We start from the raw sequence: 94,431 nt of genomic DNA on the forward strand, positions 1-94,431 counted from the left end.
GATTTCATTATTGAGCAGTTTGCGGAGCGGGGGTTGGGGGAGCGGTTTAGTGCTTTGTGAGACAGGCTTGGATCCGAGGTGTGGCCTTCGCGAGCAAGCCCGCTCCCACAGGGGATTTGTGAACAACATAGATCCAATGTGGGAGCGGGCTTGCTCGCGAAGAACGATAACGCGGTCTACCGGCCAAACCGCCCCGGCCACCCAATAATCGTCTTCGGTCGCGGTGTCGCATAGGTCCGCACTTTCGACGTCGACAACCCCAGCCGCACCAACGATTCGGCAATGGTCACCGCCGCCGTCACCCCGTCCACTACCGGCACGCCGGTGCGCTGACGAATCTGCTCATCCAGCCCGGCCATGCCGCCGCAGCCCAGGCAAATCACCTCGGCCTTGTCTTCCAATACGGCTAATTCCGCCTGGCGAACAATCGCCTCCAACGCCCGCTGCGGATCGGATTCCAGCTCCAGCACCGCCAAACCACTGGCCCGCACGGACGCGCAACGATCCCACAGCCCCGACAACTTGAGCCGATCCTCGATCAGCGGCACGGTGCGATCCAGGGTGGTGACCACCGAGTAGGCGTGGCCGAGGAACATGGCGGTGCTGGCGCCGGCATCGGTGATATCCACCACCGGCACGTTGAGCAATTCCTGCAAGCCTTCGCGACCGTGCTCGCCATAACCGGCCTGGATCACTGCGTCGAAGGGTTGGTCGTAGGACATGACCCGGTCCATCACCGCGATGGCCGCCAGGTAGCTTTCGAAATTGCCTTCGATGGAATCGGCACCAAAATACGGCGTCAGGCCGACGATTTCAGTGCCGGGCGCGGCCACGGACTGGGCCTGGCGGGCGATGGCCTGGGTGATGGATTCGGTGGTGTTGACGTTGACCACGAGAATTCGCATGGGAAGTCCTTATAGCGGGGTGGTTCTGCGGCCCGACGCTGCCGGGCCGCCAGGGGATTAATGGCAGACGTTATCGACCGCGATGCTTTCACCGCTGACATCGGCGTAATGCGGCTGCCGTTTGGCGATGATCAGGTAGAGCATCCCTGCAATCCCGGCGCCAATCAGCCAGGAGAACGGCGAGACGCTGTGGAAACCCGGCATCAGCGCCAGGACAATGGCGATCAACGCTGCAGGAATAAACGCCGCCACGGCTCGGAGATTGATGCCGCGGCTGTAGTAATAAGCGCCGCTGGGGTCTTCGCTGTACAACTGCGGCACGTTGACCTGACCTTTTCGTACAAGCCAGTAGTCGACCATGATCACCCCGTATAACGGGCCGAGCAGGGCGCCGAGGCCGGACAGGAAGTACACGATCACCAACGGGCTGTTGTAGAGGTTCCACGGCAGGATCAGCACGGCGATGGTCGCGCTGATCAACCCGGCGCGGCGGAAGGTCAGGTATTTCGGCGCCAGGTTGCTGAGCACGAAGGCCGGGGCGACGAAGTTGGCCATGATGTTCACCGCGACGGTGACGATCAGGAATGCCAGACAACCGAGCACCAGGAAGAAGGTGTTGGGTATCGAGGCGATGATTTCGGTCGGGCTTTCAATGATCCGGCCGTTGATCTGAAATTGCGCACCGCAGAGTAGGACGGTGATGCTGGCGAACACCAGAATATTCACCGGCAGGCCCCAGAAATTTCCGACCTTGATGGTCTTGCGGCAGGGTGAGGAACGGGCGAAGTCGCAGAAGTTGAGGATCAGCGTGCCGTAGATCGACAGCCACAACGCGCCGCCGGCAAAAATGTTGCGCCACATCTCGCCGCCGGTCAGCGGTTCGCGGATCGACCAGGCGATGGTCGCGTCAGCCTGGAAGTACATCCACCCGGCGAGGGAAGCAACGGTCAGCAGGATTACCGGCCCGGCGAATGCTTCGTAGCGCCGCACCATCTCCATGCCATACGCCAGGATCGCCAGTTGCACGAACCAGATCGCCACGAAACAGATCCAGCCCAAGGTCGACAGGCCGAGGATGGAATTGTGGTCGTAATCGGCGAAGCCGGGATGCACCGCCGTCAACAGGACGCGAAAGACCACCGAGGCCAGGTACGTCTGAATCCCGAACCAGGCGATGGCGATAACGGCGCGAATCAGTGCAGGAATTTGCGCCCCATGGATGCCGAAACTGATCCGACTGATCACCGGAAACGGCACCCCGGTTTTCTGGCCCATGTAGCCGGAGAGGTTCATGAAGCAATACACCAGCGCTGCGCCGATCCCCAGCGACAACAGGATCTGCCAGCCGCCCAGACCCAAGGCATACAGGCCGATGGCGAACGAGTAGTTGGCGATGTTGTGAACGTCGTTGGTCCACAGGGCAAAGATGCTGTAGCGCCCCCAGCGTCGGCCTTCAGCCTTGGTCGGCGCCAGGTCTTTGTTGTGCAGGCGGGGGCTGAGTACCACCGGGGTTTGATGGGGTTGATCGTGAATAATGTTGAGGGCAGGTTGAGAGGAGGGCAGATCCAGCGCGATGTTGTTATTGGATAGGCTAGTACGCATTCCGGCAGGCTCCTGATGCTCGAACGCCGCGATGACTGTGCATGAGCATGGGCTCGACAAATCTTCGTCGCGGGGTGGCGAGAATCACTGGTTACGGGGCATCTGCAGCCTGTACGGGATAGGGCGCTTCAGGCTTGCGGATCGAAAGTGTGTGTATGTTTTGATTCTAATTGTATACAAAACATAAACGCACTTAAGCCAGTTCTATGCCAGCTAAGAATCTATGAAGTTCTTCTCTAATTTCGTTTTGTTATTTAATGAAGATAAGTTGCTGAAAAAAATAGAATATAAATTGACCGATTGAACAGGTATTTATTTTTGGCAAGATATGTGGGAAACATCGACTGAGGAAGTCAGGAGAGTGAGGTGTAACTTTTTGGGGCGATTAAATAAAAAGTGCACACATAAATGGCACCTATGGTGACATTCGTGTGTACACATTTAGTGAGCCGTAAATCGAACCTGTGGGAGCGGGCTTGCTCGCGAAGGCGTCGTGTCAGTCGACTTCAATTTCGACTGACTCACCGCTTTCGCGAGCAAGCCCGCTCCCACATTTGGATCTTCGCAAGACTGGGGTTATGCCTTGGATTTGCTGATGATGTTGCCCGCATGCAACCCGCATTCTTTCTGCGTCGCTTCTTCCCACCACCAACGGCCTTCACGCTCATGCTGGTTCGGCAGCACAGGACGGGTGCATGGCTCGCAACCGATGCTGATGAAACCCCGTTCATGCAGGCTGTTATAAGGCAGCTCCAGCATGCGGATGTAACCCCAGATCTCTTCGCTGGTCATCTGCGCCAACGGGTTGAACTTGTACAGGGTGCGCTCCGGGGTAGAAAACGCAGTGTCGATTTCCAGTACGGCGACGGCGCTGCGGGTGCCGGGGCTCTGGTCCCGGCGCTGGCCGGTGGCCCAGGCGGTGACGCCGGACAGTTTGCGGCGCAGCGGCTCGATCTTGCGGATGCCGCAGCATTCGCCATGGCCGTCCTTGTAGAAACTGAACAGGCCTTTTTCCTTCACGAACGGTTCAAGTTTCGTGTAGTCCGGCGACACCAGTTCGATGTCGATCTTGTAGTGCTCGCGCACCTGATCGATGAAGCGGTAGGTCTCGGGGTGCAAGCGGCCGGTGTCGAGGCTGAACACCTTGACGTTCTTGTTCAGCTTCCAGGCCATGTCCACCAGCACCACGTCCTCGGCGCCGCTGAAAGATATCCACAGGTCATCGCCAAACTCGGCAAACGCGAGTTTCAGGATGTCCTGGGCGGATTTGTTGGCATAGGTCGTGGCGAGTTCCACGACGTCGAACGTTGGGCTCATCAGGGCGGCTTCCTACAGGTCGGTGGCGCTGGGCGCTCTATATGGGGCCGATGGTAACAAAATCCCACGGCTGCTGGCGCGCCCTCTGCGTTGCGCAGGTTCGCCCGAGTCGCTAGAGTTCGGCAGTCCTTTTGCTCGCTCGACTCAATAATCAATACAAATGGGAGTGTCTTGTGGAAATTGCCTGTCTGGATCTTGAAGGTGTACTGGTCCCGGAAATCTGGATCGCCTTCGCCGAAAAAACCGGGATCGAATCCCTCAGGGCCACCACCCGGGACATTCCTGACTACGACGTGCTGATGAAGCAGCGCCTGCGGATCCTTGATGAGCATGGCCTGAAGCTCTCGGACATTCAGGAAGTGATCGCCACCCTGCAGCCGCTGGACGGCGCCATCGAGTTCGTCGACTGGTTGCGCGAGCGCTTTCAGGTGGTGATCTTGTCGGACACGTTCTACGAGTTTTCCCAGCCGCTGATGCGTCAACTGGGCTTCCCGACCTTACTTTGCCATCGCCTGATTACTGATGATGCCGGACGGGTAACCAGCTATCAGTTGCGTCAGAAAGATCCCAAGCGTCAGTCGGTTTTGGCTTTCAAAAGCCTTTATTACCGGGTGATCGCGGCGGGGGATTCCTACAACGACACGACGATGCTGGGCGAGGCGGATGCCGGGATTCTGTTCCATGCACCGGACAACGTGATCCGCGAGTTTCCACAGTTCCCGGCGGTGCACAGCTTTGCGGATTTGAAGCAGGAATTCATCAAGGCTTCGAATCGGGCGTTGAGTCTGTAAACCGCAATCCTGTGGCGAGGGAGCTTGCTCCCGCTCGGCTGCGCAGCAGTCGCAAAGATTTTGGGGGCGCTTCGCTCCCCAGCGGGAGCAAGCTCCCTCGCCACAAAAGCTAGAGGCTCTGCAACGTATCCAGCAACACCTTCACTTTGGTAATCGATTCCTGATACTCGGCCTGCCACTGCGAGTCCGCGACAATCCCGCCGCCACCCCAGCAACACACCTGCCCATCCTTGACCAGCAGACTGCGAATCGCGATGGAGCTGTCCATCTCGCCGCGCACGTCCAGGTACAGCAACGACCCGCAGTACAACCCACGGCGGGTCGGCTCCAGTTCATCAATGATCTGCATCGCGCGGATTTTCGGCGCACCGGTAATCGAGCCGCCGGGGAAGCTGCCGGCGATCAGGTCCAGCGCATCCTTGTCATTCGCCAGTTCGCCGGTGACGCTGCTCACCAGGTGATGCACGTTCGGATAGCTTTCCAGGCTGAACAACTCCGGCACCCGCACCGAACCGATACGACAAGTGCGGCCGAGGTCGTTGCGCAGCAGGTCGACGATCATCAGGTTTTCCGCGCGATCCTTGGGGCTGGCCAGGAGTTCGGCCGCATTCGCGGCGTCTTCGGTCGGGGTCAGGCCGCGCGGGCGAGTGCCTTTGATCGGGCGGGTTTCCACTTGGCGCTCACTGATTTTGACGAAGCGCTCCGGCGACAGGCTCAGCACTGCGCCACCGTCGGGCAGGCTCTGAAACCCGGAAAACGGGGTCGGGCAGGCCGCGCGCAGTGCGCAATAGGCGGCCCATGGGTCGCCTTGGCATTGCGCCCGAAAGCGTTGGGCGAAGTTGACCTGATAGCAATCGCCGGCCTGGATGTACTGCTGGATTCGCTCAAGGGCTTGGCGATATTGGTCGGCGTTAAGATCGGCATGCATTGGGCTGTTCAATTTGAACGGCTCGACCGGGTCAACCTTAATCTGAGTGAACAGCGTGATCAGGCGTTGCCGCTCGCTGTCGGCCAGCGTCGGGTGGAACACCAACTGACTTGTAATCCGTAGGTGATCAGTGATCAGCGCCCAGCCATACAAACCGAAACGCGCATCCGGCAAGTGCAGGTCGTCCTGGGCTTGGCTCGGCAGGTTTTCCAGATGACGGCCGAAGTCGTAGCTCAGGTAACCGATCAGGCCACCGGCGAAGGGCAGCTCATCCGGGACGGACGCTTCGCCCAGCTGTGTCAGATTACTCCGAAGGCGTTGCAGGAAATCGGCACCGCTTTCCTCCGAGAGGACGGCCAGTTGCTCCAGCGGCCAGGCGCTGAGCAGGTCAAAACGACCGCGGTCAGCCGTTGGCCGGCCACTGTCGAGCAGCACGGCACCGGGAGCATGACGAATCGCCGCGAAGTATTCAGCGGGGTTGGCGCGATAGGGGAGCGGGTGTACGGAACAGGTCAACATGAGCGGCGCGGATCAGCCATCGAGGCGGGGTGGCGATTGTAGTCCTCTGTAGGAATTGCTCCTAGAGGGGATGTCGGGGATTGGCAGGTTGAGTGCTTTGTTGGCTGTCAGTCAGTCTTCGCGGGCAAGCCTCGCTCCTACAAAGGGAGCGCGGACACCTGTAGGAGCGAGGCTTGCCCGCGAAGGCCGCGCCTCAATCCCGGATCAACCCTCAACCGGCGGAATATGCCCAAACATCTCCTGAACAAACTCCACCCGTTCCTGCACCGTCTCAATAACCCCGCGAGCCTTCAACTCTTCCAGCCGCGCCTCGACCGCATGGGTCCGCAACGTCAGCCCGCAATCATTGGCAATCTGGATGTTCAACCCCGGCCGGGCATTCAGCTCAAGGATCAGCGGTCCTTTCTCCTGGTCGAGCACCATGTCCACGCCGATGTAACCCAACCCGCACAGTTCATAACAGCCAGCGGCGAGTTTCATGAAACCGTCCCAGTAGGGCAGCTGCACGCCATCCACCGCGTTGGTGGTGTCTGGGTGTTTGGTGATGATGTTGTTCAGCCAGGTGCCGCGCAGGGTCAAACCGGTGGCCAGGTCCACACCGACGCCAATGGCGCCCTGGTGCAGGTTGGCCTTGCCCCCGGACTGGCGGGTCGGCAGGCGCAACATCGCCATCACTGGATAACCCATCAACACGATGATGCGGATATCCGGCACGCCTTCGTAGCTGATGCTCTTGAAAATCTGGTCCGGGGTCACGCGGTATTCGATCAGCGCCCGATCCCGGTGGCCGCCTAGGGAATACAGGCCAGTGAGGATGCTGGAGACATGGTGCTCGATTTCCTCATGGCTGATGATCTTGCCCGACACCGTGCGATAGCGGCCCTCGAAACGGTCGGCCACCACAATAATGCCGTCGCCGCCCGCGCCCTGGGCCGGTTTGATCACGAAGTCACTGCGCCCGCCAATGATCTGGTCGAGGTTGTCGATTTCTTTCTCGGTGGAAATGATCCCGTACAACTCCGGCACGTTAATGCCGGCGGCGATCGCGCGTTCCTTGGTGATGATCTTGTCATCGACAATCGGGTACAGGCTGCGCTTGTTGTACTTGAGCACGTAGTCCGCGTTGCGCCGATTGATCCCCATGATGCCCCGGGCTTCCAGGGCCTTCCAGGTCTTCCAGAAACCGAACATTACGAGTCAGCCTTGAGGAACGCTTTGAAGCGGACCAGCTCGGTCAGGCGGTAGCCGCGATAGCGACCCATGGCCAGCATGAAACCCACCAGGATCAACAGGATCGCCGGGAAGGTGAACACGAAGTAGACCAGTTCCGGGACGCTCATGATCAGGTGCGCCAGGGAGGCGGCGAACAGCGTACCAATCGCCACTTTCAGCGCATGCCCGGCACCGCGTTCTTCCCAGGTGATCGACAGGCGTTCGATGGTCATGGTCAGGATCACCATCGGGAACAGCGCCACCGACAACCCGCGCTCCAGGCCGAGTTTGTGGCTGAACAGGCTGATCGCCGCGATCAATACCACGACAAAGGTCAGCACCACCGACAGCCTCGGCAGCATTTGCAGCTTCAAGTGTTCAAGGTAGGAACGCAGCGACAGCCCCAGCGCCGTGATGATCGTAAACAGCACGATCCCGAAGCCCAGTTGCGTCTCGCGAAAGGCCAGGGCGATCAGCACCGGAGTAAAGGTGCCGAGGGTCTGCAGGCCGATCAGGTTGCGCAGGATCAGGATCACCAGCACGCCAATCGGGATCATCACCATGATCATGAAGGTCTGCTGGGTTTGCAGCGGCAGGCCGTACAGCGAGTATTCGAGGAAGTTGGCGTCGGTGTTTTCGTCGGTCAGCTTGGCCAGGCGAATGGCGTTCATTTCGCTGTTGTTCAGGCTGAAGGTGACGTTGGCTTTCTTGCCGCCATCGACGGTGATCAGGTTTTCGTCGCCGGTCCACCACAGCAGGCGGTCGGTCGGCATGCCCTGTTCGCCGGTTTCCGGATTGAAGTACAGCCAGTCGGTGCCATTGAAACTGCGCAGCCACAGTTCAGGAGTTTGCGGTTGGTCAGCCACCAGACGAATGGTGTGGACCTTCTCCACCGGCACGTGGGCAATGGACAGGACCAGCTCGACGATCCGGGCCTTGTTCGCGGTGGACGGATCGCCACCGAGCAACAGCTTCACGTTGTCGTCGTTGAGATTGTTGACGCGCTTGATCGCTTCGCCGACGAAGGTCTCCACGTCGGCCGAGTGTTGGCGGATCGGTGCGAGCAGGGCTTCGGCGGCAACTTTTTCCGCACCTTCGACGGCGATGCTGTCGCGGAAGGTCGGACCTTTGATCTTGGATTTTTCGCCGCTGTAACGCTTGGTCAGCACCAGGCGGTAATAAAGCGTCTGGTTGCCCTTGGCCCGACGCGCCGACCAAGTGACCTTGCGGTTGCCATCGACGCGGTTCACCGCCACGCCGTAGTTATTGGAAATGAAGCTTTCGTTCAGGCTCACATAGTCGCGGCTCAGGGGCGGCACGAACATCTGGATCTTGACCGGGTCCTTGGCACTGGCGACGAACTCGACTTTGGCGTCGATGTTCCACAAGTCGTCCGTGGCGTCTTCGGTGACGGGAATCCCGAGCACGAAGATCTGATAGGCCGTAACTGAAATGCCCAGCACCACCAGAATGGCGATCAGGATTTTCAGATGGAGGTTAATAGAGCGCATTGGAATTACTCTGCGGTATGAGCGTCGGTGGCGCAGGCGGGTTTGCCAGCAGCGTATTTAAGACTGGGGTCGACCAGCGCATCGAAACGTTTGAGGGCTTCGGAGCCGATCAGAAGCGGGTATTGGAAGGCGCTGCGGTCGGTCAGGTTCACTTCGATGCTGCGCAACGCCGAACCCATGCAGATATCCAGTTCGATCACCGGACGGGCCGTGTATTTCTTGCCTTCTTCCGGGTCGTAGTCACCGGCCCGGCGCTTGATTTTGCTGACACGGGCCAATGGCCGTTCAATCGGGTGCGAGTGCGCGGCATCGATCGCCAGATAAAAGCGCACCCAGGATTCGCCATTGCGCTTGAAACGTTTGATATCGCGGGCGCTCAAGGACGCGGTTTTCGCCCCGGTGTCGAGTTTGGCGGCGACTTCCAGGTCAATGCCGTTCAGCGACGCGTACTCGTTGAGGCCGTACACGGTCTTTTCCCCCGCGGCGGCGACACCGGGCAGGAACAAGAAATAAAGAAAGGTGGGGAAGGGCTTGAGTCTCATAAATCCTGGGTGCGCAGCGGTCCGTACTTCGATTCAAGGCCCTGGCATCACTGCGCAAGCTCCCTCGTATGCCTATCAGCTATTTATGACAAGCCGTGCAGATGCAAATGACAAACAAATGCGGGCGGCATTCTAGCACGGTGGTTTTATGGCGCCACCGCTGGCAGGGGGCTATAAACAGAGATGCTGCGTCGTAATGGTGCAAGCGGTTATTAGACGATTGTCGACAATACCTATTTATCCTTTGACTATACGGCCTGTATTCGCTAGTTTTTGCCGCATTGGCTTACAAGGTGTCGACAATATGCTGGATCAACTCGATCCCCCCGTCGCGACGCAGGATGATTCGGAAACACTTTCCGAGAACGTCTTCCGGCGCATCCAGGCGGCCATCGTCAAGGGCGAGATCGCCCCGGGCAGCAAGATCTCCGAGCCGGAACTGGCCCGCACCTATGGCATCAGCCGCGGACCGTTGCGCGAAGCGATCCACCGTCTCGAAGGCCAGCGCCTGTTGGTGCGTATACCGCACGTCGGCGCGCGCGTCGTGTCGCTGAGCCATGCCGAGTTGCTGGAGCTCTACGAAATCCGCGAATCCCTGGAAGGCATGGCCTGTCGTCTGGCCGCCGAGCGCATGACCCTCGAAGAAATCGACGAACTGCGCCGGGTCCTCGAAACCCATGAGCGCGATGCGGCGTTTCAGGCCGGCGTCGGCTACTACCAGCAGGAAGGCGATTTCGACTTTCATTACCGGATCATCCAGGGCAGCGGTAACCGCACCCTGACCCAGATGCTCTGCGGCGAGCTGTATCAACTGGTGCGCATGTACCGCATCCAGTTCTCCACCACGCCCAATCGCCCGCGCCAGGCCTTTGCCGAGCACCACCGGATTCTCGACGCCATCGCCGACCGTGACGGTGAATTGGCCGAGTTGTTGATGCGCCGCCACATTGGCGCCTCCAAACGCAATATCGCCCGTCACTACCAGGACGGCGCTACTAAGACAGCCACTGAACGAGGTGAGTCATGAGTTCCAACAAGAGCACTCCAGGCCAGCGTTTCCGCGATGCGGTCGCCAGCGAGCATCCTTTGCAGGTGGTCGGCGCAATCAACGCCAACCATGCGCTGCTGGCCAAGCGCGCCGGTTTCAAGGCGATTTACCTGTCGGGTGGCGGGGTGGCTGCCGGCTCCCTCGGCCTGCCGGACCTGGGCATCACCGGCCTGGATGACGTGCTGACCGACGTGCGCCGCATCACCGACGTTTGCGATTTGCCGCTGCTGGTGGACGTGGACACCGGTTTCGGCTCCTCGGCGTTCAACGTGGCGCGTACCGTCAAGTCGATGATCAAGTTCGGCGCGGCGGCGATTCACATCGAAGACCAGGTCGGTGCCAAGCGCTGCGGTCACCGTCCTAATAAAGAGATCGTCTCGCTGCAGGAAATGGTCGACCGCATCAAGGCCGCCGTCGATGCCCGCACCGATGACAGCTTCGTGATCATGGCGCGTACCGACGCGTTGGCTGTTGAAGGTCTGGAATCCGCCCTGGATCGCGCTGCCGCGTGCATCGAGGCCGGTGCTGACATGATCTTCCCGGAAGCCATCACCGAACTGGACATGTACAAGCTGTTCGCCAGCCGCGTGAAAGCGCCAATCCTGGCCAACATCACCGAATTCGGCGCGACGCCGCTGTACACCACCGAGCAACTCGCCGCTGCCGACGTGTCGCTGGTGCTGTACCCGCTGTCGGCGTTCCGCGCGATGAACAAAGCTGCGGAAAACGTCTACACCGCGATCCGCCGCGACGGCACGCAACAGAACGTGATCGACACCATGCAAACCCGCATGGAGCTTTACGATCGCATCGACTACCACACCTTCGAGCAGAAGCTCGATGCGTTGTTTGCCGCGAAAAAATGAAGATCAAAAGATCGCAGCCTTCGGCAGCTCCTACATAGATCGCATTCCCCTGTAGGAGCTGTGTAGGAGCTGTTGAGTGAAAAGAGGCTGCGATCTTTTCGGCATCATCCGAATAATCTGATGAATCACAATTTGCCGATTCCCTAAAAATTTCAAGATTGGAGACAGCAATGGCCGAAGCAAAAGTACTCAGTGGCGCCGGGCTCCGTGGCCAGGTTGCCGGGCAAACCGCACTGTCCACCGTGGGCCAGTCGGGCGCAGGCCTGACCTATCGTGGCTACGACGTTCGCGAACTGGCGGCCGACGCGCAGTTCGAAGAAGTCGCCTACCTGCTGCTGTACGGCGAACTGCCGACCAAAGCGCAACTGGCGGGCTACATCGACAAACTGAGCAAGCTGCGCGACCTGCCGCAAGCGCTGAAAGAAGTGCTGGAACGCATCCCCGCCGACGCCCACCCGATGGACGTGATGCGCACCGGTTGCTCGTTCCTGGGCAACATCGAGCCGGAGAAAGACTTCGGCGCGCAACACGACGTCACCGACCGCCTGCTGGCCGCATTTCCGGCGATCATGTGCTACTGGTATCGCTTCAGCCACGACGGCAAACGCATCAATTGCGTGACCGACGAACAGACGATTGGCGGCCACTTCCTGCACTTGCTGCACGACAAAAAGCCGAGCGATCTGCACGTCAAAGTGATGAACGTGTCGCTGATCCTCTACGCGGAACACGAGTTCAACGCCTCGACCTTCACCGCCCGTGTGTGCGCTTCGACTCTGTCGGACATGTTCTCTTGCATCACCGCCGCTATCGGTTCCCTGCGCGGCCCGCTGCACGGCGGCGCCAACGAAGCGGCGATGGAAATGATCGAGCGCTTCAAGTCGCCGGAAGAGGCGATCAAAGGCACCCTCGGCATGCTCGAGCGCAAGGACAAGATCATGGGCTTCGGTCACGCGATCTATAAGGACAACGATCCGCGCAACGAGGTGATCAAGGGCTGGTCGAAAAAACTCGCGGACGAAGTGGGCGACAAGGTTTTGTTCCCGGTTTCCGAAGCCATCGACAAAACCATGTGGGAGCAAAAGAAACTGTTCCCGAACGCCGACTTCTACCATGCGTCGACGTACCACTTCATGGGCATCCCGACCAAATTGTTCACACCGATTTTCGTCTGCTCGCGCCTGACCGGCTGGGCGGCGCATGTGTTCGAACAACGTGCCAACAACCGCATCATCCGCCCGAGCGCCGAATACGTCGGCGTCGAACAGCGCAAGTTCGTGCCAGTCGAACAACGCTGACCGGTGGAGGCTAGCGCAGGTTACTGAATAAACCGCAAACCCCTGTGGGAGCGGGCTTGCTCGCGAAGACGGACTGACATCCAACATTGATGTCGACTGATACACCGCTTTCGCGAGCAAGCCCGCTCCCACAATGGACCGGTGTGAATTTCAAGACCTGTGCCAGGCCCCACCCTTTTGCAACTACCGTGACCGAGTCCTGACCGATGAACACAGAATTCCGCAAACCGCTGCCCGGCAGCCATCTGGATTACTTCGACGTCCGTGCGGCGGTCGAAGCCATCCAGCCTGGCGCCTATGACACTCTGCCGTACACCTCCCGCGTGCTCGCGGAAAACCTGGTGCGCCGCTGCGACCCGGCCACGCTCACCGATTCCCTGAAGCAATTCATCGAGCGCAAGCGCGACCTCGACTTCCCGTGGTTCCCGGCCCGCGTGGTCTGCCACGACATTCTCGGCCAGACCGCTTTGGTCGACCTCGCCGGCCTGCGCGATGCCATCGCCCTGCAAGGTGGCGACCCGGCGCAAGTGAACCCGGTGGTGCCGACGCAATTGATCGTCGATCACTCCCTGGCCGTCGAGCGCGGTGGCTTTGATCCGGAGGCGTTCGAGAAGAACCGCGCCATCGAAGACCGTCGCAACGAAGACCGTTTTCACTTCATCAACTGGACCAAAAAAGCCTTCAAGAACGTTGATGTGATTCCGCCAGGCAACGGGATCATGCACCAGATCAACCTGGAGAAAATGTCTCCGGTGATTCAGGTACGTGACGGCGTCGCGTTCCCTGACACCTGCGTCGGCACCGACAGCCACACCCCGCACGTCGATGCATTGGGCGTGATCGCCATCGGCGTTGGTGGTCTGGAAGCCGAGAGCGTGATGCTCGGCCGCGCGTCGTGGATGCGCCTGCCAGAAAGCGTCGGCGTCGAACTGACGGGCAAGCTGCAACCGGGCATCACCGCCACCGACATGGTGCTGGCGCTGACCGAGTTCCTGCGGAAACAAAAAGTCGTTGGCGCGTGGCTGGAATTCTTCGGCGAAGGTGCTTCGGCGCTGACCCTCGGCGACCGCGCAACCATTTCCAACATGGCCCCGGAATACGGCGCTACTGCGGCGATGTTCTACATCGACCAGCAAACCATCGACTACCTGAAACTTACCGGCCGTGAAGACGAGCAAGTGCAGTTGGTCGAGAATTACGCCAAGACCACCGGCTTGTGGGCTGACAGCCTGAAGGGCGCGCAATACGAGCGCGGCTTGAGCTTCGACCTGTCCTCGGTAGTGCGCAACATGGCCGGCCCGAGCAACCCGCACGCTCGCGTTGCGACGTCGGACCTCGCCGCCCAAGGCATCTCCGGCCAGTGGACCGAAGTGCCTGGCCAGATGCCGGACGGCGCGGTGATCATCGCCGCCATCACCAGTTGCACCAACACCAGCAACCCGCGCAACGTCATCGCCGCCGGCCTGCTGGCGCGCAATGCCAACAAGCTCGGATTGACCCGCAAGCATTGGGTCAAATCGTCCCTGGCGCCGGGCTCGAAAACCGTCGCGCTGTACCTTGACGAAGCGGGGCTGACCAGCGAACTCGAGCAACTCGGTTTCGGCATCGTCGCGTTCGCCTGCACCACCTGCAACGGCATGTCCGGCGCACTCGATCCGGTGATCCAGCAAGAGATCATCGACCGCGATTTGTATGCGACCGCTGTTCTCTCCGGCAACCGCAACTTCGACGGACGGATTCACCCGTACGCCAAGAACGCGTTCCTCGCTTCGCCACCATTGGTGGTGGCTTACGCCATCGCCGGGACCATCCGTTTCGACATCGAAAAAGATGTGCTGGGCGTGGTCGACGGTAAGGAAATTCGCCTGAAAGACATCTGGCCGAGCGACGAAGAAATCGACGCCGTGGTGAAAGCCTCGGTGAAGCCGGAGCAGTTCCGCCAGGTCTACATCCCGATGTTCGCCATCCACGAAGACACCGGCCCGAAAGTCACGCCGCTGTACGACTGGCGCGAGATGAGCACCTACATCCGCCGTCCACCGTACTGGGAAGGCGCACTGGCCGGTGCACGTCCGCTCAAGGGCATGCGCCCGCTGGCGGTGCTGCCGGACAACATCACCACCGATCACCTGTCGCCATCCAACGCGATCATGCTCGACAGCGCGGCGGGTGAATACCTGGCGAAAATGGGCCTGCCGGAAGAGGACTTCAACTCTTACGCAACGCACCGTGGCGACCACTTGACCGCGCAGCGCGCGACCTTTGCCAACCCGAAACTGTTCAATGAAATGGTCCGGGAAAACGGCAAGGTCAAGCAGGGTTCACTGGCCCGCGTTGAGCCGGAAGGCCAGGTCATGCGCATGTGGGAAGCCATCGAAACCTACATGGAACGCAAGCAGCCGCTGATCATCATTGCCGGTGCCGACTATGGTCAGGGTTCGTCCCGTGACTGGGCAGCGAAAGGCGTGCGCCTGGCCGGTGTGGAAGCGATTGCCGCCGAAGGTTTCGAGCGTATTCACCGCACCAACCTGGTGGGCATGGGCGTGTTGCCGTTGGAGTTCTTGCCGGGCACCGATCGTCACACGTTGTGCATCGATGGCAGCGAAACCTATGACGTGATCGGCGACCGCACTCCGCGCGCTCAGTTGACGTTGGTGATCAATCGTCTGAATGGCGAACGCGTCGAAGTGCCGGTGACTTGCCGCCTCGACACCGCTGAAGAAGTGTCGATCTACGAAGCGGGCGGCGTGTTGCAGCGCTTTGCCCAGGACTTCCTTGAATCGGCAGTCGCCGTTTAAAAATCCAGGGCCGCAGGGGATTCACGTCCCCTGTCGGCCAATAGAGGAATGACATGGCTCACGTACCTCAAATCAAAATCCCCGCCACCTACATGCGCGGCGGCACCAGCAAAGGCGTGTTCTTCAGCCTGAAAGATTTGCCCGAAGCGGCACAGATTCCTGGCCCGGTTCGCGATGCGTTGTTGCTGCGAGTCATTGGCAGCCCCGATCCGTACGACAAACAAATCGACGGCATGGGCGGCGCGACGTCCAGCACCAGCAAAACCGTGATTCTGTCGAAAAGCATCAAGGCTGATCACGACGTGGATTACCTGTTTGGTCAGGTGTCCATCGACAAGCCTTTTGTGGACTGGAGTGGCAACTGCGGCAATCTGTCGGCGGCGGTCGGTTCGTTCGCCATCAGCAACGGTCTGGTGGACGCCAGCCGTATTCCACACAACGGCGTTGCCGTGGTGCGCGTGTGGCAGGCCAACATCGGCAAGACCATCATCGCCCACGTACCAATCACCAACGGTGAAGTGCAGGAAACCGGTGATTTTGAACTCGACGGCGTGACCTTTCCGGCCGCCGAAGTGCAGGTCGAATTCATGGACCCGGCGGCGGAAGAAGAGGGCGGCGGTGGTTCGATGTTTCCTACCGGCAACCTGGTGGACGACCTCGAAGTGCCCGGCATCGGGACCTTCAAGGCGACCATGATCAACGCCGGTATCCCGACGATTTTTATCAACGCCGAAGACCTCGGCTACACAGGCACCGAGTTGCAGGGCGCGATCAACAGCGACCCGAAAGCCCTGGCGATGTTCGAAACCATCCGTGCCTACGGCGCGTTGCGCATGGGCCTGATCAAGGACTTGGACGAAGCGGCCAAGCGGCAGCACACGCCGAAAGTGGCGTTCGTGGCCAAGCCTGCGGATTACGTCGCGTCCAGCGGCAAGGCGATTGCGGCGGGGGATGTGGACTTGCTGGTGCGTGCGCTGTCGATGGGCAAATTGCACCACGCGATGATGGGCACGGCGGCGGTGGCGATTGGCACCGCAGCGGCGATTTCCGGGACGTTGGTGAACCTCGCGGCGGGCGGTATCGAACGTAACGCGGTGCGCTTCGGACATCCGTCCGGCACGTTGCGCGTTGGTGCCGAGGCCAGCCAGGTGAACGGTGAATGGACCGTGAACAAAGCCATCATGAGCCGCAGTGCGCGGGTGTTGATGGAAGGGTTCGTTCGCGTGCCGGGTGATTCTTTCTGATCTGAAAGCCACCCCTCACCCCAACCCTCTCCCAAGAGGGTAGAGGGGGCTGACCGAGTTGTTCTTGATAGCAACAGCGACCTGCCATTCCGAGCCGAACTCAAGTGTTGAAAAGCATGGAGATTGGCTCCCTTTCCCCTCTCCCCTTTGGGGAGAGGGTTGGGGTGAGGGGGCGATGCAACTGAAAAAATACACATCAAGCAGGCATTCCAAGACCTGCAAAAAACCAACCCAACCTGCCGCTGAGGAACACAACAACCCCATCATTCCTTCACTGGAGTAACCCCGAATGAGCGCCAACGTCGACCTGAACAACCGCCCCGACTACGACACGGTCCTGCAAGACATCGCTGACTACGTCCTCAACTTCAAAATCGAGTCCACCGAAGCACTCGACACCGCCCGTAACTGCCTGATGGACACCCTCGGCTGTGGCCTGCTGGCCCTGCGTTTTCCCGAATGCACCAAACACCTGGGCCCGATCGTCGAAGGCACCGTCGTTCCGTTCGGCGCCCGTGTGCCCGGCACCAGTTTCCGTCTCGACCCGGTCAAAGCCGCGTGGGACATCGGCTGCATCGTCCGCTGGCTCGATTACAACGACACCTGGCTCGCGGCTGAGTGGGGCCATCCGTCGGATAACCTCGGCGGGATTCTCGCGGTGGCGGATCACTTGTCGCAAAAACGTCTGGCCAATGGCGACGCGCCGCTGACGATCCGCGCGGTGCTCGAAGCGATGATCATGGCCCACGAGATTCAAGGCGTGATCGCGCTGGAAAACTCCTTCAACCGTGTAGGCCTCGATCACGTGCTGCTGGTGAAAGTCGCCTCTACCGCCGTCACCGCCAAACTCATGGGCGCCAATCGCGAGCAGTTGCTGTCGGCGTTGTCCCATGCCTTTGCCGATGGCCAGGCGCTGCGCACCTATCGCCATGCGCCGAATGCAGGCTCGCGCAAGTCCTGGGCCGCCGGCGATGCTTCCAGCCGTGGCGTGCGTCTGGCGGACATTGCGATGCGTGGCGAAATGGGCATCCCCGGCGTACTGACCGCCAAGCAGTGGGGCTTCTATGACGTGTTGTTCAGCCACACCAATAACGACCTGGCGCTCAAGCCCGAAGACAAGCGCGCGTTCAGCTTCTCTCGGGAATACGGCAGCTACGTGATGGAAAACGTGCTGTTCAAGATCAGCTTCCCCGCCGAGTTCCACGCGCAGACCGCGTGCGAAGCCGCCGTGACCCTGCACCCACAGGTCCGGAATCGCCTGCACGAAATCGACAAAATCGTCATCACCACCCACGAGTCGGCGATCCGTATCATTTCCAAGGTCGGGCCCTTGGCCAATGCCGCCGACCGCGATCACTGCATTCAATACATGACCGCCGTGCCGCTGGCCTTCGGCAATCTGGTGGCCGAGCAATACGAAGATGACTTCCACGCCGCACACCCGATCATCGACGTGCTGCGGGAAAAAATGGTCATCGTCGAAGAGCCGCGCTTCACCCGCGAGTATCTGGAAGCCGACAAGCGCTCCATCGCCAATGCGATCCAGGTGTTTTTCAAGGACGGTTCCAGCACCGTGAACGTAGTGGTCGAGTACCCGATCGGCCATCGCCGTCGCCGCACCGATGGCATTCCGCTGTTGGAAGACAAGTTCAAGGCCAACCTGGCGACGCGTTTCACTGGTCAGCGTAGCGCCGAGATTTTTGCCTTGTGCAAGGATCAGGCTGCGCTTGAAGCGACGCCAGTAAACCGGTTTGTCGACCTGTTCGTGATCTGACCCCAATCCCTGTAGGAGCTAGGCTTGCCGGCGAAGGCGTACTTGAGGGCGCCTTCGCCGGCAAGCCTGGCTCCTACAGGGGGGCGTGTTCAGGTCTTGAGCCATTTCTCGACCGGCAATTTGGTGATGGCAAACCCCGCCAGCAGCACCGCCGAGTAAATCATCAGCTCCCGCGAAATACTCTGCCCCTCATACCAAGCGCCAATCACCACCGCGAACACCGGAAAAATAATAAACACGAACGACAAAATGATCGGGCTCAGCCGTTTGAGCAGCAAAAAGTAAACGATAAACCCGCCCACGGATGCCACCAGCCCCAGATAAAGCAGGGCGCCCCATGAGCGCGCGGTAATGTCATCGAATACTGGCGCTTCAAAACCCAGCCCCGCCACAAACAGCATCAAACCCGCCAGACCAATGGGCAGCGTGTTGTAGGTAATCACGCTGATCGCACTGCCGTGTTTTTTGGTGATCACGTAACACAACGCATGCATCAGCGCCGCCGCCAGAATCGCCAGCACGCCGAAGAACTCAGCGTGGTCCAGATGCAGGCCCTGGCTGCGGATAATCATGAACAGACTGCCGAAGCCGATGGCAATGCCGAGCACCTGCGAAGGGTAGATTTTCTCTCGCAGCAACACCGCAGAAAAAATCAGGATGAACACCGGCATGCAACTGAACAGCAGTGCGGTCAGGCCGGACGACACGTGCATCTCGCCGTAGTTGAGCAAGTAATACGGCAGGCAGAAGTACGACAGCGTGACGAATACGAAAAACCAGCGACTCTGGCGTGGAAACAGCAGCGGTTCGCGACGCAGCAGGGCGAAGCTCAAAAACAATGGAAAGGCGATCAGAAAGCGCAGGCCGGCGGCGGTCAGGGGCGGCACGCTTTCGACGGCGATCTTTATCCCCAGCCACGTCGTGCCCCAGCTCAGGCAAACGATCAGGAACAAGGTGCTGGTGATCAATCCTGCTAGCCAGGGTTTTCCCATGGCAGACGGCGTGCTGATGGCAATCGACATGGTCGAGCTCCTTTGTGGGTCGTCGCAATTGACCTGATGGCGGAAAGGGGCTATCCCTGATTGACCCTGTTTTCAGCACGCTATTCGGGATGGAAATGACTGTCAAAGTAAGTATTGCCACGGTGTCAATCCTGCGCGAAGGCTTGGCCCATGGGCGCGGCGTGAAGTACAAGCGCTTGGCCGAGGCCCTGGAAAAAAGCATCGGCGAAGGCTTGATCGAGCCGGGTAGCAAATTGCCGCCTCATCGTTTGTTGGCGGACAGCCTGGGTGTGACTATCGGCACCATCAGTCGCGCGTATGGCGAACTGGAGCGGGTAGGGTTAGTGGTGGCCCGTGTAGGAGATGGCACGTATGTGCGTCAGCGCGGGATGGAACGTGCGCGGGATGTTGGCTTTCGCAATGTCAGCGACGAGCCTCAACCGTTCTTCGACATGAGTCGGAATCAACCGATTCCGGGGCAGGAAGCAGACTTCCTCAGTCAAAGCCTGCAAGCCTTGGCCAATGATCCGCAGACCTTGCAGTTGCTCGGCGGCTATACGGCTGACAGCGGATTACAGCGTCACCGTGCGGCAGGTGCCCATTGGCTGCGGCACCAGGCTTTTGTACCGAACGCCGAGCAGATTATTTGCGTCAATGGCGGCCAGCACGGCTTGCTCTGCGTGTTGATGGCGCTGCTCAAACCGGGCGACACGCTGGTGACCGAGCATTTGACCTACCCCGGTTTGATCAGCGTCGCACGCATGCTTGGGATAAAACTGATCGGCGTCGGGATGGACGACGAAGGATTGCTGCCCGATGCGCTGTCGGACGTTTGTCAGCAGCATCGGGTAGCCGCGTTGTACTGCACGCCGACAATCCAGAATCCTACGGCGGCGGTGATGTCGGTCCCACGGCGTGAGGCGATCGCCGAAGTCTGTCGCCAACACAACCTGCTGATCATCGAAGACGAAGCCCATGCCGTGCTGGCGCAGCAGCGTCCCTTGCCGTTGAGCCACTTTGCCCCAGAGCGCTCGGTGCTGATCGGCAGTCTGAGCAAAGCGGTTTCGGCCGGTTTACGGGTGGGTTATCTGCACGCGCCGCAACCGTTGATCGGACGTTTGAGCGCAGCGGTGCGCGGGACGTGCTGGATGGCCAGCCCGCTGTCGATGGAACTGGCGACCGGGTGGATCGAGAACGGTATCGCCGAACAGTTGTTGGGGCAGCAGATTGTCGAGATTGCCCGGCGTAAGGCGCTAGTCGGTGGGCTGCTGGCAGGCGTTGCGTACAAAACCCACACGCATAGCCCGCACTTCTGGATCGAAGTGCCCGAGCCGTGGCGTGCTTCGCAGATTGCGGCAGAGCTCAAGGAGAAAAACTATCTTGTGGCCACCACCGAGGTGTTTGCGGTGGGGCATGGGGCGGTGCCGCAGTTTATTCGGGCGAGTGTGTGTAATTCGGTGGGGGATGATCGGTTGTTGCTGGAAGGGTTTGGGGCGTTGGTGGAGGCATTATCCGAAACAGCGTAATCATTCTTCGCGAGCAAGCCCGCTCCCACATTGGATCTGCGGCGTGCACAAATCCCCTGTGGGAGCGGGCTTGCTCGCGAAGGCTATCTAACAGGCGCTAAAGGCCTACTTGAACCGCCGCTCCACCCCTTTCTCCACCAGAATCTTCGCCGAAATCTCTTCCACGGAAAAATGCGTGGAATTGATGTGCGCAATGTTCTCCCGTCGAAACAGATTCTCCACTTCACGCACTTCGAACTCGCACTGGGCGTAGCTCGAATAACGGCTGTTGGGCTTGCGCTCGTTGCGGATCGCGGTGAGGCGGTCCGGGTCGATGGTCAGGCCGAACAGCTTGTGCTGGTGGGCGCGCAGGGCGGCCGGCAGTGTCAGGCGCTCCATGTCGTCTTCGGTCAGCGGATAGTTGGCGGCGCGGATGCCGAATTGCATCGCCATGTACAGGCACGTCGGCGTCTTGCCACAACGCGACACGCCCACCAGGATCAAGTCGGCCTTGTCGTAATAATGCGTGCGCGCGCCGTCATCGTTGTCCAGGGCGAAGTTCACCGCCTCGATGCGCTCCATGTAATTGGAGTTGGTGCCAATGGAGTGGGACTTGCCGACGGTGTAGGAAGAGTGCTCGGTCAGTTCCTGTTCAAGCGGCGCCAGGAAGGTCGAGAAAATGTCGATCATGAAACCATTGGACGTTGCGAGGATCTCACGGATGTCCTGATTGACAATGGTGTCGAAAATTATCGGACGAAAACCATCGTTTTCGGCGGCTTTGTTGATTTGTTGTACCATGGCCCGCGCTTTATCCACGTTGTCGATGTAGGGTCGCGTGAATTTGCTGAAGGTAATGTTTTCGAACTGCGCCAGAAGGCTTTGACCGAGGGTCTCGGCGGTAATACCCGTGCCATCGGAGATGAAGAAAGCAGATCGTTTCATTTGCACCTTGGGCCTTAAGCTAGTGAAGATTTCTGGATATGATAGGCGCGATTTGCTGGCCGCCAGTGGCCCGCATTCTCACTTATTTTCCAGGTCCAGGCCATACAGCCGGCAAACGCTCCCCCGAGCCGCCGGCTTCTGAGCTTTTCCAACACAGTTAGTGGAGAGATCACCTTGGTAGAGTACGTAGTTTCCCTCGATAAGCTCGGCGTCCATGATGTAGAGCACGTAGGGGGCAAGAACGCATCCCTGGGCGAGATGATCAGTAACCTTGCAGGTGCCGGTGTATCGGTGCCCGGTGGCTTCGCCACGACAGCTCAGGCTTATCGTGATTTTCTGGAACTGAGCGGCCTGAACGATCAGATCCATGCTGCCCTCGACGCCCTGGACGTCGACGATGTCAACGCCCTGGCCAAGACCGGCGCCCAGATCCGCAAGTGGATCATGGAAGCCGAGTTCCCCGAGAAGCTCAACGCCGAGATCCGCACCGCGTTCGCCACGCTGTCGGCCGGCAACCCTGACATGGCCGTGGCCGTGCGCTCTTCCGCTACCGCCGAAGACCTGCCGGACGCTTCTTTCGCCGGTCAGCAGGAAACCTTCCTGAACATCCGTGGCGTCGAAAACGTCATTCGCGCCGCAAAAGAGGTGTTTGCTTCCCTCTTCAACGACCGCGCCATTTCCTACCGTGTTCACCAAGGCTTCGACCACAAGCTGGTGGCCCTGTCGGCCGGTGTGCAGCGCATGGTCCGCTCCGAAACCGGCACCGCCGGCGTGATGTTCACCCTCGATACCGAATCCGGTTTCCGTGACGTGGTGTTCATCACCGGCGCCTACGGCCTGGGTGAAACCGTCGTACAAGGCGCGGTGAACCCGGACGAGTTCTACGTCCACAAACAAACCCTTGAAGCAGGCCGTCCGGCCATCCTGCGCCGTAACCTGGGCAGCAAAGCCATCAAGATGATCTACGGCGAAGTGGCCACGGCCGGCAAGTCGGTCAAGACCATCGACGTGGACAAGGCCGATCGTGCACGTTTCTGCCTGACCGACGCTGAAGTCAGCGAGTTGGCCAAGCAAGCGATGATCATCGAAAAGCACTACAAGTGCCCGATGGACATCGAATGGGCCAAAGATGGCGACGACGGCAAGCTCTACATCGTTCAGGCCCGTCCTGAAACCGTGAAGAGCCGCACCCAGGCCAACGTCATGGAACGCTACCTGTTGAAAGAAACCGGCACCGTGCTGGTTGAAGGTCGCGCCATCGGCCAGCGCATCGGCGCCGGCAAGGTCCGTATCATCAAGGACGTGTCCGAGATGGACAAAGTCCAGCCAGGCGACGTACTGGTCTCCGACATGACCGACCCGGACTGGGAGCCGGTCATGAAGCGCGCCAGCGCCATCGTCACCAACCGTGGCGGCCGTACCTGCCACGCGGCGATCATCGCTCGCGAGCTGGGCATCCCGGCCGTGGTCGGTTGCGGCAACGCCACCCAGCTGTTGAAAGACGGCCAGGGCGTGACCGTTTCCTGCGCGGAAGGCGACACCGGTTACATCTTCGAAGGCGAACTGGGCTTCGACATCAAGAAAAACTCCGTGGACGCCATGCCTGATCTGCCGTTCAAGATCATGATGAACGTCGGCAACCCGGACCGCGCCTTCGACTTCGCGCAACTGCCGAACGCCGGTGTGGGCCTGGCCCGTCTGGAGTTCATCATCAACCGCATGATCGGCGTGCACCCTAAAGCACTGTTGAACTACGACGGCCTGCCGCAGGACATCAAGGACAGCGTCGACAAGCGCATCGCCGGTTACGACGATCCAGTCGGCTTCTATGTCGACAAACTGGTTGAAGGCATCAGCACCCTGGCTGCAGCGTTCACCCCGAAAAAGGTCATCGTGCGTCTGTCGGACTTCAAGTCCAACGAATACGCGAACCTGATCGGCGGCAAACTCTACGAGCCGGAAGAAGAAAACCCGATGCTGGGCTTCCGTGGCGCCTCGCGTTACATCAGCGAAGCGTTCCGCGATTGCTTCGAACTCGAATGCCGCGCCCTCAAGCGTGTGCGCAACGAGATGGGCCTGACCAACGTTGAAATCATGGTGCCGTTCGTCCGTACCCTGGGCGAAGCGAGCCAAGTGATCGATCTGTTGGCCGAAAACGGCCTGGCCCGCGGTGAGAACGGTCTGCGCATCATCATGATGTGCGAGCTGCCGTCCAACGCGATCCTCGCCGAAGAGTTCCTCGAATTCTTCGACGGTTTCTCCATCGGCTCCAACGACCTGACTCAGCTGACCCTGGGCCTGGACCGTGACTCCGGGATCATCGCTCACCTGTTCGACGAGCGTAATCCGGCGGTCAAGAAGCTACTGGCCAATGCCATCCAGGCCTGTAACAAGGCAGGCAAGTACATCGGCATCTGCGGTCAGGGTCCTTCGGATCACCCGGACCTGGCCAAATGGCTGATGGAACAGGGCATCGAAAGCGTTTCGTTGAACCCCGATTCCGTACTGGAAACCTGGTTCTTCCTGGCCGAAGGCCAAGCAGCAGTCTGATGGTGTGAGAGAAAGGGCCGCTTCCTGTGGGAGCGAGCCTGCTCGCGAAGGCGGGCTGACATCCAACAGCGATGTCGGCTGATACACCGCTTTTGCGAGCAGGCTCGTTCCCACATTGGTCGGGCTTTTCAGTGATTCAAGTAGGGCGGGCTCCTCTGGATGCCGCCCTTTTTTGTGCAAGAGCATTATGCAAAGCAGCAGCAACCTATTTCCTGTCGCCCTGATCAGCGCCGAGCGGCGCGGCGATCTGAGCGAAGACGTGTATCGATTGAAACCCGGCAACAGCCCTGACGGCACCGTCGAGCTGGCGGTAACGCGCCTGGGCATGGCGGATGGCTCGGACGCGCGCGGCGTGCCGGTCATCTTGCTGCACGGCAGCTTTTCCAATCGCCGGTTCTGGTTTTCCCCTAAAGGCTTGGGGTTGGGCGCCTATCTGACGCGCCTGGGATTCGATGTCTGGATCCCGGAAATGCGCGGTCACGGTCTGTCCCAACGCAACCAGAACTACCGCAAGAACCGCGTATCCGACTATGCCCGCTACGATCTACCGGCCATCGGTGCGTTCGTGCGCGAGCAAAGTGGCCAGGTCCCGCACTGGATCGGTCACTCGCTGGGCGGTATCACCCTGGCGGCCGCGCTGGGCGGTCAGTACATCGGCGAACCGGTGGTGGCCTCGGCGGCGTTTTTTGGTACACAGGTCAGCCGTACCTATTGGCCGCTAAAGATTCCGCCGGTGGAGTGGAGCGGGCGCTTTATTCTCAAGCGTTTTGCCCAACTGTCGGGTTCACGGCTCAAGCGCGGCCCGGAGGACGAGCCGATTGGCCTGGCCCTGGAAAGCATGCGCTGGTACGGCCTGTTCGGGCGCTTTGGCGATGCGGACAAGGACTGGTGGGCCGGTTTAGCCGAGGTCGAGCTGCCGGTATTGGCGGTCAGTGCGGCGGGCGATCATCAGGACCCGGCCTGGGCGTGCCGCAAGCTGTTCGATCAGCTCGGTTCGGAGCACAAGCAGTTCATCAACCTGGGTCGTGAGCAGGGCTTTGCCGACAATTTCGGCCATGTTGAAATGCTGGTCAGCAAAGCGGCCCAGGTCGAAGTCTGGCCGTTGGTGGCCCGCTGGTTGGCGGATCAACAAACGCCGTTGCTGGGGGAAAAGCCGGATTTGGCCACAGCGGTCTGAGCGCACTGCTCTAACAAGGGCATTTCGCTCTGATCGGCTTGCGGCTAAGATATGACGCATTGAGCTTTTCTGGTCACTTTGCGACACCCTCGATTGTCTTCCTCTTTACAGGAGTTTCTCGATGAACCATTACGTTACGCCTGACCTGTGCGACGCCTACCCGGAGCTGGTGCAGGTGCTGGAGCCGATGTTCAGCAATTTCGGCGGCCGTGATTCCTTCGGCGGCGAAATCGTGACCATCAAGTGTTTCGAAGACAACTCGCGGGTTAAAGAGCAAGTCGAACTCAAGGGTGACGGCAAGGTGCTGGTGGTCGACGGTGGCGGTTCCCTGCGTCATGCGTTGCTGGGTGACATGCTGGCCGAGAAAGCCTCGAAAAACGGTTGGGCAGGGCTGGTGATCTACGGGTGCATCCGCGACGTCGATATCCTCGCGCAGACCGATCTGGGCGTGCAGGCCCTCGCGAGCCACCCGAGAAAGTCCGACAGGCGCGGGCTTGGCGACATTAACGTTCCGGTGACCTTCGCCGGCGTGACATTCCATCCGGGCCACTACATTTATGCGGACAACAACGGCGTGATCATCTCGCCAAGCCCGCTGACGATGCCTGAATAAAGCATCGATGCGAATTTTCGTGGCAACCATGGGGTGAGGATGTTCGAGGAAGAAAACGCGCAGTGGGGGCTGGTGCATGCCCTGGTGCTGGACGGTAAAGGCGGTGCGCGTTCGATAGCCCGGACTGATCTCGATGACTTGCAGCTGCAGGACCATGAAAGCCTGTGGCTGCATTGGGATCGCAGTCACCCGCAAACCCAGACCTGGCTGCGTAAATCCAGCGGTCTGAGCGAATTCAGCTGTGACCTGCTGCTCGAAGAAAACACCCGTCCGCGGCTTTTACAGCTTTCCGACAGCGAACTGCTGCTATTTTTGCGCGGGGTAAACCTGAACCCGGGCGCTGAGCCGGAAGATATGGTCTCGGTGCGGATTTTCGCTTCCGCGCAGCGCGTTATCTCGCTGCGTTTGCGTCCGTTGCGCGCCACCGATGAATTGCTGGTGCAGCTCGCGGATGGAAAAGGGCCGAAAACCGCCTCTGAACTCATCCTTTATATGGCTCAGTACCTCACCAACAAGGTGCAGGATCTGGTCACTTGCCTCTCGGAAGTGGTCGATGAGGAAGAAGAAAAACTGGATGCCGACGAACGGTATACACCCGAGCATGGGGCCATTTTGCAGATCCGTCGCAGGGCAGCCGGGCTGAAACGATTCCTGGCGCCACAACGGGATATTTTCGGACAGCTGACGCGGATAAAACTGCCCTGGTTTGTCGAAGATGACGGTGATTACTGGAACGAATTGAACAACAGCCTGACCCGTTATCTCGAGGAGCTGGAACTGACCCGGGAGCGGGTGGGGCTGGTCCTGGAGGCCGAAGACCGGCGTTTGAGCGTGCGCATGAACCGCACGATGTACCGCTTCGGGATCATCACCGGGATCTTTTTGCCGATGAGCTTTTTGACCGGTCTGCTGGGCATCAATGTCGGCGGCATTCCGTTCTCTGCCAGCCCCTATGGCTTCCTGATTGCCTGCCTGATGATGGTCTCGGTGGCACTCGGTCAGTGGTGGTTATTCCGACGTTTGCGCTGGGTGTGATTGATGAGCCATGTGACCCGGGCAAATTTGATCGCGTCTTTCACTGACATTACGAGAGGTGCGTATGCACGATCCGTTTGAACAGTCTTTGCGTGACATGCTCAAGGCATCTCCGTCCACCCGGGACGACGATGCGTGCCTTGGCCGTGTCCTGAAAACCGCCAACCGCCAGGTCGGCGCCGGCGATTTGTTCAGCCTGCTGGGCCGCTGGTTGCCCGCGCTGATGATTGCCTTGAACAATGGATCGGCCCACGTTGCGCCGGTTTCCCGTCACCGTAAACCTACCGTTCGCCCTGCTGATAAGGCTGATTGAATATGGAACTTGATCTCTGGACTCAGAGCCTCGTCACTGCAATGACTGCGTTGTGGACCAAGGTTGCGAATTTCATTCCGAACCTCTTCGGTGCGCTGGTTGTCCTACTGCTGGGGTTTGTTGTAGCCAAGCTGCTGGACACCTTGTTGTCCAAATTGCTCGCCAAATTGGGCCTTGATCGCCTGATGGGCGGTACCGGCCTGACCAAATTGTTGTCCCGTGCCGGCCTTCAGGTGCCCATTTCGACCCTGATCGGCAAGATCGTCTATTGGTTCGTTTTGCTGATTTTTCTCGTGTCGGCAGCAGAATCCCTTGGACTTGAGCGAGTTTCAGCTACGCTGGATATGCTTGCGCTGTATCTGCCGAAAGTATTTGGCGCCGCGCTGGTGTTGTTGGTGGGGGTGTTGCTGGCGCAATTGGCCAATGGGCTGGTGCGCGGAGCGGCAGAAGGGGTAGGGCTGGATTACGCCTCTGGCCTGGGGCGAATTGCTCAGGGCCTGGTGATTATCATCAGTTTGTCGGTTGCGATCAGCCAGTTGGAGGTCAAGACCGACCTGCTCAACCATGTGATTGTGATCGTATTGATTACCGTTGGTCTGGCGGTTGCGCTGGCCATGGGGTTGGGAAGCCGGGAAATTGCCGGTCAGATTCTTGCGGGAATCTATGTGCGTGAGTTGTATCAGGTTGGGCAACAAGTGCGTGTTGGCGAGGTCGAAGGTCAGATCGAAGAGATCGGCACGGTTAAAACCACATTGCTGACCGACGAGGGTGAGCTAGTCTCTCTCTCCAATCGGATCCTCCTGGAGCAGCATGTGAGTAGCCGCTAACCCGGCAAACCCTGCTAATGTATGCCGCCGCAAAATGCCCTTTAAGGGCTGCGGCGGACATTGACCTGACTGTCGGCCCGACTTGTTTTGAATAAAGCTCAATCGCTCTCCACGCGCTACGACCCCCGCGAGCTCTCTGATGAGGAGTTGGTCGCGCGCTCGCATACCGAGCTGTTTCACGTAACGCGCGCCTATGAAGAACTGATGCGGCGTTACCAACGAACATTATTTAACGTTTGTGCACGATATCTTGGGAACGATCGCGATGCAGACGATGTCTGTCAGGAAGTGATGTTGAAGGTGTTGTACGGTCTGAAGAACTTCGAGGGGAAATCGAAGTTCAAGACCTGGCTGTACAGCATCACGTACAACGAATGCATCACACAGTATCGGAAGGAACGGCGAAAGCGTCGCTTGATGGACGCTTTGAGTCTGGACCCCCTCGAGGAAGCGTCTGAAGAAAAGGCGCCGAACCCCGAGGACAAGGGTGGACTTGATCGCTGGCTGGTGTATGTGAACCCGATTGACCGGGAAATTCTGGTGCTACGATTTGTCGCAGAGCTGGAGTTTCAGGAGATCGCAGACATCATGCACATGGGTTTGAGTGCGACAAAAATGCGTTACAAACGTGCTCTAGATAAATTGCGTGAGAAATTTGCAGGCGTTGCTGAAACTTAGTTCAGCGCAAATATCTCTTACGTGTAGGCAAGTTCTGATAGACTTGCCGCCGAGTTGTCCCCCGGTTTGCGGGACTGCTTCACAATCACCAGATGGGGATTTAACGGATGAAACTGAAAAACACCTTGGGCTTTGCCATTGGTTCTCTTATTGCCGCTACTTCGTTCGGCGCGCTGGCACAAGGCCAAGGCGCAGTTGAAATCGAAGGCTTCGCCAAGAAAGAACAGTACGACAGCGATCGTGACTTCAAAAACAACGGCAACCTGTTCGGCGCTTCCGTCGGCTACTTCATTACCGACGACGTTGAACTGCGTCTGGCCTACGACGAAGTGCACAACGTACGTGCAGATGATGGTCGCAACGTAAAGGGCGCTGATACCGCTCTGGACGCTCTGTACCACTTCAACAACCCAGGCGACATGATCCGTCCATACGTTTCGGCCGGTTTCTCGGACCAGAGCATTGGCCAGAACGGTTCGGGCCGTAACCGCTCCACCTTCGCCAACGTTGGCGGCGGTGCCAAGCTGTACTTCACCGACAACTTCTACGCCCGTGCTGGCGTTGAAGCTCAGTACAACATCGACCAAGGCGACACCGAGTGGGCTCCAAGCGTCGGTATCGGTGTGAACTTCGGTGGCGGCTCCAAGCCTGCTGCTGCTCCAGTTCCAGCACCAGCTGAAGTCTGCTCCGACAGCGACAACGATGGCGTATGCGACAACGTTGACAAGTGCCCGGACACCCCAGCCAACGTAACTGTTGACGCTGATGGCTGCCCAGCAGTTGCTGAAGTTGTTCGTGTTGAGCTGGACGTGAAGTTCGACTTCGACAAGTCGGTAGTCAAGCCTAACAGCTACGGCGACATCAAAAACCTCGCTGACTTCATGAAGCAGTATCCATCCACCACCACTACTGTTGAAGGTCACACTGACTCCGTCGGTCCTGACGCTTACAACCAGAAACTGTCCGAGCGTCGTGCAAACGCCGTTAAACAAGTTCTGACCAACCAGTACGGTGTTGAATCGTCCCGCGTTCAGTCTGTTGGCTACGGCGAATCCCGCCCAGTTGCTGACAACAAAACTGAAGCTGGTCGCGCTGTAAACCGTCGCGTAGAAGCGCAGGTTGAAGCTAAAGCTAAGTAATTAGCTCGCAGCTCTGAAAAGCCCGGCTTAGGCCGGGCTTTTCTTTGTCTGCGATTTGGGTTCGGCGAGGGTTTGGCGACGCCCCATAAAGATCGCAGCCTCGCTTCACTCCTCAGCTCCTACATTGGAGCGCATCCTCCTGTAGGCGCTGACGAGTGAAACGAGGCTGCGATCTTTTGATCTCTTCGCCGGCCGCAACAGCGCCAATCACCAGGATGGCCGGGCTCTTGAGTTCAAAGCTGCAGGCATCGTCTTCCATGGCTGTCAGAACACTGCGACATTCTCGTTGGTGCGGCAGTGAAGCGTTTTCGATCATCGCCACCGGCGTATCCGCCGCCATGCCTCCAGCCAGCAGTTGCTCACGGATCTCGCTCAGTTTCGCCACGCCCATGTAAATCACCAGCGTTGTGCCGCCCTGGGCCAAGGCCTGCCAGTTCAGGCTGCTGTCGTCCTGCGTGTGCGCGGTGACCAGCGTCACGCCGCGTGCCACGCCGCGCAGGGTCAACGGGATATCACATTGCGTCGCGCCAGCCAGGCCGGCAGTGATGCCATTGACCAACTCGACATCGACCCCGTGTTCGCGCAGCCACTGCGCCTCTTCGCCGCCACGACCAAAAATGCACGGATCGCCGCCCTTGAGCCGCACCACACATTTGCCATGACGGGCATAACGCAGCATCAAGCGATGAATGAACGCTTGAGGCGTGGAACGACAGCCGCCGCGCTTGCCAACCGGAATGATCCGCGCTCCCGGGCAATGCTCCAGCACCGCTTCGTTGACCAGGTCATCGATCAACACCACATCCGCTTCCCTCAATGCGCGAACAGCCTTGAGGGTCAGTAATTCAGGATCGCCGGGACCCGCGCCCACCAGCCAGACTTTTGCGCTCATCGTGTTTTCCTCGCGACATGACGGTGATCGGCTGCATCAAAACTCAGCCATGAAACAGTAGAAACAACAGCACCAGATTCATCACCAGCGACCCCAGCGCCAATGTCCGCCATACCTTCAGCGGCTCGCGCTCCAGTAACGGTTTGGGTCTCACACTCAAACTGCGCCGCTCACCCTGCTCCAGCAGCAACAACCATTCTTCTGCTGTTTCAAAGCGCTGCTGAGGATCAACCGCGACCGCTCGCTCCAGGCTTAACGCCAGCCATTCCGGCAGATCGGGGCGATAGCGACTGGCGCTGACCGGTACGCCAAACCGCGGGCGCTGGAAGGCTTCGATTTCGCCGTAGGGATACTGCCCGGTCAGCAGAAAAAACAGGGTCACGCCGACTGCATACAAATCCTGCTGCGGCGTCGGCGCGTCCCCGCGAAAGGCTTCCGGCGCGATGTAGCTCGGCGTGCCAGGCAGGGTGCAGGGTTGGTCTTCGGACAGACCCGGGCAGTAGGCGAGACCGAAGTCCAGCAGCCGTAACTCACCGTCGTCCCCCAGCAGCAGGTTCTGCGGTTTGATATCGCGATGCAGGATCTGCCGTCGATGCAGCATGCCCACGGCTCGTAGCAGGCGTTCGGCCAGTTCCTGCCACTGCGCCAATGGCAGCGGCCCGGTTCCGTCCTGCAGTTGAGCCAGGGTCTGTCCCGAATATTCGCGCATCACGTAGTACAAATGCTGACGCTGACTGGTGGCATGCACTTCAGGAAAATGCCGCCCGGCCACGCGTTTGAGAAACCATTCCTCCGACAACAACGCCTGCCCGGCCAGGTGATCGTTGTGTAGATACCCGGGCAAGGTTTTCAGCAACCAGGGTTGTTGCTGTACGTCCCGCACCCGATACAGCAGTGATTGCTGGCTTTGGCCGAGAATCCCCTCGACCTGCCAGCCTTCAAAGGATTGCCCCGGTTTCAGCGCGGGTGGCAGCGGCCATTGCTGCAAATGAATCAGCGCGTCGCCGATGTTCGTTTCACCGAGGGCATCGACTCGCACCAGCAGGGCGCTGGCGTTGTCCTGGCTGCCAGCCAGGTGGGCCGCATTGATCAGCGTTTGCGCAGCGCTCTGCAGATCAGGCTGATCGCGCAAGATCCCGGCAATCGCGGTATCGCCTAACACCGCCCAGACCCCATCGCTGAGCAGCACAAAGCTCTCATCGAGACGAAGTTCGCCATCCAGAAAATCCAGCACCAGATGCTGATCGAGCCCCAGCGCACGCTTGAGCACATGCTGCATGCCGGGCTGATCCCAAACGTGATCCTCGCTGACTCGCTGCAACTGATCGGCGTGCCAGCGATACACCCGGCAATCGCCGACATGGGCCAGGGTAAAACGCCTACCGCGCATGACCAAAGCGCTGACAGTGGTCAGCAGCGGTTGCCCACCGCCATTGGCCTGCAGCCAGCGATTCTGCGCTGACAGCAGGCGATCCAGTGCCTGGGCCACGCCCCAGGTTTGCGGGGTGGCGTAATAGTCCAGTGCCAGCGCCTGCAAGGTCGAGCGGGCGGCGAGCCCGCCATCGGCGCATTGGCTGACACCGTCGGCGATGGCAAACAGATAACCTTTACTCGCTGCCAGCGCCGGGGCTGGGGTGACCAGGCGCAGGGCGTCCTGGTTTTCCTCGCGCGGGCCGCTGGCGCTGGCTTCGGCGAAACTCAGTTGCAAGCTCATTGAGGCCTCAGACCCGAGCCGCCGTTATCGCCGCCGAACCCCAGGTGGTTCTCCAGCGACGTTTCACGCCATGCAGGCCAAACCAGGCAAGCACCCCAAGGCTGGCGAACAACCACAGGGCCATTTGATAGTTGCCAGTGCTTTGTTTGATCGCGCCCATGCCCGCCGCGAGGGCGAAACCACCGATGCCGCCGGCCATGCCGATCAGCCCGGTCATCACGCCGATCTCCCGACGAAAACGCTGTGGCACCAGTTGGAAAACTGCGCCGTTACCCGCACCCAAACCGAGCATGGTGCAGACGAAAAGGGCCAGCGCCGCGTAGGAACTCGGCAAGTTGAAACCCACCGCCGCGATACAAATCGCCGCCACCGTATACATTCCGAGCAAGGTGCGGATGCCGCCAAAACGATCCGCCAGTGCGCCGCCCAACGGACGCATCAGGCTGCCGCCGAACACGCAGGCGGCGGTGTAGTAGCCGGCAGTCACCGGGCTCAGGCCATATTGGTCGTTGAAGTAGCCGGGCAGGGCGCTGGCCAGGCCGATGAAACCACCGAAGGTCACGCTGTAGAAAAACATGAACCACCAGCTGTCACGGTCTCCCAGCGCTTTGAGGTAGTCAGCCATGCACTTGGCTTTCGGCCGTTCCGGGGCGTTTTTGGCCAGCCAGGCGAAGACGATCAGGGTCAGGATCAGCGGGATCAGGGCGAAGCCGAACACGTTGCTCCAGCCGAACGCGGCGGCCAGCACCGGGGCGATCAGCGCCGCAAGGACGGTGCCCGAATTACCGGCGCCGGCGATGCCCATGGCCTTGCCTTGATGCTGTGGCGGATACCATTGCGACGCCAGGGGCAGGGCGACGGCGAAGGAGGCGCCGGCCATGCCGAGGAACAGACCGAGTACCAGTGCCTGTTCGTAGCTGTGGATGCCGAGTTTCCAGGCACCGAACAGCGCGCAGATGACGATCACCTGGCCGATGATTCCGGCGGTTTTTGGCGACAGTCGATCAGCCAGCAGGCCCATCGCGAAGCGCAATACCGCACCGGCCAGAATCGGCGTGGCCACCACCATCCCGCGCTGTTGCGTAGTCAAGTGCAGGTCGGCAGCGATTTGCACCGCCAGCGGGCCGAGCAGGTACCAGACCATGAAGCTCAGGTCGAAGTAGAGGAAGGCCGCGAACAATGTCGGGGCATGGCCGGATTTCCAGAAGCTTGAATTCATCGCGCACCTCAGCTGTTGGGAGTCTCGAGAAGGAGTCATGAGCTAGCAGGTGGGGCGCCGCCACGGCCGCACCACCGGCCCCGGTCTCTGGGGCCAAAACAAAAAAACGCCGCCACCTGATCCGCCATGGGCGAACGAGGTGAGCGACGTCTTTGTCGTAGGTGGGGCAACCGCCGTTGGTTACCTGTGTGGATTACTTAGCCAGATTTGTGCCAACCAGGGAGTCCGAGTCGCGGCCATTCGCGAGCAAGCCCGCTCCCACACTTGAAATGCATTCCCCTGTGGGAGCGGGCTTGCTCGCGAAGGCGCCCTCACAGACTCCGCAGGACGTCAGCCCAACAACTCACTCATGGCAATAATCTGCTCCGCCACTTGGATCAGCTTCTGCTGGCGGCTCATGGCCTGGCGGCGCATCAGGGTGTAGGCCTCTTCCTCGTTGCAGTCCTTCATCTTCATCAACAGCCCTTTGGCCAGCTCGATGCGCTTGCGCTCGGCCAGTTGCTGGTCCCGTGCATGAAGTTGCGCACGTAGTGCCTGGTCGCTTTCGAAGCGGGCCATGGCCACGTCGAGAATCGGCTGCAAACGTTGTGCGTGAATGCCTTCGACGATGTAGGCACTGACCCCGGACTTGATCGCCTGGCGCATCACGCCGGGGTCGTGCTCGTCGGTGAACATCACGATTGGCCGGGGCTGGTCGCGGGTTACCAGTACCACTTGCTCCATCACATCGCGGCTCGGTGACTCGGTATCGATCAGAATTACGTCCGGGCGCACCGTTTCGACGCGCGCGGGCAGGTCGATGGTTAGGCCGGATTCGTCGATCACCTCGAACCCGGCCTCGGTCAGGGCGGCTTTTAGTCGGCCGACCTTCTTCGCAGTGTCGTTGATCAGCAGGATACGCAACATATTCGCAGGCTCCTGTCAGCGGCTGGCGAGCAGGGGCGAGCTGTCGCTCATGGCGTGGAGCTTGAAACCACGGGCGTAGCCGGCCGGGTCCGAGCCGTCCCAGACTTTGCCGTCGATCAACTGACTGCTGCGCATGTCCTGGCCCCAGGCGGCGATCCCGACCGCCGTCGCGGCCTCACGGTATACGTCCAGTTGCTGAACCTTGCGAGCCACGCCGAGGTAATCCGGGTCCTCACGCAGCAAACCCCAGCGGCGGAACTGGGTCATGAACCACATGCCATCGGACAAGTACGGCAGATTGACCTCGCCGCCACCATGGAAGCGCAGGGCGTGCGGGTCTTGCCAGCGATTGCCCAGGCCGTCGGCGTAATCTCCCAGCAGGCGCGGTTCGATGCAGTCCAGGGGCGCATCGAGATACTCCGGCGCGCTCAACAACTGCGCAGTGCTACGGCGGTTTTCCTGGCTTTCTTCAATGAAGCGACTCGCTTCGAGGATCGCCATCACCAGCGCCCGGGCGGTGTTGGGGTATTGCTCGACAAAGGCGCGGGTGCAGCCGAGGACTTTTTCCGGGTGATCGGGCCAGATGCTTTGGGTCGTCGCCAAGGTAAAGCCGAGGTTCTGATTGACCGCGCTGGCGCACCACGGCTCGCCGACGCAGAAACCGTCGATTCGACCGGCTTGCAGGTGCGCAACCATTTGCGGCGGCGGTACCACCACGCTGTCGACATCGTGCAACGGATGAATGCCCTGGCTCGCCAGCCAGTAATACAACCACATGGCGTGGGTGCCGGTGGGAAAGGTCTGGGCGAAGGTCAGTTTTGGGCGAGTTTGGTGCACGTGCAGGTGAAGTGCTTCAGGACTGGTCACGTCCAGCGCCTGCAAGCCATGGGACAGGTTGATGCTCTGGCCGTTCTGGTTCAGGCCCATGAGTACCGCCATGTCCGTGGGCGCAACGCCGCCGATGCCCAGGTGTACGGCGTAAATCAGGCCGTAGAGGCTGTGGGCAGCGTCGAGTTCGCCACTGACCAGTTTGTCCCGCAGGTTGGCCCAGGACGACTGGCGCTTGAGGTTCAGGGTCAGGCCGTAGGGTTGGGCGAAGCCCTGAGTGGCGGCGACCACCACCGAGGCGCAATCGCTCAAAGCCATGAAGCCTACATTGATCGCGGACTTTTCCGGGGCGTCGCTGCCGTTGACCCAGGCCAGCGGGCCGACTGTGGTTTCATTCATCGATAAACACCTTGCAAAAAAAAGCGTCGTCCCAGGTCCCCGCGCGAGCAGAACCGGGTGACGACGCCATTGTCCGTCGACTCATCCCGTCGTTGGCATGAGTGCTGATACGTATGCCGGTGCAAGGCATATGCCATCGAACGCTGATTTGTTTGTGCGCCTCGCTTGCGACCCCGATGCCCGGCTATAATCGCCGCCTCATTTCGTCGCCATTCGAGTCAAACCCGCCCATGTACACCCTGGCCCGTCAGCTGTTGTTCAAACTTTCCCCGGAAACCTCCCACGATCTGTCCCTGGACCTGATCGGTGCGGGCGGGCGTTTGGGCCTCAACGGCTTGCTGTGCAAGGCGCCGGCGAAAATGCCGGTGAAAGTCATGGGCCTGGAGTTTCCGAACCCGGTGGGTCTGGCGGCCGGTCTGGATAAGAACGGCGCGGCCATCGACGGGTTTGCCCAGTTGGGTTTTGGCTTCGTCGAAATCGGCACGATCACCCCGCGTCCACAGCCAGGCAACCCGAAACCACGTATTTTCCGCTTGCCGGAAGCCGAGGCAATCATCAACCGCATGGGCTTCAACAACCTTGGCGTCGATCACCTGCTGGCTCGCGTAGCAGCCGCCAAGTACAAGGGCGTGTTGGGCATCAACATCGGCAAGAACTTCGACACCCCGGTTGAGCGTGCAGTCGACGATTACCTGATCTGCCTGGACAAGGTCTACGCCCACGCCAGCTACGTGACGGTCAACGTCAGTTCGCCGAACACCCCGGGCCTGCGCAGCCTGCAGTTCGGTGATTCGCTCAAGCAATTGCTCGCCGACCTGGCCCAGCGCCGGGCTGAGCTGGCCTTGCGCCACGGCAAGCATGTACCGCTGGCGATCAAGATCGCTCCGGACATGACCGACGAAGAAACCGCCCAAGTGGCACAAGCACTGATCGAAACCGGGATGGACGCGGTGATTGCCACCAACACCACCCTGAGCCGTGTCGGCGTCGAAGGCCTGGAGCATGGCGACGAGGCGGGCGGTCTGTCCGGCGCGCCAGTTCGCGACAAGAGCACGAACACCGTTAAGATCCTGGCAGCAGAGTTGGCCGGCCGTTTGCCGATCATCGCTGTGGGCGGCATCACCGAAGGCAAGCACGCGGCTGAGAAAATCGCTGCGGGTGCGAGTCTGGTGCAGCTGTATTCGGGCTTCATCTATAAAGGCCCGGTGCTGATCCGTGAATCGGTCGACGCCATAGCCGCTTTGCGCTGATCCTGTGGGATCGGGCTTTTGTGGCGAGGGGGCTTGCCCCCGTTGGGTCGCGAAGCGGCCCCCGATGTAAACCGAGTTATTTGAATTACGACTGCTGCGCAGCCGAACGGGGGCAAGCCCCCTCGCCACAATGGGTTCAGAGTAAGTTTTGAAGGCATAAAAAAGGGCACCTCGAAGGTGCCCCTGGGCCGGAGCCCGCCGTCCGGATGGGACGTGCGTGGTTAATGTGTTACGTAATCAGATGATTGTGTTGCAGTGTCAGGCCCTTTGTTAGCCAACGGCGTGAAGTTCGTTGAGTCTATGGATTCCCGCAGTGCCGGTCATACCGTCCCAGTTGTCGCCGCGTCCTTCGCGCCAGCCGTTAATCCAGGCTTGGCGTACCGACGGTAGAGTAAATGGGCAAAGCTCACGGGATTTGCCACCAACGCCATATTGATATCCGCGCAAAAATGCTCTTTCCAACGGATCACGCTTAAGTCTTCTCATAGGGTGTTGCCCTCACTTGTTGACTGTATTTATCGCGTCGACCTCAATCGAGGTCTGGCAGAAAAATTCTGCCGTTGGCGGCTCGCTGCCGGCGTCGCGAGCCAAGGTGTTGACGCCGTTGCGACGTCAACCTGTATTGAGTTCTAACCAATGCGTCACATTGATGGAATGATCGTTTTGTCATAAGGACGTAACCATAAAGATGCTATGGCCATAAGTAACATGATGTTCGCAGCGTGTTTATTGGCCAAACCCCGGTATGATCAGCTCCGCGCTGTATGACGAGGTTAATCCTTTAGTGAGAATGACCCACGTTTGCGCTGGGGTACTATTCGACGAAGGGTCGCTTTATGACATTTTGTTGCTTCAACTATTTTCTCTGTCCTGGCATCTAAGCTCTTTTAACCGAGCAGTCAGGGTGGGACGGCACACCTTCGTGCCACGCGGGCGCTCTTTTAGAAAAGCGCCTGATTGAAAACCGGACCGGCAATGCGTTGTCGGTTCACTTAGCCAAAGGCTCTGAAATTCCAATGTCCGATCAATTCGAAATCTTCCTCACTTGCCCTAAAGGCCTTGAAGGCCTGCTCATCGAGGAAGCCGTCGGGCTTGGCCTTGAAGAAGCGCGTGAACACACCTCGGCCGTGCGCGGCATGGCCACCATGGAAACCGCTTATCGCCTGTGCCTGTGGTCGCGTCTGGCGAACCGGGTGCTGCTGGTGCTCAAGCGTTTTCCGATGAAGGACGCCGAAGACCTGTACCACGGCGTGCTCGATATCGAGTGGCAAGACCACATGCTCAACGACGGCACCCTGGCCGTCGAATTCAGCGGCCACGGTTCGGGCATCGATAACACACACTTCGGCGCCTTGAAGGTCAAGGACGCCATCGTCGACAAACTGCGCACCCCGCAGGGCGACCGTCCGTCGATTGACAAGCTCAACCCGGACCTGCGCATTCACCTGCGTCTGGACCGTGGCGAAGCGATCCTTTCCCTCGACCTGTCCGGCCACAGCCTGCACCAGCGTGGCTATCGCTTGCAGCAGGGCGCGGCACCGTTGAAGGAAAACCTCGCGGCGGCGATCTTGATCCGTTCCGGCTGGCCTCGCATTGCTGCTGAAGGCGGCGCGCTGGCTGACCCGATGTGCGGTGTGGGTACGTTCCTCGTCGAAGCAGCGATGATCGCCGCCGATATGGCACCGAACCTGCGTCGCGAGCAGTGGGGCTTCACCGCTTGGCTAGGTCACGTCCCGGCCTTGTGGAAAAAGCTTCACGAAGAAGCCACCGAGCGTTGCGCCGCCGGCCTGGCCAAGCCACCGCTGTGGATTCGCGGCTACGAAGCCGACCCGCGCTTGATTCAACCGGGCCGCAACAACGTCGAACGCGCCGGCTTGAGCGAGTGGATCAAGATCTATCAGGGCGAAGTCGGCACGTTTGAGCCGCGTCCGGACCAGAACCAGAAAGGCCTGGTTATCTGCAACCCGCCGTACGGCGAGCGTCTGGGTGACGAGGCGAGCTTACTCTACCTCTACCAGAACCTCGGCGAGCGCCTGCGTCAGGCCTGCCTGAACTGGGAAGCCGCGGTGTTCACCGGCGCTCCGGACCTGGGCAAGCGCATGGGCATCCGCAGCCACAAACAGTATTCGTTCTGGAACGGCGCGTTGCCGTGCAAGCTGCTGCTGATCAAGGTCACCCCGGATCAGTTCGTCACTGGCGAACGTCGCACCCCGGAACAGCGTCAGGTCGAGCGCGAGCAAGCTGAAGTCGAAGTGGCAGACAACGACGTCGCGCCAGGCAAGTACGAGAAGTACAACAAGAACGGCAACCCGATCAAACCGGCACCGGTGGTGATCGAGCAACCGCGCTTGAGCGAAGGCGGGCAGATGTTCGCCAACCGCCTGCAAAAGAACCTCAAGGCCCTCGGCAAGTGGGTCAAGCGTGAAGGCATCGACTGCTATCGCGTGTATGACGCCGACATGCCGGAATATTCCATGGCCATCGACCTGTATCAGGATTGGGTCCACGTCCAGGAATACGCTGCGCCGAAATCCATCGACCCGGAAAAAGCCTCGGCACGGATGTTCGATGCCCTGGCGGCCATTCCCCAGGCGCTGAACATCGACAAGAGCCGCGTGGTGGTCAAGCGTCGCGAGCGTCAGAGCGGCACCAAGCAGTACGAACGCCAAGCCGCGCAGGGCAAGTTCGTCGAGGTCAACGAAGGTGGCGTCAAGCTGCTGGTCAACCTCACCGACTACCTCGACACCGGGCTGTTCCTCGATCACCGGCCAATGCGCATGCGTATCCAGAAAGAGGCGGCCGGCAAGCGCTTCCTCAATCTGTATTCCTACACCGCGACCGCCAGTGTTCACGCCGCCAAGGGTGGCGCGCGCAGCACCACCAGCGTCGACCTGTCGAAAACCTACCTCGACTGGGCGCGTCGCAACCTGTCGCTGAACGGTTTCTCCGACAAGAATCGCCTGGAGCAGGGCGATGTGATGGTGTGGCTCGATGCGTGTCGCGATGAGTTCGACCTGATCTTCATCGATCCGCCGACCTTCTCCAACTCCAAGCGCATGGAAGGCATCTTCGACGTGCAGCGTGATCAGGTGCAACTGATCGATCTGGCCATGGCGCGCCTGGCGCCGGGCGGCGTGTTGTACTTCTCCAACAACTTCCGCAAGTTCGTGTTGGAGGAGAACCTCACTACGCGTTACGCGGTCGAGGAAATCACCGCCCAGACCATTGATCCGGACTTTGCCCGCAACGGCAAGATCCACCGTGCCTGGAAAATCACGGCCCGCTGACACTTGGCCGGATTGGATCCACAGAGCCTTGATTTTTAAAGGCTCTTGGATTCTTTCAGGGCTGGTCAAATTAGTGGCTAATAGCTATAACTCAACGCAAGGCCAATGGGCTTCTCCGGCACCTGGCGTTTTGAGTTGCGTTTTATGTCGTTGCACGCCGTGCGCCCCAAGATCCTGGGTTTTATCAGCGAAGACGTCTCGGCCTGGTTGGTCGCGGTCCTGGTATTGCTCGCTGGCGGGATTCTCACGGGATTGCTGGCCTGGGCGACGCTGAATCTGTTTCACCATCAATTGCGGCAACGCTTCCAACTGCTGGCCAGTGAGCGTTACAGCCGTATCGAAGAACGTTTCGAAGATCAGGAGCAGCGCCTCGATGGCCTGCGCCGGTTCTTTGCCAATTCCGAATCGGTGTCCCGCGCCGAATTTGACGGCTACACCCAACCTTTATTGCACCGCACCCAGGCGTATTCGTTCGCCCAACGGGTTTCCCGCGAGGAGCGCCTGGCATTCGAGCGCAATGTGCGCGCCGAAGGGGTGAGCGACTTTTCCATTCGTGAACTCAACCCGGACGGCGCATTGCAACTGGCGGCCGAGCGCGATGAGTACGTGGTGGTGCTTTATAGCCAGACGCAAAGTCGGCTCGGTTCGCCGCTAGGCTATGACTTGCTCGCCCAGCCGTTGCGACGTGCCACGCTGGAACGGGCTAACCGGTTGGGTGGCATGGCGGTTTCACAACCGATGCACCTTGTCAGCGTCGAGCCGGCCTATGCCCGGGGTGTGCTGCTGGTGGCTCCGGTGATTCGTCGTGAGGACCTTAACCTCAAGGATGCGGCGAACAAGCCGTTCGGTTACGTCATGGCGGTGATCAGCATGCGCCAGTTGCTCGCCGACGGGCTGCCGGAAGCCGGTCACGACTACCTGACGGTACGCATTCTCGACCTGTCCACCAGCGATGAACACGAAGTGCTGTTCGAGTCCTCGAACCCGCCGGCCACCAGCGACTTGTCCGCGAGCCGCTTGTTGCGCCTGGCCGACCACGATTATCAGGTGGACATCCAGCCCAGCGAGGCCTTTCTGCAAGCCAACCATTCTTCGGTGAGCAGCCTGGTGGTGCTCGGTGGTTTGCTCAGTCTGTTGCTCAGCGCCTTGCTCTACGTGTTGGTCAGCCAGCGCCAACGGGCGCTGAAAATGGTCGAGCAGCGCACCCAGGAACTGCGTGCGCGCGAGCAGGAATTGCGCGGCACCCATGGCCAGTTGCGCGGCGTGCTGAATGCCGCGACCCAGGTGGCGATCATTGCCACCGACCTGCGCGGAGTCATCAGCACCTTCAACGCCGGTGCCGAGCAGATGCTCGGTTACAGCGCTGCCGAGGTGGTGGGGCACATGACTCTGGAGAACCTGCATTTCCCCCGGGAGCTGGTGGCCCGTTCGGCGGAGTTGAGCGCCCGTTATGGCAAGTTGATCCCGACCTGCCAGGCAATGCTGGTCGAGGGCGGCGAAGAGGGCGGCCATGAAGCCCGCGAGTGGACCCTGGTGCGCCAGGACGGCAGCCACTTGACGGTGAATATGTTGGCCACGCCAGTGCTGGACGAGCAAGGTCTGTGGGTCGGGCACCTGGCGATCTGCATCGACATCACCGAGCGCAAACGCGTACATGAAGCCCTGGCCGCGCGGGACTTGTTGCTGAAAAAACTCAGCGCTCATGTGCCCGGTGGCATCTATCAATTCAAGATGGAATTCGACGGACGCTTCAGCGTGATTTATGCCAGCGACGGCATCCGTGAAATCTATGAGCTTGAGCCGGATGTATTGCTGCTCAACGCCGAAGCGATCTTCACCCGGATTCATCCACAGGATTCAAGCCGCGTACGTGCCTCGATCCGCGCCTCGGCGGACACCCTCAGCCCTTGGCGCGAGGAATACCGCGTGCAACTGCCCGTGGGCGGCCTGCGCTGGGTCCGTGGCGAGGCGACCCCGGAGGAGTTGCCCGGCGGCGGTGTGCTCTGGCACGGCTACATCTCGGACATCTCCGATCTGAAGCGCGTTGAAGAGGAACTGCGGGCGCTGTCGGTGACCGATTCCTTGACCGGCATTCACAACCGCCGCTATTTCCAGGAGCGTCTGACCACTGAGATGGCTCGGGTCGAACGCGGCGGTGGCGAGTTGTCGGTGATCATGCTCGACATCGACCATTTCAAACGCATCAACGACCAGCATGGCCACGCGGTGGGCGACCGGGTGTTGCAAGCGGTGTGCGAGCGCATCGGCCATCGCCTGCGCCGCACCGATGTGTTCTGCCGCTTGGGCGGCGAGGAGTTCATGGTGCTGTGCCCGGACATCAACGGCGAACACGCCCACGTCCTGGCCTTGCAGTTGTGGCAAGCGTTGCGCAGCTCGCCAATTGAAGGCGTTGGGACAGTGACCGCCAGTTTCGGGATTGCCAGTTGGCAGGTCGGCGAGGGCGCGGATGCGCTGTTGCTGCGGGCGGACTCGGGGGTTTATGCGGCGAAGCAGGCGGGGCGGGATCGGGTTGAGGCGCAGCCCCTCTAGGCCGGAGCACACACAATCCATTGTGGGAGCGGGCTTGCTCGCGAAGAGGGCGTGTCAGTCGACATTAATGTTGAATGACACACCGCTTTCGCGAGCAAGCCCGCTCCCACATTTGGATTTGTAGTGCTTTAGAGTACCGAAGCCGTCGCCGCCACCTTAGGCTGGCGATACAGGTCCAGCAGCACCTGATCCAGCACCGAAGAAGCGCCAAACGGAGCCTTGTCGTTGAGGATCGCCACCACGGCCCAGGTGTTGCCATTGACGTCGCGACTAAAGCCGGAGATGGCGCGCACGGTGTTCAGGGTGCCGGTCTTGATGTGGGCTTCACCGCGCATGGCGGTGGTCTTCAGGCGTTTGCGCATGGTGCCGTCGGTGCCGGCGATCGGCAGCGAGCTGATGAACTCAGCCGCGTACGGGCTGTGCCATGCGGCTTGCAGCATGCCGGCCATTTCACGGGCGCTCACCCGTTCGGCGCGGGACAGGCCGGAGCCGTTCTCCATCACCAGGTGCGGCGCGGTGATGCCTTTCTGGGCCAGCCACTGACGCACGATGCGTTGGGCAGCCTTGGCATCATCGCCATCGGCATCATTGCGAAACTTCTGGCCCAGGCTCAGGAACAGCTGCTGGGCCATGGTGTTGTTACTGTATTTGTTGATGTCGCGAATGATTTCCGCCAGATCCGGCGAGAACGCCCGCGCCAGCACCTTGGCATCTTTTGGCGTCGCTGCCAGCACGTCCTTGCCCTGGATGCTGCCACCCAGTTCTTTCCAGATCGCCCGCACGGCGCCGGCGGTGTAGGTCGCGTGATCGAGCAGCGACAGGTAGGTCTGCGAGCTGCAACCGTCGCCCAACTGGCCACCGACCGTCACGGTGACGCTGCCGTCTGCCTGCGTCACTGGGTTATAGCGCACGCCACCGGTGCATTGCTTGGAATTGATCGCCTTGACCTGATTGTCGATGTTAATCGTCGCAATCGGCGGCTCTACCGACACCAGCACCTTGCCGTTGTCGTTGCGCGCCACAAAGCGCAAGGCCTTGAGGTTGACCATCAGCGAGTCGGGCTTGACCAGGAACGGCTTGTTCTCGTCATTGCCGTCGTCGTTGAATTCCGGCAGTTGCGGCTGCACAAAGAAGCTGCGATCCAGCACCAGGTTGCCGGTGACTTGTGTCACGCCGTTGGCCCGCAGGTCGCGCATCAGCAGCCAGAGTTTTTCCATGTTCAGCTTCGGATCGCCGCCACCCTTGAGGTAGAGGTTGCCATTGAGGATGCCGCCGCTGAGGGTGCCGTCGGTGTAGAACTCGGTTTTCCACTGATGGTTCGGGCCAAGCATTTCCAGGGCCGCATACGTGGTGACCAGTTTCATGGTCGAGGCCGGGTTGACCGAAACGTCTGCGTTGAAAATGGTCGGGGTGCCGGGGCCGTCGAGCGGGAGCATCACCAGGGACAGGGCGCTGTCCTGCAACTTGCTGGCCTTGAGGGCTTTTTCAACGTTGGGCGTCAGCGAGGTATTGATCTGAGCAGCGGAAACCGGGAGGGCCAGGGGCAGAAGAAGACTGGCGAGTAACAGTGGACGCAAAGATTTGATCATATGAAGTAAAACCCTACGGGCGAGGGGAAAAAAGGCGAGGGCATGAAGATAAAATCCCTCAGTGGTCATGAAAGTGTCGGCATTATGCCCCAAGGTGACGCGGCGTGTGCCAAGCCCCGGCCCTCTAATTCGCTATTTTTTTACCGACGGTAGGCAGGTGCCCGCCGTGGAACGGGCAATTAGCGCCTTAAACTGCTAAAGTGCCGCCCGTTATTACTTATGAGGATTGTTCCAATGGCGACTAACCGTTCCCAGCGTCTGCGCAAAAAACTGTGCGTCGATGAATTTCAAGAGCTGGGTTTCGAACTGAACCTGGATTTCAAAGAAGATTTGGCTGATGAAGCCATTGATGCTTTCCTCGACGCGTTCCTGAAAGAAGCCATGGAAGCCAACGGTCTGGGTTATGTTGGCGGCGACGACTTCGGTCTGGTTTGCCTGCAGAAACGCGGCTCGGTGTCTGAAGAGCAGCGTGTTGCTGTTGAAGCCTGGCTCAAAGGCCGCAGCGAACTGACCGAAGCAACCGTCAGCCCGCTGATCGACGTCTGGTACCCGGAAAAGCCGATCAATCCGGTAGCTTGATGTCATAGCTTTTTGTCTTAAAAAAAGCGGCGACCCAAGGGTCGCCGTTTTTTTATGCCTGCGTTTTGTAAGTGCATGGCTTGGCCTGCGATGTTGATCGGGGGAATGCCTTCGCGGGCAAGCCTCGCTCCTACAAGGGCTCGCGCTAAACCTGTAGGAGCGAGGCTTGCCCGCGAAGAGGCCCTCAAGCCTTACGCCAATTCAAAATCAACAACGTCAACACCCCCGCCACAATCCCCCAAAACGCCGACCCGATGGAAAACAGCGTCAGCCCCGACGCCGTGACCATAAAAGTCACCAGCGCTGCTTCCCGTTCCTTCACTTCGCTCATGGCAATGCTCAAGCCATTGATGATCGAACCGAACAGCGCCAGCGCCGCAATCGACAGCACCAACTCTTTAGGCAACGCGGCAAACAACGCCGCCAGCGTCGCGCCAAACACCCCGGCAATCCCGTAGAAAATCCCGCACCAGACCGCCGCGGTGTAGCGCTTGTTGCGATCCTCATGGGCGTGCGGCCCGGTGCAGATCGCCGCGCTGATGGCTGCCAGGTTGATGCCGTGGGAGCCGAATGGTGCCAGCAGCAACGAAGCAATGCCGGTGGTGGTGATCAGCGGCGAGGCTGGCACGTTATAGCCGTCAGCGCGCAACACGGCGATGCCGGGCATGTTCTGCGAGGTCATCGCCACCACAAACAGCGGAATGCCGATGCTGATGGTCGCCGCCAGGGAGAAGTGCGGCGTGGTCCAGACCGGTGTCGCCAGCTCCAGATGAAAACCGCTGAAATCCAGCAGCCCCATGAACCCGGACAGCGCCGTGCCGATCAACAGCGCGGCGAGCACCGCGTAACGCGGCGACAGGCGCTTGACCACCAGGTAAGTGAAGAACATCCCCAATACCAACGCCGTGCGATGCTGGGCCGCGACGAAAATTTCGCTGCCGATCTTGAACAGAATCCCGGCCAGCAGCGCCGCTGCCAGCGACGCCGGGATTTTTTTCACCAGCCGTTCAAAGCTGCCGGTCAGGCCACAAATCGTCACCAGCACCGCGCAGGTGATATAGGCGCCGATGGCTTCGCCGTAGGTCACACCGCCCAGGCTGGTGATCAGCAACGCCGCGCCGGGCGTGGACCAGGCAATGGTGATTGGCGTGCGATAACGCAGGGACAGACCGATCGAGCAGATCGCCATGCCAATCGAAATCGCCCAGATCCACGAGGAAATCTGCCCGCTGGTCAGGCCCGCCGCTTGCCCGGCCTGGAACATCAGGACCAGGGAACTGGTGTAGCCGGTCATCATCGCGATGAAACCGGCGACGATGGCCGAAGGTGACGTGTCGGCCAAGGGGCGCAGTTGCGTTTGCATGGCGTCGTTCATGACAGCGGTGTTCCTTGTTCTGGTGAAGATGTCCGCAGCAACGCTGGACCCCTGTGGGAGCGGGCTTGCTCGCGAAGACGGTGTATCAGTTGACATTGATGTTGGATGTGCCGACGTCTTCGCGAGCAAGCCCGCTCCCACAGGGGGAGATTGCGATCAAGCGGCGGATTGCGGGTTCAAGCCTAAACTCAAATGTAACGGACCGTTGCAATACAGCCGAGGCCGCAATCAGCCATACAGTCGTGTTGCCACCATCCATTGTGTACAATCGTGGTGTTTTTTACGCGATACTTGCCAGCGACCCACTGTGCCGTATTACAGTCACGGTCTATTCGCCGCAGTTCTCCCGACTCGAGTGCCCATGAACGAACAGTTGCAGCCCCTAAAGAAACAACCGCGAGCAGGCAAAGCCGGCCGCAGCGGTACCCAGGACGATATTGTCTACGCGCATATCTTCGAGGCCATCCTCGAACAGCGCCTGGCGCCCGGCACCAAGTTGAGCGAAGAAGCGCTGGGGGAAATTTTCGGGGTCAGCCGCACCATCATTCGCCGCGCGCTGTCGCGCCTGGCCCATGAAGGCGTGGTATTGCTGCGGCCGAACCGTGGCGCGGTCGTCGCCAGCCCGAGCGTCGAAGAGGCCCGTCAGGTGTTCCTCGCGCGCCGTCTGGTCGAGCGTGCGATCACTGAACTGGCGGTGCAGCACGCTACCGCCGAGCAGATCGCCGAATTGCGCCAAATGGTCAATGACGAACGCGACAGCTTCTCCCGTGGCGATCGCGGCGCCGGCATCCGTCTGTCGGGCGAATTCCACCTGAAACTCGCCGAAGCGGCGAAGAATGCGCCGCTGATCAGCTTCCAGCGCAGCCTGGTGTCCCAGACTTCGTTGATCATCGCCCAGTACGAAAGCGGCAACCGTTCGCACTGTTCTTATGATGAACACACCCAGTTGATCGACGCGATCGAAGCGCGCAACGGTGAGTTGGCAGTGGACCTGATGATGCATCACATGGATCACATCGACAGCAAACTCAACCTCGACGAAGAAAGCGCGTCGGATGATTTGCACGCGGTGTTCTCGCATTTGCTGCAGACCAAGAAGCCTGGGCGATCGACCGCGAAGTTGTAAGTCAGACCGCGGCGCGGCCTTCGCGAGCAAGCCCGCTCCCACAGGAGAATGCATTTCAAATGTGGGAGCGGGCTTGCTCGCGAAGGCGTCCTCAAGAACACAAAAAATCCCCCGCAACCATCGATTGCGGGGGATTTTTTATGCCCGAAGAAACCTCAGCGCTGATGCACCAATTTCCCCGCTGCATACGTCTGCAACACCGTCCGGTCATCCCCCAGCGTCATCAACACAAACAACGTCTCGGCAATGTTATTCGCCTGCTTCAAGCGATAGCTCAGCAGTGGCGTGGCGTTGTAATCCAGCACCAGGAAGTCCGCATCGGTGCCCGCGTGCAGCGTACCGATCTTGTCTTCAAGACGCAGCGCCCGCGCACCACCGAGGGTCGCCAGGTACAGCGATTTGAACGGGCTCAGCCGCGCACCTTGCAGCTGCATGACCTTGTACGCTTCGTTCAGGGTTTGCAGCAGCGAGAAACTGGTGCCGCCGCCCACGTCCGTGCCCAGACCGACATTCAGTTTGTGCTTCTCGGCCATCGGCAGGTTGAATAAGCCGCTGCCGAGGAAGAAGTTCGAGGTCGGGCAGAAGGCAATCGCCGAGCCGGTTTCTGCCAGCCGCGCGCACTCGTCGTCGCACAGGTGCACGCCGTGGGCGAACACCGAGCGCTCGCCCAGCAGTTGGTAGTGATCGTAAACGTCGAGGTAGCCCTTACGCTCCGGGAACAGTTCCTTGACCCACTCGACTTCCTTCAGGTTTTCGCTGATGTGGGTCTGCATGTACAAGTCAGGGTATTCGCCGAGCAACTGGCCGGCGAGGGTCAGTTGTTCCGGGGTACTGGTTGGGGCGAAACGCGGGGTGACCGCGTAGTGCAAGCGGCCCTTGCCGTGCCAGCGCTCGATCAGCGCCTTGCTTTCCACGTAGCTGGATTCGGCGGTGTCGGTCAGGTAGTCCGGCGCGTTGCGGTCCATCATCACCTTGCCGGCGATCATCCGCAGATCCAGTTGCTGCGCGGCTTCGAAGAACGAGTTCACCGATTGCGGGTGCACGCTGCCGAACACCAGCGCGGTGGTGGTGCCGTTGCGCAGCAGTTCCTTGATGAAAATGTCCGCCACTTCATCGGCGTGAGCCTTGTCGGCGAACTGGCTTTCGCACGGGAAGGTGTAGGTGTTGAGCCAGTCCAGCAATTGTTCGCCGTAAGCGCCAACCATGCCGGTTTGCGGCAAATGGATGTGGGTGTCGATCAGGCCCGGAGTGATCAGCGCGTCCTGATAATGCGTGATCTCGATGTCTGCCGGCAGCGTCGACAACAGTTCGGTGGCGTGACCGATGGCGCTGATCTGGCCGTTCTCGACTACCAGCAGGCCGTCCTCGAAATACTCATAGGACGCTTCGATCCCCACTTCAGCGGGGTCGGCGATGCTGTGCAGGATGGCGGCGCGGTAGGCTTTGCGAGTGAAAGGCATGTGGGTTCCCGGTTTCTAGGCTTATCAATTAGAGGCTTGGCTGCGGCGTGAAGCAGGCAGCAGTTTGGCAATCGATGATCCGGCGCTGGCGGTCTGCTGGCCGAAGTTCGCGTTATAGGTGGCGATGATTTCGCCGGCGATGGAGATGGCGATTTCCACAGGCAACTTGCCTTTGACTTCGCCGATGCCCATCGGGCAGCGCATGCGTTGCAGCACGTCGCTGTCGAAACCGCGATCACGCAGGCGATGTTCGAACTTCACCCGTTTGGTCTTCGAACCGATCAGGCCGAAGTAGGTGAAATCGTTGCGTTTGAGGATCGCGGCGGTGAGTTCGAGGTCGAGCTGGTGGTTGTGGGTCATGACGATGCAATAGCTGCCGACGGGCAGGTTATCGATTTCATCCACCGGTTCTTCGGCGACGATTTTACGCACGCCGTGGGGAATCTGTTCCGGGAATTCCGCTTCCCGGGAATCGATCCAGCGCACTCGGCAGGGCAGGCTGGCGAGCAGCGGCACCAGCGCCCGGCCGACATGCCCGGCACCGAACACGGCGATCTGCGCCTGGACCTGGCCCATCGGCTCAAACAGCAACACCGTCACGCCGCCGCAGCACTGACCGAGGCTGGCGCCGAGGCTGAAGCGCTCCAGGTGCGTGTCCTGTTTGCCGCTGGCGAGCATCTCGCGGCCGATCTGCATGGCTTTGTATTCCAGGTGCCCGCCACCGATGGTGTCGAAGGTCTGGCTGGCGCTGATGACCATTTTCGAACCGGCATTGCGCGGCGTCGAGCCGAGCTCTTCGATGATGGTCACCAACACGCAGGGTTCGCCTTGGGATTGCAGGTCGGCGAGGGCGTCGATCCAGTTGTACATGTTTCACCTCGACATCTGTGTTGTCTGTTCGGGCCCATTCGCGAGCAGGCTCGCTCCCACATTTGGAATGCATTCCCCTGTGGGAGCGAGGCTTGCCCGCGAAGGCCGCGCCTCGGTCCTTAAAGCGAAGCCAACTCCGGCTCAGCCTCGACAGCCTTCGCCACCTTCAACTGCCGCATCTGCTCACAACCCCACAACACCCGCTCCGGGGTCGCCGGTGCGTCGATGTTCGGTTGATGCTTGTAGTCGCCAAGACTGGCCACGGCGTCCTTGATCGCACACCACGAGGCGATGCCGAGCATGAACGGCGGCTCGCCCACAGCCTTGGAATGGAACACCGTGTCTTCCGGGTTCTTGCGGTTTTCCACCAGCTTCACCCGCAGGTCCAGCGGCATGTCCGCCACGGCCGGGATCTTGTAGCTCGCCGGGCCGTTGGTCATGAGTTTGCCTTTGTTGTTCCACACCAGTTCTTCCATGGTCAGCCACCCCATGCCCTGGATGAAACCGCCCTCGACCTGGCCGATGTCTATGGCCGGGTTCAGCGAGGCGCCAACGTCATGGAGGATGTCGGTACGGAGCATTTTGTATTCGCCGGTCAGGGTGTCGACGATCACTTCGCAGCACGCCGCGCCGAAGGCGAAGTAGTAGAACGGACGGCCCCGGGCCTGGCTGCGGTCGTAGAAGATTTTCGGGGTCTTGTAGAACCCGGTGCTCGACAACGAAACCTGGGCGAAATACGCCTGCTGGATCAGCGCTTCGAAGGTCAGGATGTGGTCGCGAACCCGCACATGGCCGTTATGGAATTCCACGTCTTCTTCGCTGACCTTGTAGTGGCGCGCGGCGAATTCCACCAGGCGTTTCTTGATGATTTCCGCAGCGTTTTGCGCAGCTTTACCGTTCAAATCGGCGCCACTGGACGCGGCGGTCGGCGAGGTGTTCGGCACCTTGTCGGTGTTGGTCGCGGTGATCTGCACGCGGTCCATTTCCACCTGGAACACTTCGGCCACGACTTGCGCGACTTTGGTGTTCAGGCCCTGGCCCATCTCGGTGCCGCCGTGGTTCAAATGGATGCTGCCGTCGGTGTAGACGTGCACCAGCGCACCGGCCTGGTTCAGGAAGCTCGCGGTGAAGGAAATACCAAATTTCACCGGGGTCAGCGCCAGGCCTTTTTTCAGGATCGGGCTGTTGGCGTTGTAACGACGGATCGCTTCGCGGCGCTCGGCGTACTGGCTGCTTTCTTCCAGTTCGGCGGTCATTTCCTCGAGCATGTTGTGCTCGACGGTCTGGTAGTAATGGGTGACGTTGCGCTCGGTCTTGCCGTAGTAGTTGGCCTTGCGTACCGCCAGTGGATCGAGGGCCAAATGCCGTGCGATGGCGTCCATCACTTCTTCGATGGCAACCATACCTTGCGGGCCGCCGAAACCACGGTAAGCGGTGTTCGACGCGGTGTTGGTCTTGCAGCGATGACCGTTGATGGTCGCGTCGCCGAGGTAGTACGAATTGTCGGCATGGAACATCGCACGGTCGACAATCGACGCTGACAGGTCCGGCGAGCAACCGCAGTTGCCGGCCAGTTCCAGGGCGATGCCGTGCAGGCGACCGGTGCTGTCGAAACCGACGTCATACTCGACGTAAAACGGGTGACGCTTGCCGGTCATCAGCATGTCTTCGACGCGGGGCAGGCGCATCTTGGTCGGCTGGCCGGTGAGGTGCGCGACCACTGCGCAGAGACAAGCAGGGCTCGCCGCCTGGGTTTCCTTGCCACCAAAACCACCGCCCATGCGGCGCATGTCGACCACGATTTTATTCATCGACACGTCGAGCACTTCAGCCACCAGCTTCTGCACTTCGGTCGGGTTTTGCGTGGAGCAGTAGACGATCATCCCGCCGTCTTCAGTCGGCATCACCGAAGAGATCTGGGTTTCGAGATAGAAATGTTCCTGGCCGCCGATGTGCAGCGTGCCTTGAATGCGGTGTTCGGCAGTCGCCAGAGCACCGGCCGAATCGCCGCGCTGATGGGTATGGCTGTCGAGCACGAAGTGGCGTTTGCGCAGCGCTTCAACCACGTCCAGCACCGGCTCCAGATCTTCGTATTCGATGATCGCGGCCATCGCTGCTTTGCGTGCAGTTTCCAGATCTTTCGCGGCGACGGCGAGCACCGGTTGCCCGACGAATTGCACATCATCGATGGCCAGCAGCGGATCACCCGGCAGCAGCGGACCGATGTCTTTCAGGCCCGGCACGTCTTCGTGGGTGATGGCGATGCGCACACCTTCAAAGGCGTAGCACGGCTTGGTGTCGATGCTGATGATCTTCGCGTGGGCGCGGTCCGACAGGCGTGCGTAAACGTGCAGTTGATTCGGGAATTCCAACCGGTCGTCGATGTACTGCGCTTCGCCGGACACATGCTTGGCGGCGCTGTCGTGCTTGACGCTGCGGCCGACACCGGTGGTCAGGTCTTTGGCGAACAGTTCAGCCAGTTCGGCTTGGGTCTTCTCTACAGCGTGATGATTAGACATAAGCGGTCACCCGAGTCTCGATGTGCGGCGTTTGCAGTTCGATGAAGTATTTGCGCAGCAGGTTTTGCGCGCTAAGCAGGCGATATTCCTTGCTGGCGCGGAAGTCCGAGAGCGGCGTGAAATCATCGGCCAGGGCGGTGCAGGCGCGTTCGACCAACGCGCTATTGAACGGCGCGCCGATCAGCACGGTTTCGCAATGGGCGGCGCGTTTCGGGATCGCGGCCATGCCGCCGAAAGCGATGCGGGCGTCGGTGATGACGCCGTTCTCCACGCGCAAATTGAACGCGGCGCAGACCGCAGAAATGTCATCGTCCAGGCGCTTGGAAACCTTGTACGCACGGAACAATTGTTCGGCGCTGGCGCGGGGCACGATGATCTTTTCGATGAACTCGCTTTCCTGGCGCGCAGTCACTTTGTAATCGATGAAGTAATCGTCGAGGTTCAGCGTGCGGCGGGTTTCGCCCTTGCACAACACAACCTGCGCGCCGAGCGCGATCAGCAGCGGTGGCGAGTCACCAATCGGCGAAGCATTGCCGATGTTGCCGCCAAGGGTGCCCTGATTGCGGATTTGCAGCGACGCGAAACGGTGCAGCAGTTCGCCGAAATCAGGGTACTCGGCGTTCAGCGCTTCGTAGCAGTCGGAGAGTGCGGTGGCAGCGCCGATTTCGATGCGGTCGTCAAAGGTTTCGATGCGCTTCATCTCGGCGACGTTGCCGACGTAGATCATCACCGGCAAGGTGCGGTGGAACTGCGTGACTTCCAGCGCCAGATCGGTGCCGCCGGCCAGCAACCGCGCCTGTGGATAAGCGTCGTAGAGGTCGGCCAGATCAGCGACGGTCAGCGGCACCAGGCAGCGCTTGTCACCACTGTTGAGTTCGCCGATGTCGGTCGGGGCGATGGCTTTCAGGCGGGCGATGGTGTCGGCCTCGCGGGCGTCGAACTGGTCCGGTTGCTTGCCGCAGCAGGACTGTTCGGCGGCTTGCAGGATCGGCCGATAGCCGGTGCAACGGCAGAGGTTGCCGGCCAGCGCTTCGTGGGCTTTATGGGAGTCGGGTTCGTCGCTGTTCTTTTGCAACGCGAACAGAGACATCACGAAGCCAGGAGTGCAGAAACCGCATTGCGAGCCGTGGCACTCGACCATGGCTTTCTGCACGCTGTGCAGTTCGCCTTTGTGCTTGAGGTCTTCGACGCTGATCAGTTGTTTGCCGTGCAGCGACGAAACGAACGTCAGGCACGAGTTGAGGCTGCGATAGCGAATGTGTTCGCGGCCGTCGTCATCCGTTTGCAACTCGCCAACCACCACGGTGCACGCGCCACAGTCACCGCTGGCGCAGCCTTCTTTGGTGCCGGGTTTGCCCACATGGTCGCGCAAGTAATTGAGCACGGTCAGGTTCGGGTCCAGGGCGTGCTCGCTACGGAGTTCCTGGTTTAGTAAAAACTGGATCACGGAAGGCCTCGCAGACTCATTATTGTTGTTAACCGATTGAGCCGAATTTATCAGGTCTGACTTTTCGGTCAATGATTTTCTGACTTAAAGGTCAGGAAAACCCGTTTTGGCGATCAACAGCGCGTTTCATCAGTATTGACCCTGACTCGATAGCTTGCTTTTTGCTTAATTCGTGCCAAAAACCGCCGGGTGGGCACTCCGCCATGACGTACCAATTGCGCTACACTGCGCCGCTTGTGCAGATCGAAGAGTTTGAAGGACAACCATGACGTTCAAGGCGCCGGACAGCCTCGCCGAGCAAATCGCTCACCACCTCGCCGAACGTATCATTCGCGGCGAAATGAAGCCGGGAGAGCGAATCCAGGAACAGAAGGTCACGCTGGCCCTCAATGTCAGCCGCGGTTCGGTCCGTGAGGCTTTGCTGATCCTCGAACGCCGCCACTTGATCGCGATTCTGCCGCGACGTGGTGCCCACGTGACCGAACTTACCGCGCACAAGGTCCAGAGCCTGTGCACGTTGATGAGCGAGTTGTACATCTTGCTCGGCAACGCCGTGGCCACTGGCTGGCAAGTCCAGGCCGACCTGGCGCCGTTCGTGCAGATTCAGCAGCGCCTGACCGCCAGCTACGAGCGCCAGGACATCCGCACGTTCGTCGATGACAGCTTCAGCGTGATGCGCGCCGCGTACCCGTTCGCCAACAACCCGTACTTGCAGGAAACCGTCGAGAACCTGCAACCGGCCATGAGCCGCGCGTATTTCCTCGCCCTGGAACAGCGCAAGGCCGAGATGAGCGAATTCCTGGAGTTGTTCGAGCGTTTGCTCGCCGCCGTGATCGCCCGTGACTTTCCGCAGATTCGTGTGGTGCTGACGGCTTATGCCCAGCGCAGCTGTGATCTGGTGGTTTCCGCCCTGACGGTCGCTTAAGCGTGCGGCTCAAGTGCATCAAACTGGCGGGGTTCAAATCCTTCGTCGACCCGACCACGGTGAACTTCCCCAGTAACATGGCGGCGGTGGTCGGGCCCAATGGTTGCGGCAAGTCGAACATCATCGACGCCGTGCGTTGGGTGATGGGCGAGAGCTCGGCCAAAAACCTGCGCGGCGAGTCGATGACCGACGTCATCTTTAACGGCTCGACCAGCCGTAAACCGGTGAGCCAGGCGAGCATCGAACTGGTGTTCGACAACTCCGACGGCACCCTGGTCGGCGAATACGCGGCCTACGCGGAAATCTCGATTCGCCGCAAAGTTACCCGCGACAGCCAGAACAGCTATTACCTCAACGGCACCAAATGCCGTCGCCGCGATATCACCGATATCTTCCTTGGCACCGGCCTGGGTCCGCGCAGCTACTCGATCATCGAGCAGGGCATGATCTCCAAGCTGATCGAAGCCAAGCCTGAAGACCTGCGTAACTTTATTGAAGAAGCGGCCGGCATTTCCAAGTACAAGGAGCGCCGGCGCGAGACTGAAAACCGCATCCGCCGCACCCACGAAAACCTTGCGCGCCTGACCGATTTGCGTGACGAGCTGGAGCGTCAACTTGAGCGCTTGCACCGCCAGGCCGAGTCCGCCAAGAAATATCAGGAATACAAAGGCGAAGAGCGTCAGCTCAAGGCCCAGTTGTCGGCCCTGCGCTGGCAGGCGTTGAACGAACAGGTCGGGCAGCGCGAAGCAATCATCGGCAACCAGGAAATCACTTTCGAAGCCTTGGTCGCCGAACAACGCAACGCTGATGCGGCGATTGAACGCCTGCGTGACGGTCACCATGACCTGTCCGAGCGCTTCAATCTGGTGCAGGGGCGCTTCTATTCGGTCGGCGGCGACATCGCCCGGGTCGAGCAGAGCATCCAGCACGGCCAGCAGCGTTTGCGCCAGTTGCAGGATGATCTGAAGGAAGCTGAGCGCGCGCGTCTGGAAACCGAATCGCACTTGGGCCACGACCGCACCTTGCTGCTGACCCTCGGCGAAGAGCTCGACATGCTCACGCCAGAGCAGGAAGTCACCAGCGCCGCCGCCGAAGAAGCCGCTGCCGCGCTGGAAGAATCCGAAACCACCATGCATGCGTGGCAGGAGCAGTGGGACACCTTCAACCTCACGGCCGCCGAACCGCGTCGCCAGTCTGAAGTGCAGCAATCGCGAATCCAGCAGCTGGAAACCAGCATGGAGCGTTTGGCCGATCGCCAGAAGCGTCTGGGCGAGGAGCGCGCGTTGCTCTCGGCAGACCCGGAAGATGCGGCGATCATGGAGCTCAGCGAGCAGCTCGCTGAATCCGAAGCGACGCTTGAGGATTTGCAGACCAGTGAACAAGCTCAGGTCGAAAAGCTTGAACAACTGCGTCAGGAATTGCAGCACGCGCTGACGGCGCAGCAACAAGCACAGGGCGATTTGCAGCGCCTCAATGGGCGTCTCGCGTCCCTTGAGGCCTTGCAACAAGCCGCGCTTGATCCGGGCACCGGCACTGCCGAATGGTTGCGTGAACAGAATCTGGCGGAGCGTCCGCGCCTGGCCGAAGGCCTGAAGGTAGAAGCAGGTTGGGAGCTGGCGGTAGAAACCGTGCTCGGCGCCGACCTGCAAGCGGTGCTGGTGGATGACTTTGGCGATTTCGATCTGGCCGGGTTTTCCCAAGGCGATCTGCGTTTGCTCAGCCCCGCCAGCGATGGCGTGCGCGTGGCCGGGAGTTTGCTCGACAAGGTCGAGGCGCAGATTGATCTGTCGCCGTGGCTGGGGCAGGTCAAACCGGTGGATAACCTCGAACAGGCCCTGGCCTTGCGCGGTCAATTGAAGCCTGGCGAGAGCCTTATCAGCCGCGATGGCTACTGGGTCGGTCGACACTTTTTACGCGTGCGTCGTGCCAGTGAAGCGGAAAGCGGCGTGCTCGCCCGTGGTCAGGAAATCCAGCAACTGGGGCTTGAGCGCGAAGAGCGCGAAGCCACGGTCGAAACCCTGGAAACCGAACTGCAAAACCTGCGGGCGCAACAGCGTCAGCAGGAAAACGGTCGCGAACATTTGCGCCGTCTGCTGCAAGACGAAGCCCGTCAGCAAGGTGAATTGAAAGCGCAGTTATCGGCTGGGAAAGCCAAGGCTGAACAACTGACCCTGCGCCGTACGCGTCTCGACGAAGAACTCACCGAGCTCGGCGAACAGCGCGCTCTGGAACACGAAAACATCGGCGAGGCGCGCCTGCAATTGCAGGAAGCGCTCGACAGCATGGCGCTGGACACTGAGCAACGCGAGTTGCTGCTGGCCCAGCGCGACAGCTTGCGCGAACGCCTCGACCGTGTGCGTCAGGAAGCCCGGCAGCATAAGGATCACGCGCATCAATTGGCGGTGCGCCTGGGTTCGCTCAAGGCGCAACACGATTCCACGCGCCAGGCCCTGGAGCGTTTGGAGATGCAGTCCGAACGCCTGACCGAGAAGCGCGAGCAACTCAGTCTCAATCTGGAGGAGGGCGAGGCGCCGCTGGAAGAGTTGCGCCTCAAACTTGAAGAGTTGCTCGACAAGCGCATGACCGTCGACGAAGAGCTCAAGACGGCACAACTCGCCATGGAAGACGCCGGCCGCGAACTGCGTGACGCCGAGAAGCGCCGTAATCAGGCCGAGCAGCAATCGCAATTGATTCGTGGCCAACTCGAACACCAGCGCATGGAATGGCAAGCCCTGACCGTGCGGCGCAAGACCCTGGAAGATCAATTGCTGGAAGACGGCTACGACCTCCACGGCGTGATCGCAACTCTGGTGGCCGAGGCCAACGAGAAAGAAGCCGAGGAAGAACTGGAGCGCATTGCCGCGCGCATTGCGCGTCTCGGTGCGATCAACCTCGCGGCCATCGACGAATACACGCAACAATCCGAGCGTAAACGTTATCTGGATGCTCAGAACGACGATCTGGTGGAAGCGCTGGATACGTTGGAAAACGTGATTCGCAAGATCGATAAAGAGACGCGAAACCGCTTCAAAGATACCTTTGATCAGATCAATGCCGGAATTCAGGCACTTTTCCCAAAAGTTTTCGGTGGCGGCAGCGCGTATTTGGAACTGACGGGCGAAGATCTACTCGATACAGGGGTAACGATCATGGCGCGACCGCCAGGGAAGAAGAACAGCACCATCCATTTGCTCTCCGGTGGCGAAAAAGCCCTGACCGCATTGGCCCTGGTTTTTGCGATCTTCAAGTTGAACCCGGCGCCGTTCTGCATGCTCGATGAAGTTGACGCGCCACTGGATGACGCTAACGTTGGACGCTACGCACGGCTGGTCAAAGAGATGTCGCAGACGGTGCAATTCATCTACATCACCCACAACAAGATCGCCATGGAAATGGCAGATCAATTGATGGGGGTGACGATGCACGAACCGGGTTGCTCACGCTTGGTGGCAGTGGATGTCGAGGAGGCGATGGCGATGGTGGATGCCTGAGTCACTGGCTGTAGGGCAAGTATTCAAGCGCTGTAGGCTTATTTACTTCTCCTTTACTTGCTGGCCAAACGACATATTCGCTGAAGCCATTGTGACAGACGGTGTAAAGTTGCCTTTGGTCGTGCTAGTTTAATGTCAATTTTTCGTATACGTGGGCAAAACGCCTGTCAGAACATAGAGTTGGCGCCACGTTTTAAAGCGGTTTGCACGTTGTAAACCCCTTATTTTTCAGCATTTTTTATAGAGGCACGGGATTACATGGAAATCGGTCTGCGCGAGTGGCTGATCGTCATCGGCATTATTGTCATTGCCGGTATTCTTTTCGATGGCTGGCGTCGCATGCGCGGCGGCAAGGGAAAACTGAAATTCCGTCTTGATCGAAGTCTGTCCAACCTGCCGGACGAGGACACCAGCGCCGAGCTGTTGGGCCCGCCTCGGGTGCTGGATACCCATAAAGAGCCGCAACTGGACGAGCACGATCTGCCGTCGGTGAGCATGCCAGCCCGGGAAACCCGTGAGTCGGGTTCCAAGCGCGGCAAGCGTGGCCATGCCGAGCCTTCCCAGGGTGATATGAACCTCAGCCTGGACCTGGACGGCGGCCCGAGCTTCAGCAGCCGTGACGACGATTTCCCGGACGACACCAAGGCTTCTCCTGCGGTCAGCGACAAAGAACAACCGCAAGCCGAAGAAGTGCTGGTGATCAGCGTGATCTGCCGCGACGCTGCCGGCTTCAAAGGCCCGGCGCTGTTGCAGAACATTCTGGAAAGCGGTCTGCGTTTCGGCGAGATGGATATTTTCCATCGCCACGAAAGCATGGCCGGCAACGGTGAAGTGCTGTTCTCCATGGCCAATGCGGTCAAGCCGGGTATTTTTGATCTGGACGACATCGACCATTTCAGCACCCCGGCGGTGAGCTTCTTCCTCGGTCTGCCAGGCCCGCGTCATCCGAAGCAAGCCTTCGACGTGATGGTGGCTGCCGCGCGCAAACTGTCCCAGGAGCTGAATGGCGAACTGAAAGACGACCAGCGCAGCGTGCTGACGGCCCAGACGATTGAGCACTACCGTCAGCGCATCGTTGAGTTCGAACGTCGCGCCCTGACCCAGAAGCGCTAAGGTCAAAAGATCGCGGCCTCGTTTCACTCTGTAGGAGCTGTCGAGTGAAACGAGGCTGCGATCTTTTGATTCTGATGAGATGAGATTGAGCAGCCTCGGCTGCTCTTTTGCTTTTTGAGAGAACACCCATGACCGCCGCCAAAAACCGCATTCTAGAGCTGCGCGCTGAGCTGGATCAGCACAACTATCGCTATCACGTGATGGACGAACCGAGCATTCCTGACGCCGAGTACGATCGGTTGTTCCATGAGCTCAAGGCCCTCGAAGCGGCCAATCCCGAACTGATCACCAGCGACTCGCCGACCCAGCGGGTCGGCAGCGCAGCGCTGTCGGCGTTCACCCAGGTGCGCCATGAAGTGCCGATGCTCAGCCTCGGCAACGCCTTCGAAGAAACCGACATGCGCGAGTTTGATCGCCGCGTCACCGAAGGCCTCGACCTGCCGGCCGGCGACCTGTTCGGTGGTGGCGCAGCAGTGGAATACAGCTGCGAACCAAAACTGGATGGCCTGGCGGTCAGCCTGCTTTATCAGGACGGTGTGCTGGTACGCGGCGCGACGCGCGGCGACGGCACCACCGGCGAAGACATCAGCGTCAACGTGCGCACCGTGCGCAACATTCCGCTCAAGCTGCATGGCAGCGGCTGGCCGGCGACTTTGGAAGTGCGCGGCGAAGTGTTCATGTCCAAGGCCGGTTTTGAACGGCTCAACGCCACGCAACTGGAAGTCGGCGGCAAGACCTTCGCCAACCCGCGTAACGCCGCAGCGGGCAGCCTGCGCCAGCTCGATTCGAAGATCACCGCCAACCGTCCGCTGGAATTCTGCTGCTACGGCATCGGCCAGATTTCGGCGGATATCGCCGACACCCACATTGGCAATCTCAAGCAGTTGCAGGTCTGGGGTATGCCGATCAGTCATGAACTGAAACTTGCGCACGGCATCGGCGAATGCCTGGATTACTACCGCGACATCGGCGAGCGCCGTAACGCGCTGGGCTATGAAATCGATGGTGTGGTGTTCAAGGTCAACAGCATCGCTTCGCAGCGTGAGCTGGGTTTCCGTGCTCGCGAGCCGCGTTGGGCGATTGCCCACAAATTCCCGGCGATGGAAGAACTCACCGAGTTGCTCGATGTGGAATTCCAGGTCGGCCGCACCGGCGCCGTAACGCCGGTCGCACGCTTGAAACCGGTCAAAGTGGCCGGCGTCACCGTGGCCAATGCGACGTTGCACAACATGGACGAAGTCGCACGACTGGGCCTGATGATCGGCGACACCGTGATCATCCGCCGCGCAGGAGATGTGATTCCGCAAGTGGTGCAAGTGGTCCTTGAGCGTCGTCCGGAGAATGCACGAGCAGTACAGATTCCCGAGCAGTGCCCGGTGTGCGGCTCGCACGTGGAGCGCACGCAACTGGTCAAGCGCAGCAAAGGTCGCGAGACCGTCAGCGAAGGCGCGGTGTATCGCTGCGTCGGGCGTCTGGCCTGCGGCGCGCAACTGAAGCAGGCGATCATCCATTTCGTCTCCCGTCGCGCCATGGATATCGAAGGCCTGGGCGACAAGAGCGTCGAGCAATTGGTCGATGAAGGATTGGTGAGTTCGCCGGCGGATCTGTATGCGCTGAAGTTCGAAGACATCGTCGACCTGGAAGGCTTTGCCGAGCTGTCGAGTAAAAAGCTGCTCAGCGCCATCGAAGACAGCAAGCAACCGAGCCTGGCGCGTTTCATCTACGCCCTCGGGATTCCCGATGTCGGCGAAGAGACGGCCAAGGTGTTGGCGCGCTCCCTGGGCTCGCTGGAGCGGGTTCAGCAGGCGTTGCCGCAAGTGTTGACGTACTTGCCGGATGTCGGCCTGGAAGTGGCGTATGAGATTCATAGCTTCTTTGAAGATGCGCATAACCAGCAGGTGATCGCGGAACTGCTCAAACACGGTTTGCAGATTCAGGATCAGGGCGAATTGGGCGCCGAGTTTTCCGCGAGCACCACCCTCGGTGGGTTTCTCGACAAGCTGCACATTCCTTCTGTCGGGCCGGGCGGGGCGCAGAAGCTGGCGGACAAGTTTGGATCGCTCAAAGGCGTTTTCGACGCTGACTGGTTGGACATGCGTCAGGCGTTGCCGGAGAAGCAGGCGAATTCGGTTCGGGAGTTTTTTGCGGTTGAGGGTAATCGTCAAATCGCTGAAGCGGCCGAAAAGCAATTGCGTGATTTTGGCATGCACTGGCAGAGCGAGAAAAAAGTCGTCGAAGGTTTACCGCTGGCCGGGCAGACCTGGGTACTGACCGGTTCGCTGGAGTTGATGAGCCGTGATGTGGCCAAGGACAAGCTTGAGAGCCTTGGCGCGAAGGTGGCGGGTTCGGTGTCGGCCAAGACCCATTGCGTGGTTGCCGGGCCGGGCGCTGGCTCGAAGTTGGCCAAAGCCAATGAGTTGGGGTTGAAGGTGCTGGATGAGGAAGCGTTTGTCGACTTCCTGAAAAAACACGGCATTGCGATCTGACACCTGACCTGTGGCGAGGGAGCTTGCTCCCGCTGGAGCGCGAAGCGGTCCCCCTCGATGCTGGCGCCTGCTGCGCAGTCGAACGGGAGCAAGCTCCCTCGCCACAGACAAACGCTCTCCGGCACAATTATGGGAACGATCAGCGAGCTGAAATGATCTAGTCTTGGCACCCCTCAGGGAGAGTTCGCCATGTACCGTTTCTTCGAACAGCTCAGTTCCCGCATCGCCGCGCCCTTCATCGGCGAGAGTTCGCGCAACAGCAAGGTCTGGCAGTGCCGTTGCGGGCAGTCGCTGTTCTTTCGCAACAGCCAGTGCCTGGCCTGTTCGGCGGCGCTGGGCTATCAGCCGGAACAGAGTCGCTTGTCATCCCTGCAATCTGGTCCGCAAACAGACACCTGGCTGCTCGACGCCGATCCTGAGGCCGGTGTGTTTCGCCGTTGCGCCAATCTTGACTCGCCGGCCGCCTGCAACTGGCTGCTGCCGGCCAACGACCACGACGCGCTATGCATTGCTTGCAGTCTGAACCACACCATTCCTGATCTCTCGATTCCCGAAAATCCTGAACGCTGGCGCAAGGTTGAAACGGCCAAGCGTCGCTTGATCGCGCAACTGGTCAGTCTCGGCTTGCAGGTGATCCCCAAGACCGTGAACGAAGAAACCGGCCTGGCGTTCGACTTCATCGGCGTCGACCTGGAAGGCAAACCGCCCACCACCGGTCACGCCAACGGCCTGATCACCCTCGATATCAAGGAAGCCGACGACGCTCACCGTGAACAGATCCGGGTACAGATGCACGAACCGTATCGCACGTTGCTCGGGCATTTTCGGCATGAAGTCGGCCATTACTACTGGGATCGACTGATCGCCAACAGCCACTGGCTCGAACCGTTTCGTGGCCTGTTCGGCGACGAGCGAGCCAGCTACGCCGATGCCCTTGAGCGGCACTATCAGCAGGGCGCGCCACTGGACTGGCAGCAGCATTACGTCAGCGCCTACGCGACGATGCACCCGTGGGAAGACTGGGCCGAAACCTGGGCGCACTACCTGCACATGATGGACGCGGTGGACACCGCGCTGGGTTTCGGCATGAGCGCACGGGAAATGGATTTCGATTACCAGCCATTCCCGTCCAGCACACTCTACGATCCGCAGCATCCCGGCGGTGCGGCGTTCCTGTCGTTCGTCAATGCGTGGATCGAACTGGCTGGCATGCTCAATGAGTTGTCGCGAAGCATGGGGCAACCGGATTTCTATCCGTTCGTCCTGCCGCCAGCAGTGATCGCCAAGCTGCACTTTATCCACCTGGTGATCCAGCAGGAAGGCGGCAAGGCGGATGAGGTGTTGGCTCAGTAAGATCAAAGGATCGCAGCCTGCGGCAGCTCCTACGGGGGCACGCCGATCCATGTAGGAACTGCCGCAGGCTGCGATCTTTTCGGGCGCACTGCATGTCCTTGACGCTACTCATATTTTTAATCTGGATCGAACGGTTGTAACTTCGACTCAGATAGGTACAATGGCGCCGTTCGCCGTCAGGTGAGCGTCGTTATGGTGACCCCATCGGTCCCCCCGCAACGATTACCCGTGAACCTGGTCAGATCCGGAAGGAAGCAGCCACAGCGGGAACATTGTGTGCCGGGGTGTGGCTGGTGGGGTTGCCTCCATAACGCCAAGTCCTCAGATTCGAGGCTTGCGCGCGCAACATCCTCCGAAACGCTTCGTTTTAAAATCCCTAATGTTTGATTTGTCTGCTGCGTTGTCATGCGGCGGCTTTGTTGTGCCTGCCGTTTGCGAATCCTGCGCTGCCAGCGTCAACCAGCAGCGCAGAAGGACAAGGCCTTAAGCCTTTTTACGGCTGAACAGCTTGCGCACAAAGCCTGCGATCACCACCAGTCCGACGATCAGGAACTTCTTTGCCGCCAGCAGGAAGATGCCGATCTTGGCAAACAACCCGGCCTTGGCCGCCAAGCCGCCACCCACCAAGGCCGCCAGACCATAAGACGCCAGTTTATCGGTGGCTGGGCTGTAGTCGGTGTAGAGGTTGCCGTCGGTGAAGTTGGTGAAGGCGATGACTTTCGGCAGTTCTTTCTTGACCATCGGCAGGTCCGTCATGGCGGCAACGGCGTTCAGTTCCAGTACGCCTTTACGGCCCAGTACCCGAATGCTGTAGTTCAGGGTGCTGTCCTTGGCGTCATCGGATTTCAGTTCCCGTGCCCAATACATTTTGTGGCTGGCTCCGTCGTAATGCGGTTGCTCGGCCCAGCCCAGCAAGTGCAGGCCGGCATAGCCTTGCTTCTGACGTTCTTTATTGTCGTCCTCGTCCTCTTCCTGCATTTGCTTAAGCAGGTCGGCGTAGTCGATTTTTGCCGCATCCTCGTCAGAAATGTGCCCGTCTTCGCTATAGCTGACGATCACGCCCCAACCGCTGGCGGTCAGTGGGTTCACGCCGGTCGGGATGATCATGCCCAGCGTCTCGGTGCCCGGTGGGTTGCCCCAGCCTTCGGTCAGCAAGCGTTCGGTGTCTTTGGGGTTCAGGTAATAAAACTCGTCGTTGAGCTTCATCGTCGCAATGCCGGAGGGCAGGGTAATGGTGCCGTGCTGTTTCTTCAGGGAGGCGAGAAACTGCTCGGGCGTTTGCTCCACTTGGGCAGCTTCAGCGGATTCTGGCGGGGGCGTGGTGGCTGCTTGTGCGGGGTTATGCAGCGCGCACAGCAGCGCGGCCATCAAGAACGGACGGAGGTGTTTCATCGTATTCCTTTACATTTTGAATTAATTTCGCGCAAGGATATCGGATGGCCATTATCCGTGCACGTTCTTCGAGACTGTTTCTGACGCCCGGATAAGCAAAAGGCAGATCGGTCTATTCGACAGATCTGCCTTTTTATTACTGGCACTAAGGCTTGGACAAGGCCTGGTCAACCGCAGCGATCAGCTTTCCCAGATCCTTTGAGGTGGCTTTGTGTATGACGCTGAACAGGTACGCCCGCTGTTCGTCTTCATCGCCCAAATCGGCGAAAAACGCTTTCAGCTTCACGCCCAGCACATCGGCAAGCAGGAACAATGCGTCCACGCTGGGGGTATAGGTGCCGGTTTCGAAGCGGCTGATGGTTTTGGGGTCAAAACCGGTTTTTTCGCCGAGTTCAGCCTGAGTAAGCCCCGCGACCTTGCGATAGCGTCGGATGGCCGGACCCAAACTTGAAATTTGCATCGCTCAATTCCCATTTAGAATCAAGAACTTAACGATAGATTTTTGCATTAGGCAACCGCATGATCCATCACCTTGCTTTGCAAAATGTGATGTATTTCGTAGAATCGCCGCTCAATGGGGGCATTTGGTGACCTGCGTTCATAAGTTGAGGCTATATGAAACAGCCGGCGTTGCGTTCCAATGCCGGGTGTGCGGAGAGCCATGAGTGGCCCGGATGCCTTGCAAAATGTTATCTGGATCGCTTTTTCCATTTTCACCGAGGCCTTTGAGCCTAGTTGATCTTCGGCTGTCCCGGGGCCATCAACTGCTGTCCATGGAGGGATCACGTGTCTCTACGCAGTCCGTCTCAAAACAACTCTTCCGGGCATTGTGTGCTGGTCGAGCGGTACCACCGCTAGCGACAGCGAGCCTGACTCATGGATGAGAAATACCGCAGGGCCGTGGACGCCGCCGCCATTTTTTCCGAAACGGATCTGAGCGGCCGCATCACTTACGTCAATGACCAGTTCTGCGCCATCTCCGGCTATAGCCGCGAGGAGCTGATCGGGCAGAACCATCGTCTGCTCAATTCCGGCCTGCATTCCGCCGATTTCTTCGCCACCCTGTGGCGCACTATCGCCCTGGGCAGCGTCTGGAAAGGCGAGATCTGCAATCGCGCCAAGGATGGCAGCCTGTATTGGGTCGACAGCACCATGGTGCCGGTGCTGAACGATGTCACGGGACGAATTGATCGCTACCTGTCGATTCGCTTCGACATCAGTGAAAAACGCCAACTGCTGCATTCCCTGCAATGGCGGGTCGGACATGATGTGCTGACTGGCCTGCCCAATCGCGCGTTTCTCTCGGACCTGTTGGATCAGGCGCTGGAGTTCTCCCGCAAGGAAAACATCCCGCTGGCGGTCTGCATGCTCGACCTCGATGGCTTCAAGGCCGTCAACGACGGCTACGGTCATGCCAGCGGCGATCTATTGCTGGTGGAAGTGGCCAAGCGTTTGCGCACGATTGTGCGCGGCGAAGATGTGGTGGCGCGGCTGGCCGGTGACGAGTTTGTGCTGGTGTTGCGTTACGTGCGGGATATGCCGGAACTGCGCGCGGCACTGAATCGGGTGCTGGGGGCGATCTCGGCGCCGTATTCGCTGCACGGCAAGGACGTCAATGTGTTCGCCAGCATTGGCGTGACCCTGTTCCCGTACGACAACGAAGATGCCGAAACCCTGTTGCGCCACGCCGATCAGGCGATGTACGTGGCCAAGCAGCGCGGACGTAACCGTTTTCACCTGTTCGATGTGTCCCGGGATCAGGAAGTCAAAGCCACACACCAGACGGTCGAGCGTGTTCGCCAGGCGCTGGTTGCCGGCGAGTTGCGCCTGTATTTTCAGCCCAAGGTGAACATGCGCCGGGGTGAGGTCGTCGGTTTCGAGGCGTTGTTGCGTTGGCAGCACCCACAAAACGGTCTGGTGCCGCCGCGAGATTTCCTGCCGATAGTGGAGGAGACCGACCTGATCATCGACATTGGCGAATGGGTGATGGAACAGGTCTTGTCGCAGTTGCATCGCTGGCAGCAGGAGGGGCAGGGCTGGCCGATCAGCATTAACATCGCGGCGCGACACTTCCAGCGAGCGGATTTCGTCGAGCGGCTCAGGCAGGTGCTGGCGCGCCATGCCCAGGTTTCCCCGCAACTGCTGGACCTGGAAATCGTCGAGTCGGTGGCCGTCGAGAATATCCAGCATGTCAGCGCGTGTTTGCAGGCCTGCCAGGCGCTGGGGGTGCAGTTTTCACTGGGGGATTTCGGCACCGGTTACTCGTCCCTGAGCTACCTCAAGCGCCTGCGCACGCAAACGATCAAGATCGATAAATCCTTTGTGCGCGACATTCTTCACGATCGTGACGATCTGGCCCTGACCACTGCAGTGATCGGTCTGGCCCGGGCGTTTGGCCGACAGGTGATCGCCGAAGGGCTGGAAAGTATCGAGCATGGAAGACTGCTGCTGGAGCTGGGCTGCGAAGTGGCCCAAGGCTATTTCATCGCCAGGCCGATGCCGCCCGCCGAGGTGCCGGGCTGGGTCGCCGGGTTTGTTGCGCCAGTGGAGTGGCAGGTGCTGGATCAGGTTGGCTGAAGCTTTATGCCTACACTCAATCCCCTTGTGGGAGCGGGCTTGCTCGCGAATGCGGTCTATCAGTTCACATCATTGCTGAATGACACACTGCCTTCGCGAGCAAGCCCGCTTCCACAGGGTTTCGGTGTTGCTCAAGGCGTATTGGGTTCCGCGCCCGTGTAGAGCCCAATAATGTCATCAATCTCCCCTGACATTTTCATCCGCAACAACGTGCGCAAAATTCGCTGCACGGGCACGTTCGGATCGTTGCGCACGTAGCAACCGACATTCTGCTCTTGCAGCACGGCCACCGCTTGCAACTGCCGACCGGGCATCAGTCGCTGGTTGAACCAGTCCAGGGTCCACTGATTGCTGACGGCGTAGCGATAGCGCCCGACCAGGAGCTTATCCAGCACCTGTTCCTGATTGCGTGCGTCTTCGCGCTCCAACTGTCCTGCGTCGAACAGCGGTTGCAGCGTCGGATAGATGTAGCCGAGCACCGTGCCGACGGTCTCATGTTTCAGATTGGTCGGGACAATCGACGCGGGCGGGCCTTGCCGGCTGACCAGCAGGTCTCGCTGCAGAAACAGCGGAATGCTCCAGATGTAATCACCTGACTGGTTCGGCAGCCACGACTGTGCGGCATAGCAGCGCACATCGACTTCACCGTGTTCCATGGCGTTCTGCACCCGCGCCCGGGGCAACACATGAAATTCGGCCGGTACCCCGACCTGGGTGGCGAGGCTGAGCATGATGTCGTAAAGGATGCCCTGGGTCGGTCGACCCCGGTCCAGTTGCACCATCGGCATGGCCCAACTGTCGGCCATCACGAAGCGCACCGGCGCGTCGGCGGCGGCAACGTTCAGGCTGATCCACAACAAAGCCCCCAAGGCCAACCGCATAAACGCTCCGGTACTGGTGAACCCCGAGCCGAAAATAGCCCCCCAAAGTGCAGCTTAGCCAGATTAGACGAGCACACCGGATGCAATTTCGGGCCTGCTCCGCTAGCATTAGCCGCTTCTGTTCCTTAGTTGCGACGGTTTTCGATGAGTTATCAGGTTCTTGCACGTAAATGGCGTCCGCGCTCGTTCCGCGAAATGGTCGGCCAGACCCATGTGCTCAAGGCTCTGATCAATGCCTTGGACAGCCAGCGGCTGCACCACGCCTACCTGTTTACCGGTACGCGTGGTGTCGGCAAGACCACCATTGCACGAATCATCGCCAAATGCCTGAACTGTGAAACAGGTATCACTTCGACGCCGTGCGGCGAGTGTTCGGTGTGTCGCGAGATCGATGAAGGCCGTTTTGTCGACCTGATCGAGATCGACGCCGCGAGCCGGACCAAGGTCGAAGATACCCGCGAGCTGCTCGACAACGTGCAGTACGCCCCGAGCCGCGGGCGCTTCAAGGTCTACCTGATCGACGAAGTGCACATGCTCTCCAGCCATTCCTTCAATGCGCTGTTGAAAACCCTCGAAGAGCCGCCGCCGTACGTCAAGTTCATCCTTGCGACCACCGATCCGCAGAAACTTCCGGCAACGATTCTTTCCCGGTGCCTGCAGTTCTCCCTGAAGAACATGACCCCGGAGCGTGTGGTCGAGCATTTGACCCACGTGCTGGGTGTCGAACAGGTGCCGTTCGAAGACGATGCACTGTGGTTGCTCGGTCGCGCCGCCGACGGGTCGATGCGCGATGCCATGAGTCTGACCGACCAGGCCATCGCCTTCGGTGAAGGCAAGGTCATGGCCGCCGACGTGCGGGCGATGCTCGGTACGCTGGATCATGGCCAGGTGTTTGATGTCCTGCATTCGCTGATCGAGGGCGACGCCAAGGCGTTGCTCGAAGCCGTTCGTCATCTGGCCGAGCAAGGCCCGGACTGGAACGGCGTGCTCTCGGAAATTCTCAACGTGCTGCACCGTGTCGCCATCGCCCAGGCTTTGCCTGAAGGCGTCGACAACGGTCACGGCGATCGTGATCGGGTGTTGGCACTGGCCCAGGCGTTACCGGCCGAAGACGTGCAGTTTTATTACCAGATGGGTTTGATCGGACGCCGCGACCTGCCGCTGGCACCCGACCCACGCGGCGGCTTCGAAATGGTCCTGCTGCGCATGCTGGCCTTCAGGCCTGCGGATACGGCGGACGCCCCGAGGCAACCGCTAAAGCCAGTGGGGATCAGCCAGGCCACAGTTGATTCCGCAAATTCAGTGGCTACCGCGCCTAAAGTTGCGCCGGTAGCCCCTGCGGCAGTTGCCCCGATTGTGCCTGCACCTGTTGTTGCGCCGGCCCCTGAGCCCGAGCCTGAACCTGAGCCGGTTGCGCCAGTGGTCGCGCCCGAACCTGTTGTTGAAGCCGTGGCGGTCGAAGCCGTCGTCGATCTGCCGTGGAATGACCCGATTGAACCCGAAGTCGTTCAGCAGGCAGCGGTCGAGCCCGTACTGGAAACCGCCAGCGAACAACCTGAATTGCCACCGATGCCGATGCCCACGCCTGACAGCGTGGTGCCGGACGCGCCTGAATGGGCCGCTGCGCCGATTCCCGAGCCGTCCGTGGCCGAAGTCGACGCCGCCACGCCGGGTATCGATCTGGATGACGAGCCGCCGCTGGACGAGGATTACATCGAGCCGGACATCGACTCGGCCTACAGCTACCTCGACGAACTGGCCAGCGAGCACACCGCCGAGCCGACCCCGGAGCCCGAGCCAGAGCCGGCTGCCATGCCGGCCACCGGCCTGGCGCTGCAATGGCTGGAGCTGTTCCCGCAACTGCCGATCTCCGGTATGACCGGCAGCATCGCCGCCAACTGCACGTTGATCGCGGTCGATGGCGACAACTGGCTGTTGCACCTGGACCCGGCCCACAGCGCCTTGTTCAACGCGACCCAGCAACGTCGTCTCAACGATGCGTTGAACCAGTTTCACGGGCGTACGCTGACCCTGACCATGGAGCTGATCAAGCCCGAGCAGGAAACCCCGGCCCAGGCCGCGTCCCGTCGTCGTGTGAACCGTCAGCGCGAGGCCGAGGAGTCGATCCACGGCGATCCGTTCATCCAGCAAATGATGGAACAGTTCGGTGCGGTAGTGCGTAACGATACTATTGAACCTGTCGAAGCCCTGGTCAGTCAGGGCTAATAACTGAAAGCGTTCGGCTACATTGGCCGGGCGCCGTTTTTATCCAAGTACTTTGAGGTGATTACCATGATGAAAGGTGGCATGGCCGGCCTGATGAAGCAGGCGCAGCAGATGCAGGAAAAAATGGCCAAGATGCAGGAAGAACTGGCCAACGCCGAAGTCACCGGTAAGGCCGGTGGCGATATGGTCACCGTGGTAATGACTGGTCGTCACGACGTCAAGCGCGTGACCATCGACCCAAGCCTGGTAGAAGGCCTGAGCGAAGACGACAAAGAGATGCTGGAGGCCGTGTTCGCCGCCGCCGTCAACGATGCCGTGCGCAAGATCGAAGCCAACAGCCAGGACAAAATGGGCAGCGTGACCGCTGGCATGCAACTGCCACCGGGTATGAAACTGCCATTCTGATTCGCCAAGGCGCGTTGGATGGGCTACAAAAAAATGCCAGGCATTGCGCCTGGCATTTTTGTTTCTGGTGGTTAGGGATAGGCTCGCTTTTGTGGCGAGGGAGCTTGCTCCCGCTGGGCAGCGAAGCGGCCCCTCTGTGCCCGAAGACGCAGGGGACTGCTGCGCAGTCCAACGGGAGCAAGCTCCCTCGCCACAATGAAAGGCATAAACATCGAACGCCATACCGCCGCGAAGGTCTGCTCCCTATACCGCTGAATTCACCGATCAAAGGAGACGCTCACATGCCGCAAGCATTGACCCTCAACCAACGCATCGTCCTGGTGTCCCGCCCGGTGGGCGCGCCGACCCCGGAGAATTTCCGCCTGGAGCGCGTGGCGCTGCCGGACCTGGCCGACGGTCAGGTGTTGCTCAAAACTCTCTACCTGTCCCTCGATCCCTACATGCGCGGTCGCATGAGTGACGCGCCGTCCTACGCTGCGCCGGTGGAAATCGACGAAGTGATGACCGGTGGCGCTGTCAGCCGGGTCGAGCGTTCGCTGAATCCTAAATTTCAGGAAGGTGATCTGGTGGTCGGCTCCACGGGCTGGCAGAGCCACAGCATCAGCGATGGCCGCAACATCATCCCGATCCCGTCGGGGCTGCCGAGCCCATCGATGGCACTAGGCGTGCTGGGCATGCCGGGCATGACGGCCTACATGGGCCTGATGGACATTGGCCAGCCCAAGGCCGGGGAAACCCTGGTGGTCGCCGCCGCGTCGGGTGCCGTGGGTTCGGTGGTCGGCCAGGTGGCCAAGATCAAAGGCCTGCGGGTGGTAGGTGTGGCCGGTGGTGCCGACAAATGCCGCTACGTGGTCGAGGAGCTGGGCTTCGACGCCTGTATCGACCACAAGAGCCCGGACTTCGCCAATGACCTGGCGCTGGCGTGCCCAAAAGGCGTCGACATCTATTTCGAGAACGTCGGCGGCAAAGTCTTTGATGCGATCATGCCGTTGCTCAACCCCAAGGCGCGGATTCCGCTCTGTGGCCTGATTGCTTCGTACAACGCCCATGAAGCACCGAGCGGGCCGGATCGTCTGCCGCAATTGCAGCGTGCCTTGCTGACCAAGCGTGCGCGCATCCAGGGCTTTATCGTCTTCGATGACTACGCAGATCGTCAGCCGGAGTTTGTCAGCGCCATGACGCCGTGGGTGCGTGACGGCAAAGTGAAGTTCCGCGAGGACATCGTTGATGGCCTGGAGCTGGCACCCGAGGCATTCATTGGTCTGCTGGAAGGACGCAACTTCGGCAAACTGGTGGTGCGGGTCGCCCAGGACTGAGTATTTGACGCTGGCCAGAGGCGCGGGTATAAACCGCGTCTCGTTGTTTTGTCGGACTTTTCCCCATGAGCTTCAGCCCTCTGATTCGCCAACTGATCGATGCCCTGCGAACGTTGCCGGGCGTGGGTCAGAAAACCGCCCAGCGCATGGCGTTGCAACTGCTCGAGCGCGATCGCAGCGGCGGCTCGCGTCTGGCCCTGGCCCTGAGCCAGGCGATGGAAGGGGTCGGTCACTGCCGCTTGTGCCGCACGCTGACCGAAGACGACCTCTGCCCGCAATGCGCCGACACCCGGCGTGACGACACCTTGCTGTGCGTGGTGGAAGGGCCGATGGATGTCTATGCCGTAGAGCAGACCGGTTTCCGTGGTCGCTACTTTGTGCTCAAAGGACATTTATCGCCGCTCGACGGCCTCGGGCCAGAGGCTATCGGCATTCCGCAATTGCTCGCGCGAATTGAAGAAGCCGGCACGTTTGCCGAAGTCATCCTGGCCACCAACCCGACGGTGGAAGGTGAAGCCACGGCGCATTACATCGCCCAGTTGCTCAGCAACAAAGGCCTGGTCGCCTCGCGTATCGCCCATGGCGTGCCGTTGGGTGGCGAGCTGGAATTGGTGGATGGCGGCACGTTGGCGCATTCGTTTGCGGGGCGTAAGCCGATCGCTTTGTAGCGTTTGAACCGACGCCTTCGCGAGCAAGCCCGCTCCCACATTGGATTTGTATGCATCGCAGATCCCCTGTGGGAGCGGGCTTGCTCGCGAATGGCCGCACTACGGTCCACCTGATTCACACAATCCAGTTGAAAACCAAGCAAGCGCTCGGTTAACGTCGCGCAACCCTTCAGTGGAGTTCGCCGATGCCTGCCTTTCAGGAATACTTCGACCCCAGCCACCAATTGGTCCGCGACAGCGTCAGGCGTTTCGTCGAGCGCGAGATCCTGCCGGGCATCGATGAGTGGGAAGAAGCCGAAAGCTTTCCCCGGGAGCTCTACCTCAAGGCCGGTGCCGCCGGCATCCTGGGCATCGGTTACCCCGAAGCCCTGGGCGGCAGCCACGAAGGTGACCTGTTCGCCAAGGTCGCCGCTAGCGAAGAGCTGATGCGTTGTGGCTCTGGCGGGTTGGTGGCGGGCCTCGGTTCGCTGGACATCGGCCTGCCGCCAATCCTCAAGTGGGCGCGGCCCGAGGTCCGTGATCGGGTAGTGCCACAGGTGTTGGCCGGCGAGAAAATCAGTGCCCTGGCCATCACCGAACCCAGCGGCGGTTCCGATGTGGCCAACCTGCAAACCCGCGCCGTGCGCGACGGCGACTTCTATCGGGTCCACGGCAGCAAAACCTTTATCACCAGCGGCGTGCGTGCGGATTTCTACACCGTGGCGGTGCGCACCGGCGAGCCGGGGTTTGGCGGCATCAGCCTGTTATTGATCGAGAAGGGCACCCCCGGCTTCACCGTCGGTCGACAGCTGAAGAAAATGGGCTGGTGGGCATCGGACACCGCCGAATTGTTCTTCGACAATTGCCTTGTGCCCGTAGGCAATCTGATCGGCACCGAAAACATGGGCTTCGCCTGCATCATGGGCAACTTCCAGAGCGAACGCCTGGCCCTGGCGCTGATGGCCAACATGACCGCGCAGCTTGCCCTTGAAGAAAGCCTGAAGTGGGCGCGTCAGCGTGAGGCCTTCGGTAAACCGATCGGCAAGTTCCAGGTGCTCAAGCATCGCCTCGCCGAAATGGCCACGGCACTGGAGGTGTCACGGGAGTTCACTTACCGCCAGGCGGCAAAAATGGCGGCGGGGCAGAGCGTGATCAAGGAGATATCCATGGCGAAGAATTTTGCCACTGACACGGCGGATCGCATCACCACGGATGCGGTGCAGATTCTGGGCGGGTTGGGCTATATGCGCGAGAGTCTGGTGGAGCGGCTGTATCGGGATAACCGGATTCTGTCGATTGGCGGCGGGACGCGGGAAGTGATGAACGAGATTATCAGCAAGCAGATGGGGCTTTAAGAGCAAAAGATCGCAGCCTTCGGCGGCTCCTACGTTGGGATGGCGTACACCCTGTAGGAGCTGCCGAAGGCTGCGATCTTTTGATGTTTACCGTTCGCTCAACGCAAACTGCGTCAGGCAAAAGGTAGGAATCCCCATATCTTCCAACCGCTGCGACCCACCCAGCTCCGGCAGATCAATAATCGCCGCCGCTTCATGTACCCGCGCACCCATGCGTCGAATCAGATTCGCCGCCGCGATCAGCGTGCCGCCGGTGGCAATCAGGTCATCGAACATCACCACCGAATCGCCCTCGCACAGGCTGTCGGCATGCACTTCCAGGAAGGCTTCGCCGTACTCGGTCGCGTAACCTTCGGCCAGCACGTCCGCCGGCAGTTTGCCTTGCTTGCGGAACAGCACCAGCGGCTTGTTCAACTGATACGCCAACACCGAGCCGATCAGGAAGCCACGGGCATCCATCGCGCCGATGTGGGTGAAGTCGGCCTCGACGTAACGATGGGCGAAGGTGTCCATCACCAGGCGCAGGGCCGTGGGCGATTGGAACAGCGGGGTGATGTCGCGAAAGATTACGCCCGGCTTGGGAAAGTCGATCACGGGGCGGATCAGGGATTTGATGTCGAAGGAGTCGAAGACCATCGTCGAGTTGTCCTGGCAGGGCTGCAAACGTCGCAGTATAACGGCGGCTGAACCGTTTCGCTCAGCCGCAATTGCACTAGTCAGTCGAGAGAACCACCAGCGAGGGCGCACAACTGAATCGGGTCGAGGATATGGATTTCCTTGCCCTCGGCGGCGATCAGTTCGTTTTGCTGGAAGCGGGTGAACACCCGGGACACGGTTTCCACCGCCAGGCCCAGGTAGTTGCCGATTTCGTTGCGCGACATGCTCAGGCGGAACTGGTTGGCCGAGAAACCGCGCGCGCGAAAGCGTGCGGACAGGTTGACCAGGAACGTAGCGATGCGCTCGTCGGCGGTTTTCTTCGACAGCAGCAACATCATTTGCTGATCGTCGCGAATCTCGCGGCTCATCACCCGCATCAACTGACGGCGCAGTTGCGGCAGTTGCAGGGCCAGTTCGTCGAGACGTTCGAAAGGGATTTCGCAGACCGAGGTCGTTTCCAGCGCTTGTGCCGACACCGGGTGCTTTTCAGTGTCCATGCCCGACAGGCCGACCAGTTCGCTCGGCAGGTGGAAACCGGTGAGCTGTTCTTCGCCGCCATCGCTGAGGCTGAAGGTCTTCAGGGCGCCGGAGCGTACTGCATAAACGGAATCGAACGTGTCGCCCTGGCGGAACAGGAACTCGCCTTTTTTCAGCGGGCGACCACGTTTAACGATTTCGTCCAGCGCATCCATGTCTTCCAGATTCAGAGAAAGTGGCAAGCAGAGGGGGGCCAGGCTGCAATCCTTGCAATGGGCCTGGCTGTGAGCGCGCAGTTTGACTGGCTCGGACATTTCTTAAATCCTTGTGGGAAAACACACATAAGCCGTAAGGGTAACTCACGGGAGGACATTCAGGCCAGCGCGCGGCGATTTTGCCGCAGGCCGGTAAAGCGTGGGACCGGGTGGCCGATAACCTGTCTACTGATCGCCTGCAAGGAACCGCATTTATGTCCGCCATAGGCACGCTGAGCACGGCTAATAGTGGCTTGTCGTTGCTCGACACCTCGAAACTCTCGACGGTCGATGACTCCGATGTCACGGCTCAGAGCGTCGACACTGCGACTAAAGTCGAAGGCATCAGAGTCTCACTGTCCGGGGCCGGTATCGAAAAAGCCGCCGGGGCCAAGAGTGAAAACAGCGACATCGAAGAAAGCGGTTTGCCGGAAAACATTCAGCAGATCCTGAAAATGATTCGCAAATTGCAGCAGCAGATCGCCGAAAAACTGGCTGAGATGCAGGCAGTGATGCGGGATAAACGTCTGAGCCCGGAAGAAATCAAGGCCAAGCTCGGCGCCTTGCAAGCGTTCATCAACAACCTCAACGGTGGCCTGATCACCGCCAACACCGCGCTCAGTAAAGCGATGAAGCAGGCGGGCCTGACGCCGGAGCAAATCCTCAAAGCGGCGTCGCTGGTCATGAAGTCCTAGATCACCCGTGAAAACCGCTGGCGATTTTGCTGCTCCAGGTAAGCATCGAAGACCATGCACACCGAGCGCACCAGCAATCGTCCCGCCGGCAATACGGTGATCCGCTCGCTGTCCAGTTCGATCAAGCCGTCCTTGGCCATTGCCTGCAACTGCGGCCAGAGTTCGCTGAAGTAGCCGCGGAAATCGATATTGAATGCTTTCTCGATTCCAGCGAATTCCAGGCTGAAACTGCAGATCAACTGCTGAATCACCGCCCGCCGCAAGCGGTCGTCGGCATTGCATAACAGGCCACGATTGGTGGCCAGTTGCGCCGAGGCCAAGGTGTTTTGGTACAGGTTCAAGTCGCTGCTGTTCTGGCAGTACAGGTCGCCGATCTGGCTGATGGCCGAGACCCCGAGGCCGATCAAGTCGCAATGGCCGTGGGTGGTGTAACCCTGGAAGTTGCGCTGCAGGGTCGATTCTTCCTGGGCAATCGCCAGTTCGTCATCTGGCAGGGCGAAGTGATCCATGCCGATGTAGCGATAACCGGCCTTGGTCAGCTGTTCGATGGTGCCCTGGAGCATCTCCAGTTTCTGCGCCGGCGTCGGCAGTTCGGCGCTGTTGATCCGCCGTTGCGGCATGAAGCGTTCCGGCAGGTGCGCGTAGTTGAATACCGAGAGCCGGTCCGGTTGCAGGGCGATGACTTCATCCACCGTGCGCGCGAAGTTCTCTGGCGTCTGGCGCGGCAAACCGTAGATCAGATCGATGTTGATCGAGCGAAACTGCAAAGTCCGCGCGGCATCAATCACCGCGCGGGTTTCTTCCAGGCTTTGCAGGCGATTGACCGCCCGTTGCACCGCCGGGTCGAGGTCTTGCAGGCCGATGCTGACCCGGTTGAAACCCAACTCCCGCAGCAGGCCCATGGTCGACCAGTCGGCTTCGCGAGGGTCGATTTCGATGCCGTAGTCGCCGGAATCATCGTCCAGCAGATTGAAATGCTTGCGCAACTGGGCCATCAACTGGCGCAGTTCGTCGTGGCTGAGAAAGGTCGGAGTGCCGCCGCCGAAATGCAGTTGCTCGACTTTCTGCGCAGGGTCCAGGTGGCAGGCGATCAACTGGATCTCCTGCTCCAGGCGCTGCAAGTAAGGGAGTGCGCGGCCGCGGTCCTTGGTGATGACTTTGTTGCAGGCGCAGTAGTAGCAAATGTTCGCGCAGAACGGCACGTGCACATACAGCGACAGCGGCCGCAGCGCTTTACGACTGTCGCGCAGGGCATGGAACAGGTCGAATGTGCCGACCTGGCTGTTGAATTGCACGGCGGTCGGGTACGAGGTATAGCGCGGCCCCGACAGGTCGTAACGGCGAATCAGATCGGTATCCCAACGAATGGCGTCGAGCATGCGGGCGTTCCCCCGGATAGGCTTGCAGTGGCTGCGAGTCTATGGGGTGCGGCGTTGGGGCATCTTGATTTGCATCAACGGTGATGGGTGGCCATGGTTGGCTTTTTGTGGCGAGGGAGCTTGCTCCCGCTGGGGCGCGAAGCGACCCCCAAAGATGGGACTGCGGCGCAGTCCAGCGGGAGCAAGCTCCCTCGCCACAGGGTCAGTGCCCCATCAACCAATGCTGATGCGGCCCCGGTAACGTCCAGATCCCGAACAAAATCACCAACAACCCGCCACTCATCCGCACACTGCGCTTGCGCAACAACGCCGTGACGCGCTCGGCCGCCAGTCCCGTGGCCAGTAAAACGGGCCAGGTCCCCAGCCCAAACGCCAACATCAACAACGCACTATCAAGCGCATTACCCTGGCTCGCCGCCCACAGCAACGTGCTGTAAACCAGCCCGCACGGCAACCAGCCCCAGAGTGCGCCCAGCAGCAACGCGCGAGGCAGGCTCGACACCGGCAGCAGTTTGTTCGCAATCGGCTGGATATGCCGCCACAGGCCGCGACCGAGGCTTTCGATGCGGGTCAGACCGCTCCACCAACCGGCCAGGTACAGGCCCATGCTGATCAGCAGCAACCCGGCGATGACGCGCATGAACATTGCCGCCGGGCTGTTGGCCACCGCCCAGCCGGCCAGGCCGATCAGCAGGCCGGCGGTGGCGTAGCTGAGAATTCGCCCGAGGTTATAGGCCAGCAGCAAGCGGAAGCGACGGCTGCGTTGCTCCTTGGGAATCGCCAGGGTCAATGCGCCCATCAAACCTCCGCACATGCCCAGGCAATGCCCGCCGCCGAGCAGGCCGAGGATCACCGCCGACACCAGCAGTGGTGCCAGTTCAAGCATGGGGTGGCGCCTTGTCGTCCGGTTTGGCCGGATGACCGCTGGCCTCATCGACCGCCGCGGTGTGGTTCGGGTCCTGGTCGTCGAACAGAATGCTGTGGGCCGGGCCGTCGAGGTCGTCGTACTGACCGCTGTCGACCGCCCAGAAGAAGATGTAGACGGCGATGGCCACGATCAGCAGCGCCGCCGGGATCATCACGTAAAGAGCTGGCATGGGTAGACTCCATGCCCGCGCGGCTCAGGCCGGCAGCGGGCGGGTTTCTGGCGTGGCGCTGGCCTTGGGCGTGCTCGGCATGCGAGTCAGGCGCAGGGCATTGAGCACCACGGTCAACGAACTGATCGACATGCCGACCGCAGCCCACACCGGAGTGATCCAGCCGAGGGCGGCGAACGGCAACATGAGGCCATTGTACAGTCCGGCCCACAGCAGGTTCTCGATGATTACCCGACGGGTACGCCGCGCCAGGCTAAAGGCTTGCACCAGGGCGTCGAGGCGGTTGGACAGCAGCACCGCATCGGCGCTGGTTTTCGCCAGATCGGTGGCCGAACCCATGGCCACGCTGATGTCGGCGGCGGCCAGCACCGGCACGTCGTTGACCCCGTCGCCGAGCATCAATACCTTGCGACCTTCCTTGTGCAGCTGTTGCAGCACTTGCAACTTGTCATCGGGACGCAAGCCGCCACGGGCCTCGTCGATACCCAATTCTGCGGCGACGCTGGCGACCATCGGCGAGCTGTCGCCGGACAGCAACAGCGTGCGCCAGCCACGCGCCTTGCACGCCGCGAGCAGGGCCGGGGCGTCGGCGCGCAAGCGGTCGTCGAGGACAAACCACGCCAACGGCCCGAAGCTGTCACCGAGCAGCAGCCATTGTCCGGCTTCATTGGGCATCAGCGGTACGCTGGCGCCACTGAGTTCGCAGACAAATCCCGGCTGGCCGATGCGCAGGCGTTGCTCACCGACCAACCCTTCAAGACCGAGCCCCGGCGTACTGAGGACTTCTTCGGCGGCCAAAGGGGCTCGGCCGAATGCCCGGGCGATCGGGTGTTCGGAACGGTTTTCCAGCGCCGCTGCGAGACTCAGGCACTCATCGCTGCCGAGTGAGCCGAGTGGGCGAATCGAACGCAGGGCCAGCCGACCTTCAGTCAGCGTGCCGGTCTTGTCGAAAATCACCGTGTCGATCTGATTCAGGCCTTCCAGCACATGGCCGCGGGTCAGCAGCAAACCGAGTTTGTGCAACGTGCCAGTGGCGGCGGTCAGTGCGGTCGGCGTGGCTAGGGACAAAGCGCACGGGCAGGTCGCCACGAGCATGGCTAGCACGATCCAGAACGCCCTTGAGGAATCCAGTTCCCACCACAACAGGCCGATGGCGGCGGCAGCGATCAGCGACAGCAACAGGAACCATTGGGCGGCGCGGTCGGCGATTTCCGCCAGGCGCGGTTTTTCGGCCTGGGCACGATCCAGCAGGCGGACGATGGCGGATAGCCGCGTGTCGTGACCCAGCGCCAATACTTCCACGGTCAACGCACCTTCAACGTTCAAGGTGCCGGCGGTAACGGCATCGCCCAACGTGCGCGGTTGCGGCAGGTATTCGCCGGTGAGCAGGGACTCGTCGATGCTCGACTGGCCGTCGAGGATCTTGCCGTCAGCTGGAAGGACTGCACCGGGATGCACCAGAACGTGATCGCCGACGCGCAATTCGCTGAGCAGAATCCGCTCGCTCTGGCCATCGGCACTCAAACGCAGGCAGGAGGCGGGCAACAGATTCACCAACTGGGCAGTGGCGGCAGCGGTACGTTCCCGGGCGCGACGTTCCAGGTAACGCCCGGCCAGCAGGAAAAGGGCGAACATGCCGACGGCATCGAAATACAGTTCGCCGACCCCGGTGATCGAGGTCCAGATCCCGGCGAGATACGCGCTGCCGATTGCTAGCGATACCGAAACGTCCATGGTCAGGTGGCGGGTGCGCAGGTCGCGCATCGCGCCTTTGAAGAAGGGGGCGCAGCTGTAGAAGACGATGGGTGTGGTGAGGAACAAGGCAACCCAGCGCAGGATGGTGTGCAGCTCCGGGCTGAGGTCGATATTGAATTCCGGCCAAGTGGCCATGGTCGCCATCATCGCCTGGAACCACAGCAGTCCGGCGACGCCGAGTTGGCGCAGGGCCAGGCGATTTTCGCTGGCCAGTTGTTCACTGGCGCGGTCGGCCTGATAGGGGTGGGCGACGTAACCGATGTGGCGCAACTCACTGAGCACCTGGCTCAGCGGCAATTGGGCGTCGGCCCAGCGCACATGCAAGCGATGGTTGGACAGGTTCAGCCGCGCCTCGGCCACCGCCGGCAAGCTGCGCAGGTGTTTCTCGATCAACCAGCCGCAGGCGGCGCAGCTGATGCCTTCCATGAGCAGTGTGGTTTCAGCGAGTTCGCCTTCGTGACGAACGAAAGGTTGCTGCACGTCGGCGCGATCGTACAGCGCCAGTTCGTCCACCAGTTGCACGGGCAAGGATTCGGGGTTGGCCGAGGCTTCGCTGCGATGCTGGTAATAACTTTCCAGACCTCCGGCCACGATGGCTTCAGCCACGGCCTGGCAACCCGGGCAGCAGAGCTCGCGGGTTTCACCGAGGACGACGGCGGTGAAGCGGCTGCCGGCCGGGACGGGCAGGGCGCAGTGGTAGCAGGGGGTTGGGGTGGTCATGATGTGGATCTATTTCTTCCGGAATGGCCTCATACCCGTAGGAGCTGTCGAGTGAAACGAGGCTGCGATCTTTTGATGTTGTTTTTAATAAGCAAGATCAAAAGATCGCAGCCTCGTTTCACTCGACAGCTCCTACAGGTTTACAGGTTTTGCAGGATTTACGGTCTCTTCAGGTCTTCCGCACCTTGCAGCGGCTCATCGCCCAGCAGCAGATCTTTATCGTGGCTGACCTGTTCTTCTTCGAACATGCGCCAAGTCTTGTCGTCCTGCACACCCAGCAATTCGACAAAACGACGGCCTTCGACCTGGTCGCTCATCTGGCCGATGTAGCGGCCCTGTTCGGTTTCACTGCGGGTCAGGGTGATCTTGCGATCCTTCTCCGGTTGGGTCGGCGAGATCAGGTTTAGCTCCAGGGTTTTGGGCTGGCTGTTGCCGCTCAGGCGCAGGTCGACTTCACCGGTCAGTTCGTCCAGATGCACGTTGGCGCGCAATTGCAGGGTCTGCGCCAGCAGTTCACGGTCCAGGGAGCGGTTGATACCTTTGCCGGCCTCGTAGTAGTTGTCGTTGACCAGGTTATCCGGGTTCTTCACGGCGATGGTCACCATGGACAGGGTCAGGGTGACCGAGCAGGCCAGAATCCCGATGATGATCCACGGCCAAAGATGCTTGTACCAAGGGCTTGCGGCAGTTGCTGCGGGCATGATCACTTCTCTCAACGAATTTGTGGGCCGATGAATCGGCTCTTGGCTTCAACGTGGACACTGTTGTCATCGGCATCCTTGAGGGTGAATTTCACCTCATTGGTGCTCGATGGCAATTGCTCCGGTGCGCTGGACAGCTCCACCGGCTGGCTGAAAATTTCCCCGGCGGCGACTTTTATCTCGCGCTTGCCTTGCAGCTTGAGGTCCGGCAGGCCGCTGGCTTCCAGCAGGTAGGTGTGGTCGCGCTGGTCCTTGTTCATGATCTTCAGGCTGTAGACGTTTTCGATCCGGCCTTCGGCGTTCTCGCGGTACAGCACACGGTCCTTGCTGACGTCGAAGCCCACCAAGGAGCGCATGAAGAACGCGGTCACCAGCAAGCCGATCATGGTCAGCAGCACCACCGCATAGCCGATCAGGCGCGGGCGCAGTTTATGGGTTTTCTGCCCGGACAGGTTGTGTTCGGTGGTGTAGCTGATCAGCCCTCGCGGGTAGTCCATCTTGTCCATGATGCTGTCGCAGGCATCGATGCATGCGGCGCAACCGATGCATTCGATTTGCAGGCCGTCGCGGATGTCGATGCCGGTCGGGCAGACCTGGACGCACATGGTGCAGTCGATGCAATCGCCCAGGCCCTGGGCCTTGTAGTCCACGCCTTTTTTGCGCGGGCCACGGGATTCACCGCGACGTGGATCGTAGGAGACGATCAGGGTGTCCTTGTCGAACATCACGCTCTGAAAGCGCGCATACGGGCACATGTAGATGCACACCTGTTCGCGCAACCAGCCGGCATTGCCGTAGGTGGCGAGGGTGAAGAAACCGACCCAGAAGTACGACCAGCCATCGGCCTCGCCGGTGAAGAAGTCGATGGTCAACTCACGGATCGGCGAGAAGTAACCGACGAAGGTCATGCCGGTGACGAAGCCGATCAACAGCCACAGGCTGTGCTTGCTGAGCTTGCGCAGGAACTTGTTGGCGCTCATCGGCGCCTTGTCGAGTTTGATGCGCTGGTTGCGGTCGCCTTCGGTGACCTTCTCGCACCACATGAAAATCCAGGTCCAGACGCTTTGCGGGCAGGTATAGCCGCACCAGACGCGCCCGGCGTACACGGTAATGAAGAACAGGCCGAAGGCGCTGATGATCAGCAGGCCCGAGAGCAGGATGAAATCCTGGGGCCAGAAGGTCGCGCCAAAAATGAAGAATTTACGTTCCGGCAGGTTCCACCAGACGGCCTGGTGGCCGCCCCAGTTCAACCACACCGTACCGAAATACAGCAGGAACAAACCGGCGCCGCCCATCATCCGTAGGTTACGGAACAGGCCGGTGAAGGCGCGGGTGTAGATCTTTTCTCGAGAGGCGTAGAGGTCAACGCTGTTGTTCGCGTTCTTGGCAGGCGGGGTAACGTCGTGTACCGGAATCTGATTGCTCATCATTGCATCCCACGGCAGTGGAAAAATGCCTCGGTCAGTACGTGCCGACCGCGGTCAAAAAGAGGTGTTGCAGTGGCGCAATGATACGCCTGTCGCTCTAGCTCAAGGGTGCGACCTTTGGTCGCGTTGGGGGAAATCAATTGATGGTGTAATGACTTGAATCAATTGACTTGTGAATTATGGACGAGATTTCGCAGTGGGACGGTCAATCCTGTTTCCTTTCATGACCGCGACTTACCGATTGGCGTAGGAGCTGCCGAAGGCTGCGATCTTTTGATCTTCGCTCTTATCCACAGGCAAGATCAAAAGATCGCAGCCTTCGGCAGCTCCTACAGATCAAGCACAGATCGAGCATAGGCCATAAACAAAACGGCCCCGCCAATTCACATGGGCGGGGCCGTTTTTTGTTGCTTCAAGCGTTTGCCTTACTGGGCATCCGCCGCCGGAGCTTTCTCACCGTGAGACAAGCTGTAGACGTAAGCGGCCAGCAGGTGAACCTTGTCGTTGCCTTGCAGCTGTTCTTGCGCAGGCATCTGGCCCTGACGGCCGTAACGGATGGTCTGCTGCAGTTGCGCGAAGCTCGAACCGTAGATGAACGCCGCCGGGTGGGTCAGGTTAGGCGCGCCCATCGCTGGCGTACCTTTGCCTTCCGGGCCGTGGCATACCGCGCAGTTGGCGGCGAACAGTTTTTGCCCGGCAACCGGGTCGGCCTTGGCGCCTTCCGGCAGCTTGCGGCCATCGAGGTTGGTCAGTACGAACGAGGCAACGTCCGCCACGCCTTGCTCGCCGATCACTTCAGCCCACGCCGGCATGACCGCATGACGGCCGCCCATGATGGTGGTCTTGATGGTTTCCGGCTCGCCGCCCCAACGCCAGTCGGCGTCGGTCAGGTTAGGGAAGCCATAAGCGCCCTTGGCGTCGGAACCGTGGCAGACCGAGCAGTTGGAGGCGAACAGGCGGCCACCCATCTTCAGGGCTTGCGGGTCCTTGGCGACTTCTTCGATCGGCATGGAAGCGAATTTGGCGAAGATCGGGCCGAACTTGGCGTCCGACTTGGCCATTTCCTTTTCCCACTCGTGAACGCCGGTCCAGCCGGTCTGGCCGTTGGCGAACGCGGTTTGCTTGTCGTTATCGAGGTAGTTGTAGCCCGGCAGCAGGCCTTTCCAGTTACCCAGGCCTGGATACAGCACCAGGTAGCCCAAGGCGAAGATGATGGTGCCCACGAACAACATGAACCACCATTTCGGCAGTGGGTTGTCGTACTCCTCGATCCCGTCGAAGGAGTGGCCAACAGTCTCTTCGGTGGCTTCGCTGCGCTGGCCCTTGCGGGTGGACAGCAGCAGCCAGGTCAGGGCGAAGATCGTACCCAGACTGAGGACTGTGACGTACAGACTCCAGAACGTAGTCATTCTTTGTTACTCCTAGAAGCTTGCTCGACGTGCTTGATGGCTTCGGGATCATCCGCGAAAGGCAGCAAGGTCGCGTCTTCAAACTCCGACTTGCGCTTGGGGCTGAACACCCACAACGCCAGACCGATGAAGGCCACCATCACAACAACGGTGCCCAGGCCACGAATCATCCCGATATCCATCTAAATCACCGTTTGCTTTTGATGATGGTGCCCAGGCCTTGCAGATAGGCCACCAGCGCGTCCATTTCGGTTTTGCCCTTCACAGCATCCTTGGCGCCGGCGATGTCTTCGTCGGTGTAAGGGACGCCGAGCGTACGCAAGACTTCCAGTTTCTTGGCGGTGTCTTTGCCGTCGAGCTTGTTTTCCACGAGGAACGGGTAGGCCGGCATTTTCGACTCAGGCACCACGTTGCGCGGGTTGTACAAGTGCGCACGCTGCCAGTCATCGGAGTAACGACCGCCGACGCGGGCCAAGTCCGGACCGGTACGCTTGGAACCCCACAGGAATGGGTGATCCCAGACGCTTTCACCGGCGACCGAGTAGTGGCCGTAACGTTCGGTTTCAGCACGGAACGGGCGGATCATCTGCGAGTGGCAGCCGACACAACCGTTGGCGATAAAGACGTCGCGTCCTTCGACTTCAAGCGCGGGGCGAGGCTTCATGCCTTCAACCGGCTTGTTGGTGACGTCCTGGAAAAACAGCGGAACGATCTGGGTCAGGCCGCCGATGCTGACGGCGATGACCATGAAGAAGGCCAGCAGGCCAATGTTCTTCTCGACTGCTTCATGCTTCATCAGTGAGCTCCAACTACAGCAATCTGAGCGGCGGCTTCGGCTTCAGCCGGGTTCGAGGCACGTACGGTACGCCATACGTTGTAGGCCATGAACAGCATGCCGCTGGCAAAGAACGCACCGCCCAGGGCGCGAACGATGTAGCCAGGGTGGCTGGCTTGCAGCGCTTCGACGAACGAGTAGGTGAGGGTGCCGTCGTCGTTGATTGCACGCCACATCAGACCCTGGGTGATGCCGTTGACCCACATCGAAGCGATGTACAGAACGGTACCGATGGTCGCGAGCCAGAAGTGCGTGTTGATCAGGCCGATGCTGTGCATCTGCGCGCGACCGAACAGTTTCGGGATCATGTGGTAGATCGCGCCGATCGAGATCATCGCCACCCAGCCGAGCGCGCCGGCGTGTACGTGGCCGATGGTCCAGTCGGTGTAGTGCGAGAGCGAGTTGACGGTCTTGATGGCCATCATCGGGCCTTCGAAGGTCGACATGCCGTAGAACGCCAGCGATACCACGAGGAAGCGCAGGATCGGGTCGGTGCGCAGCTTATGCCAGGCGCCCGACAGGGTCATCATGCCGTTGATCATGCCGCCCCAGCTTGGTGCCAGCAGGATGATCGACATCGCCATGCCCAGGGACTGCGCCCAATCCGGCAGTGCGGTGTAGTGCAAGTGGTGCGGACCGGCCCAGATGTACAGGGTGATCAGCGCCCAGAAGTGCACGATGGACAAGCGATAGGAGTAGATCGGACGCTCGGCCTGCTTCGGAACGAAGTAATACATCATCCCCAGGAAGCCGGTGGTCAGGAAGAAGCCCACTGCATTGTGGCCGTACCACCACTGGATCATCGCGTCAGTCGCACCGGCGTAAGCCGAGTAGGACTTGAACAGGCTGACCGGCAGCGACATGTGGTTGACGATGTGCAACATCGCGGTCACGACAATGAAGGCACCGTAGAACCAGTTACCCACATAGATGTGCTTGGTCTTGCGCTTGACGATGGTGCCGAAGAACACCAGACCGTAAACGACCCAGACGATGGCCAGCAGAATAGCCAGGGGCCATTCCAGTTCGGCGTATTCCTTGGTGGTGGTGTAACCCAGCGGCAAGGTCACGATGGCGCCGATGATCACCGCTTGCCAACCCCAGAAGTGGAAGGCCGCGAGGCTGTCGGAAATCAGTCGCGTTTGGCAGGTTCGCTGCACGACGTAATAAGAAGTGGCAAACAGTGCACAACCACCGAAGGCGAAAATCACCAGGTTGGTGTGCAACGGGCGTAAGCGTCCAAAAGTCGTCCACGGCAGACCGAAGTTCAATTCCGGCCATACAAGCTGTGAGGCGATGAAGACACCAAGCCCCATGCCAAGGATCCCCCAGACCACCGTCATGATGGCGAACTGGCGGACTACCTTATAGTTATAAGCAGTCGGACTGATTGCTGTGCTCATTCTAAGGTTCCACGGTTTGGGTGTTTTATTAGGAGTAAAAATCGGCCGCAAGTATGTAGAAAGCAGGGGGTCATTGCAACGCACCATGACCTGGGTCAATGCTTTCAAAAGCTGATTCTGCGGCCTTTCCATGCGCCGCGTAAGGACAAAATTGCCCCCGGACAAAATGTCGCAGCGGAAGAAAAAGGCGAGGGGTTCAGGTCAGTTGTAACGGGGTGTGTTCAAACGCAAGGTTCAGGTGACAGAAGGCAATTTGCACGACAGCCGGTATCTACCAGCCTTTGCGGCCTGTCATCGAGCAGATTCGTCGAACACATCGGCTAAGGTCGACCTGGAACCGGCTCGTTGCCAGTCCGCATCGAGCAAGCGTAGACCCGAATCAAGGGATTCGAAAGGGAGACTAATTGAGGGTGCGACAATGGGTCGCAAAGAAGCAGGGAACTGCCGCATCCGGGAGAATGCGGCAGCAGAGCGGTCAAGAATTATTCGTTTTTGCCTTCAGCCTGCAAGCGCTCGGTGCTGACACCGTGGGACAAGCTGAAAACGTAAGCTGCCAGCAATTGCACCTTATCGTTGCCGAGCAGTTCGTTCTGCGCCGGCATATGGCCCTGGCGGCCATGACGTATGGTTTGTTGCAGTTGCGCCAGGCTTGAACCGTAGATAAATCCGGCCGGGTGCGTCAGGTTCGGCGCGCCCATGGCTTCAGTGCCGTGGCCGTTTGCCCCATGACAGGCTACGCACGTGGTGCTGAACAGTTGCTGTCCGGCTTGCACGTCTGCGTTGCTGTCGGCGGGCAGCGGCAGGCCGGCCAGTTCGTGACGCACATACGCGGCGACGTTTTTCACGCCAGCCTCACCGAGGATTTCACCCCAGGCCGGCATCGCCGCCATGCGCCCGCCCATGATCGTGGTTTTGATCATGTCGGCATCGCCGCCCCAACGCCAGTCGCTGTCGGCCAGGTTCGGGAAGCCGAAGGCGCCCTTGGCATCCGAGCCGTGGCACACCGCACAGTTGGAGGCAAACAGGCGACCACCCATTTTCAGCGCTTGCGGGTCCTTGGCCACTTCTTCTACGGGCATGGCGGCGAATTTGGCGAAGATCGGTCCGAACTTGGCGTCTGCCTTGTTCATCTCCTTTTCCCACTCGTGAACGCCGGTCCAGCCGTCCTCGTAGCCGGGCAGGATGCCTTTCCAGTTGCCCAGGCCCGGATACAGGACCAGATAACCCACGGCAAACACCAGCGTGCCGGCGAACAGCATGAACCACCACTGTGGCAACGGGTTGTCGTACTCCTCGATGCCGTCGAAGCTGTGGCCCATGGTCTGGTCGACGCTGCCCTTGGTTTCGCCCTTGCGGGTGCCGATCAGCAACCAGGTCAGGCCGATCAGGCTGCCGATGGTCAGTACGCAGATCCACGTACTCCAGAAGGTGGTCATGGCCGGGTACTCCTTGTTTCAGGTTCTTGGGTGGCGTCGTCGGGTAACGGCTCATCGGCGAACGGCAGCAAACGCGCTTCGGCGAATTCCGGGCTGCGCTTACCGTTGAACACCCACAACGCCAGGCCGACGAAGGCCACGAACACCACGACCGTGCCGAGGCCGCGGATCATTCCACTGCTTAATTCAAAGGGCATGGCTCACCTCTTGCTCTTGATGGCAGTGCCGAGCACTTGCAGGTAGGCGACCAGCGCGTCCATCTCGGTCTTGCCCTTCAGCGAGGCGACTGCACCGCTGATGTCGCCGTCGGTGTACGGCACGCCGAGGGTGCGCATGGCCTTGATTTTGGTTTCGGTGTGGCTGCTGTCGAGCTGATTGGCGACCAGCCATGGATAGCCCGGCATTTTCGATTCCGGCACCACGTTGCGCGGGTTGTACAGGTGCGCGCGGTGCCAGTCTTCGGAGTAGCGCCCGCCGACCCGTGCCAGGTCCGGCCCGGTGCGCTTGGAGCCCCACAGGAACGGGTGATCCCAGACGCTTTCACCGGCCACCGAGTAGTGCCCGTAGCGTTCGGTTTCGGCGCGAAACGGCCGGATCATCTGCGAGTGGCAACCGACGCAGCCTTCGCGGATGTAAATGTCACGACCTTCCAGTTGCAGCGCGGTGTAGGGCTTCATGCCTTCCACCGGTTTATTGGTCACGTCCTGGAAGAACAGCGGAACGATCTGGGTCAGACCGCCGATGCTCACGGCAAGGATCATCAGCAACAGCAGCAGGCCGACGTTTTTCTCGATTGTTTCGTGTTTCATGGCGGACTCCTCAGGCCATCTGCGCGGCAGCGGCGGCTTCGGCAGGCTGCGAGGCCCGCACGGTGCGCCAGGTGTTGTAGGCCATCAGCAACATGCCGCTGAAGAAGATCGCACCGCCCACCAACCGCACGACGAAGCCTGGGTGGCTGGCCACCAGGGTTTCGACGAAGGAGTAGGTCAGCGTGCCGTCTTCGTTGACTGCGCGCCACATGAGGCCCTGGGCGATGCCGTTGACCCACATCGAAGCGATGTACAGGACGGTGCCGATGGTCGCGAGCCAGAAGTGTGCGTTGATCAAGCCGATGCTGTGCATCTGCTGGCGGCCGAAGATTTTCGGGATCATGTGGTACAGCGCGCCGATGGAAATCATCGCCACCCAGCCGAGCGCGCCGGCATGAACGTGGCCGATGGTCCAGTCGGTGTAGTGGGAGAGGGCGTTCACAGTCTTGATCGCCATCATCGGCCCTTCGAAGGTCGACATGCCGTAGAACGCGAGGGAGACCACCAGGAAGCGCAGGATCGGGTCGCTGCGCAACTTATGCCAGGCGCCCGAGAGCGTCATCATCCCGTTGATCATCCCGCCCCAGCTTGGCGCCAGCAGGATCAGCGACATCACCATGCCCAGCGACTGCGCCCAGTCCGGCAGCGCGGTGTAGTGCAAGTGGTGCGGGCCGGCCCAGATGTACAGGGTGATCAGGGCCCAGAAGTGCACGATCGACAAGCGATACGAGTACACCGGACGCTCGGCCTGTTTCGGCACGAAGTAGTACATCATCCCGAGGAAGCCGGCGGTCAGGAAGAAACCCACCGCGTTGTGGCCGTACCACCACTGCACCATGGCGTCAGTTGCGCCGCCATACAGCGAGTAGGACTTGGTCCAGCTGACCGGGATTTCCAGGTTGTTGACGATGTGCAGGATCGCCACGGTGACGATGAAGGCACCGAAGAACCAGTTGCCGACGTAGATGTGCTTGGTCTTGCGCTTGGCCAGCGTGCCGAAGAACACGATGGCGTAGGCGACCCAGACGATGGTGATCAGGATGTCGATCGGCCATTCCAGCTCTGCGTATTCCTTGGAACTGGTGTAACCCAGCGGCAGGCTGACGGCTGCGAGGACAATCACCAGTTGCCAGCCCCAGAAACAGAACTGGGCGATTTTCGGTGCAAACAGTTGGGTCTGGCAGGTGCGCTGCACCGAATAGAACGAACTGGCGAACAGGGCGCAACCGCCAAAAGCGAAGATCACCGCGTTGGTGTGCAACGGGCGCAGGCGACCGAAACTGGTCCACGGCAAATTGAAGTTGAGTTCGGGCCAGACCAATTGAGCCGCGAGAAAAACCCCGAGACCCATGCCGACGATGCCCCACACCACCGTCATAATGGCGAATTGGCGGACCACCTTGTAGTTGTAGGCGGTACTGATAGAAGTGTTCATGGTTCCCCATCCACGGTTCAGCCGAAGTGAAGGCCTGTCTTTGCGAGTAAGCCGCAAGGCAAGCGCTCCCTTCGCCTGGAGTTATAGGCAGACTAAAAGCGAGGCAAGCATGAACAAAGAGCACAAGGCCAGTATTGACGGGGATCAATGGGCGCAGTGCGTGGCCGAACATGGCTGGCTGTGGGACGCCGCCTCGGCGCCTTCATCGACAACGCTGATCCTCGCCCACGGCGCTGGTGCACCGATGGACAGTGGCTGGATGAACGACATGGCTGCACGCCTTGCCGCACAGGGTGTCAACGTGTTGCGTTTCGAGTTTCCGTACATGGCGCAACGGCGCCTCGATGGCGGTAAACGTCCCCCGAACCCTGCGCCGAAACTGCTGGAATGCTGGCGTGAGGTGTATGCCTTGGTGCGACGCCATGTCACTGGGCGTTTGGCCATTGGCGGCAAGTCCATGGGCGGGCGGATGGCCAGTCTGCTGGCAGATGAATTAGGCGCGGATGCGCTGGTGTGCCTGGGCTATCCGTTCTACGCGGTGGGCAAACCGGAGAAACCTCGGGTCGAGCATCTGGCCGGGCTGAAGACCCGGACCCTGATCGTGCAGGGGGAGCGGGACGCGTTGGGCAATCGTGAGGCGGTTGAGGCCTATACGTTATCGCCGAGTATCGAAGTGTTTTGGCTGGTGGCGGGGGATCACGACTTGAAGCCGTTGAAGGCGTCCGGGTTTAGCCATGAGCAGCATTTGGCGGCAGCGGCGAAGAAGGTGGCTTCGTTTCTTCAGTGATTTGTGCGGTGTAGCGAATGGCCTCTTCGCGGGCAAGCCTCGCTCCTACAGGTTATTGGCGTCTGCATGAGCGATGCATAACCCGTAGGAGCGAGGCTTGCCCGCGAAGGGGCCCTGGCAGCCGACATCACTTTCAAATGGGCAATAAAAAACCCGGAAGCAATCGCTATCCGGGTTGATCGTTCCCTCGCTCTGCGTGGGAATGCCGCCTGGGACGCTTCGCGTCCCGCCTCCAGAGAGGCGTAACAATCAGCGGTTAAACCGCTCCACCAACGAATACTGGGTATTGGCCGTCTTGGTCAGTTCTTCACTCAGCAACGCCGAGTGTTGAGCCTGTTCCGAGGTCTGGTCTGCCAGTTGCGAGATGTTGCTGATGTTGCGGCTGATTTCTTCGGCCACCGAGCTTTGCTCTTCAGTTGCCGCAGCAATCTGCGTGGTCATGTCGGTGATGTGGGCCACCGCTTCGCTGATGCCGATCAGTGCCTGATCCGCTTCCAAGACCCGCGCCACACCTTCTTCAGCCTGGCGATGCCCGGCGTCCATGGTTTGCACGGCAGTGTTGGCAGTCTGTTGCAGCTTGGCGATCAGCGCATGAATCTGCCCGGTGGACTCGCTGGTGCGTTGCGCCAGTTGTCGCACTTCGTCCGCGACGACCGCGAAACCGCGGCCCATTTCACCGGCGCGCGCCGCTTCGATGGCGGCATTGAGTGCCAGCAGGTTGGTCTGGTCCGCGATGCCTTTGATCACATCGACCACGCCACCGATTTCATCGCTGTCCTTGGCCAGTTGGGTCACGGTCTGGCCAGTTTCACCGACCACCACCGACAGGCGCTGGATGGCGTCGCGGGTTTCCCCGGCGATGTCGCGACCGCGACTGGTCAGGCGATTGGCTTCCTGGGTGGCATCCGCCGTGCGTTGCACGTGGCTGGCGACTTCCTGGGTGGTCGCGGCCATTTGATTGACGGCGGTGGCCACTTGCTCGGTTTCGACGCGTTGACGTTCCAGGCCGTTGGAGCTGTTGTGCGCCAGGGTGTCGGACTGCTTCGCTTGTTCGGTCAGGTGCTCGGCGGTGTCCTGCAGACGGGTCAGGCAGGTTTTCAGACGCGCTTCCTGGCTGAGGATCGACATTTCCAGACGCGCCTGGGCGCCACGGCTGTCGGTGTACATCTGCGCGATCAGTGGGTCGGAAGTGGTTTGCCCGGCCAGGACCAGCAGGCGCTTGAGACCGCGCTGTTGCCAGCTCAGGCCCAGCAGGCCCAATGGCACCGAAAGGCCGGCAGCCAGGGCAAACCCCCAATGGGAGTTGAGCGAGGCACCGATCATGAAGCTCAGTTGGCTGACCAGAATGAACGGCACCCAGTCCTGCAGGACCGGCAGCCATTTGTCCGTCGAAGGAATCGCCGACTTGCCCTGGTTGATGCGCTGGTAGAGCGCTTCGGCCCGGCGGATCTGTTCGGCAGTGGGTTTGATCCGCACCGATTCGTAACCGACCACCTGATTACCTTCGAAAACCGGTGTTACATAGGCGTTAACCCAGTAATGATCACCGGTCTTGCAGCGATTCTTGACAATGCCCATCCATGGCAAGCCTTGTTTCAAAGTACCCCACATGTGCGCGAATACCGCCGCCGGCACGTCAGGGTGACGAACCAGGTTGTGCGGCGCACGGATCAGCTCCTCACGGGAAAAACCACTGATTTCGACGAAAGCGTCGTTGCAGTAGGTGATCACGCCTTTTGCGTCGGTTGTAGAAATCAACCGTTGCTGAGCCGGGAAGGTCCGTTCGCGTTGTGTAATGGGTTGGTTGTTACGCATGGCTATTTCAATCCGTGAGGCTTTGAGAGGTTGTCGGCGTGGTCAGGGATTTATTGAAATTAAATTTCAATAATCAGCGGCGCGTCGCAAAACGACCGTTGCGTCAGCCGGCGAGCATCGGGTAGGTGAAGAGACCGAAATGCAGCAGGTTCAAGCCAAAATGGGTGGCGATGGCCGCACCCAACCCGCCAAATCGATAGGCCAGACCATAGCCGACCCCCGCCAGGCTCGCCAGTAACACCCATTGCCAACCGGCGCCCAGGTGCGCCATGCCGAACAACAGCGAGGCCAGCAGCAGGGCGAGGTTTTCGCCGTAGGGCAGATTTTTGAAGCGCCGGCTGAGACCGCCCTGGATGTAGCCGCGAAACAGCGCTTCCTCCACCAGCGTCACCAGTAGCAGGTTGTTCGCCACCCAGAGCCAGGCCTGGTCCGGCCATTTCGGCGCCCAACTGATCATGCCCAGCAACAGCGCACCGCCGAGGGCGAGCACGACGCTTAGTGTCAGCGCCAGCGCGGTGGCGTAAATCGACAGCCTCAGCGAGCGCCGGCCAACAATCCACGGGCAGACCAGCAACAACCAGAAACCAATCAGCGGTTTGTCCTGGTTCAGGTACATCGAAAACGGCACGGCATCGTCGGTGAAGCGCTGCGGGTCGATGCCGCGACCATTATAAAAACCGGGCAGCCAGTGCATCGCCAGCGCCAACGCCAAGACGATGAACAAACCGTAGCCGATGTAGCGACCGGCCTGGATCTTTTGCTGGCGCACGGCGAAACCGGCGAACAGCAGCAAGGCGACAGAAATAACCGCCAGCCAGCCGAGTTGGCCGTAGATCAGGGCCAGGGCATAGCCGATAGAGAGGAGTGCCAGGTAGAGCCATGGCAGAGCGAGCATGTTGGAGTCCTTGTACCAGTAAGTTTTGCAGTGTGACGCGATCCCCCTGTGGGAGCGGGCTTGCTCGCGAATACGGTGTGTCATTCAACATTTAAGGAGGCTGACACTCCGCCTTCGCGAGCAAGCCCGC

The 94,431-nt window shown here is 60.1% G+C and carries 77 protein-coding genes and 1 other RNA gene (1 of these 78 cut by a window edge); 36 read left to right on the top strand and 42 right to left on the bottom strand.

The genetic code is table 11. The features are described 5' to 3' along the window. Positions 1–60 carry the 3' portion of a LysR family transcriptional regulator gene (locus ACWIKB_RS13025; protein ID WP_475267260.1) on the top strand. The gene continues 864 nt to the left of window position 1, outside the view, so only the last 60 of its 924 coding nucleotides appear in the window; its start codon lies beyond the left edge, outside the window; it ends in the stop codon at positions 58–60. A 116-nt stretch (positions 61–176) separates the two neighbouring features. Here ACWIKB_RS13025 and ACWIKB_RS13030 read toward each other — a convergent pair whose 3' ends face one another. The 3 genes from ACWIKB_RS13030 to ACWIKB_RS13040 all read right to left on the bottom strand — a co-directional run bounded on the left by ACWIKB_RS13030 (position 177) and on the right by ACWIKB_RS13040 (position 3,824). After that, positions 177–905: an aspartate/glutamate racemase family protein gene (locus ACWIKB_RS13030; protein ID WP_054053967.1), complete on the bottom strand. Its 729-nt coding sequence runs from the start codon at positions 903–905 to the stop codon at positions 177–179. A gap of 57 nt (positions 906–962) precedes the next feature. Then, entirely contained in the window at positions 963–2,507 is a 1,545-nt protein-coding gene (locus tag ACWIKB_RS13035; RefSeq protein WP_475267262.1) for an NCS1 family nucleobase:cation symporter-1, read from the bottom strand. 576 nt (positions 2,508–3,083) lie between these two features. Then, positions 3,084–3,824: a phosphoadenylyl-sulfate reductase gene (locus tag ACWIKB_RS13040; protein WP_008027340.1), complete on the bottom strand. Its 741-nt coding sequence runs from the start codon at positions 3,822–3,824 to the stop codon at positions 3,084–3,086. A 173-nt stretch (positions 3,825–3,997) separates the two neighbouring features. Between ACWIKB_RS13040 and thrH the strand changes: the two genes are divergently transcribed. Beyond that, positions 3,998–4,615 (top strand): bifunctional phosphoserine phosphatase/homoserine phosphotransferase ThrH, encoded by a 618-nt coding sequence (gene thrH, locus ACWIKB_RS13045; protein WP_475267264.1) that lies wholly within the window; start codon positions 3,998–4,000, stop codon positions 4,613–4,615. Between the two features lie 109 nt (positions 4,616–4,724). On the opposite strand, the gene pabB is transcribed toward thrH, so the two are convergent. The 4 genes from pabB to rloA all read right to left on the bottom strand — a co-directional run bounded on the left by pabB (position 4,725) and on the right by rloA (position 9,327). Then, a complete protein-coding gene (pabB, locus tag ACWIKB_RS13050; protein ID WP_475267266.1) occupies positions 4,725–6,062 on the bottom strand; it encodes an aminodeoxychorismate synthase component I in 1,338 nt (445 codons plus the stop codon). A 204-nt stretch (positions 6,063–6,266) separates the two neighbouring features. Continuing rightward, the gene (locus ACWIKB_RS13055) at positions 6,267–7,253 is read right to left on the bottom strand and encodes an alpha-L-glutamate ligase-like protein (protein ID WP_213936973.1); all 987 of its coding nucleotides are present in this window, start codon (positions 7,251–7,253) and stop codon (positions 6,267–6,269) included. Then, a complete protein-coding gene (gene rloB, locus ACWIKB_RS13060; protein WP_054053977.1) occupies positions 7,253–8,785 on the bottom strand; it encodes an osmotic stress tolerance membrane protein RloB in 1,533 nt (510 codons plus the stop codon). Before rloB ends, ACWIKB_RS13055 begins: the two co-directional genes overlap by 1 nt. A 5-nt stretch (positions 8,786–8,790) precedes the next feature. Beyond that, complete coding sequence (gene rloA / locus ACWIKB_RS13065) at positions 8,791–9,327, bottom strand: retropepsin-like aspartic peptidase RloA (protein ID WP_054053979.1); 537 nt, start codon at positions 9,325–9,327, stop codon at positions 8,791–8,793. A gap of 304 nt (positions 9,328–9,631) precedes the next feature. On the opposite strand from rloA, the gene ACWIKB_RS13070 reads away from it, so the two are divergent. From ACWIKB_RS13070 to prpD, 6 genes are all read left to right on the top strand, one after another. Further along, entirely contained in the window at positions 9,632–10,354 is a 723-nt protein-coding gene (locus tag ACWIKB_RS13070) for a GntR family transcriptional regulator (RefSeq protein ID WP_475267269.1), read from the top strand. Further along, positions 10,351–11,241 carry a methylisocitrate lyase gene (prpB, locus tag ACWIKB_RS13075; RefSeq protein WP_475267271.1) on the top strand — a complete coding sequence of 297 codons (891 nt, stop codon included), beginning with the start codon at positions 10,351–10,353 and terminating at the stop codon, positions 11,239–11,241. The genes ACWIKB_RS13070 and prpB overlap by 4 nt, the downstream gene beginning before the upstream one ends. Positions 11,242–11,411: 170 nt before the next feature. After that, on the top strand, positions 11,412–12,539 hold the full coding sequence (gene prpC / locus ACWIKB_RS13080; RefSeq protein ID WP_475267273.1) for a bifunctional 2-methylcitrate synthase/citrate synthase: 1,128 nt from the start codon (positions 11,412–11,414) through the stop codon (positions 12,537–12,539). A gap of 206 nt (positions 12,540–12,745) precedes the next feature. Further along, the gene (gene acnD / locus ACWIKB_RS13085) at positions 12,746–15,337 is read left to right on the top strand and encodes a Fe/S-dependent 2-methylisocitrate dehydratase AcnD (RefSeq protein ID WP_475267275.1); all 2,592 of its coding nucleotides are present in this window, start codon (positions 12,746–12,748) and stop codon (positions 15,335–15,337) included. A gap of 53 nt (positions 15,338–15,390) precedes the next feature. Next, entirely contained in the window at positions 15,391–16,581 is a 1,191-nt protein-coding gene (prpF, locus tag ACWIKB_RS13090; RefSeq protein ID WP_475267277.1) for a 2-methylaconitate cis-trans isomerase PrpF, read from the top strand. Between the two features lie 289 nt (positions 16,582–16,870). Continuing rightward, positions 16,871–18,355: a 2-methylcitrate dehydratase gene (gene prpD / locus ACWIKB_RS13095; protein WP_475267279.1), complete on the top strand. Its 1,485-nt coding sequence runs from the start codon at positions 16,871–16,873 to the stop codon at positions 18,353–18,355. Between the two features lie 89 nt (positions 18,356–18,444). Here the strand turns inward: prpD and ACWIKB_RS13100 are convergent, their stop codons facing one another. Then, positions 18,445–19,347 carry a DMT family transporter gene (locus tag ACWIKB_RS13100; protein WP_475267377.1) on the bottom strand — a complete coding sequence of 301 codons (903 nt, stop codon included), beginning with the start codon at positions 19,345–19,347 and terminating at the stop codon, positions 18,445–18,447. A 125-nt stretch (positions 19,348–19,472) separates the two neighbouring features. Here ACWIKB_RS13100 and ACWIKB_RS13105 point away from each other — a divergent pair, with 125 nt between their 5' ends. After that, positions 19,473–20,882, top strand: a complete 1,410-nt coding sequence (locus tag ACWIKB_RS13105; protein ID WP_475267281.1) for an aminotransferase-like domain-containing protein — start codon at positions 19,473–19,475, stop codon at positions 20,880–20,882. A 105-nt stretch (positions 20,883–20,987) separates the two neighbouring features. Here the strand turns inward: ACWIKB_RS13105 and ppsR are convergent, their stop codons facing one another. Then, entirely contained in the window at positions 20,988–21,806 is an 819-nt protein-coding gene (gene ppsR / locus ACWIKB_RS13110; protein WP_475267283.1) for a posphoenolpyruvate synthetase regulatory kinase/phosphorylase PpsR, read from the bottom strand. Between the two features lie 174 nt (positions 21,807–21,980). Between ppsR and ppsA the strand changes: the two genes are divergently transcribed. The 8 genes from ppsA (at position 21,981) to ACWIKB_RS13150 (ending at position 30,138) form a co-directional block, all read left to right on the top strand. Then, the gene (ppsA, locus tag ACWIKB_RS13115) at positions 21,981–24,356 is read left to right on the top strand and encodes a phosphoenolpyruvate synthase (protein ID WP_123512124.1); all 2,376 of its coding nucleotides are present in this window, start codon (positions 21,981–21,983) and stop codon (positions 24,354–24,356) included. A gap of 187 nt (positions 24,357–24,543) precedes the next feature. Beyond that, positions 24,544–25,533 (top strand): alpha/beta fold hydrolase, encoded by a 990-nt coding sequence (locus tag ACWIKB_RS13120; RefSeq protein WP_475267286.1) that lies wholly within the window; start codon positions 24,544–24,546, stop codon positions 25,531–25,533. Positions 25,534–25,654: 121 nt separating this feature from the next. Beyond that, positions 25,655–26,146 carry a ribonuclease E activity regulator RraA gene (rraA, locus tag ACWIKB_RS13125; protein WP_475267288.1) on the top strand — a complete coding sequence of 164 codons (492 nt, stop codon included), beginning with the start codon at positions 25,655–25,657 and terminating at the stop codon, positions 26,144–26,146. Between the two features lie 39 nt (positions 26,147–26,185). Then, positions 26,186–27,181 (top strand): zinc transporter ZntB, encoded by a 996-nt coding sequence (locus ACWIKB_RS13130; protein ID WP_475267290.1) that lies wholly within the window; start codon positions 26,186–26,188, stop codon positions 27,179–27,181. Between the two features lie 64 nt (positions 27,182–27,245). Then, positions 27,246–27,494: a CrfX protein gene (locus tag ACWIKB_RS13135; RefSeq protein ID WP_475267291.1), complete on the top strand. Its 249-nt coding sequence runs from the start codon at positions 27,246–27,248 to the stop codon at positions 27,492–27,494. Between the two features lie 2 nt (positions 27,495–27,496). Then, positions 27,497–28,321 carry a mechanosensitive ion channel family protein gene (locus ACWIKB_RS13140; RefSeq protein ID WP_054054005.1) on the top strand — a complete coding sequence of 275 codons (825 nt, stop codon included), beginning with the start codon at positions 27,497–27,499 and terminating at the stop codon, positions 28,319–28,321. A gap of 87 nt (positions 28,322–28,408) precedes the next feature. Further along, complete coding sequence (gene sigX, locus ACWIKB_RS13145; RefSeq protein ID WP_475267293.1) at positions 28,409–28,999, top strand: RNA polymerase sigma factor SigX; 591 nt, start codon at positions 28,409–28,411, stop codon at positions 28,997–28,999. Between the two features lie 107 nt (positions 29,000–29,106). Then, on the top strand, positions 29,107–30,138 hold the full coding sequence (locus tag ACWIKB_RS13150) for an OmpA family protein (RefSeq protein WP_475267295.1): 1,032 nt from the start codon (positions 29,107–29,109) through the stop codon (positions 30,136–30,138). Between the two features lie 112 nt (positions 30,139–30,250). On the opposite strand, the gene cobA is transcribed toward ACWIKB_RS13150, so the two are convergent. The 5 genes from cobA to ACWIKB_RS13175 form a co-directional block, all read right to left on the bottom strand. Further along, positions 30,251–31,030: a uroporphyrinogen-III C-methyltransferase gene (gene cobA, locus ACWIKB_RS13155; RefSeq protein ID WP_475267297.1), complete on the bottom strand. Its 780-nt coding sequence runs from the start codon at positions 31,028–31,030 to the stop codon at positions 30,251–30,253. Between the two features lie 43 nt (positions 31,031–31,073). Next, complete coding sequence (locus ACWIKB_RS13160; protein WP_475267299.1) at positions 31,074–32,744, bottom strand: bifunctional protein-serine/threonine kinase/phosphatase; 1,671 nt, start codon at positions 32,742–32,744, stop codon at positions 31,074–31,076. A gap of 7 nt (positions 32,745–32,751) precedes the next feature. Then, entirely contained in the window at positions 32,752–33,963 is a 1,212-nt protein-coding gene (locus ACWIKB_RS13165; RefSeq protein WP_475267301.1) for a nitrate/nitrite transporter, read from the bottom strand. Positions 33,964–34,293: 330 nt separating this feature from the next. After that, complete coding sequence (locus tag ACWIKB_RS13170; RefSeq protein WP_018925269.1) at positions 34,294–34,869, bottom strand: ANTAR domain-containing response regulator; 576 nt, start codon at positions 34,867–34,869, stop codon at positions 34,294–34,296. Positions 34,870–34,884: 15 nt separating this feature from the next. Then, a complete protein-coding gene (locus ACWIKB_RS13175) occupies positions 34,885–36,096 on the bottom strand; it encodes a CmpA/NrtA family ABC transporter substrate-binding protein (RefSeq protein ID WP_475267304.1) in 1,212 nt (403 codons plus the stop codon). 230 nt (positions 36,097–36,326) lie between these two features. On the opposite strand from ACWIKB_RS13175, the gene ACWIKB_RS13180 reads away from it, so the two are divergent. Next, positions 36,327–37,346 carry a quinone-dependent dihydroorotate dehydrogenase gene (locus ACWIKB_RS13180; RefSeq protein ID WP_475267306.1) on the top strand — a complete coding sequence of 340 codons (1,020 nt, stop codon included), beginning with the start codon at positions 36,327–36,329 and terminating at the stop codon, positions 37,344–37,346. A gap of 270 nt (positions 37,347–37,616) precedes the next feature. Here ACWIKB_RS13180 and rmf read toward each other — a convergent pair whose 3' ends face one another. After that, positions 37,617–37,832 carry a ribosome modulation factor gene (gene rmf, locus ACWIKB_RS13185; RefSeq protein WP_003223300.1) on the bottom strand — a complete coding sequence of 72 codons (216 nt, stop codon included), beginning with the start codon at positions 37,830–37,832 and terminating at the stop codon, positions 37,617–37,619. A 530-nt stretch (positions 37,833–38,362) separates the two neighbouring features. Between rmf and rlmKL the strand changes: the two genes are divergently transcribed. Together rlmKL and ACWIKB_RS13195 are read left to right on the top strand one after the other, a co-directional pair. Beyond that, positions 38,363–40,633 carry a bifunctional 23S rRNA (guanine(2069)-N(7))-methyltransferase RlmK/23S rRNA (guanine(2445)-N(2))-methyltransferase RlmL gene (rlmKL, locus tag ACWIKB_RS13190; RefSeq protein ID WP_475267308.1) on the top strand — a complete coding sequence of 757 codons (2,271 nt, stop codon included), beginning with the start codon at positions 38,363–38,365 and terminating at the stop codon, positions 40,631–40,633. Between the two features lie 144 nt (positions 40,634–40,777). After that, positions 40,778–43,183, top strand: a complete 2,406-nt coding sequence (locus ACWIKB_RS13195; RefSeq protein WP_475267378.1) for a sensor domain-containing diguanylate cyclase — start codon at positions 40,778–40,780, stop codon at positions 43,181–43,183. A 128-nt stretch (positions 43,184–43,311) separates the two neighbouring features. Here ACWIKB_RS13195 and dacB read toward each other — a convergent pair whose 3' ends face one another. Next, on the bottom strand, positions 43,312–44,772 hold the full coding sequence (gene dacB / locus ACWIKB_RS13200; RefSeq protein ID WP_475267309.1) for a D-alanyl-D-alanine carboxypeptidase/D-alanyl-D-alanine endopeptidase: 1,461 nt from the start codon (positions 44,770–44,772) through the stop codon (positions 43,312–43,314). A 234-nt stretch (positions 44,773–45,006) separates the two neighbouring features. Here dacB and ACWIKB_RS13205 point away from each other — a divergent pair, with 234 nt between their 5' ends. Beyond that, positions 45,007–45,351, top strand: a complete 345-nt coding sequence (locus ACWIKB_RS13205; RefSeq protein ID WP_046047888.1) for a YggL family protein — start codon at positions 45,007–45,009, stop codon at positions 45,349–45,351. A 184-nt stretch (positions 45,352–45,535) separates the two neighbouring features. On the opposite strand, the gene ACWIKB_RS13210 is transcribed toward ACWIKB_RS13205, so the two are convergent. Continuing rightward, a complete protein-coding gene (locus ACWIKB_RS13210; protein ID WP_475267311.1) occupies positions 45,536–46,726 on the bottom strand; it encodes a benzoate/H(+) symporter BenE family transporter in 1,191 nt (396 codons plus the stop codon). Positions 46,727–47,087: 361 nt separating this feature from the next. Here ACWIKB_RS13210 and ACWIKB_RS13215 point away from each other — a divergent pair, with 361 nt between their 5' ends. Beyond that, on the top strand, positions 47,088–47,852 hold the full coding sequence (locus tag ACWIKB_RS13215; protein WP_054054029.1) for a GntR family transcriptional regulator: 765 nt from the start codon (positions 47,088–47,090) through the stop codon (positions 47,850–47,852). A gap of 155 nt (positions 47,853–48,007) precedes the next feature. Here the strand turns inward: ACWIKB_RS13215 and guaD are convergent, their stop codons facing one another. The 4 genes from guaD to xdhA all read right to left on the bottom strand — a co-directional run bounded on the left by guaD (position 48,008) and on the right by xdhA (position 54,148). Then, on the bottom strand, positions 48,008–49,312 hold the full coding sequence (gene guaD / locus ACWIKB_RS13220; RefSeq protein ID WP_475267314.1) for a guanine deaminase: 1,305 nt from the start codon (positions 49,310–49,312) through the stop codon (positions 48,008–48,010). A gap of 24 nt (positions 49,313–49,336) precedes the next feature. After that, positions 49,337–50,182: a xanthine dehydrogenase accessory protein XdhC gene (xdhC, locus tag ACWIKB_RS13225; protein ID WP_475267316.1), complete on the bottom strand. Its 846-nt coding sequence runs from the start codon at positions 50,180–50,182 to the stop codon at positions 49,337–49,339. Between the two features lie 119 nt (positions 50,183–50,301). Then, positions 50,302–52,701, bottom strand: coding sequence for a xanthine dehydrogenase molybdopterin binding subunit (gene xdhB, locus ACWIKB_RS13230; protein WP_475267318.1), 2,400 nt, complete (start codon positions 52,699–52,701; stop codon positions 50,302–50,304). Continuing rightward, on the bottom strand, positions 52,694–54,148 hold the full coding sequence (gene xdhA, locus ACWIKB_RS13235) for a xanthine dehydrogenase small subunit (protein ID WP_475267319.1): 1,455 nt from the start codon (positions 54,146–54,148) through the stop codon (positions 52,694–52,696). The genes xdhB and xdhA overlap by 8 nt, the downstream gene beginning before the upstream one ends. A gap of 265 nt (positions 54,149–54,413) precedes the next feature. On the opposite strand from xdhA, the gene ACWIKB_RS13240 reads away from it, so the two are divergent. From ACWIKB_RS13240 to ffs, 6 genes are all read left to right on the top strand, one after another. Further along, on the top strand, positions 54,414–55,073 hold the full coding sequence (locus ACWIKB_RS13240) for a GntR family transcriptional regulator (protein WP_427631648.1): 660 nt from the start codon (positions 54,414–54,416) through the stop codon (positions 55,071–55,073). A 2-nt stretch (positions 55,074–55,075) separates the two neighbouring features. Beyond that, positions 55,076–58,564: a chromosome segregation protein SMC gene (gene smc, locus ACWIKB_RS13245; RefSeq protein ID WP_475267322.1), complete on the top strand. Its 3,489-nt coding sequence runs from the start codon at positions 55,076–55,078 to the stop codon at positions 58,562–58,564. 258 nt (positions 58,565–58,822) lie between these two features. Next, positions 58,823–59,677: a cell division protein ZipA gene (zipA, locus tag ACWIKB_RS13250; protein WP_475267324.1), complete on the top strand. Its 855-nt coding sequence runs from the start codon at positions 58,823–58,825 to the stop codon at positions 59,675–59,677. Between the two features lie 128 nt (positions 59,678–59,805). Further along, entirely contained in the window at positions 59,806–62,163 is a 2,358-nt protein-coding gene (ligA, locus tag ACWIKB_RS13255) for an NAD-dependent DNA ligase LigA (RefSeq protein ID WP_475267325.1), read from the top strand. Between the two features lie 189 nt (positions 62,164–62,352). Then, positions 62,353–63,516: a zinc-binding metallopeptidase family protein gene (locus ACWIKB_RS13260; RefSeq protein ID WP_475267327.1), complete on the top strand. Its 1,164-nt coding sequence runs from the start codon at positions 62,353–62,355 to the stop codon at positions 63,514–63,516. Positions 63,517–63,718: 202 nt separating this feature from the next. Further along, positions 63,719–63,815, top strand: an RNA gene (ffs, locus tag ACWIKB_RS13265) — signal recognition particle sRNA small type. 184 nt (positions 63,816–63,999) lie between these two features. On the opposite strand, the gene ACWIKB_RS13270 is transcribed toward ffs, so the two are convergent. Together ACWIKB_RS13270 and ACWIKB_RS13275 are read right to left on the bottom strand one after the other, a co-directional pair. Further along, a complete protein-coding gene (locus ACWIKB_RS13270; protein WP_475267329.1) occupies positions 64,000–64,908 on the bottom strand; it encodes a DUF2167 domain-containing protein in 909 nt (302 codons plus the stop codon). A gap of 145 nt (positions 64,909–65,053) precedes the next feature. Beyond that, a complete protein-coding gene (locus ACWIKB_RS13275; RefSeq protein WP_475267330.1) occupies positions 65,054–65,368 on the bottom strand; it encodes a helix-turn-helix domain-containing protein in 315 nt (104 codons plus the stop codon). A gap of 416 nt (positions 65,369–65,784) precedes the next feature. Here ACWIKB_RS13275 and ACWIKB_RS13280 point away from each other — a divergent pair, with 416 nt between their 5' ends. Next, positions 65,785–67,485, top strand: coding sequence for a putative bifunctional diguanylate cyclase/phosphodiesterase (locus ACWIKB_RS13280; RefSeq protein WP_475267331.1), 1,701 nt, complete (start codon positions 65,785–65,787; stop codon positions 67,483–67,485). Between the two features lie 131 nt (positions 67,486–67,616). Here the strand turns inward: ACWIKB_RS13280 and ACWIKB_RS13285 are convergent, their stop codons facing one another. After that, positions 67,617–68,366 carry a substrate-binding periplasmic protein gene (locus ACWIKB_RS13285; RefSeq protein WP_475267332.1) on the bottom strand — a complete coding sequence of 250 codons (750 nt, stop codon included), beginning with the start codon at positions 68,364–68,366 and terminating at the stop codon, positions 67,617–67,619. A gap of 144 nt (positions 68,367–68,510) precedes the next feature. Between ACWIKB_RS13285 and dnaX the strand changes: the two genes are divergently transcribed. The 5 genes from dnaX to ACWIKB_RS13310 all read left to right on the top strand — a co-directional run bounded on the left by dnaX (position 68,511) and on the right by ACWIKB_RS13310 (position 74,315). After that, the gene (gene dnaX / locus ACWIKB_RS13290; RefSeq protein WP_475267333.1) at positions 68,511–70,592 is read left to right on the top strand and encodes a DNA polymerase III subunit gamma/tau; all 2,082 of its coding nucleotides are present in this window, start codon (positions 68,511–68,513) and stop codon (positions 70,590–70,592) included. Positions 70,593–70,658: 66 nt separating this feature from the next. Then, positions 70,659–70,997 (top strand): YbaB/EbfC family nucleoid-associated protein, encoded by a 339-nt coding sequence (locus ACWIKB_RS13295; protein ID WP_123403312.1) that lies wholly within the window; start codon positions 70,659–70,661, stop codon positions 70,995–70,997. A gap of 281 nt (positions 70,998–71,278) precedes the next feature. Further along, positions 71,279–72,313, top strand: coding sequence for an NADP-dependent oxidoreductase (locus ACWIKB_RS13300; protein ID WP_475267334.1), 1,035 nt, complete (start codon positions 71,279–71,281; stop codon positions 72,311–72,313). 65 nt (positions 72,314–72,378) lie between these two features. After that, a complete protein-coding gene (gene recR / locus ACWIKB_RS13305) occupies positions 72,379–72,981 on the top strand; it encodes a recombination mediator RecR (protein WP_475267335.1) in 603 nt (200 codons plus the stop codon). Positions 72,982–73,166: 185 nt separating this feature from the next. Continuing rightward, positions 73,167–74,315, top strand: a complete 1,149-nt coding sequence (locus tag ACWIKB_RS13310; protein WP_475267336.1) for an acyl-CoA dehydrogenase family protein — start codon at positions 73,167–73,169, stop codon at positions 74,313–74,315. 87 nt (positions 74,316–74,402) lie between these two features. Here the strand turns inward: ACWIKB_RS13310 and ACWIKB_RS13315 are convergent, their stop codons facing one another. Beyond that, positions 74,403–74,951, bottom strand: coding sequence for an adenine phosphoribosyltransferase (locus ACWIKB_RS13315; protein ID WP_475267338.1), 549 nt, complete (start codon positions 74,949–74,951; stop codon positions 74,403–74,405). A gap of 80 nt (positions 74,952–75,031) precedes the next feature. Beyond that, a complete protein-coding gene (fnr, locus tag ACWIKB_RS13320) occupies positions 75,032–75,763 on the bottom strand; it encodes a fumarate/nitrate reduction transcriptional regulator Fnr (RefSeq protein ID WP_123512190.1) in 732 nt (243 codons plus the stop codon). A gap of 155 nt (positions 75,764–75,918) precedes the next feature. Between fnr and ACWIKB_RS13325 the strand changes: the two genes are divergently transcribed. Continuing rightward, the gene (locus ACWIKB_RS13325; RefSeq protein ID WP_475267340.1) at positions 75,919–76,398 is read left to right on the top strand and encodes a hypothetical protein; all 480 of its coding nucleotides are present in this window, start codon (positions 75,919–75,921) and stop codon (positions 76,396–76,398) included. Here ACWIKB_RS13325 and hemN read toward each other — a convergent pair. The 14 genes from hemN to ccoN (ACWIKB_RS13395) all read right to left on the bottom strand — a co-directional run bounded on the left by hemN (position 76,395) and on the right by ccoN (ACWIKB_RS13395) (position 90,804). After that, on the bottom strand, positions 76,395–77,777 hold the full coding sequence (gene hemN / locus ACWIKB_RS13330) for an oxygen-independent coproporphyrinogen III oxidase (RefSeq protein WP_475267342.1): 1,383 nt from the start codon (positions 77,775–77,777) through the stop codon (positions 76,395–76,397). The two genes, ACWIKB_RS13325 and hemN, sit on opposite strands and share 4 nt — an antisense overlap. A 202-nt stretch (positions 77,778–77,979) precedes the next feature. Next, on the bottom strand, positions 77,980–78,663 hold the full coding sequence (locus ACWIKB_RS13335; protein WP_475267343.1) for a sulfite exporter TauE/SafE family protein: 684 nt from the start codon (positions 78,661–78,663) through the stop codon (positions 77,980–77,982). Next, a complete protein-coding gene (gene ccoS, locus ACWIKB_RS13340) occupies positions 78,656–78,874 on the bottom strand; it encodes a cbb3-type cytochrome oxidase assembly protein CcoS (RefSeq protein ID WP_047531427.1) in 219 nt (72 codons plus the stop codon). The genes ACWIKB_RS13335 and ccoS overlap by 8 nt, the downstream gene beginning before the upstream one ends. Positions 78,875–78,898: 24 nt before the next feature. Then, a complete protein-coding gene (locus ACWIKB_RS13345) occupies positions 78,899–81,349 on the bottom strand; it encodes a heavy metal translocating P-type ATPase (RefSeq protein WP_475267344.1) in 2,451 nt (816 codons plus the stop codon). A gap of 158 nt (positions 81,350–81,507) precedes the next feature. Continuing rightward, the gene (locus ACWIKB_RS13350) at positions 81,508–82,050 is read right to left on the bottom strand and encodes a FixH family protein (protein WP_475267346.1); all 543 of its coding nucleotides are present in this window, start codon (positions 82,048–82,050) and stop codon (positions 81,508–81,510) included. Positions 82,051–82,061: 11 nt separating this feature from the next. Then, on the bottom strand, positions 82,062–83,477 hold the full coding sequence (gene ccoG / locus ACWIKB_RS13355; RefSeq protein ID WP_475267348.1) for a cytochrome c oxidase accessory protein CcoG: 1,416 nt from the start codon (positions 83,475–83,477) through the stop codon (positions 82,062–82,064). Positions 83,478–83,902: 425 nt separating this feature from the next. After that, a complete protein-coding gene (ccoP, locus tag ACWIKB_RS13360) occupies positions 83,903–84,886 on the bottom strand; it encodes a cytochrome-c oxidase, cbb3-type subunit III (protein WP_475267350.1) in 984 nt (327 codons plus the stop codon). Further along, entirely contained in the window at positions 84,883–85,068 is a 186-nt protein-coding gene (locus tag ACWIKB_RS13365; RefSeq protein WP_003175465.1) for a CcoQ/FixQ family Cbb3-type cytochrome c oxidase assembly chaperone, read from the bottom strand. The genes ccoP (ACWIKB_RS13360) and ACWIKB_RS13365 overlap by 4 nt, the downstream gene beginning before the upstream one ends. 5 nt (positions 85,069–85,073) lie before the next feature. Beyond that, complete coding sequence (gene ccoO, locus ACWIKB_RS13370; protein ID WP_054054085.1) at positions 85,074–85,682, bottom strand: cytochrome-c oxidase, cbb3-type subunit II; 609 nt, start codon at positions 85,680–85,682, stop codon at positions 85,074–85,076. Continuing rightward, complete coding sequence (gene ccoN, locus ACWIKB_RS13375) at positions 85,682–87,124, bottom strand: cytochrome-c oxidase, cbb3-type subunit I (protein WP_475267351.1); 1,443 nt, start codon at positions 87,122–87,124, stop codon at positions 85,682–85,684. The genes ccoO (ACWIKB_RS13370) and ccoN (ACWIKB_RS13375) overlap by 1 nt, the downstream gene beginning before the upstream one ends. A gap of 482 nt (positions 87,125–87,606) precedes the next feature. Next, complete coding sequence (ccoP, locus tag ACWIKB_RS13380) at positions 87,607–88,560, bottom strand: cytochrome-c oxidase, cbb3-type subunit III (protein ID WP_475267352.1); 954 nt, start codon at positions 88,558–88,560, stop codon at positions 87,607–87,609. Further along, positions 88,557–88,757, bottom strand: coding sequence for a cbb3-type cytochrome oxidase subunit 3 (locus ACWIKB_RS13385; protein ID WP_475267354.1), 201 nt, complete (start codon positions 88,755–88,757; stop codon positions 88,557–88,559). The genes ccoP (ACWIKB_RS13380) and ACWIKB_RS13385 overlap by 4 nt, the downstream gene beginning before the upstream one ends. A gap of 3 nt (positions 88,758–88,760) precedes the next feature. Next, on the bottom strand, positions 88,761–89,369 hold the full coding sequence (ccoO, locus tag ACWIKB_RS13390) for a cytochrome-c oxidase, cbb3-type subunit II (RefSeq protein WP_475267355.1): 609 nt from the start codon (positions 89,367–89,369) through the stop codon (positions 88,761–88,763). Between the two features lie 10 nt (positions 89,370–89,379). Next, the gene (gene ccoN, locus ACWIKB_RS13395; RefSeq protein WP_475267357.1) at positions 89,380–90,804 is read right to left on the bottom strand and encodes a cytochrome-c oxidase, cbb3-type subunit I; all 1,425 of its coding nucleotides are present in this window, start codon (positions 90,802–90,804) and stop codon (positions 89,380–89,382) included. A 109-nt stretch (positions 90,805–90,913) separates the two neighbouring features. On the opposite strand from ccoN (ACWIKB_RS13395), the gene ACWIKB_RS13400 reads away from it, so the two are divergent. Further along, positions 90,914–91,591, top strand: a complete 678-nt coding sequence (locus tag ACWIKB_RS13400; RefSeq protein WP_475267359.1) for an alpha/beta family hydrolase — start codon at positions 90,914–90,916, stop codon at positions 91,589–91,591. 249 nt (positions 91,592–91,840) lie between these two features. Here ACWIKB_RS13400 and ACWIKB_RS13405 read toward each other — a convergent pair whose 3' ends face one another. After that, positions 91,841–93,406: a methyl-accepting chemotaxis protein gene (locus ACWIKB_RS13405; RefSeq protein ID WP_475267361.1), complete on the bottom strand. Its 1,566-nt coding sequence runs from the start codon at positions 93,404–93,406 to the stop codon at positions 91,841–91,843. A 103-nt stretch (positions 93,407–93,509) separates the two neighbouring features. Continuing rightward, the gene (locus tag ACWIKB_RS13410) at positions 93,510–94,301 is read right to left on the bottom strand and encodes a lysostaphin resistance A-like protein (protein WP_475267363.1); all 792 of its coding nucleotides are present in this window, start codon (positions 94,299–94,301) and stop codon (positions 93,510–93,512) included. Positions 94,302–94,431 lie beyond the last annotated feature (130 nt).

It is taken from the genome of Pseudomonas sp. 5Vm1k (assembly GCF_056161485.1).

Coding starts and splice junctions, on each gene's coding strand:
- cobA (WP_475267297.1), bottom strand. CDS start 31,030: ATGAGCGCAAAAGTCTGGCTGGTGGGCGCGGGTCCCGGCGATCCTGAA.
- ACWIKB_RS13100 (WP_475267377.1), bottom strand. CDS start 19,347: ATGGGAAAACCCTGGCTAGCAGGATTGATCACCAGCACCTTGTTCCTG.
- ccoG (WP_475267348.1), bottom strand. CDS start 83,477: ATGAGCAATCAGATTCCGGTACACGACGTTACCCCGCCTGCCAAGAAC.
- ACWIKB_RS13130 (WP_475267290.1), top strand. CDS start 26,186: ATGTTCGAGGAAGAAAACGCGCAGTGGGGGCTGGTGCATGCCCTGGTG.
- rlmKL (WP_475267308.1), top strand. CDS start 38,363: ATGTCCGATCAATTCGAAATCTTCCTCACTTGCCCTAAAGGCCTTGAA.
- recR (WP_475267335.1), top strand. CDS start 72,379: ATGAGCTTCAGCCCTCTGATTCGCCAACTGATCGATGCCCTGCGAACG.
- ccoN (WP_475267351.1), bottom strand. CDS start 87,124: ATGAGCACAGCAATCAGTCCGACTGCTTATAACTATAAGGTAGTCCGC.
- fnr (WP_123512190.1), bottom strand. CDS start 75,763: ATGTCCGAGCCAGTCAAACTGCGCGCTCACAGCCAGGCCCATTGCAAG.
- ACWIKB_RS13040 (WP_008027340.1), bottom strand. CDS start 3,824: ATGAGCCCAACGTTCGACGTCGTGGAACTCGCCACGACCTATGCCAAC.
- ccoO (WP_054054085.1), bottom strand. CDS start 85,682: ATGAAGCATGAAGCAGTCGAGAAGAACATTGGCCTGCTGGCCTTCTTC.
- ccoP (WP_475267350.1), bottom strand. CDS start 84,886: ATGACTACGTTCTGGAGTCTGTACGTCACAGTCCTCAGTCTGGGTACG.
- rmf (WP_003223300.1), bottom strand. CDS start 37,832: ATGAGAAGACTTAAGCGTGATCCGTTGGAAAGAGCATTTTTGCGCGGA.
- ACWIKB_RS13135 (WP_475267291.1), top strand. CDS start 27,246: ATGCACGATCCGTTTGAACAGTCTTTGCGTGACATGCTCAAGGCATCT.
- acnD (WP_475267275.1), top strand. CDS start 12,746: ATGAACACAGAATTCCGCAAACCGCTGCCCGGCAGCCATCTGGATTAC.
- ACWIKB_RS13215 (WP_054054029.1), top strand. CDS start 47,088: ATGAACGAACAGTTGCAGCCCCTAAAGAAACAACCGCGAGCAGGCAAA.
- ACWIKB_RS13400 (WP_475267359.1), top strand. CDS start 90,914: ATGAACAAAGAGCACAAGGCCAGTATTGACGGGGATCAATGGGCGCAG.
- ligA (WP_475267325.1), top strand. CDS start 59,806: ATGACCGCCGCCAAAAACCGCATTCTAGAGCTGCGCGCTGAGCTGGAT.
- zipA (WP_475267324.1), top strand. CDS start 58,823: ATGGAAATCGGTCTGCGCGAGTGGCTGATCGTCATCGGCATTATTGTC.
- ccoP (WP_475267352.1), bottom strand. CDS start 88,560: ATGACCACCTTCTGGAGTACGTGGATCTGCGTACTGACCATCGGCAGC.
- ACWIKB_RS13150 (WP_475267295.1), top strand. CDS start 29,107: ATGAAACTGAAAAACACCTTGGGCTTTGCCATTGGTTCTCTTATTGCC.
- ACWIKB_RS13280 (WP_475267331.1), top strand. CDS start 65,785: ATGGATGAGAAATACCGCAGGGCCGTGGACGCCGCCGCCATTTTTTCC.
- ccoN (WP_475267357.1), bottom strand. CDS start 90,804: ATGAACACTTCTATCAGTACCGCCTACAACTACAAGGTGGTCCGCCAA.
- rloB (WP_054053977.1), bottom strand. CDS start 8,785: ATGCGCTCTATTAACCTCCATCTGAAAATCCTGATCGCCATTCTGGTG.
- ACWIKB_RS13210 (WP_475267311.1), bottom strand. CDS start 46,726: ATGAACGACGCCATGCAAACGCAACTGCGCCCCTTGGCCGACACGTCA.
- ACWIKB_RS13300 (WP_475267334.1), top strand. CDS start 71,279: ATGCCGCAAGCATTGACCCTCAACCAACGCATCGTCCTGGTGTCCCGC.
- hemN (WP_475267342.1), bottom strand. CDS start 77,777: ATGCTCGACGCCATTCGTTGGGATACCGATCTGATTCGCCGTTACGAC.
- ACWIKB_RS13285 (WP_475267332.1), bottom strand. CDS start 68,366: ATGCGGTTGGCCTTGGGGGCTTTGTTGTGGATCAGCCTGAACGTTGCC.
- xdhC (WP_475267316.1), bottom strand. CDS start 50,182: ATGTACAACTGGATCGACGCCCTCGCCGACCTGCAATCCCAAGGCGAA.
- dacB (WP_475267309.1), bottom strand. CDS start 44,772: ATGATCAAATCTTTGCGTCCACTGTTACTCGCCAGTCTTCTTCTGCCC.
- ACWIKB_RS13410 (WP_475267363.1), bottom strand. CDS start 94,301: ATGCTCGCTCTGCCATGGCTCTACCTGGCACTCCTCTCTATCGGCTAT.
- ACWIKB_RS13165 (WP_475267301.1), bottom strand. CDS start 33,963: ATGAATTCAAGCTTCTGGAAATCCGGCCATGCCCCGACATTGTTCGCG.
- ACWIKB_RS13350 (WP_475267346.1), bottom strand. CDS start 82,050: ATGCCCGCAGCAACTGCCGCAAGCCCTTGGTACAAGCATCTTTGGCCG.
- prpF (WP_475267277.1), top strand. CDS start 15,391: ATGGCTCACGTACCTCAAATCAAAATCCCCGCCACCTACATGCGCGGC.
- ppsR (WP_475267283.1), bottom strand. CDS start 21,806: ATGAAACGATCTGCTTTCTTCATCTCCGATGGCACGGGTATTACCGCC.
- ACWIKB_RS13205 (WP_046047888.1), top strand. CDS start 45,007: ATGGCGACTAACCGTTCCCAGCGTCTGCGCAAAAAACTGTGCGTCGAT.
- ACWIKB_RS13335 (WP_475267343.1), bottom strand. CDS start 78,663: ATGCTTGAACTGGCACCACTGCTGGTGTCGGCGGTGATCCTCGGCCTG.
- ACWIKB_RS13275 (WP_475267330.1), bottom strand. CDS start 65,368: ATGCAAATTTCAAGTTTGGGTCCGGCCATCCGACGCTATCGCAAGGTC.
- prpC (WP_475267273.1), top strand. CDS start 11,412: ATGGCCGAAGCAAAAGTACTCAGTGGCGCCGGGCTCCGTGGCCAGGTT.
- pabB (WP_475267266.1), bottom strand. CDS start 6,062: ATGTTGACCTGTTCCGTACACCCGCTCCCCTATCGCGCCAACCCCGCT.
- ccoS (WP_047531427.1), bottom strand. CDS start 78,874: ATGCCAGCTCTTTACGTGATGATCCCGGCGGCGCTGCTGATCGTGGCC.
- ACWIKB_RS13240 (WP_427631648.1), top strand. CDS start 54,414: ATGACGTTCAAGGCGCCGGACAGCCTCGCCGAGCAAATCGCTCACCAC.
- ACWIKB_RS13405 (WP_475267361.1), bottom strand. CDS start 93,406: ATGCGTAACAACCAACCCATTACACAACGCGAACGGACCTTCCCGGCT.
- ACWIKB_RS13295 (WP_123403312.1), top strand. CDS start 70,659: ATGATGAAAGGTGGCATGGCCGGCCTGATGAAGCAGGCGCAGCAGATG.
- ACWIKB_RS13140 (WP_054054005.1), top strand. CDS start 27,497: ATGGAACTTGATCTCTGGACTCAGAGCCTCGTCACTGCAATGACTGCG.
- ACWIKB_RS13105 (WP_475267281.1), top strand. CDS start 19,473: ATGACTGTCAAAGTAAGTATTGCCACGGTGTCAATCCTGCGCGAAGGC.
- ACWIKB_RS13070 (WP_475267269.1), top strand. CDS start 9,632: ATGCTGGATCAACTCGATCCCCCCGTCGCGACGCAGGATGATTCGGAA.
- ACWIKB_RS13030 (WP_054053967.1), bottom strand. CDS start 905: ATGCGAATTCTCGTGGTCAACGTCAACACCACCGAATCCATCACCCAG.
- prpD (WP_475267279.1), top strand. CDS start 16,871: ATGAGCGCCAACGTCGACCTGAACAACCGCCCCGACTACGACACGGTC.
- ACWIKB_RS13160 (WP_475267299.1), bottom strand. CDS start 32,744: ATGAGCTTGCAACTGAGTTTCGCCGAAGCCAGCGCCAGCGGCCCGCGC.
- ACWIKB_RS13365 (WP_003175465.1), bottom strand. CDS start 85,068: ATGGATATCGGGATGATTCGTGGCCTGGGCACCGTTGTTGTGATGGTG.
- ACWIKB_RS13315 (WP_475267338.1), bottom strand. CDS start 74,951: ATGGTCTTCGACTCCTTCGACATCAAATCCCTGATCCGCCCCGTGATC.
- ccoO (WP_475267355.1), bottom strand. CDS start 89,369: ATGAAACACGAAACAATCGAGAAAAACGTCGGCCTGCTGCTGTTGCTG.
- ACWIKB_RS13310 (WP_475267336.1), top strand. CDS start 73,167: ATGCCTGCCTTTCAGGAATACTTCGACCCCAGCCACCAATTGGTCCGC.
- dnaX (WP_475267333.1), top strand. CDS start 68,511: ATGAGTTATCAGGTTCTTGCACGTAAATGGCGTCCGCGCTCGTTCCGC.
- ACWIKB_RS13270 (WP_475267329.1), bottom strand. CDS start 64,908: ATGAAACACCTCCGTCCGTTCTTGATGGCCGCGCTGCTGTGCGCGCTG.
- ACWIKB_RS13385 (WP_475267354.1), bottom strand. CDS start 88,757: ATGCCCTTTGAATTAAGCAGTGGAATGATCCGCGGCCTCGGCACGGTC.
- ACWIKB_RS13345 (WP_475267344.1), bottom strand. CDS start 81,349: ATGACCACCCCAACCCCCTGCTACCACTGCGCCCTGCCCGTCCCGGCC.
- ACWIKB_RS13035 (WP_475267262.1), bottom strand. CDS start 2,507: ATGCGTACTAGCCTATCCAATAACAACATCGCGCTGGATCTGCCCTCC.
- ACWIKB_RS13170 (WP_018925269.1), bottom strand. CDS start 34,869: ATGTTGCGTATCCTGCTGATCAACGACACTGCGAAGAAGGTCGGCCGA.
- xdhB (WP_475267318.1), bottom strand. CDS start 52,701: ATGTCTAATCATCACGCTGTAGAGAAGACCCAAGCCGAACTGGCTGAA.
- guaD (WP_475267314.1), bottom strand. CDS start 49,312: ATGCCTTTCACTCGCAAAGCCTACCGCGCCGCCATCCTGCACAGCATC.
- rloA (WP_054053979.1), bottom strand. CDS start 9,327: ATGAGACTCAAGCCCTTCCCCACCTTTCTTTATTTCTTGTTCCTGCCC.
- prpB (WP_475267271.1), top strand. CDS start 10,351: ATGAGTTCCAACAAGAGCACTCCAGGCCAGCGTTTCCGCGATGCGGTC.
- ACWIKB_RS13195 (WP_475267378.1), top strand. CDS start 40,778: ATGTCGTTGCACGCCGTGCGCCCCAAGATCCTGGGTTTTATCAGCGAA.
- ACWIKB_RS13180 (WP_475267306.1), top strand. CDS start 36,327: ATGTACACCCTGGCCCGTCAGCTGTTGTTCAAACTTTCCCCGGAAACC.
- ACWIKB_RS13325 (WP_475267340.1), top strand. CDS start 75,919: ATGTCCGCCATAGGCACGCTGAGCACGGCTAATAGTGGCTTGTCGTTG.
- ACWIKB_RS13055 (WP_213936973.1), bottom strand. CDS start 7,253: ATGTTCGGTTTCTGGAAGACCTGGAAGGCCCTGGAAGCCCGGGGCATC.
- ACWIKB_RS13260 (WP_475267327.1), top strand. CDS start 62,353: ATGTACCGTTTCTTCGAACAGCTCAGTTCCCGCATCGCCGCGCCCTTC.
- ACWIKB_RS13120 (WP_475267286.1), top strand. CDS start 24,544: ATGCAAAGCAGCAGCAACCTATTTCCTGTCGCCCTGATCAGCGCCGAG.
- ACWIKB_RS13175 (WP_475267304.1), bottom strand. CDS start 36,096: ATGAATGAAACCACAGTCGGCCCGCTGGCCTGGGTCAACGGCAGCGAC.
- rraA (WP_475267288.1), top strand. CDS start 25,655: ATGAACCATTACGTTACGCCTGACCTGTGCGACGCCTACCCGGAGCTG.